The sequence below is a fragment of the Burkholderia sp. WP9 genome, assembly GCF_900104795.1.
Lineage (GTDB): Bacteria > Pseudomonadota > Gammaproteobacteria > Burkholderiales > Burkholderiaceae > Paraburkholderia.
This window is the reverse complement of record NZ_FNTG01000002.1, coordinates 911,959-1,027,301: the sequence shown is the minus strand read 5'-3', so window position 1 is coordinate 1,027,301 and position 115,343 is coordinate 911,959. Positions and strand designations below refer to the sequence as shown.

The following is a 115,343-nucleotide window of genomic DNA, read 5'->3' as shown; positions in this document are numbered from 1 at the left end:
GCGCAGCATACATCTACAACTTTACCCAGTTCACCACCTGGCCGGCAGGAGGGCTCTCCGATTCGAAGCTGGTCGTCTGCGCGAACGGTGAGAGCGCGCTGGGAATAGCGCTCGCGAACCTTAACGGAAAGATCGTGAGCGGACGCGCGTGGACTTTCGGCTCGCTGAGCCACGGTGATGGTCCGTCAGGATGCAACGTCGTTCTCGTCGAAGAAGGTAAGCCATTGTCGAAGCAAACGAGAGAAGTGCTCAACTCCGACAGGCCCGTACTCGTCATCACCAATTCCACGCTGGATACACAGGACACGGTGATTCGCCTGGTCACGGACGGAAACCATTTGCGTTTCGATATCAACAACCGCGAGGCGGCTCGGCGACATCTTTCGCTCAGCTCGAAGCTGCTTCAACTGGCAAGGACTGTCCTATGAGCTTGATCGAACGGAACAAGCCAAGTTTGTCGCGCGCGTTGGGACGGGTCAACATCATCGGAGTGGCGGTCGCTCTGGTGATTTCGAGCGTTGTCCTGCTCGTCTACGAGGCGGTTTCGCTTCGAGGCGCGCTTGCGGACAACGCCCGGCTTCAGGCCGCAATGGTCGCGGAAAATATGTCGGCGCCACTGATCTTCCGCGACAGCGAGGTGGCGAGCGAAGTGTTGGCGCACCTCGGCAAGCTCCCCTATATCGAAAGCGTTGCAGTCTTCGATGCGAAGGGCGGTCGCTTTGCCCGCTTCGTTCAGCGAGGGCTATCGGAATTTGAACAGAACGAAGGCACGGAGGCCGCGGCGCAGACACAAGTGCGCCTTTCTTTCAAGGACGTGATCGTCGCCGCACCCGTGGTTCAGGGTGGCGTGCGGGTCGGCACGGTGGTCCTCGTTGCGACGACCGACGGAATGAAGGCGGAATTCACGCGCTATGCCTGCTTCCTGTTTCTAGCGTCGGCGTGTGCGCTGTGGATAGCGTCGTTCGTCATGTCGCGTACCAGAGCGCGCGTCATCGAGGCGGAACGACAATTGGAATACTTCGCTCTGACCGACCCGCTGACTGATCTGCCCAACCGTCGCGCTTTCTATGACGAACTGGCTGGCTGTCTGCGTCCGGCTGCGGGTGTTTCCCCGCAGGTGACACTTGTCCTGATCGATCTCGACGATTTCAAAAAGATCAACGATACGCTCGGACACGGTGCCGGGGACGAACTACTGCGCGCGGTAGCGCACACCCTGCGGGGCACCGTTCAGCAACGAGATGTCGTGAGCCGTATCGGCGGCGACGAATTCGCGGTGTTGGCAACTTCGGATACCGACCGGATCCAAAGCCGAAGGACCGCGGAGAAGATCGTGCGCAGCCTTGGGCGGTCGTTCGAACTTGAAGGGACGATGGTGCCCGTCACCGTGAGCGTGGGCTTTTCGCGGTATCCGGATGACGCCGGCGATATTGCGTCCCTCGTGAGTAGCGCGGATATTGCGCTCTATGCGGCCAAAGGCGGTGGTAAAAATCTTGCGGTCGAGTTCCGGCCGAAAATGACGTCAGAGGCTCAGCGGCGTGCGTCGCTGGAGCGCGATCTGCGCGAAGCGGTCGAGCGCGATGGGCTGGACATTGCCTATCAGCCGCAATTCGATTGTCGCACCGGGCGGTTAGTCGGCGTGGAAGCGCTTGCTCGTTGGGATCACCCTTCACAAGGGGCTATTTCTCCCGCCGAATTCGTGCAGATTGCGGAGAGTAGCGACTTGATTCTGTCACTCGGCCGATGGATTCTGAACCGCGCCTGTCAGGATGCCGTGCGGTGGAATCACGATGCCGCGACTTCTGTTAGCGTCTCGGTGAATGTATCGGCGCGACAGCTCCGGCATCAAACTTTCGGTGCCGACGTGCTTGCAACACTGCAGGAGACCAGTTTGCGACCGGAGTTGCTTGAACTTGAGCTGACCGAGAGCCTGTTGATGGAGAACGTCACGGTGGCGGCGGAGGTGATGAGAACGCTGCGTGCGCGAGGTGTGCGCCTGTCGATCGACGACTTTGGCACGGGCTATTCGTCTCTATCGTACCTGCAGACGTTTCCGCTCAATCAACTGAAAATCGATCGCAGCTTTGTGAAGGCGTTACCGTATTCGGGGCAGCCAATTGTTACAGCCATCATTTCGATGGCGCACAGTTTTGGTCTCACTGTCGTCGCGGAAGGGGTTGAATATCCGGCGCAACTGGCGTGGCTATGCGATGGCGGGTGCGACTTCGTTCAGGGTTATCTGACGGGTCGGCCAATGACATTTACCGCATTGATAAAGGCATTGGAGGAAGAGCGCGAGCATTTCCTCGCCGCCGAGCGCACTGAGTCGGCTGGACCCGTCTCATAGAACCATGTAACTTCACGTTGCGACTCTCAGGCTTAGTCCTGACGCACCGTCAGTATCTTTGATGTACAGGAGAAGGAGTTAGGGCTTGCAAAACGATTCGATACGAATTGGCGTTAGTCGCGCCAAAGTACCGAATCGCGCTGCTTGCGATCTTGAACAGTGGCCGCGAGCGATGCGGCTGACACGCGGCGCGAGCGTCGCGGAATCGGGGGTGAGATGAAAAGTTTTTTCGTTGGCGCAGCGCTGGTGAGTATGGGCATCACCGCTTCGGGATTTGCGCATGCGACGGATATTGGCGTCGGCATTAACATCGGTACGCCACCTGTCGTGGTCGCGCCGGCCCCGGTCGTCGTCGTGTCGCCTGGATGGCACGGCGACCGCTATTGGGACGGCCACCGCTATTGGGATCGCGACGAATGGGAGGAACACCACCATCATCACGGACATAAGGACGGTCACTGCCCGCCCGGACACGCAAAGAAGGGCGAATGCTGAACCGCGCAACCATCCATGTCTCTGGAGTTCCGCCAGAGACATGGATGTGCATGAACAAAGTGTAGATTCGCTCGCGTCGCGTCTACCATTATCGGCGGCAGGCACGGTACGTTGGCGTACGGCCTGCCGTCGTGCTTTTTGGTTCGTCACGGGTTGCATGCACGCGCGCGCCTTCGAATGGCGCGTGAATGGATGAGCGGCTAGGGAGCAGGGCCCGAAAAGACCGGAATTCCCGGCTTTACCTTCCGTACTTGAAACGCAAGCGTACGGTTCGTTCTAGATACAGAGAAGACTTTCCCCGGTCGCCCGGAGAAGCACAGGGCGCGGCGGGACAATTGAGTGGAAGGCACCCGTCACGCCGAGCTGCTGACGTGTGATGGAAACGATACGCAATGGTCTCTTTGCTTCAGCCCCCTCGACTATTTCAGGAGAGTCGTGATGCCCTATCATGCGAACCGTCTGCGGCCGTTGACCCGTGCGGAACTGGAAGTCCTCAGCCCTCTCAAGGCAACCAGAGAAAACCTGCGTGTGACCGCGAAATCCATCTGGTCTACTACCTACGTAACTGTCCCCCCCGGCGTGGAGCTAGCGCCAAAAGTGAAAAGCGAGCGAGTTGATGTGCGCCCCGATGGTCAGAGCCTATGGAAAATCGGCATCGAGATGAGCGCCGGTTCGACGCCCGGACTGCCCATGGGCTGTACGGTCCAGAGGCACGAAAAGACCGATACGATGGGACAGATTTCCGGCCACCCGTCGTTCCGGCCGGAATGGATGGACGTTCGATTCATTCCCAAAACCGGCATTCGCCGTCCGCAGCCGCAGATGCGAGACGGAAAAGGGCGCAAGGTCAAACCGCTCACAGTCTTTCCCGGCGATGCACGCCAGGTTCTGTTCGATACAAGCTGGCCATGGCTACTGACGGGAAAGATCGTTACGAGCGACGGCACATCCGGTTCGGGCGTGCTGATCGGCGATCGCCTCGTTCTGACAGCACGCCACGTCATGCCTTGGAATAGCATCGGAACCGGCAACTGGTGGATGAAATTCACGCCGTACTATTTTGACGGTACGGAGCCATTCGGGTCGTCTTACGTCAGCGACGCCCGCCACTATGGGACCGACGACACGGACTTCAACCTGTCGCACGACTATGCGGTATTACGGCTATATGAGCCCTTGGGCAACCGGTTAGGCTATATCGGCACGACGAGTTTCGACGACGGCTGGAGAGGGCTGAACGTATGGGAGAACGTGGGTTACCCATTCGATGTCGCAGGCGGGGAGCGACCCGCGGTGCAAAGCTGGCAATCCTTCGAAGACGACTACGAAGACGACGACGGACAGACATTGGAAACGGAGGCGAGCCTGAACCACGGCAACTCCGGTGGCCCGTTCTTCGCATGGTTCGAAAACGGCAGTCAGGTTCGCGCGTGCGGCGTGGTATCGAGCGAAGTGAGTTTCGACGGCGACGCGGACAATTCGGTCAGCGGCGGAGACAATCTGGTCAACCTGGTCGACTGGGCGCGAGCGAATTGGCCGTTGTAGGGCGCTAATCGCGCGAGGCAATCCGGATCCGGGTGGCTCGGGGCAGTATGACGAGCGGCCACCCGTTTTCGATAGAACCGTATCAATTGCCTGGAAACACGGGAATGGTCTTTCAGCAGCAGTCCCAGCATCTGGCCATCGGCGTCGAATTGCCGGCCGCCCGAATCAAAATACCCTCGCTTGAAATCCCATCATACAAAGGTGTGACCCCCACCTCCCTTTCTCTGATCCGCCGATCCCAACGCATAACTATTCCGGCGATCCCATCCGGCCTATTCTGCTGAACACAACGAGCCGCAGCGAAGTCGTGGCCCGAAATGCTTCGAGTGGAGAGTATCCGACATGACCGTACCGCTTTCTCGCCCCGCCATTCCCGTTCTTGAAGCCGGCATGCCGGCGCCGGATTTCACGTTGCAAGCCACACCCGACCAGAAGATCACCCTGTCCGAGTTACGCGGCGCGCCGGTGGTGATCGCGTTCTACCCGGCCGACTGGAGCCCTGTGTGTGGCGACGAACTCGGTCTTTTCAACGCCGCGCTCGCTGAATTGCGCCGGTTGGGGGCGCAACTGATCGCCATTTCGGTGGATAGCGCGTGGTCGCACACGGCATATGCAACACAACGCAAGCTTCATTTTCCGCTGCTCTCGGACTTCGAGCCGAAGGGAGAAGTCGCACGAAGCTATGGTGTGTACCGCGCAAAGGAGGGTGTTTGCGAACGCGCGTTGTTCGTTCTCGATGGGAACGGCATTGTGCGGTGGGCCTATGTTTCTCCCATCACCGTGAACCCGGGCGTCGACGGAATACTCGGCGCACTCGAACAAATGAACAATTCCACGCAACAGGACACGCCATGAGCCATCTCTCCGCGCCGGTCGGATCTCTGGACCATATCGAGGGTGCGTTCGGCGCGCCCGTCACGTTAATCGAATACGGCGATTTCGAATGCCCCTATTGCGGGGCGATGTACGGTGTGATCAAAGCGGTGCAGCAAGCCATGGGACCACAACTGCGATTCGTTTTCCGGCACTTCCCGTTGACGGATATGCATGCCCACGCGCTGCACGCCGCGCAGTTTTCGGAAGCTGCGGCGACTCAAGGCAAATTCTGGGAAGCGCATGACATCCTGTATGAAAATCAGACGGCACTGAGCGATACGGATTTGGCGCGGTATGCGGCGCAACTCGGCCTGCACGCGCGCGATCTGGCCGCGGCGTTCGAAGGCACTTACGACGGGCGTATCCAGCATGACTTCGACAGTGGCTTGCGCAGCGGCGTGAACGGCACGCCTACTCTGTTCATCAACGGCCAGCGTTATGACGGCGAGCGAGACGCCGAAACTCTGCTCGAAGCGCTGCGCGCCGTTGCCCGTCACGCGTGAGTGTGCGGATAGAAGAAAAGGGCGGCAAGGTCAACCTTGCCGCCCTTTTTCACGAGCACGCGAAAGCGTCGAAAGCAGAAGTCATCCGCACGCTCGGCGCGATGCGGATGACGGATTCCCCAACCCGTTAAACGTCGATCAACCCTCGATCAAACGTCGATCAGTTTGCGCAGGCTTTCGCCGGCAAGCGGCATGTCGCGCAGGCGCTTGCCGGTGGCATCGAATAGCGCATTGCCGAGCGCGCCCGCGGTCGGTCCCATCGACGCTTCCGCCGCGCCGAGAAACGGTGCGCCCGGCCGGTCGATCAAATGCACATTGACGCTGCGCGGCACCGCGGAGAAGCGCAGGATCGGATAACTGCTCCAGTCGAAGCTGCGAATCCGCTTCGTATCGAACTGCAATTGTTCATACAGCGTCCAGCTTGCCGACTGAATCACGCCGCCCTCGATCTGATTGCGGATGCCGTCGGGATTGACGATCTGTCCGGAATCCACCGCGACTTCAGCGTGTTCGAGAATCACCTGACCGGTTTCGGGCACGACGGATACCTCGACGGCAATCGCGACATAGGCCATCAGGTTCTTATACTTCGCGAACGCAAAGCCGACGCCGTGATTGCGCTTGCGCGGCGCACGCGGCCAGCCGAATTTCGCGGCGGCGAGTTTGATCACGTCGCGGGCGCGTGGGTCCTGCATGTGCTTCAGCCGGAACGCCACGGGGTCGCTGCCGGCAGCGGCGGCCAGCTCGTCCATGAACGTCTCGATCGTGAAGATGTTCATGTGCGCGCCGAGCGAGCGCATGGCCGACGTATGCAGCGGCATGGTCGGCGAGAAGTTGTTTATCACGTGCATGTTCGGCAACGCGTACAGCGGGATCGCGTTGCGATCGCCGCCGCCTTCGGGCTGCACCATCGGCACCGAGGGCGCGGGCGCGAATGGCTGCTCCAGCAACTGCGCCGGAATGAGCCGGCCGGCGTTGACGATGCGCTCGTTGTGCGAACTGCTCCACAGCGCGTAGTTCCAGTCGACGATGCTGCCGCTCGCGTCGAGCGAGGCGCTGACTTCGGTCACCATCGCGGGCGTGTAGTGGTCCCACGTGTTCTCCTGTTCACGCATCCATTGCACGCGCACCGGCTGGCCGTCCATTTCGCGCGCGATCAACGCGGCGTGCGCGGCCACGTCGTCCGCGCCGTTGTGGCCGTAGCAACCCGATCCTTCCACATGAACGCAGCGGATCTTGTCTTTCGGCATGGCGAGCATTTCGGCAAGCCCGTCACGCAGCGGGTAGACCCCTTGCGAATGGGTCCAGACGGTCAGCGCACCGTCCTTGAAGAGCGCAACCGAGCAGGACGGCCCGATCGAGCCATGCATCATGTAACGCTTGGTGTATTTCGCGCCGAGCGTTTTCACGGCAGTGCCGGTGATGCTGTGCGTGTTGGCGATTTCGATGTGTTCGGTGGAGATCGTCTTCAGATCGCGATGTACGGTAGCGGGGTCGGGCAGTGCGCGCCCGGCCGTCCATTGGCTTCCCGCAGCAAGCGCGCGTTGCGCCTGCACGGCTTGCCACTCGCCTTTGGCGACCACGGCGAGCATGCTACCGTTTCTGATGACCTTGAGGACGCCCGGCATCTTCAGAATCGCAGGCGTGTTGGTTTGCACAAGCCGCGCCTCGTAGACGGGTGGCATCACCACACGGGCGTGCACCATGCCCGGCATCATCATGTCCTGCACATAACTCACGCCGCCCGTCACCTTGCGGGGAATGTCCACGCGCGGCAACGAGGTGCCGATCATGTCGAACGTCGCGGGGTTCTTCAACGGCGAGACGGGCGAGGCCATGCGATGCAGGTCGACGAGTCCCACCGCCTCGCCATAGGTCATGCTGCGGCCATCCGGCGCCTTGATCACCGCATTGCGCGCGCTCAGCACCGTGCTGGCGACGCCGAAGTGCTGGGCGGCTGCATCGACCAGCAGCCCGCGCACCTGAGCTGAAGCGTTCAGCAGCGCGCTGCCGCTGTCGGCGATCGTGTGACTGCCCGCGGTGAGACCTTCATCGGGCGACGCACCCGTGTCGGCGGTCAGAAACGTGATCAACGAGGGCGCCATGTCCAGCTCTTCCGCTGCGATCTGCAACAGCGCGGTGCGCACGCCCGTGCCCAGTTCCACCTTACCGGTGTAGACGGTCACGTTGCCCGCCCGATCGATTCTGATCCACGAATCGAGGTACGGGTTGGTCTTCAGGCTGCCGGCGAGCGTCTGGGTCGTCTTGCCGATATGCACGGCGGCGCCTTCGTCCGCGATCACTTCCTGCGCCATCGCGCTCACGCCCGGAACCATGCTGAAGCTCACGACGAGCGCGCCGGACAGCAGAAACCGGCGGCGTCCTTCGTTGATATCCTCTTCCTTGACGGTCATTGCGCGCCTCCGTGGCTTGCCGCGCCTTGGGGTTTCGCCGCCGTCGCGTCACTTGCCGGCAGATGCGCGACTTCGCGAATCGCCGCGAGAATGCGGGTGTGCGTACCGCAGCGGCACAGGTTCGGTTCCATATGATCGAGCAGCTCGCGCTCGGTAGGCCGCGGATTGCGATCGAGCAACGCCTGCGCGCGCATGATCATGCCGGCGATGCAATAACCGCACTGTGCCGCCTGGTGATCGATGAACGCCTTTTGCAGCGCACCGGGGTGTTCGATCGTGCCGAGACTTTCGATCGTGCGCACGGGCCGTTTGCCGATCGACGAGACCGGAACCAGGCACGAGAACACCGCTTCGCCATCCACGATCACGGTGCAGGCGCCGCATTGTCCGAGGCCGCAGCCGAACTTCGCGCCATGCAGTTGCAGGTCGTTGCGCAATGCGTAGAGCAGTGGCGTGGAAGGATCGATATCGAGCGCGTGCTGCACGCCATTCACGGTTAGATTGATCATCGCGCGTTGTTCTCCTTTCTGACCTTGGCCGCCATCGCCTCGACGTCCTGCCACGGGCCGCGCTGCGAATAGGTCGCGCGAACGTAGGCAGCGAGATCGGCGATCTGCTGGTCGTCGTAGATCTGGCTGAAGGCGGGCATGTAGTTCTCGCTGTCTTCGCCATGCCAGCCGTTGCCGCTCAATATCATCTGGACCGCGTTGCGCGGCGTCGCGGCATTGACGGCGGTGCTGAACGCAAGCGTGGGGCGCTCGCCGATCGACTGCATCGGCGCAGCGGGTCCGTGGCATTGGGCGCAGGAGGCGGCGAACAGGGTCGCGCCGCGTTGCGCCTCGGCGGACTGGACATCCTGGTTGGCAGCGGACACGCTCGCTGGGAGCGGCTGGGGTTTCTGGATCGACAGCAGATAGGTGGCAATCGCCTGCACGTCCTCCACGGGCACGGTGGCGAGATCGCGCGTGACGGGCAGCATCGGTCCGGCCGCCGCGCCGTGTTCGCTGGCCCGGCCCGAACGTAGGTACGTGACCAACTGGTCCTGGGTCCACGGCTTGGGCGCCGCGCCGAGCGCATTGAGCGCGGGCGCTTCCCAGCCGTCGACCACGCCGCCGTCGAATGCGTGTCCCGACTTCTCGCCGCCGATCGGATTGAGCGGCGAATGACACGACGCGCAGTGGCCGAGGCCATCCACCAGCAATTTGCCGCGGTTCCACTCGGCGTCCTTCGACGCCTCCGGCTGCTGCGCGCCGGGATGCAGAAACAGCACGTTCCAGAAGGCCAGCAGCGGCCGGAAGTTCAGCGGGAAAATCAGTTCGTTGGCGGGCGCGACCGCGTTGACCGGTTCACGTGTCATCAGATACGCGTAGGCGGCCGAGATGTCGGTATCGGACATGCGCGTGAAGTGAATGTACGGAAACGCCGGATACAGCAGATGCCCGTCGCGCGCGACGCCATGACGAAGCGCGCGCGTGAAGGCTTCGAGCGACCAGTTGCCGATGCCCGTTTCGGCGTCCGGCGTGATGTTGGTCGCGTAGATCGTGCCGAACGGCGTGGCGAGCGGCAGGCCGCCGGCGAATGGCTTGCCGCCCTTCGCGGTGTGGCACACGATGCAGTCGCCCAACGCGACGACACGCGCACCCGCGAGCCTCGTCTGCGCGTCGAACGAGGTCGGCGCGGGCGGGCTGACCGGCGCGATGGCGGGCTTCCACATCAGCAGGAAGGCGACGGCCAGCGCGGCCACGACAACCACGCCGCCTCCCGCCAGCAGTCTAGACTTGCGAGTCATTCACGCACCTCTCACCAAAGTCCTGGAACGAACCGGCCGCGTGGTTCGCGCCGGACGTTTGCCGCATCGATCGCGTCATGCTCGTGCCGCGCCTGGTTCTACGCCCTGGCCGGCGCTGCCGTGGAACGGATAGTCGATATAGCCGGCCGCGTCGCCTGCATACCAGCCAGTCGGCTTCGGGGCCGCGAGCGGCGCGTGGGCCGCAATGCGTTCGACCAGATCGGGATTCGCGATATACGCGCGAGCGAACGCCACAAGGTCGGCCTGGCCTTCGCGAATCAAGGTCTCGGCATGCTCGACGGAAATGCCGCCGTTGACCATCAACGTGCCCGAGAACGCGCGGCGCATGCGTTCGATAATGCGCGGCAAATCCGGCTGGCCGCTCCAGCCGTTCGTATCCGCCGCATGCACGTAGGCGACGCCGAACTCGTCGAGCATCTTGCCGACGTAGTCGTAGGTCGTGTCCGGGTCCGCGTCGCGCACGTTGTTGTAGTGCGCGTACGGCGAGATACGTACGCCGACCTGGTCGAGCGGGACCACCGAGCCGATCTCCGTGAGAATGTCGCGCAGGAAATTCGCGCGGTTCGCCACCGAGCCGCCGTAGCGGTCATCGCGCGTGTTGGTGGTCGACGAGAGGAACTGATGCGGCAGATAGCCGTTCGCCGCGTGCACTTCCACGCCGTCGAAACCGGCGGCGATCGCGTTGGCCGCGCCCTGGCGGAACGCGTCGACGGCGAGCTTCACTTCGTCGAGCGACATGGCGCGCGACGGCGTGGCGTGAATCTTGGTGTACTGGCCGTTGTGCAGTTGCGCCCACACCTGCAACTGTTCGAGGTCGTCGTTCACGCCCGAAGGGGAGAGCGGTGCTGCGCCGCCGAGCAGCGCGAACGAACTGACGCGCCCGCCATGCCACAACTGCATGAAGATGCGGCCGCCCGCGGCATGCACCTGGCTCGTGATATGACGCCAGCCGTCGATCTGCTCTGCCGTGATGATGCCGGGCGTCAGGTCGAACGCCGCCGAGGCCGGACTGACATTCGTGGCCTCCGTGATGATCAAGCCGGCCGACGCGCGCTGCACATAGTACTCGGCCATCATCTCGGTCGGCCGGCCGCGCAACGGCGCGCGCGAGCGGGTCATGGGCGCCATCGCGACGCGGTTCGGCAAGCTCAATCCCGACAGGTCGTAGCCGTCGAGCAGGGGCGAAATGGAGGACATGGTGATTCCTTGGTGAGCAATCGAGCGTCGTTCAGGTGAATGACTCTGCTGGTCAGCGTATCGCCGAGCCCGCGAAATTTCCTGAAGCCACGCTGAAATGTTGTTAATCCGGACAGCGAGCCGCCCGGTTGCGAAGCAATGCGTGTATCAGGCGTGGCGGGCGGCGTACGGACGGCCGATCACCAGGTAGTGCGCCAGCGCGACGATCGGGAAGGCCGTGGCGACCGCGGCGACGAGCGGCCAGCCGCCGTGTTCGTAAAGCGGGCTGGCGAGCGCCGAACCGAACGCGCCGCCCACGAAGATGCTCGTCATATACAGCGCGTTCAGGCGGTTGCGGCTCGCCGCGTGCAACGCATAGATCTCGCGTTGACCCAGCACCATGTTCATCTGCACGGCGAAGTCGAGCACGATGCCGGTCGCGACAAGCCCGAGCACGCCCCACGCGGGATGGATCAGCGTGGGCGCATAGGCGAACGCGCCCACCACCAGCGCGATCAGCGTCGCGCGCACCGTATGGCCCGCATCGGCGAGACGGCCCGCCACCGGCGCGGAGGTCGCGCCGATCGCGCCGACCAGCGCGAAGATGCCGATCTCGGTTTGCGAGAGCCCGAACTGGCGGGTCAGCTCGACGGGAATCGCGGTCCAGAACAGGCTGAACGAAGCGAACATCAGCGCCTGGTAAAACGAACGGTGACGCAGCACCGGCATCGTGCGAACCAGGTGGCCGAGCGAGCCGATCAGTTCGAAGTACGTGGCCTGGTGATCGGGCTGGCGGCGCGGAATGGTCAGCGCGAGCACGCTGGTGACGATCGCCATCAGCACGGCGGCGGAACCGAATACCGCGCGCCAGCCGAAGTGCCCGGCCACCACGCTGGAGATCGGCCGCGACAGCAGGATGCCGAGCAGCAGGCCGCTCATGATGGTGCCGACCACCTTGCCGCGCGATTCGTCCGGCGCGAGATGCGCGGCGAGCGGAATCAGGATCTGCACGGCAACCGAACTGAAGCCGACCAGCAGCGAGATGCCGAGGAACACGGCCGGTTGCTGCGCGAACGCCGCGGCGGCGAGGCTGGCGATCGACACCAGCGCGGTGGTGATCATCAGCTTGCGGTTTTCCAGCAGGTCGCCGAGCGGCACCAGAAAGAACAGGCCGAATGCATAGCCGATCTGCGTGAGCGAGACGATCAGGCTGGCGGTGCCGCCGGACATGTGGATGGCCGGTGCGATCAGTTCGGTGATCGGCTGCGCGTAGTACAGGTTCGCGACGATGGCGCCGCAGCAGAACGCGAACAACGCGATCAGTCCGCGTGTCAGCTTGACGGGGCTGTTGGCGGCCGCCGTGGTGGATGCCTGGGTTGACATGACAACTCCTTGAAGAAAAGAAACGGAATACGTGGACTCAGCGCGCGAGGTTCATCACGCGGTCGCCGAGTGAAATACCCAGATCGGTCATCAGCCTGCCGCGTTGCAACTGTTGGTTCTCCCAACGTTTCAGGGCTGAATCGATCGTCGCGCCGCTTTGCCAGGTCGAGGACAACGCGAGCGCCAGCGCATGGGCATTGGCGGCCGCTTTCGCCGTGCTGCCCGCCGTGTGAGGGCGCGGCACCGAAGCGGCGTCGCCGAGCAGCACCGCGCGGCCGAACACCATCTTCGGCGAGCGCAGATCGACGATCGGCTGCATGAAGGGCGCGTCGGTGGCATCGACCAGTGCGCGGAACGTCGGCCCTAACGACGCCTGCGCGTCTTCGCGGAGCTGTGCGATGTCGGCGCCCTTGGTCGAGCCGGGCGGCAGCGAGAACGCGCGCCGGATGCCGTGACGATCGACCAGCAACTCTTCGAGCCTTGCCGCGCTGTACTTGCGATACCACACCCAGTTGAAGCGCCGCTCGCCGGCCACGGTCGAATCGTTCTCGCCCGGAATCAGATAGGAGAGCCCCGAATGCCCGTCGCCTTGCTGAAACGCGAAGCGCCCGCGCAGCATGTCCGCTGCGTGCAACGGCAGATCGGCTTCCTCGACGAGGCCGCGCCATGCGACATAGCCCGCATACTGCGGCGCGACTTCGGGCAGCAGGCGCCGCCTGAGCGTCGAGCGGATACCGTCGGCGCCGATCAACAGATCGGCCTGTTCGCTGCGGCCGCTCTCGAACAGCGCGACGATCCGCTCGCCTTCCATGTGGAAGTCGGTAAAGGTCTCGCCCGCATGCAGGTAAGACGCGGGCAGCGCGTTCTTCATGGCGCGGTAGAGCAGGCTCCACGAGGTCTGCATCTGCGGCATGTGGAGTTGTTCGACCACCCGGTCCTCGCGGTCCAGGTAGATACGATCGCCCGAGGCCACACCAGGCGGGTCCGGCAGTTCGACGCCGGCGAAGGCGAGCGCGTCCAGCACGTCCGGCTGAAGCACCACGCCGCCGCCGCGGCTTTCGAGCTGGTTCGGCGAGGTCTCGAACACGTCGACGTCCCAGCCGGCCGAGCGCAACGTATTGGCCGTCAGCAAGCCGCCGAGCGATCCGCCAATCACGACGGCACGCGGTCTTTCGAGCGATCTCATGCTGCTTTCCTTTGCCCTGCCGAACGCAGCGCGTTGATGAAGACCACGGGCGGTTGCGCGCCGCTGATCACATCGCCGTCTATGCGGATGGTCGGCACGGCCTGAACGCCCAGACTGTCAGCCCGCGCGCGCGCCGCGTCGATGTCCTGATTGCCGGCGGCGCTCAGCAAATACGCGCGCACCTCGTCCGCGTCGAATGCATGTTCCGCGGCAAGCGCGACCAGCGTGTCGAGCGAGCCGATGTCGCGGCCTTCGGAGAAATAAGCGGCGTAGATCGCCTGATACAACGCGGCCGTCGCGCGCGGGTCATTGCGCTGCTGCGCGAACTGCATCAGACGATGCGCAAGACGCGTATTCGGCGTGCGCAGCACCTTGTCGTACTGGAAGCGCGCGCCGGCCGCCAGTCCGGCGGCGGTGACCTGCGCATCCATGATCTGCGAGCGCGCCCAACTGCCGAATTTCCCGCTGCGGTACGCGCGCCGGTCCATCCCTTCGGCCGGCATGGCCGGATTCAATTCGAACGGCACATAGCGGATCGAAACAACCGTGTCCGCGCCGGCCTCCGTCAGCGCCGACGCGAGGTTCCGTTGGCCGATCCAGCACCACGGACAAATGAAGTCGTAATTGACCTCGACCTGAATGGCTTGCATGTCGCTTCCCTCACTAGGTAACGCATGCAGCTTATCCGTTGCGTTATCGTTGTTGAATATGGATAAAATGCAAGCTGACGTTGCGTTTTTTGCAACCAAACCGTCAATCAGGCCGAACATGGACAAATTCCTCGCCGTCAAAACCTTGCTTGAAGTGGCGGACGCCGGTGGCTTTTCGAAGGCCGCGCAACGTCTCGGGGTGGCGACCTCGTCGGTCACGCGCCTGATGGACTCGCTGGAGGCCTCGCTCGGCACCGCGCTGCTGACCCGCACGCCGCGAAAGGTCAGTCTCACGGACGCCGGCATCGCTTACGTCGAACAGGTCGCCAAGGTGCTCGACGATCTGGCCGAGGCGGACGAGAGCGTGTTCGACAGCGGTGCGTCGCCGGTCGGCGCGCTGCGAATTTCGGTTCCGTCCACCTACAGCCGCCTGCGCCTTGCGCCGCACCTCGCCGCCTTTCTCTCCGACAATCCGCGGGTGTTCCTCGACGTCGTGGTCGCCGATCACTTCGCCGATCTCGCGCTCGACCGGATCGACGTCGCGATCCGGATCGGTCTCGCCGATCGCGACGCCAACCTGATCGTCAAAAAACTGGCGGACAATCCGCGCTACGTGGTGGCGAGCCACGACTACCTCGAACGCAGCGGCACGCCGCAAACACCCCAGGAGCTCACTGACCACGAGTGCCTGCGTTTCGCCTATGGCGGCGGCTACCGCACTCGCCAGGCCTGGACCTTCCAGCGCGAGGGCGTGGAGCAACGCGTCGACGTGCACGGCCATCTGCTGTCTAACAATCTCGACATCCTGCTCGAAGCGGTGATGGCCGGGCGCGGCATCGCATTGCTACCCGAATGGCAGGTGGCGGCCGAAATTCGCGCGGGCCGCCTGCTGCGCCTCTTCGAACACTTCGACGCGAGTCCTCATGCGGGCGACGCCGTCGTCTACGCCGCGTATCTACCCAACCGCCGCCAGTCCAGCAAAGTGCGCGCGCTGGTTCAGTTTCTCGAGACGCGGCTTCGCGTGTCGCTCGAAGGTTGAACGGTTGCGCGCGCCGCGCTCACTCGGTGCGTTTTTCAGCGCGCATTCCACCGGTCTGACTGATCGAAGTCGCGAAAGGGTGATTCAACGCTGACTGCAGTGTAGGAATGCCGCGCCCATAAAGTCCTGCAGAAAACATGAAATGTTCTGAGCGGGCGCCGGCGCTCGGCCGCGCCAGTGTGAACGCGCCGCAGGCGTGCGCGCCGGAACGCGCCTGGCCGACCATATTGTTTAAGAACTATTAAGGTCGTTCGCCAAGGACTCGGCAAAAACCCGTGGCTAGAATGGGCTCCAGCTTTTCTCGCACTTCAAGCGAGTGCGGCCTGTCCTCCCATGTTCACCAAACCTTTAGGAAGTACAACGCCATGGCAAATCCGAAACTGGAAGTCCTCACGCCTGCAAACTCGCAGATCATCTTTATCGACCAACAGCCGCAAATGGCTTTTGGCGTCCAGTCCATTGACCGTCAGGTACTCAAGAACAACGTAGTAGGACTCGCGAAGGCAGCGCGGGTGTTCAACATCCCTACCACTATCACGACCGTGGAATCAGAAAGTTTCTCCGGCTATACGTACCCGGAGTTGCTGGACGTATTTCCGGAGCACAAGGTGCTCGAACGCTCGTCCATGAACTCGTGGGACGACCAGAAGGTTCGTGACTCGCTTGCTGCGAATGGCCGAAAAAAGGTAGTGGTGGCAGGTCTGTGGACCGAGGTTTGCAACAACACGTTTGCGCTGTGCGCGATGGCCGAAGGTGACTACGAAATCTATATGGTCGCCGACGCGTCTGGCGGCACCTCGAAGGACGCGCATGACTACGCGATGCAGCGGATGATTCAGGCCGGCGTGGTTCCGATGACCTGGCAACAGGTGCTGCTCGAATGGCAACGCGATTGGGCACACAAGGAGACGTACAACGAAGTCATGGCGATTGCCAAAGAGCATTCGGGCGCGTACGGGATGGGCGTGGACTATGCCTACACCATGGTGCACAAGGCTGCCCAGCGCGCGGCGGGGACGCATGAGGTTCTGGCGCCGGTGCCTGCAAAGAAGTAAGCAGCGACGAGCGCCCGCTTCCGATGAATAGCTCCGCGCTTGAAAGCGGAGCGCTCCCTATGAGGATCGCCATGAATTCCAGTACTTCCGAATCGACGCCGGCCGAGGTCGTGTTCTTCAACGGCAAGATCGCCACGCAGGACGACAAGCGTTCATTCGCCGATTCGCTCGCCGTCGCGAACGGCCGTGTCCTCGCTGCGGGCTCGCGTGAGGCCGTGATGCGTCACGCGAACGACGCCACGCGCCATGTCGACCTCAAAGGGCGCACGGTCATTCCCGGACTCAACGACTCGCATCTGCACATCATTCGCGGGGGCCTGAACTTCAATATGGAGTTGCGTTGGGACGGCGTACCATCGCTTGCCGACGCGCTCGACATGCTGCGCAAACAGGTGGCCCGCACGCCGGCGCCGCAATGGGTGCGGGTGGTGGGCGGCTGGAACGAATTCCAGTTCGCCGAGCGGCGCGGCCCGACGCTCGAAGAAATCAATGCGATCGCGCCGGACACGCCGGTGTTCATCCTGCATTTGTACGACAGCGCGCTGCTCAATGCCGCGGCGCTGCGCGCGGTCGGCTACACCAAAGACACGCCGAACCCGCCGGGCGGCGAGATCCAGCGCGACAAGCGCGGCAACCCGACCGGCATGCTGATCGCCCGTCCCAACGCCGGCTTGTTGTACGCCACGCTCGCAAAGGGGCCGAAGCTCGGTCTGGAAGACCAGCGCAACTCCACACGCCATTTCATGCGTGAGCTGAACCGCCTCGGCGTGACGAGCGCAATCGACGCGGGCGGCGGCTATCAGGCCTATCCGGACGACTACGCGGTCATCATGGAAATGGCGAAGCACAGCGAACTGACCGTGCGCATTGCCTACAACCTGTTCACGCAGAACGCGAAGAAGGAAATCGAGGATTTCGCCAAATGGGTGAAGATGACCAAACCCGGCGAAGGCGACGATTTCCTGCGCGTGAACGGTGCTGGTGAGATGCTGGTGTTCTCCGCCGCGGACTTCGAAGACTTTCTCGAACCGCGCCCGGATTTGCCCGAGTCGCTGGAGACCGAACTGGAAGCGGTCGTCAGGCTGCTGGTGGCGAACCGCTGGCCGTTCCGTCTGCACGCCACTTACAACGAATCGATCGAGCGCTTCCTGAACGTGTTCGAACGCGTGAACGCCGACATTCCGTTTAACGGTCTGCGCTGGTTCTTCGACCACTGCGAGACCATCACGCAGAAGAACATCGATCGGGTAAAGGCGCTCGGCGGCGGCATTGCGATCCAGCACCGGATGGCGTATCAGGGCGAGTACTTCATTCATCAATACGGCGAAGAGGCGGTGAAGCGCACGCCGCCGATCCGACACATGCTCGACGCCGGCCTGCCGGTCGGCGCGGGCACGGACGCCACGCGCGTCGCGAGTTTCAACCCGTTCGTGTCGCTGTACTGGATGGTGTCGGGCAAAACGGTCGGCGGCACCGCGATGTATGGCAGCGAGAACAAACTCGATCGCATGGAGGCCTTGCGCCGCTATACGGTGGGCAGCGCGTGGTTCTCGAACGAAGAGGACAAGAAGGGCGCATTGGTGCCGGGCCAGTTCGCGGACTTCGCGGTGTTGAGCGAAGACTTTTTCACCGTCGACGAGAGCCGCATCAAATTCCTGACCTCGAACATGACGGTGGTGGGCGGCAAGGTCGTCTACGCGGACGACGAGTTCGCGCCGCTCGCGCCGCCGGATCTGCCGGTCAGCCCGTCATGGTCGCCGGTGGCGGAATTCGGCGGCTATAGCCGCTACAAGCCGACGGCGGTGGCGTGCGTGGACGGCTGCGTGAATCTGTGCGGCGTGCATGCGCATGCGCACGGTTGGGCGTGGCGCAAGAACGTGCCGGTCAGCGATTCGAACGGTTTCTGGGGCGCGTTGGGATGTAGCTGCTTCGCGTTCTGATCACGCCCGTTTCGTAGCACCACGCGAGCGAGGACCTTTATGCCGACCCTGACCGACGGCGTGCTGTTTGGACTGGTCATTCTGGTCCTCGATTTTCTCGCGTGGCGTTTCATGAGCCGCAAGAGCGACCAGACCCGGCTCGCGTTTCGCGCGCTGATGTTCGCTCTGTCGAGCTACGTGCTGTTCAGCTATGGCATGAATCCGCTGCGCGCGGCGCCGTGGCCGGACGAGCCGCTGCGTCATCTGCTCGCGCAGGTGCTGGAGATCGTGTGGTGGCTCCAAGGGGCGCGGCTTGTCACGATTCTCCTCGATCGCGTGGTGTTGCCTGAGGCATGGCACAAGGAGCGATTGTTTCAGGACGTGTTCGGCGCGCTGGTGTTTCTCGCCGCCGCGGTCGGCGCGATTGCCTTCGTGTTGCAGTTGCCGGTGCGCGGCCTGCTTGCCACTTCGGGCGCACTCGCGGTCGTGCTGGGCCTCGCGATCCAGAGCACGCTCAACGACGTGTTCTCCGGCGTCGTGCTGAATGCGACCGAGCCATTTCGCCTCGGCGACTGGGTGACGATCGGCGACGTGGAAGGCAAAGTGGTGGAAAGCAACTGGCGCGCAACGAGCCTGCTCAACGGGCAGGGCAACATCGTCGTGATTCCGAACAGCGTGGCGGCGCGCGCCCATATCGTCAACGCCAACGAACCGTCGCATACGCACGGCATTAGCGTGGTGCTGCCCATCAAGCCGTCGATCCGGCCGGCACTCGTGCTGGAGGCGCTTGCGAGCGCCGCCGAAAGTTCGCGCGATGTGCTGGACGATCCGAAGCCGGTGGTGAGCGTGCGGCGCGCCACCAACGACGCGATCGAGTACGAGATCGTCTGTTTCGTCAGCGAGCTGGCCAAGAAAATCACCGTGCGCAACGACCTGTTCGATCTTGCGCACCGCCATCTGCTTTCGCGCGGCGTGGTGTTGCGGCCGTTGTCGGTGCCCGAACCCGTGACGGGCGGCACCGCCGACGAGAAGCTACGGCTCTTGCGCAACGTGCTGATCTTCCAGACGCTGGCGCGCGACGAACTCGCCGAACTGGCCACGAAACTGACCCAGCACGAGTTCGACGCCGGCGACACGATCTACACCGCGGCGGATGAAAGCGGCCACGAGCTGCACATTCTGGCGCAGGGCGTGGCCAAAGTGGTCGTACAGAAAGACGGTGGCGAGATCGAACTGCGCAGGCTTGCGCCGGGCGACTCGATCGGTCAGTCGGGGATTCTTGCGGGTGTCAGGACTGCGGTGGTGGTGCGGGCGCTAACGCGCGCCACGGTCTTCCGGCTCGACAAGAGCGCGTTGACGCCCGTTCTCACACAGCGGCCGGAAGTGGTCAAGGAGATGTGCCGGCTGCTGTCGGAACACCATGCCACGGAGGAAATGCTGCTGGCCTCGCCGTCGAATCTGGATGAGAGCGGCGGCGGTCTGCTGAAATGGATTCGCGATGGCGTGCGGCGCTTCCACGAACTGACGTTGTGAGCAGATTCGCATAAGTAGCGTAGCGATTAAGGGTTTTTAAGAATCCCCCAAAGTCTTTATAGATTTATTTCGCTACGCTGCGGTGGATAGTCCCTGGACTCTCATCGATTCGCCACGCGGGCGGGTCGCGACGTCCGGTCGGCATGCGTGAAGACGCGTCGGGAAAGGGGCTGACACGGAGGAGTTGACATGAAGAAGCGCATTGCCGGTGTTGACATCCCAGACGGTGTCATGGCCCAGGCGGCAACTGACCTGATCCGCGGCACGGAGTCGGAACTGATGTTTCATCACGCGCTGCGGGCTTTCCTGTTCGCCGCGCTGATTGGACACCGCGAGAGCCTGACTTTCGACGCGGAACTGCTGTATGTCGGCGCGATGTTTCACAACGTGGGCCTGAATGCGAAGTACGAGCGCTCGCCATACCGCTTCGAGGTGGACGGCGCGAATGCCGCGCGCGATTTTCTGCGGCAGTACCGCGTGGCCGAGCGCGAGATCGAAGAAGTGTGGGTGGGGATCGCCTTGCACACCACGCCGGGCATTCCGGAGCATCTGTCGGCGCTGGTTGCGCTCATCAGCGCCGGCGTGCAGATGGACGTGCGGGGCGCGCGATACGACGAATTCACCGCGCATCAGCGCGACGAAATCGTCCAGGCGTATCCGCGCGAATCCGGCTTCAAGAAGAAGCTGATCGACGCATACGCGCACGGCATGGCGCATCGGCCCGAGACGACCTTCGGGACCGTGAATGCCGACGTGCTGGACCGGTGGGATCCGAACTATCGCCGCCTGAATTTCTGCGGACTGGTGCTGGGATCCGACTGGCCGAATTGATGGATGGTTGACAGAAAGGAAGACAGGCATGGGCTACATCATTTCACTCGGAGTCGGCTTCGGCATCGGGCTCCTCTACTGGCTGCTCAAGGTTCAGTCACCGGCGCCGCCGCTGATCGCGCTGGCGGGCCTGCTCGGCATGGTGCTGGGCGAGCATGCGATTCCGGTCGTCAAAGCGCAGCTCTTCACGCAGACGGCTACGGCGCAGGTCGCCGAACCGCTCAAGGGCGCCGCCGTGCAAAAGCCTGACGCGAGCAAGGAAGGCGGTTGATACGCAAGGCGCGCGCAGTTCGCCGGACGGAATGCCGTTCGCGGGCCGTCATTCAAATTTTGCCCACTCAAACGGATAGTCAAATGTTCAAGTCGCTTCATAGGTACCGCTCCATCGCGCTCGTGTGCGCCGCGCTGCTGGTCGGGTTCACGCCGGTTTCGTCAGCCCTCGCCGATGCGGGGCCGCCGGAAGTGCCGGGCAGCAAGGTCGCGCTGGTGAAACACCCGGACGTGTCAGTCGGTCCGCAGTACGACACCACGCATGTGTACGTCGCCTCGGCCGATCTCGACGCGTTCGTCAACAGCTTCCTCGCGACCTTCGGCGGCAAGGCCTCGCCGCGCGCGGTTTTCACCGTGACGCCGACGCCGAGCAAGACGGCCTCGCAATACGTGCAGACGCCGGTCGGCATGCTGTCGGTGTTCGGCTTCGAGACGCCGGTTCCCTATCCGTTCGGCAATGAGCGCACCGGCTACCTCGTCACGGATATCGACCAGGGCGTGAAAGCGGCGCGCGCGGCCGGAGCCGACGTGCTGGTCGAGCCGTTCGACGATCCGATCGGCAAGGACGCGATCATTCAATGGCCGGGCGGCCTGACGATGCAGCTCTACTGGCACACCAAGGCGCCGAATTACGCGCCGTTGCAGAGCGTGCCCGACAACCGCGTGTACGTGTCGCGTTATGAAGCGAACAACTTCGTGCGCCGCTGGCTGCACTTCTCGCACGGCAAGGTGGTGTCGGACAACCCGCGCGCGGATGCCGGCGTGATCGGCCGCCCGGGCGAGACGGTGCGCGAGATCCGTATCACGTCGGGCTTCGGCCGCATGATCGTGTTCGTGACGGACGGCAAGCTGCCGTTCCCGTTCGGACGTGAAACCACCGGCTACGGCGTCGACGACGTGGCGCAGACGCTGGAGCGCGCGCAAACGGCCGGCGCGAAGGTGGTGTACCCGGCGTATGCGAGCGGATCGGGCAAGACCGCGATGCTCGAATTCCCGGGTGGGTACATTGCCGAAGTGCACGATGGCAAGTGAGGCAAACGTCGTGGCGCCGTTCAGAGTGCGGCGCATGCGCCGCGCCATCCGCGCGTTGCTGATCAGCACGGGGCTGGCGGCGGCGCTGCCGGCTGTGGCCGCGGACACCGCGCTCGGCGGCGCGGACGATACGTCCACGACCGGCAGCACGGCGGCCGCGGCGGCGCCGTCGTGCGCGCGGCCCGCGATCATGTTCAATCGCTGGCAGGAAAACTGGTCGGCGCTGGCCAACCCCTGCGTGCCGAAAAAGCCCTTCGATTCGCTGAAGTACATTCCGCTGTTCGGCAATCCGGACGCGTATATTTCGCTCGGCATGGTGCTGCGCGAACGGCTCGAAATCAACGACGCACCGCTGTTCGGCCTCGGCGCGGCGCACGACGACACCTACCTGCTGCAGCGGCTCGAAGTTCACGCGGACGTGCGCCTCGGCCCTCATGTGCAGATCTTCACGCAATTCGAAGACGCGCGGCCTTACGGCAAGGATGTCGTTACGCCGGTCGACAAGAACCCGCTGGATCTGCGCCAGGCGTTCGTGGCGATTACCGAACCGCTCGGGCCCGGTACGGTGAAGTTTCGCGTCGGCCGCCAGGAAATGGCGTTCGACTTGCAGCGTTTCGTTTCCGTGCGCGACGGCCCGAACGTGCGCCAGGCGTTCGACGCGATCTGGGCCGACTATGAAACCGGCCCGTGGCGCTGGATCGCCTACGCAACGCAGCCGGTTCAATACCGCGACAACTCGGATTTCGACGACGTCTCCAATCGCGATCTGACTTTTAGCGGCGTGCGCGTGGAGCGCAAGAACGTCGGGCCGGGCGATCTGTCCGCGTATTACTCGCGCTACAACCGCAATAACGCGAAGTTCCTCGACGCGAGCGGCGACGAACACCGCGACGTGTTCGACGCGCGCTACGCCGGCAATGTCGCGCCGATCGACTGGGACGTCGAGGCGATGTATCAGTCCGGACATGTCGGCAGCAAGACCATCGGCGCGTGGGCGGTCGGCTCGCTGGCCGGCTATACGCTGACCTCGTTGCCGTGGACGCCGCGCCTCGGCATTCAGGTGGACGCCGCCTCGGGCGACAGTCATCCGAAAGACGGGCGCATCGGCACCTTCAATCCGCTCTTTCCGAACGGCTACTACTTCGCGCTGGCCGGCTACACCGGCTACACGAACCTGGTGCACGTCAAGCCGACGCTCATCCTCAAGCCGAGCAGCAAGCTCACGCTGCTGGCCGGCGTCGGCCTGCAATGGCGTCAGACCACCGCGGACGCCGTGTACGGCCAGGGGTCGTCGGTCGTGCCGGGGACGGCGGGACATGGCACCCCGTGGACCGGTTTCTATACGCAACTGCGCGCCGACTATGCGGTTGCCGCCAATCTCGCGGCGGCGCTGGAAGCCGTGCATTTTCAGGTCGGTCCGTCACTGCGCGATCTGGGCGCGCGCAATGCCGACTACGTGGGCGCCGAACTCAAGTTCGGCTGGTAGAGGTATAGAACAGCAGCAAGAGTGTATTGAACAGCAAGCGGTAGCGCACGCGCTACCGGCAAACCGTCGTTACGGCGACGGGCCAGATGAGGTCAAGCTATGAGCACTCCGGACATATCCGTCGACGCAACCACGCCCTCGGAACTCGAGTTTCCGTATTCCTCGCTGGAATATCGCAGGCATCAGATGTTCCCCCGTCTTTCCGCCGCCGAGATCGCGAGCCTGCGCCGCTTCGCGCGGCCGATGTCGTTCAAGGCCGGCGAACTGATCTTCGAAACCGGGCAGGTGGCGCTCGGCCTGTTCGTGCTGCTGCATGGCCGCGTGCGGATCGAGTCGCGCGACAGCTTCGGGCGCTCGACCGTCGTCACCGAACACGACGACGGCCACTTCATGGCGGAGATGGCGCAGCTCTCCGGCAAGCCGGCGTTGATCGACGGCATCGCGCTGACGGACGTCGAGACGCTCGTGATCGAGCCGGAGCGCTTGCGCGCGCTGATCGTCGCCGACGCGCAACTCGGCGAGCACATCATGCGCGCGCTGATTCTGCGGCGGCTCGGGTTGATCGAGCAGGGGCTCGGACCGGTGATCGTCGGCAATGGCGACGACGCGCGGCTGATCCGGCTGCAAGGTTTCCTGCGTCGCAATGCTTATCCGGCGATGGTGATCGACGCCCGCACCGATCCCGAAGCCATGAAGCTGCTGGGCGGCATGACGACCGGTCCGGGCGATTTCCCGCTGGTGTTCTGTCCGAACGGCTACGTGCTACGCGCGCCGGACGAGGCGCAGCTCGCGTCGTGCCTCGGCCTCGTGCCGACCTTCGAGCAATCGCGCGTGTATGACGTGGCGATCGTCGGCGCCGGACCGGCGGGACTGGCCGCCTCCGTGTATGCGGCCACCGAAGGTCTGTCGGTCGCCGTGTTCGACCAGCGCGCGCCGGGCGGCCAGGCCGGCGCGAGTTCCCGCATCGAGAACTATCTGGGCTTTCCCACCGGCATTTCGGGCCAGGCGCTCGCAGCCCGCGCGTTCCAGCAGGCCTTGAAGTTCGGTGCGCATCTGGCGATTCCCGGCAAGGTCATGGACGTGAGCCGTCATGACGGCATCTTCATGCTCACGCTGGAGGACGAGCAGCGCATCAGCGCGCGCACCGTCGTCGTGGCGAGCGGCGCGGCGTACCGCAAGCCGACGGTGCCCGGGTTCGACCGTTTCGAAGGGCGCGGCACGTTCTACTGGGCATCGACAATCGAGGCCAAGCTCGTGAAAGGGCAAGACATCGTGCTGATGGGCGGCGGCAATTCCGCGGGCCAGGCGGTCGTGTTTCTGGCGAACTTCGCGCGCAGCATTCGCGTGCTGATACGCGGCGCGGATCTCAACGCGAGCATGTCCAGATACCTGATCGACCGGATCGGGTCCTTGCCGAATGTGACGCTTTGCACGCGCTGCGTGCTACGCGAACTCGGCGGCGACGAAAGCGGACTGACCGAGGTGCATATCCGCCATGAGGATGAGGGCGCGGACGAAGTGATTTCCACGCGCCACCTGTTTCTTTTCATCGGCGCGGACCCGAAAACGGATTGGCTCGGTTCGAGCGGCGTGGAGCTCGACAACCGCGGCTTCGTCGTGACCGGCTTCGCGCGCAGCGAGCACGGCTTCTCCGAGTCGAGCGCGCGCTATCCGCTCGAAACCAGTGTGCCGGGCATGTTCGCTGTTGGCGACGTGCGCTCGGAGTCCGCGAAACGGGTCGCGGCGGCGGTGGGCGACGGGGCTGCCGTGGTGAGTCAGATTCACGCGTATCTGAGCCAGCTCACGAAGGCGGCGGCTTGAGGAAAACGGTTCAGGTCGAAGGGTTCGCGAGCGCGATGCCAGCCAGCATGCGGACGACGGAACAGCCGATGCAGGACCTGGCCGGGAGCGCCGGCGTGCATCACGGCGTCATACCTAAGTGTGATAGTGCGAAGCGCCGGCCGGCCCCTAACATGCAAAGGAATGGGATCGTGCCTCTGCTCGTGCGTCGCGCGCAAGCGCGGCGCAAGGTCAGCATGACGCCGGGCGGGGCGCGCCTGAAACATTGAAGGTCGCGCCAGAAATCGAGTGGCGGCATGACATTGGCGCAATGTGGGTATCCGCAGCTATGAGCTTTATTTGCATCGTCGACGACGACGCGTCGTTACGCAGCGCTCTCGGCAACCTTCTCAAGTCGGTGGGCTACACGACGATGACGTTTGCGTCGGGCGAGGCATTTCTCGCCTCGCCGGTCGTCGACGACGCGTTGTGCGTGTTGCTCGATCTTAGAATGCAGGGCATGCAGGGTCTCGACTTGCAACGTCGACTGCAAGAGGATCATAGGCAAATTCCCGTCGTGCTCATGTCGGCGCATGGCGACGACGAAACCGTTCGGCGTGCGATGCAACGCGGCGCCGTCGGGTTCGTGCGCAAACCTTTTGCGGATGACACGCTGCTAGAGCTGATCCAGCTGGCCATTAGAAGGAAGGGGAAATGAATTGAGCACCGAGGCGTTTGCCGACGGATTACGTGCAGTGTCGCCTGATGCCGGCGCGACGGCGCATTTCGATCAGGTCTGGTTCGATCAGCTCATGCTCGAGGCGCTGCTGGTCGACGGCAACATCGTGCGCTATCGCGCGAGGAAGCGCGACGGCGCGCAGTCGTGGCTGGTCGCGGTGCCGGCCGATGTGCCCTCCGAGGCCGTCTTCCGGCGTCTTGCGCAGGAGTTCGCGCCGGCCGACAAACTCGACTCGGCGTGGGGCGTTCGACCACTCGCGCTCGTCCAGCTCGCGCGCGGCCCGATACTCGTGTACGAAGACAATGGCGGCGCGCTGCTTCTGCCGCCTGCCGACGGCACGATCGCGCTCGGCCGTTTCCTGCGCATCGCGGTCGGCGCGGCGCGTGCTCTGCGGCTCGCGCATAGGCGCGGCGTTCTGCATCGCGACCTCAAGCCGTCCAATCTGCTGGAAGGCACTGACGGTACGGTTCGTTTGCTGGGATTTCGCGACGCCTTCCATCTCGCGGCGGATCCCTGCGCCGAGTCGCCGGATATCCTGTACGGCACGCTCGCCTATATGTCGCCGGAGCAGGCGAGGCGCGCCGAAGGCCAGGCCGACGAGCGAAGCGATCTCTATTCACTCGGCGTGACGTTGTACGAACTCTTGACGGGCCGTCTGCCTTTCGAAGCAGCGGACGCGCTCGAATGGGTCTACAACCACGTCGCCCGTCAGCCCGCCGATCCGCGGCAGTATCGTCCGTCGCTGCCCACGGTGCTCAGTTCGATCGTCCTCAAGCTGCTGGCGAAAAGCCCGGCGGATCGCTATCAAAGCGCGTCGGGTCTCGAAGCCGATTTGCGGCGTTGTCTTGCCGACTGGAACGAGATGCAGCACATCGCGCCGTTCGAGCCGGCCGCGGAAGACAACGTCAGGAACCTTGCTGTCACGCATCGCCTGTTCGGCCGTGCGCACGAATACAACGCGCTGCTCGAAGCCTTCGAGCGCAATGCGCAGCAGGGCGCGGCGCAGCTCATCTTCGTGTCCGGCTACTCGGGTGCGGGCAAGTCTGAACTCGTGCGCAGCGTGCACCGCGCGACCGCGCAAACGCCTACGCTGTTCGCCTCGGGCAAGCTCGAGCAGTACGGGCAGAACGCGCCCTACGCGCCCTTGATGCAGGCGATACGCTCGCTGTTCCAGCGCATTCTGGGCGAGAGCGACAGCGAGCTCGCGCGCTGGCGCGACGTGTTGCGCGAAGCGGTCGGCGCGCAGGGCAAACTGATCGCGAGCTTCATTCCGGAACTGGAACTGGTGATCGGCGAGCAGCCGGAGGTGCCGGATCTGCCGCCGGTCGAAGCGCAACTGCGTTTCCAGGCGCTGATCACGCGCCTGTTGTCCGTGTTCGCGACGCAGGCGCATCCGCTGGTCCTGTTCTTCGACGACGTGCACTGGTTCGACGACGCCACGTTGAAGTTCATTGCGCAATTCGTGGCGACCGTGGAGATCCGCCATGTGCTCCTGATTTGCGCCTATCGTGACAACGAGGTGGACCGGTCGCCGAAGTTCAAGGCATTTCTCAACTCGCTACCGAGCGCCGCTGCGCACGTCGCCACGCTTGCCGTCGGCCCGCTCGATATTGCGAATGTCATGGCGCTGCTCGCCGACGCGCTGCATTGCGACGCCGCGCAGGTTTATCCGTTGGCGGCGATCGTCCACGAGAAGACCGGGGGCAATCCGTTTTTTATCAAGCAACTGCTGCTTGCGCTGGCTGACCACCAACTGATCGCTTATGACGGCATGGCCGGGCGCTGGACCTACGATATCGACCGGATCAGCGAGTACGAATCGTCCGACAACGTGGTCGATCTGATGGTGGCACGGCTGTCGCGCTTGCCGCGCGAGGCCCAGGCCGTGCTCAAGCTGCTGGCGTTCATGGGCCGCCGGCTCGACCGCTCGACGCTGATGCGGATCGATCATGCCGGCGGAGCGGAACTGGAGCGGCGGCTGCAACCGGCCATCGAGGCCGGCCTGGTGGTATCCGACCGGACGGGTTTCGCTTTCGCCCACGACCGGGTTCAGGAAGCCGCATACGCGCTGACCCCCGCTAACGGGCGCGGTATCGAACATGCCCGCATCGCCGCCATTCTGACGGAAGATTTCGACGCGCGCGCGATGAGCCAGTCGGCCTTCGATATCGCGCATCATATCGAACGGGCTCAGGCGGCCGGCGCGCTGCGCGGTCTCAATCCGGACGAAACGGCTCTGTTCGCGAAGATCTGTCTGCAGGCGGCGCGCCACGCAAAAGAAGCGATCGCCATCCAGTCAGCACTGAGCTATCTCGACGTCGCGCAGACACTCCTCGACGCGAGCGTGGTGGACTACGCGCAGTCGTTCGGCTACGAGATCGGGGTGCTGCGGGTGCAGTGCCACATCCTGAATGCGAACTTCGATGCCGCCGGCGCGGAGATCGCGAGGCTGCTGCGGCAGGACCTGTCGGTTGTCGCTCGCGTGTCGGTCTACAAGCTGAAGGTCGACATGCAGCAGCATCTGTCGGACTATGAAGCCGCGGTCGACACCACGCTCGAAGGCGTCAAGCTCTTCGGCACGTATCTGCCGCGCTATCCGGAAGCCGCCGATGTCGAAGCCGCATACAGCCGGCTCAACGAATCGCTCAAGACGCGAAGCATCGCCTCGCTCGCGGATTTGCCGATGTTGCGCGACGAGAAAATCGAATCGGAAATGAATCTGCTGGCGAGCGTCTATGCGCCTGCATCGTTCGTGAACGAACGTCTGGGCTTCCTGCATCTGTGCCGGATGGTGCAGCTCACCGTCGATCACGGCATCACCGCGGCTTCGGCGCATTGTCTATCGTGGTTCGGTGTGTACGTGGCGGAATTTTTCGGCCGCTACGAGGAAGGCTTCGAGTTCTCGCGGCTCGCGCGCACGCTGGTGAAGGAGCGCGGTTTCAACACCGTCGCCACGAGCGTGCTGGTCGCGCTCGACACGGTCGCCGTCTGGACGCAGCCGCTGCCCTACGTGCTGGACTGCGCGCGCGATGCGTTCGAATCGGCGCGCCCGAGCGGCGATCTGACCATGAGCTGCTACTCGTGCAACCACATCGTGTCGGATCTGCTGACGATCGGCGCGCCGCTGGAACAGGTCGACAGGGAAATCGATCTCGGCCTGTCATTCGCGAGGCGCGTGCGTTTCAAGGACGTGGAAGACATTCTGGAACTGCAGAAGCGCTACGTTCACAGTTTGACGGGCGGCCCTGGACTGCCGGGCAACTTCGGCGTCGTGGTGGACGGCCGCATGACGTTCGACGCCGATCTGCTCGACACCCAGATGACGACGCTGCGTTTCTGGATCTGGCTGTTCAAGGGCATCTCCTGCTATTTCCACGGTGACTACGCGAACGCGCGTCATTGCCTTGCCGAAGCCGGCGAGCTGAAGTGGTCGACCCCCGCACATATCCATCTGCTGGACTATCACTTCTATACGGCGCTCAATCTCGCCAAGGTCTACTCGGGCGATGCCGATGCAGCCGGCGCCGTCGCACGCATCGAACCGCATCTCGCGAAACTGAAAACCTGGGCGCGACTCAATCCCGCGACCTTTCAGGACAAGCTGCTGCTGATCGAGGCCGAGGTGGCGCGTCTGAACGGCGCGCCGCTCGCGGCCATGGCGCTCTACGAACAGGCCGCCGCGGCGGCTTCGGAAAGCGGCTTCAATCACGGCAACGCGCTCGCCCACGAACTGGCATCCATATGCTGCGAGGCGAACGGTCTGTTCAGCGCGGCGCGTCACCACCGCCGGCGCGCGATCGAAAGCTACACGCGTTGGGGCGCGCTCGCCAAGGTCGAGCAACTCGAACGCGGCGACCGTCCGGGGCGCCTCCCGGTCGAACAGCCGGTGGCGTCGCGCCCCTCGATTGAAATCGCCGATGCCCAGCATCAGTTCGACCTCGTGGCTGTGTTGAAGTCGTCGCAGGCGTTGTCCGAGGAGATCGTGCTCGAGAAACTCATCCGCACGCTCGTGACACTGGCCATTGTTCACGCCGGCGCGCAGAACGGCATGCTGATCCTGTCGAAGGGCAACGTGCCGGTCATCGAGGCGAGCGGGCGGGATACGGCGGACGGCGTTCAGGTGACGTTGGGCGGCGACAGGCTCACGCGCGAGGATCTGCCGGCCTCGGTGTACTACACGGCGTTGCGCACGCGCAAGCCGGTCGTGGTGGAAGACGCGCAACGCGATGCGCGCTTTTCGTTCGACGTGGCCTTTTCGAAGCGGCTGGTTCGTTCCGTATGCTGTCTGCCGCTCGTCAAACAGGGCAAGGCCATTGGCGCGCTGTATCTGGAGAACAACCTGAGCGCGGGCGTGTTCACGGAGTCCCGCACGTCGGTGCTCGAAATGCTGGCTTCGCAAGCGGCCATTTCGCTCGAAACGGCGCGCCTCTATGCCGAGTTGGTGGAGGAAAACCGGCGCCGCCAGGAAACCGAAATGGCTCTGCGCATGAGCGAAGAGGCGCTCGCGCTCGGACAAAGGATCAGCCGCTCGGGCAGCTACATCTGGAACGGTCTGACGGGCGAACGGTACTGGTCCAAAGAGCTTTACAACGTGTTCGGCCTGCCGCAGGAAGACGTGGGGCCTGGCACCCAGGCGATCCTCGAGCGGATTCATCCGGAAGACGTCGCCTTCTATCAGCAGACCGTCGAGCAGGCCGCGCGCGATCGCACGCCGTTCCGGCAGAAGTTCCGCGTCGTCGTGCCGGACGGTACGGTCAAATATCTCGAAGTGCTCGGCGAGCCCTCGGGCGTGAGCAGCTTTGTCGGCGTGGTCACGGATTTCACCGACCGGCATACCACCGAACTGGCGTTGCAGAACGCCAAGCTCGAGTTGTCGAAAGCCTCGCGCGCCACCACGATGGGCGAACTCGCGGCCTCGATCGCCCACGAAATCAATCAGCCGCTTGCTTCGATCGTGTCGAATGCGAGCGCGGGTGTGCGCTGGCTCAACCGGCCGGTGCCGGACATTCCGGAAGCATTGGGCGGCTTGCGCGATATCGTGAAAGACGGCAAGCGCGCGGGTGAAATCATCCGCGCGTTGCAGTCGCTTGCAAAGGAGGCCAAGCCCAGCTTCGTGCCGACCTATGTCGACAATGTCGTGCGCGAAGTGGTCGAACTGGCGGCGGCTGAAATCGAACAGCGCAGCCTGGTGGTCAGGCTCGATCTGGCCGCCAACCGTTCGGTGCTGGCCGACCGGGTGCAATTGCAGCAGGTGCTGTTCAATCTCGTCATGAACGCCGCGGATGCGATGAGCCATCTCGACGCGCGCCAGCGCCTGCTTACCGTCACGTCTTCCGTCGACGATCGGGGCGCGGTGATCGTGTCCGTGCAGGATAACGGCAGCGGGATCAGCGAGGATATCGCACCGCGCATTTTCGATGCGTTCTTCACAACGAAGTCGACCGGGATGGGCATGGGGCTCGCCATCTGCCGATCGATTGTCGAAGCGCACGGCGGCACGTTGTCGGCCGCGCCGGGTGAGCCGCGCGGGACGGTGTTCGTTTTCAGTTTGCCGGTCGCCAGCTAGCATGGGCTCACGCTGCGCATCACCGAAAGGAGTGAGCGACAAGCCGCACGACCGGCCGTGCGAATCTGAAAAATGTGGGCAATCAGAAAGAGGCGAAAACTGAAGGTCAGCAATACTCAGTTGACGCATCGGAAGCCGGCACACGCCGGTCAATCACCTCGAATGGAGCAACAGCGATGGCTTATATCACCACCAAAGACGGCACGCAGATCTATTACAAGGACTGGGGTACGGGCCAGCCGATCACGTTCTCCCACGGCTGGCCGCTCGATGCGGACGCATGGGATGCGCAGATGCTGTTCCTCGCGGAACAGGGCTATCGCGTGATTGCGCATGACCGTCGCGGCCATGGCCGTTCGTCGCAGCCGTGGAACGGCAACGAAATGGACACCTATGCGGACGATCTCGCCGAACTGATCGAAGCACTCGATCTGACCAATATCGTGATGGTCGGCCATTCGACCGGCGGTGGCGAAGTGGTTCGCTATATCGGCCGTCATGGCACGAAGCGTGTGGCCAAAGCGGTGCTGATCGCAGCCGTGCCGCCGATCATGCTGAAGACAGAAGCGAATCCGGGCGGCCTGCCGATGTCGGTGTTCGACGGCATTCGCGAGGGTGTGCAGAATAACCGTTCGCAGTTCTTCAAGGATCTGGCCGTGCCGTTCTACGGTTTCAACCGCCCGGACGCGAAAGTCTCGCAAGGCACGATCGACTCGTTCTGGCAGATCGGCATGCTGGGTTCGATCAAAGGCCTGTACGACTGCGTGAAGGCGTTCTCGGAAACCGACTTCAATGAAGACCTGAAGAAGGTGACGGTGCCCGCGCTCGTGTTGCAAGGCGATGCCGATCAGATCGTGCCGCTCGACGATTCCGGCAAGCTGTCCGCGAAGATCATGCCGAACGCGAAGCTGAAGGTGTACGAAGGTGCGCCGCATGGTATGTGCACGACGCATGCGGACCGCGTGAATGCGGACCTGCTGGAGTTTATCAAGTCGTAATGGAGCAGGCCGGCGGCCCGTGCGGCACCGGCTTTTTCGCCGCCTGTGCCGCGCGCGCGGGTTTCGCGGGCACTGGCGGCGGCTCGCGAACAGCCCGCGAAGCCGAGGCCAGCGCGGCGCGCAGGCGTTTCTCGCTGGCGGCGCTCACCGTTCCCGATGGTAGCCTGGCCAATGCATCGACGGCTTGTGCGGCGCGTGCGCAGCACTCTTCGAACAGTCGGGCGTCAAGCAGTGCATCGACCAGATTCGACGCCAGCTCGATTCCGGTGCGCGGGTCGCCGTCGGCGGAAAACGCCCAGTCGAAAGCGACGCGCGCATCCTCGAACATTTGCTGACGATCCGGCGAAGTAGCGGACTCGTTTTCGATATTTCGCATCCCACCGGGCAACTTGGCCTGACAGCGGCGCGACACGTGGTACGCGTTGCGCGCAATGATCTCCCGCAGCTCGCCCTCGGCCTTGAGCTGCTCCAGCGCGTAGGCCCGGGTCGATTCCGAGAGCCGGTATTTCGCTGTGGCCCCGGCGAACTCGACGCTCACGAGCGACTTCGCCACCAGTTCGGTGATGCCGCCAATCGCATTCGCCGTTGTGTGTTCCTCGTCGCACACCACTGCGCACATCGATTCGAAAGAAAACGTGCCGCTAAATAGCGCGAGACGGCGGAACACGGCCCGCGTGACCGGGTCGAGCAGCGCGAAGCTCCAGTCGAACGTGGCGCGCAAGGTTTGATGGCGCGGCAGCGCGGTGCGATAACCGCCCGCCAGAATCGCCATGCGGTCGTCCAGCCGGCGGCACACGCCTTCCACGCCGAGCGCGACGACGCGTGCGGCGGCCAGTTCGATTGCGAGCGGAATGCCGTCCAGGCGGCGGCAGATTTCGCCGACGAGCCGTAGCTCCGCGCTATCTGTGGCCACGGTCTTCTGCAGGGAATTGGCGCGCAGAACGAACAGGTTGACCGCGGCGCATCGCAGGATGTCCGCGTCGCCGGCATGCGGCGGCGGCACATCGAGCGGCTCGACCCGGAATACCGTCTCGGCCATGATGCGCAGCGGCTCCCGGCTCGTGACGAGCACACGCAGGTCCGGGTTGCCGGCTACCAGCGCGTCGGCGATTTGCGCCACGGCGCCCACCACGTGTTCCGCGTTGTCGAGCAGAAGAAGCCTGGGCTTGCCGGCAAGTGCCGCGGCCACGCGCCTCACGTCGATCTGCGCACCGGGGAGAGCCAGCCCGCAGCTTTCGGCAACGGCGCAGAGCACGGCTTCCGGCGTGGTCAACGCAGCGAGTTCGACAAAGCAGACCGGGTCGGCAAACTCCGCCGCGCTATGGCGAGCCGCTTCGATCGCAAGCTGGGTCTTGCCGATGCCGCCCGCGCCGACCAGGGTCAATACATGCGCCCGGCGCAGCATCGAGCGGATCAGTTCGACCTCGGCGTCGCGCCCCAGCAAGCCGGACTTGGGCGGGGGAAGGCGGCGCCGACGGGCGGCCGGCGAACGGGCTTCATCGAGCAGCGCGTTTTTCTTGCGCGGCAACAACTGATAGCCGCGGCCGGGCACGGTGAGGATCAGGTCGCGCTCCGTCCCGAGCACCTTGCGCAGTGCCGATAGATGGACCTGAATGTTGTTTTCTTCGACGATGGTGTCGGGCCAGACAGCATTCATCAACTCGTCTTTCGTAACGAGACGGCCGCCCGCCGATGCGACCACGACAAGAATGTCGAACGCGCGCGATCCGAGACGCACGACTTCGCCGTTCCGCCGCAAAGTGCGCATTTCCAGATCGATCTGAAAGCTGCCTATTTCCATCATGGCGTTGACCGGTTGAGGATATCGAGCGAGGTACGGAGGCGACGTCGATGGGCCGGCGGAGATAGGGGGGAGGGGGTGCTTGCGCCGGGGCTGGTAGGAGGGAAGTTACCGCGCCCCTGGCCCGCGTGTCTTGCATGTTAGTGCGATGGTTTGTAGGAAAGTCTATTGGTGAGGCTGAGGCTGAGGCTGAGGGTGTGGGTGTGGTTGCGGCAGTGACTGAGGCTAAGGCCGTGCCCGGGGCCGCGGCTGTACCCCCGCCCGATGACCACCCGGCTCAGTCGTCCCTTGCGCGAGTCGGGCGCCCCGCGATCCACTCAGTTGCCGGCGCGTCGGCGCCAGCTTCCCGGCGGCGTGCCGACCAGTTGCGTGAAGGTGCGTGTGAAGTGGCTCTGATCGGCGAAGCCGCATGCGATGGCAATCTCCGACAGTGACGAATCGGAACCGCGAAGCAACTGGCGAGCGCGTTCGATACGCTGCTCCAGCAGCCACTGATGCGGCGTGCGATGCGTCGTCTCGCGAAACGCACGGATGAAATAGCTGCGCGACAGGTTGCAGGCGTTCGCGATCTCTTCGAGCGAAACACTGCCTTGGGTCTTCGCGAGCAACATGTCTTTGGCTCGCGCCTCGTGCAGGCTCGAGAGTCGCCGGCCCGACCTGACCGATTGCGCCGGCGCGCTGCCGTACCGATCGACCAGATGCGTTCCGATGGCGACGCCGAGTTGCTCGATGAACAACGGGCTTGCCTCGCTCGTACGATCCAGCGCGAGCGCGAGCACCTGCGCGAGGTGGCCGAAGATAGGGTCCTTGAGGCCCGGCCGTGCCGAGAAGCCGGTCATGTTCGTGCCGCTTCGTTCGTAGCCGGTGTTCGCGATGAACGCGCGCGAAAATTCCACCAGCACGAAATCGAAAGCGCCGTGCAGGTCGGCACGGTAGTCCTCTTCGAAATTGCGAATGTAGACCGAGTCGCGGTCGAACTCGTGCATGGCCGAGCGGCTGCCCGAGATAATGCGCCGGCGATGGCCGGTGCCGAGCGACACGCCAATCAGGACGCCGCGGTCGGATGCGGGCGTGACCACTTCGCTGGTCTTTTCCTGACGACGGCACTTGCGATAAAACGTGAAGTCGCCGGCTTCGAGTTCGAGGTCCTTGTGCAGTTGGTTCGAAAGACAGCCCAGCGAATCCTTCTTGCGAGCTGCCGTAGGGGAGGCAATTTCAGTCTGGTTCAACATGATCCGTCACCTCTGGTCGTCGCGGTCCATGCGCATGCCCGTTCGCGTTGCCAAAATCAAGAGATGTCAATAACCGGCGGAGTGGCGCGATTATCTCGGAAATTATTTTCGTTGAATATTAATTTTCGTTTAGGTTTGAGCGTTGCAAGCGAAAAATTAACCAGATGGCTGAATAAGGGTCGCGCTGCTCAAGCTCGATGCACCGCTTGAGGGCGTTCTGACGGGACCGCGGGTCGGTCGGTCAACGCCAGATTCGCAATACGCAAATCGAGTTTCTGTTTCAGTGCCACTATGAGGAATTCAACGAACGTTCTTATTTTTGCATCGACAAAGCGACGTGAGGGATAAACCACGAACACGTTGGTCGTTTGCAGGGGGTAGTCTGGAAACAGCGCAACGAGCTTGCCTTCCCGGAGTTCGTCGGCGACCGAATAGGTCGGCACGGCGCCCACGCCGGCACCCGCCAGCAATGCGACTCTGAGCGCCTGCATGGTGTTGACGACGAAATGGCCGGACTGCTCCGGATTGCCCGCGACCCGGCCCGCCAGTTCGGACGGCGGGTCGAACGACGAACTGGTCTGCATGAGCGTGTGGTTCGGCAGGTCTTCCACGCTGCGCACGGGATGCCGCGAGAGATAGTCCGGCGAGGCGACCAGAATGCGCTCGCAACGGCCGATGAGCCTGCTCACATTGCGGGAGTCCGGCAACGACGAGGCGGATACGATCGATACGTCGAACTCGTCTTCGATCAGATTCGCCATGTGCGGCAGCAGCTTCAGGTCGACGGAGACCGCGGGATACGCGTGCCGGTATTCGACAATGGTGGACGTCAGCTGTTTCAGTCCGATGTCGGGCACGGCGTGAACCCTCAACTTGCCGCGTGGCAGCGTGTGCGCGTCGCTGGCTTCAGCGTCGGCTTCGTCGATATCGGCGAGGATTTGCTTGCAGCGCCGGTAGTACCGCTCGCCGCACTCGGTGAGCGACACGCTGCGCGTGGTGCGCTGGAGCAACCGCGTGTGCAGATGTTCTTCGAGCGACACCACCGCTCGCGAGATATTGCCGGCGCTGCGTTCCATATGTTTGGCAACTTCACTGAAGTTGCCGGTTTCCGCCACTCGCGAAAACACGCGCATGCTGAAGATTCTGTCCATAGCCGCTGTGACCTCTTGATCCGGTTGAATCCGGCAAAACGGTTTGCCTGATGTGGAAACAATACGACCCGCGGCTGGCTCGCGCTATCCCTACATACGGGTGGCGCGTTCATCCATGCATTCACGCCTCTAATCCGCTCGTATGAGCGCATGCGATGCCTGTGGACATGTGGACATGCAGGGCGCGGCCCTGAGCACCGTCCACTCAGGACAATTAATAAAAATTAGCAACGGTTTCGAACGCGCCGTCGTATGCTTTTTTCATGATCGCAACTGGCACGGGAAACGGAATGTTGGCACTGATTCGGCGCATATCGCTCACGCACTTTGGCTGGTGGTGCGCACTCATCCTGAGCGTTTGCGCGGCGATAGGGCCGCACGCCGCGTTGGCCGCCGCGCCGCAGGTCAAGACGCAGGGGCCGGGCTTTTGCCGGATCATGGTCGGCGACTTCGAAGTGACCGCATTGCTCGACGGCACGCATCCCTTTCCGATCGATACCGTCGTTCAAGGCGTACCGAAGTCCGAAATCGCGCACGACCTGTCGCGCGACTTTCTACAGGCACCGGTGCAGGGATCGATCAATGCGTTCCTGATCAACACCGGTTCGAAGCTGATTCTGATCGACTCTGGCGCGGGCGTGCTCTATGGCGACTGTTGTGGCCGGCTGACCGGCAACTTGCGCGCCGCGGGCTACCAGCCCGAACAGGTCGACGAAATTCTGCTCACCCATTTGCATAAGGACCATGTCGGCGGTGTCATCGTGAACGGGGCGATGGCGTTCCCCAACGCGGTCGTGCGGGTGAGCCAGGCCGAAGCGGATTACTGGCTGAATCCGGCAAACAAATCCACGGCGCCCGCTTTCCTCAGTTCATTTTTCGACGCCGCGAACGCTAGCGTCGCGCCGTATGTCGCGGCCGGCCGCTTCAAGCCGTTCAGCGGCGACGTCGAACTCGATCCGGGCATTCGCGCCGTCGCGCTCCCCGGTCATACGCCGGGCCACACCGCGTATCTCGTGCAGAGCGATTCGAAGGATCTGCTGGTGTGGGGCGACGTCATCCATGTCGCGGCGATCCAGTTGCAAAACCCCACGGCATCCGTCGAATACGACACCGACGCCGCCGCGGCGCAACGCTCGCGGCGCTATGCACTCAAGCTCGCAGCGGACAAACGCTATCTCGTGGGCGCCGCGCATATTGCTTTTCCAGGCTTGGGGCATGTCAGGAAAAACGGTAACGCCTACGACTGGGTGCCGGTCAACTACGAAGCCGAGCCGGGGCATTGAAGCCGGCTCGCGGTGCCCACGGCCAGTTGATGGGAGCAAGCGATGGGAGCAAGCATGATGCATAGCGAAACCCACTTGAAGCGACGCGTCGAGGCGAGCCGCGAAGCATGTTGCGCACCGCCCGAGCAGACCTGCACGACTCAGGACGGGCCCGCCTCCGTGTGGGACCACGTGATCCACGGGCTGTTGCCGAGCTATCGCAGTGCGGGCGGCGACGCGTCGCGCGCGCGGCGGACGTCCCGCATGGCCGCTTGCGTGCCGTCGCCGCATGTGCAGGTGGAAGTCATCGAGCGTCTGTCCGATACGTCGGTCGCGGTGCTCTGGCAGGATGCAACCCGCTGCCGCTACGACGACCAGGTGTGGATCGTTTGCCGCGCCCGTCTGAAGGGTTACTGTGCGCTAAGCGGAACAGTGATCCGTCGCGACGATCTGATCTATAAGCCGAGAGTGCGGGCGAGCATACCGGCCAACGCCACCGCGATGATCCTCGCCTCGGTGGTCGAGCAAATGCCCGCTATGGTGACAGCGGGCGATTTGCTTTAGATCTTCAGCAACTGCGCGGCGTTGCCGCCGAGAATCAGATTTCTTTGCTCGGGCGGCAGCGTGAGGCGATCCAGGAACGTGACCGGCTGCTCGTAGCCCATGTCGAAGCAGTAGTCGCTGCCGAGCACCAGCCGGTCGATGCCGATGTTCTGGATCAGAAAGTCCAGCACCGGGCCGGAATGCGAGACCGTGTCGTAGTTGAAACGGCGCAGGTAGCTGCTCGGTTTCTGCGCCAGCCGCCGCGTTTCGGGGCGCACGGTCCAGCCTGCGTCGATACGGCCCATCAGGATCGGCAACGCGCCACCGGCGTGCGGCAGCGTGATGTTCAGTTTCGGATGCCGGTCCATCACGCCGCCGAGGATCAGATGCGACCCGGCAATCGCGGTGTCGAAGGGATTGCCGAGCAGATTGCTCAGATAGAAGTCGCCCAGCCGCGCACCGCCGACCGTCTGTTGCGGATGGAGAAACACCGGCAGATCCAGCTGTTCGATCCGCGCGAAGACCGGTTCGAACAGGGGATCGTCGAGGTCCCGGTTGTTGATGTTGGTCCCCATGTACACGCCGCGCACGCCGGGCATTTCGGAGGCGCGTTCGAGTTCGTCGATCGCGTCGTGCGGATTGAGCATCGGCAGTGTCGCGAGCACGACGAAGCGGTCCGGATGCTTGACATGGACAGCGGAGGCCGCCGTGTTCCACGTTTTCGCCAGCTTCGCGTTGAAGTCGCGGTCGGCCCAGTAGGCCATCGGCACGCTCAACGACAAGGCCTGCATGTCCACGCCGGACGCGTTCATGTCGGCGAGCCGTTCGTCGATGTTGATGAACTTGAGCGGCAGCGGTCCAAGGCCGCCCGCCGGCGTCTGGAAGCTGAAGCTGCTGGCGTCGCAGGTGAACTTCCCGCCGAACTTCTGGCCTTCGCTGCCCACCAGTTCGCAATAGCTCTCGGGGTAGTAGTGCGCGTGAATGTCGATCGAGCGGCCTTTGCGGGGCGCGCCGGCCGGGCCGGTCGTTCCCGCGGCCGGGTTGGCGGTGGCGGCCGTGGCCGGCACACCCGAGGCGAGGCCGCCGGCGAGTGCGGCCATCGTGCCAAGCAGGCGGCGGCGCTTCGGTGAAATGCAGCAGCTGCAGTCCATGTTTCAGTCTCCTTGTTTATGATTTGAGTGTTGGGTTTTATCCGGGCTTGACCATGCCGAGTTCGCAGTCGACGAGCTGGTTGCCGTACAGCGCGCGTTCGCGGGCGGCGCGCGCGGAGGTGTCGGTGATCGAGAAGAACACCACGCCGGCGAAGGCGACGATCATGGAGAACAGCGCGGGATATTCGTACGGATAGATCGCATGCGCATGGCCGAGTACCTGAACCCACACGGTCGGGCTGAGAATCGTCAGCGTCACTGCCGAGACCAGGCCGAGCGAGCCGCCGAGCACCGCGCCGCGCGTGGTCAGCCCGCGCCAGTAGATCGACAGCAGCAGCACCGGGAAATTCGAGCTGGCGGCGATCGAGAAAGTCAGGCTCACGATGAATGCGATGTTCTGTTTTTCGAAGGCGATGCCCAGCAGGATCGCGAGCACGCCGAGCACGAGCGTGGTGATCCGCGACACGTGCATTTCCTCGCGGTCCGTGGCCGCGCCGCGGCGAATCACGTTCGCGTACAGGTCGTGCGACACCGCGGAGGAACCGGCGAGCGTCAGGCCCGCGACCACCGCGAGAATGGTCGAGAACGCCACCGCGCAGATGAAGCCGAGAAACACGTTGCCGCCTACCGCGTGCGCCAGATGGATCGCCACCATGTTCACGCCGCCCGTCACCGCGCCCGAGGCCGTGTGATATTGCGGATCGGTCGCCACCAGCGCAATCGTGCCGAAGCCGATGATAATGATCAGCGCGTACCCAATGCCGACGATTCCCGTCGCGTACAGAATGCTCTTGCGTGCCGCTTTCGCGTCGCCCACGGTGAAGAAGCGCATCAGGATGTGCGGCAGTCCGGCCGTGCCGAAGATCAATGCGAGGCCCAGCGAAACGGCGGACACCGGATCCGATACGAGGCCGCCGGGGCTCATGATCGCGGCGTGTTTCGGATGCGCGAGAATCGCCTGCGCGAACAACGCATTCATGCTGAAGCCGAAGCGGCTGAGCACCATGAACGCCATGAAAGCCGCGCCTGCCAGCAGCAACGCCGCCTTGATGATCTGAATCCACGTGGTGGCGAGCATGCCGCCGAAGAACACGTACACCACCATCAGCACGCCGACCATTACGACCGCGACCGTGTAGTTGAAGCCGAACAGCAGCTCGACGAGCTTGCCGGCGCCGACCATCTGCGAGACGAGATAGAGCAGGACGATCACGATCGAACTCGACGCGGCGAAGGCGCGAATCGGCCGCTGCTTCAACCGGTACGACACCACGTCGGCGAGCGTATAGCGGCCGAGGTTGCGTAGCGGCTCGGCGATCAGAAAGAGAATGATCGGCCAGCTGGCGAGAAAGCCGATCGAATAGATCAGGCCGTCATAGCCGCTCGTGAAGACCAGCGCGGAAATGCCCAGCAGCGAAGCGGCGGACATATAGTCGCCGGCGATCGCCCAGCCGTTCTGGAAGGCGGTGATCTTGCCGCCCGCCGCGTAGTGGTCGGATACGCTGTTGTTCTTCCGCGCAGCCCAGCGCGTGATGAGCAGGGTCGACGCGACGAACAGCAGGAACATGCCGATCGCGATCGGGTTGTGCGAACGTGTCGGCGCCGCGGTTTCGGCGGCAGCGGCGGGCAGCGCGGTGAGCGCGCTCGTCAGCATGACGCCGATGAGCGAAGCATGCTGCAGAAAGATGCGTTTCATTGCCGTGCTCCTTGCCGGATTTCGTTCACGGCGCGGTCATGGAAGGTATTGGCGCGCGCCACATAGACCGCGACGAGAACGAACGTAAAGACGAACATGCCGAAGCCGACCGGAATTCCCCACGTTGCCGGAGAGCCTTCCACGATCGGCCGGCCGAGCAGCGCCGGGGCAAACGCGAGCGTGAGAATGAAGGCGAAGTACACCGCCAGCATCAGGATCGTGAGCAGCCACGAGAAAGCGCGCCGCTTGCGCACGAGCGCGCGAAAGCGCGGATCGTCGAGTAGCGGATTCGCCGCGGGCGGCGCTTCGGTGGCGGCGTATTGCGCGCTCAGCGAATAGGTTGGGGCGCTATGTTCCACTTTGTCTCCTTTCGAAACGACTTTTTGCTGTGCTTGCGCAGCGGTTCGGATTCGCCGCAACCGCCACGGATATCAGAAGCGTGCGGGCACCGCGGTCTCGCGCATCACGGCGTCAGGCGTGCGATAGCGCTCGGCCATTTCACGGTCCACGTCGTTCTTTAGTTGCGCCTGCATGTAGGCGCCGAGATGACGCGCGTGCTGCACGATCGCCGCACCCGCCTGGGTGCGCTCGAGGCTGTAGTCCGTGAGCGCGTCCTGCACGCTGCTGTGCTGGTTCAACGCTTTGACGAGCGCCATCGCGTCGCTGGCCGCCTTGGTCACGCCCATGCCGCAATGCGGACGCGCGACGAACGCCGCATCGCCGAGCAGGGCGATCCGGCCAAATGCCATCTGCGGCACTTCGAGGTCGAAGATCGGTTGGAACAGAGGCTGCGTCGCCTTGGTCACCACTTCGCCGAATTGCGGGGCGAGCAGCGTGAGCGCCGCGTCTTCCATATCGGCGAGCACGTCCTCGCGGATCAGCGTGGGCGGAATGCCGCCTTCCCAACGCTTGCCGGCCGCATCGGTCAGCAGGTTAGGCAGCTGCACGTCTTCACTCGTTGCGCGATACCAGACGAAGTTGTAGCGGCGTTCGCCCGGCGTCGTGCTGTTGCCGCGGCCGGCAACCGGGTAGCCGAGAATCTGCTCGCGCGGCGGCAGGCAGAAGGCGAACCTGTCGAACAGCGCCTCGCGGGTTTCGCGCGACAGCGCGGCTTCTTCGACGAGGCCGCGCCATGCGACATAGCCCGCGTATTGAAGCTTGACGTCAGGCAGCAAGCGCTCGCGAATCGGCGACTTGAAACCGTCCGCCGCGATCACGAGATCGGCGTGCAGCAGGGTGCCGTCGCCGAGCGTCACGACTGCCTGGTCGGGGCCGTCCTGCACGGATGCGACCGTGCGGCCGGCGTGGTAATGCACGTCGGGCAGGGCGGCGCGCAGGACGTGATACATCTTGCCCCACGCGGTCAGCGTTTGCGGCAGCTCGCGCGCCGACAACACCGCGCCGTTCTGCGCGAAGGTGACGCGCGATTGCACCTTGACGCCGATGGAATCGTCGTATTCGATACCGGCCGCCGCGAGTGCGTCGAACAATTCGGGGTGCGTGACAATGCCGGCGCCACGTCCGGCCAGTTCATCCGGGACGCGTTCGAACACGTCCACCTCCCAGCCGTTGCGGACCAGCAGATTGGCGGCGAACAGGCCGCCCAGCGAGCCGCCTACGATGATCGCCCGCGCGCGTGCGGAAGTTTGGGTCATGGTCATGCTCCTGCGGTATTGGAAGATTGCGCGTTGGCCGCCTTTGCTTCGTTGAGGCGGCTGATCTCTTCGGCGGGAAAGTTCAACTCGATGGTCACGCCGGACGGGTCTTCTATGAAGACCTGATGCAAGCCGAGGCTCGGCACCGTGCGATCGCGCCACGCAACGCCTTCGGCCTGGAGTGTCTGCCACATCGCTTCGACGCCCGTGGCGAGAAACGCGATGTGGTCGACCGTGCCGGTTCCGCTCGCGGGCAGCGCCTTGTCGCCGAGATACGCGGTGAGCCCGGCCGGGTTGTCTGGATCGACGCCGATGATGTGGACGGTGCCGAACTCGGCTTCATCGCCGCCTTTGTAAAGCCACGCGCCCGGAAAGTCGAAGGGCGGACGGTAGCCCTGCTTGAGACCGAGGATCCGCTCGTAGAAGCGGCAGGATTGTTCGAGATCCGAGGTGCGAATCGAGTAGTGGGCAAGCTTTGAAACGGGCATGGTCGACTCCTGCTGTGCTATTTATCGATCGATTAGTGATCGATGGATAAATTGTAGGTGAATGCGCAGCCAGGAGAAAGCGGCGTATTGCCGGTGTTTACCCTGGAAAATGTGAGGCGTGGGAGTGATGCGATGGGAGATGAAAAGCGCGGCCGGCTCGCTGGCCGGCCTTTTTGCAACGCTTATTGCAAGCCTTGCAGCGAAGCGGCGTCAGGCCTTGGCGCCGCTTTTCGCGCGAGTGGATTCTTTCGTCGCATGTTCGAGCGCGGCGGGTACGCCGTTGAGGAACGCGTCGACCTGGCGGGCTATGTGGTCTTCGATATCGTCCGTGACCGGCAGGCCGTAGATCCATTTGCGCACGCCGAGATAGAAGATGCTCGCGTGCAGACTCCAGATCAGTTCGAGATCGATCTCGCGTTGTTTCGCGCCGGTGGGCGCGGGCAGATCGTAGGCCGAGCGTATTTCCGCCATGACCGGCAGAAACACGCGTTCGCGCAGCCGCGCCAGATATTTGGAGTTGATGCCTTCACGCGTCAGACCGGCGAAGATGAAAATGCGGATCCACTCGCGCCGCAAGATCACCTCGGAATATGACGAGTAGAACCGGACCATGCGCTCCTGGATGGGAACGGAGCGGTCCTTGATCAGCTTCTCCCAGCTCGTGTCCCATTGATAGACCTCCTCGTACACGCGGTCGATCAATGCTTCCTTGCTGGGAAAGTAGCGGTACAGCAGCGGCTGGGTCACGCCCAGTTGACGCGCGAGTTCGCGGGTGCTGCCGGAGAAGCCATGCGTGGCGAAATGATCGACCGCTTTCAGCACGATCTGGCGCTCCCGCACTTCAGGAGCGAGCCGGCGCGTGACGGTCTTCTCACTGTCATGCACCTCGGGCTTCGACGCTGTATCGACCGACGGTACTTTTCTCGGCATGGCTAGTTCGGTACCCAGTATGTTGGGACGCATCATACAAAGATTAGCCTGGTCTGGCTAGGCGAGGGTGCGCAGCCGGACGGCGTGGCGCGATGCGCCGGCGAACGCTTGATGGCGTTCAGTCAGTGAGTGTTTAGTGCAAAAAATTCGAACAATAGGGTCAGTTTTTTTCGCGCACGCAGATGTCCTGTTGCTCTAGACTTCTGGGACGCGACGCCCGGCAGCGATTCCGCACTTCCTTTCTTCTCCTGTTCTCTCTCTAATCGTCGCGTCCTGGATACTCCGCATGATTTGCATTGGCCCGCTTCAGGTGGACATCGACCGTCGCGAAGTATTTCTTCACGGCACACCTGTGCGGATCGGCAGCCGTGCGTTCGACATGCTGGCTGTGCTGATCGCCGCGAACGGCGGGCTCGTGTCGAAGAACGAAATGCTCAAGCAGGTCTGGCCGAATGCGGTCGTCGAAGAGAACAATCTGCAAGTGCATATGTCCACGCTGCGCAAGCTGCTCGGCGACAGCCGCGGGCTGATACAGACCGTATCGGGGCGCGGCTACAGGCTGGTGCATAACGGATCGGCGGCGAGCGCGGCCGTCACGCCGGATGCCGGCGACCACGCCGAGGAGCGCGCTCAAGGCCGCAACGTCCAGCACAATCTGCCGGTTCATTTCTCCGCGCTGATCGGACGCGACAAGGCGCTGGACGACATCTCGCAGACGCTCGCCGCAGCCCGGCAAGTGACGCTAGTCGGTTCAGGCGGCATCGGCAAGACGCGCCTCGCGGTCGAAGTCGCGCGCGGCTTGCTGCCACGTTTTCCGGACGGTGTCTATCTGGTGCAACTCGCGTCCACTTCCGACGCAAACAGTGTCCTCGCGGCGTTCGCGGCCAGCGTCGGCGTGAATCCGGCCATCGGTCCGCTCACGCTCGCGCGCGTGGGCAAAGAACTCGGCGAGCGGCGCGTGCTGTTCGTGCTCGACAACTGCGAGCACGTGCTCGGCCCCGCCGCCGAACTCGCCGAGACGCTGCTCGGCGTGGGTCCGGCGATCTGCGTGCTGGCGACCAGCCGCGAGCCGCTGCGCATCGTGAACGAGCATCTGTATTGGGTCGCTTCGCTCCAGGTGCCCGCTCAGGACGATCAAAGCCAGGATGTCCTGCAATGCAGCGCCGTCGAGTTGTTCCTGTCGCGCGCTCGCGCGATCGACGCGCGTTTTTCCTCCGATGAAAAAAGCATTCACTTGACCGGCATGGTATGCCGCCGGCTCGACGGCATACCGCTTGCCATCGAACTGGCGGCGGCGCGCGCGGCGATCCTCGGCATTGAAACGCTTGCCGGCCATCTGGACGACCGCTTCAACATGCTGACGGGCGGCAACCGCACGGCGTTGCCGCGGCATCAGACCTTGAGGGCGACGCTCGACTGGAGCCATGCGCTGCTCGAGGACGCGGAGCGCACCACGCTGCGCAGGCTCGGCGTGTTCGCGGGCGGCTTCACGATGGAGGCGGCGATCGCCGTCGCCGGCGATGGCGCGTTGCATGAGATCGACGTGGTCACGGCGGTGTCGGGACTGGTCGAAAAATCGCTGGTGGTGACGCGCATGGAGCGTGACAGAGCGACGTATCGCCTGCTGGAGACCACGCGCGCCTACGCCACGCAGAAGCTCGAGGACAACGGCGAACTGAGCTACGTCACGCTGCAGCATGCGCGCTACTTTCTGAGCTTGCTGGAGCGCGAGGCGCCGCGTCGCGCCGACCCTGCGCTCACGCTCGGCGAGGGCTGGCACCAGCGCATGCGCGCATTGCTCGACGACCTGCGCGCGGCGCTGGCCTGGGCCCTATCGCCGAAGGGTGACGACGTGCTCGGCGAGACGCTGGCCGTGAAGTTCGTCTTTCTGCTCTACGAGCTGTCACTCGTCGACGAATGCCGCGTGTGGGCGAAACGGGCCCTCGACGCGGTGGACTCGGCGCATCAGGGTTCGGGTTCGACACGTCACCTGCGCGTGCGCATGCAGCTTCACGCGGGGCTTGCCGCGGCGCTCGTCTACCTCAACGGACCGAGCCGGGAAACCTTCGGCATCTGGTCGGAGATTCTGGCGTCGGCGATCGCGCTGGGCGACCCTGTGTTCGAGGCGCGTGCTTTGTGGGGCATGTGGAATGCGAACCAATCGTCCGGCGCGGCGCGCAATGCGCAAGCGTTCGCACGCCGCTTTGCCTTGCTCGCCGCCGAGGTGGGTGACACGAGCGGAACGATTCTGGGCTACCGGTTGCTCGGAATCGCGGCCCATTACTGCGGCGATCAACAGCAGGCGCGCGCATCGCTCGAACAACTGCTGGAACACAGCGAGAACCTGCAACATGGCCTGCCGCTCGGGCAGTCCGTGGATCAGCGCATCGTAGGCCGCGCGACCCTCGCGCGGGTGTTGTGGCTGCAGGGCTTGCGCGATCAGGCGCTAAAGCTCGCGGAAGACAGCGTCATCGCTGCATGCGATCAGCAACAGGCGATTGTCACCTGCTATGTGCTGGTGGAAGCGCTGGTGCCGCTGATGCTGCTGTCCGGCAAACGGGAACGCGCGGCGCAAGCGATCGCGTTGCTAAAGGAAGCGTCCGGGCGCGCGGGTCTGAGCGTCGCGCAGGCCTGCTGCCGCTGCTTCGACGAATATCTGCGGTCAATGCGCGACGATGGTGCGCACGACCTGCAAGCGTTTCGCGCGGCGCTGGACGATCTGGAGTCGCTCGACTTCGGCGCGCCTCGCGCGATGCTGATCGGGCAATACAGCCTCGCACTCGGACGCGCGGGGCGGCGGGAAGAGGGCATCGCCACCGTGGTCGACGCGCTGGCGCGCTGCGACGAAACCGGCGACCACTGGTATGCCGCGGAACTCCGGCGTATCCATGGCGAACTGCTGTTCATGGGGCAGGCCGACCTGCCGCAATCCGGCTCGGCGATACGGGATGCGGAGGCCTGTCTGCTGGCGGCGCTGGAACTCTCGCTGGTGCAAGGCTGCCGCTCGTTGCAGTTGCGCGCCGCGACCACGCTTGGCGGACTCTGGCACCTGCAAGGCCGAAGCGCGGACGCCGCGCACCTGTTGCAATCCGCCTGCGCGAGCGTTACCGAAGGCCTCGACTGGGACGATTACCAGGCCGCCGCGCATCTGCTGCGGATCACGGCATCGGACAGCGCGGCGGGCGCTGCCGCGTCGACGGTGTGCCCGCCGGCCTCCGATCGCACCGCGGACGCGCTCGACGTCGCGCCGCCACGCCGCATCAAGGCGCGCAACTGAACCGTCCTCAGCCGTGCAACATCCTCTGTTGCGCCACCTCGTCGATCAGATCCGGCTGGTCCAACTGGTCGACCCACCAACGCAGCGCCTTGCCGGCTTCGTCGCTGCGCCACGCGAGAAAGAAATGCGTGACATCGCGCATGCCCAGCACTTCCTTCTGCACCAGTTCGCCCCGGCTCAACGGCTCGGCGGCCAGACACTCCGGAATCGTGCCGACCGCGAGCCCTTTGATTTGCGCGGCGAGTTTGGCCTCGAGCGTCGGCACTGTCATGACTTCCTGATTCGCGGCGAGCGCGATGGTGCGCGGCGCGAGCTTGCGCGACGTATCGCCGATCGCCACGGCGCGATGCCGGGCGACCGTCGCCAGCGTCAGCGGCCCCGGCACCGCGGCGAGCGGATGCTGCGGCGCCACCACGAACAGATGACGCAGCGAGCCGATCGGTTTGGCGACCAGGTTGGGAATTTGCGGCGGCTCGCCGGCCGCGCCGACGACCAGGTCGGCGCGGCGCGTCAACAGCGCATCCCACGAGCCGCCCAGCACTTCTTTCGACAGATTCAGCCGCGTATCCATCTGCAGCTTGTAGAACGCGTCCACATGGTCCCATAGCAGGTCGAACGGAATGATCTCGTCGACGGCGATGCGCAGCTCCGACTCCCAGCCGTGCTGGATACGTTTTGCCTTGCATTCGAGATCTTCCGCCGCCTCCAGAAGACGCCGCCCTTCCTCCACGACCACCCGCCCCGCATGCGTGAGGATCGCGCGACGGCCGCTGCGGTCGAACAGTTTGACGCCGAGATCGAGCTCCAGCTTCTGGACCAGGTACGACAGCGAAGACGGCACCTTGTGAAGCTGTTCCGCCGCACTGGCGAAGGTGCCGGTCCGATCGATGGCGTCGAGCACCTGCAGAACTTCGAACGAGAGATTCATGTCGTACAGCCGGCAGTGAGGGGTACGTCAGCATACTGGAATCCCGGCTTCGCGAGCGCATTGCGCGACGGTCGGCGGCGCCGGTCTCCACCACCTTTTTCAGTCAGCTTCTGCGAGCGTGCGCCGGCTGCCTGGTATCCGCGTGATTCAGGTGTTTTCAGAGCTATTTCAGGACATTTTGCCGACACTCGCCTAGTTTAGGGGGATCGGCACAGCAGAGCCGCGCCGTCCTCCGGCGACGATTTTTTCGGCGCTTTCTTTTGATCTGCCGGCCGCGGTCGCGACGTTTTCAGCGCCCGGTCGATTTCCAATTACCGTGAAAAGGAGTCAAGCATGGCCAACAAAACCATTGCCGCCTATCTCGCCGGCACGCTCGCGGCAGCGGGCGTCGAACGGATCTGGGGCGTGACGGGCGACAGTCTGAACGGTCTCGCCTTCAGCCTCGACGAGGTCGGCTCGATCCGCTGGATGCATACCCGTCACGAAGAAGCGGCCGCCTTCGCGGCCGGCGCCGACGCGGCTTCGAGCGGGCGTCTCGCGGTGTGCGCCGGCAGTTGCGGCCCGGGCAACCTGCATCTGATCAACGGTCTGTTCGATTGCCATCGCAATCAACAGCCGGTGCTCGCGATCGCGGCGCATATCCCGTCGACGGAAATCGGCCTTGGGTACTTTCAGGAAACGCATCCGCAGGAGCTTTTCAAGGAGTGCAGCCACTACGTCGAACTGGTGTCCTCCGCAGCGCAGTTTCCGCGCGTGCTGGCGCGCGCGATGCGCACCGCGGTGGAACAGCGCGGCGTCGCCGTGATCGTGCTGCCGGGCGACGTGGCCTTGAGCGAGGGACCGGCTGAAGCGCCGTCGTGGACCGAAAGCGCGCCGCCGCGCATCATCCCCGCCGAGGCGGATCTCGATCGGCTCGCGGCGATGCTGAACGCGTCCGACGCGGTCACGATCATGTGCGGCAGCGGCACGCAAGGCGCGCACGACGAAGTGGTCGCGCTCGCCGACACGCTCGGCGCGCCGGTGGTGCATGCGTTGCGCGGCAAGCAGTACATCGAGTACGACAATCCGTACGACGTCGGCATGACCGGGCTGATCGGCTTCAGCTCGGGCTATCACGCCATGATGTCGTGCGACACGCTGCTCTTGCTAGGCTGCGATTTCCCCTATCGGCCGTTCTATCCGGCCGACGCGAAGATCATCCAGATCGACTGGAAAGGCTCCCAGCTCGGGCATCGCGCGCCGCTTGCGCTGGGCCTCGTCGGCACGGTCAAGGAAACTGTCGCCGCGACCTTGCCGAAGCTGCAGCGCAAGACGGACCGCGGGTTCATCGACAACGCCCGCAAGCACTACGTGTCCGCACGCAAGGGGCTGGACGATCTCGCGACGCCGGCCGGCCCGGGCCGCCCGATCCATCCGCAATATCTGGCGAAGATGATCGACGAGGCCGCAAGCGACGACGCGATCTTCACCGCCGATGTCGGCACGCCGACCGTCTGGGCCGCGCGCTATCTGACCATGAACGGCAAGCGCCAGCTGCACGGCTCGTTCAACCACGGCTCGATGGCCAATGCGATGCCCCAGGCGCTCGGCGCACAGGGCGCGCATCCGGGGCGCCAGGTCGTGTCGCTGTCGGGTGACGGCGGGCTGTCGATGCTGCTCGGCGATCTGCTCACCGCGCGGCAGCTCGACTTGCCGATCAAGGTGGTGGTGTTCAACAACAGCCTGCTTGGCTTCGTCTCGATGGAGTTGAAGGCGGGCGGCTATCTCGACACCAACGTCGATCTCGCCAAAACCGATTTCGCGGCGATCGCGAAAGGGGCGGGCATTTTCAGCATTCGCGTCGAAGAGTCGGAAGACGTGGCGGGCGCGCTGAAGCAGGCATTCGACCATCCCGGCCCGGCGCTGGTGGACGTGGTCACGTCGAAACATGAGCTGGCCATGCCGCCGACGATCGAGCTCGCACAGGCCAAGGGCTTCAGCCTCTACATGATGCGCGCGATCCTCAACGGTCGCGGCGACGAGATCGTCGAACTGGCGCGCACCAACTTGCGCTAGCCGCGCAAAGCAGGTCGCGGTGAGGCGAGGCGCCCGGGGTTCCGGGCGCCCGTTGGGCAACGTCCTTATGCGCCGAGGGGATTTCTGCCGCGCACGGATTAGCGCAACTCATGGGTCGAGACTGCATGCCCGCCGATGCATTCAACCCAAACGCATCAACCCAAACGCATGCCGCACAGCGCATGTGTAAAAAACGTGCGAATCCGCAAATGCGCCGCCCCCGCGCATCGCAAACTACGCAACGTAGACAGATAGCGGTATTCGCTTGGGCTTAACGGCCGGCGGACGAGAAAACAACGCGCTGGCAAAGGCACCAGCAAGCGCCCCAACAAGCGCGCGAACAACCCAAGTCGAGCGATTCACGAGAGCCCTATGACCCAGCAAGCGGATGCCACCAGCGCGGCCCTGCCTCGATGGCGCGACGAGCTGAACACATACTGGAAGGACGACGGCCCGCGCTTTCGCCATATCGCGAAGGTGGCCGTTGCGATGACGCTCGCGATGGGTCTGTGCATGCGCCTCGAACTGCGCACGCCGGCCACGGCGATGGTCTCGTGCGTGATCGTGATGATGCATCAGCAAAGCGGCATGGTGATCGCGCGAGGGTTCTATCGTGGGTTGGGCATGGTGGGCGGCAGCTTCGCGGGTCTGCTGCTGATCGCGTTGTTCCCGCAACAGCCGCTGCTGTTTCTGACCGCGCTGGCCGTGTGGATCGGTGTGTGCGTGTTCGGCGCCGCCTACTACCGCAATTTCCAGTCGTATGGGTTCGTGCTGACCGGCTACGGCACGGCCATCACGGCGATACCAGTGTGGTCGAATCCGTACGGCGTCTATGACAACGTCGTGTTCACCGTCAGCGAAGTCGCGATCGGCGTGGTGTGCGCGAGCGTGGTGAGCGCGGTGGTGTTCCCGCAGTCGGTCGCGCCGGCGCTCTACGCGGCGAGCCGCAAGAACTTCACGAACCTGCTCAACGCGATGCATACGGTACTCGACCGCGCGACGAGCGTTGCGGGCTTCGACACTTTTCTCGATCTGATCCGCGAGCGCGTCGGCGTGGAAAGTCTGCGCAGCGGCGCCGTGTTCGAGGACCCGTCCATTCGCCTGCGCAACCATGTCTATCTCGATCTCGACCGGAGTTTTCTCGACACCGTCACGTGGATTCATGCACTGCATCAGTTGAAGGCGCGGGTCGCCGCCGAGGCCGAGCCGCGCGCGCTCGCGGCAGTCGAGCAGCTGATCGGCGGCCTGCTCGCCATTGTGCCGAACGACGCACCGCCTCAGCTGGTCACGATGGAACAGGTCGAGGCCATGTCGAGCCGCCTCGACGCCTTCGAGCGTGACTTGCCGGCGTTTCTGGGCCGCTTGCTCGCCTCGCTCGCCGATCTCTCGCCGCATCAACGTCAGTTCGTGGCGACCACCGGCGCGGCGTTGTTCTTCTCGATCGCCGATTTGCGCCTGATGTGCCGAAGCTACGTCGACGCACGCACGATGGGCCGCCTGCCGTGGTCGCAATCGGTGCTGCAGGCCATTACCCGGATCGGCAGAACCCGCGCTACCGCCAACCGTGCAGCCGCGACGATCGCCGGCGCGCGCTCGGCCGTGGCGGTGCTGATAGTCGGCGCGGTATGGATCGGCTCCGGCTGGGTCGGCGGCGCGACCGCGATTGTCGCGGTGGCGATCACGAGTGCGCTGTTCGCGCTCGCGCCCAATCCTGCGGTGGCAAGCTGGCAGATCTTCGCCGGCTGCCTGGGCGGCTGGCTCACCGGCTTCGCGTTCAACTTTCTCGTGCTGCCGCATATCGATACGTTCGAGTTGCTCGCTGCTTCGATGGCGATCATCGTGATGGTGGGCAGCTATCTGAATACATTCATGAAGACGGCGATCCTCGGGCTCGGCTTCAGCCTGTACTTCTGTTTCATTGTCGGCATCACGAATCCCACCGTTTATAACCCGAGTGCCTATCTCGATACCGGCTTCGCGCTGCTGTGCGGTATCGCCGTCGCCGCCGTCGCGTTTTCGGTGCTCGCGCCACGCGCGGGCGACTGGATTTCCGCGCAATACAAGAAGCAGATTCGCGGGCTGATCTCGCATGACGCTCGCGACGGCGACCTCGACGATCTGCTGTACAGCTTCGAATTGAGCTTGCGGGACTTCATCCTGCAGATCGCGTCCGCGCCGGTCGACGCGCGCGTGGACCGCGATCATCTGATCGGCTGGGCGTTCGCCGCGCTGGAGATCGGCCGCTCGATGATCCAGGTGCGCCTCGATAGCGAACGGCTCGCCGCGATCCTGCCTGCGGGCTGGCCCGCGGAGCAGGACGCGTGGCTGGGCGCGCTTGCCGACGTGTTCGTGGACGCCACGCCGCGGGCGGCCGAACGCGCGTTGACAGCGACGCGCAGGGCGCTGGACCTGCTGCCGCTCGGGCCGAATATCGCAGTCGACGCGCAGACGCTCGCGCGCTACCGGATGCGGGCGCTGCTGCATTTCACCGAACTGACGCTGCGCGACGAGAGCCTTGCCCTATGGCAAACCAGCGGGGTGCGGACATGAAGCCCGCGCGCCCGTGCTGGTCCCTGCGCACGCTGTGCCGCCCGGTGGCGGCCGCGCTCGCGTGTGCCGTGCTGCTGTCGGCCTGCATCGACAGCGGCGGCATCCATACGCGCGAATCGATGCTCGATCCCGCGACACTCGACCCGGGCGCCGCGTTGCGCGCCACGCAAGCCGACGCGAAGTGGCCGGCGAGCGGGTGGTGGCGTCAATGGAACGATCCGCAGCTCGATACGCTGGTGCAGGACGCCACCCAGGGCAACCCCGGCTTACGCGCGGTCGAGCAGCGGATCGAGGCGGCGCGCTTCCAGGCGCAGATCGCCGGCGCCGCCGAGCTGCCGCAACTCGACGCGAGCGGCAGCTTCGAGCGCAGGCGCTACGCGCGCTATACGACCCCGGCGCCGCCGGGCGGCACGACGGTATGGAGCAACAATATCCAGGCGGACCTTTCCTATGACCTCGATCTGTGGGGTAAGTCGCGCGCGCTTCGCGAAGCCGCGCTGGACAACGTGCATGCGGCGGCCGCGGACGCGCGCTTCGCGGAGGTCGAACTGCAGACCGCCGTGGTGCGCAGCTACGTGCAACTGGCGCTCGAGTATGCGTTGCTCGACGTCTACGACGCCGTGCAAACCGAACAGCAACGCACCGTCGACATCGCGACGCGCCGCTGGCGCGCGGGCGTCGGCAGCGGGCTCGAGGTCAGCCAGGCGCAGACCCAGCTTGCGATGAGCACGACGCGGGTGCGCGAGGCGCAGCAGCAGCTTGCGCTCGCGCGCATCGGCATCGCCGCGCTCATCGGCAAGGGGCCGGGGTATGGCGATACGCTGCGCCGTCCGAGCCTCGCGCTGAGCGTGCCGGTGGTCTTGCCGGCCTCGCTGCCGGCCGAGCTGATCGGCCACCGCGCGGACGTGGTGGCGGGGCGCTGGCGCGTGCTCGAAGCGGACAAGGGCATCGACGCGGCGCACGCCGACTTCTATCCGGACATCAATCTGATCGCGACCGCGTCGCTCGGGTCGGCGGCGACCTTCGGCGGTTTCTTCAACTTCGTCAACAGCGACGGCTTGGGCCACGGCGTGGGCGCGGCGATCTCGCTGCCAATCTTCGACGGTGGCCGGCGGCGCGGCAATTACGGAGTGGCGGTGGCGTCGCGCGATGCCGCCGTGGATGCGTACAACCAGAGCGTGGTGAATGCGATGCAGGGCGTCGCGGCGCAGGTCGTCTCGCTGCGTTCGCTCGAAGAGCAGCAGGCGTCGATTGAAAACACGCTCGGTTCGGCGCGCAAATCGTTTCAGCTCGCCGACGCCGGCTATCGCAGCGGCATCACCGAGTTTCTCAATGTGTTGGCGGCGCAGGCCGCCCAGTTGCAGCAGGAGGAAAGCCTGGCGGCGGTGCAGGCCAGGCGGCTCGATGCATGGGCGCTGCTGATGAAGGAGCTGGGCGGCGGTTTCGCCTCCGCGCCGCCGGATCACGCGCCGCAAGGAGTGGCCGATGCCGGGCGAAATTGACCTGTTTTCACTGCTCGTGCCCGGCCTGTTGCCGATTCTCGCCGGTTGCGTGCTGCTGTTCGTCGTGCTCGACCTGGTGCTGGCGCGGCTTGGCTTCTATCGCTACACCTGGCATCCGAGCCTGTTCCGGGTGGCGCTCTTCGCTGCGCTCTTCAGCGGCGCTTCGCTGCTGCTGTGGCAATGAGCGCGGTCCTTCACTCATCCCCATGAACCCACTGACTGTTCACGCTCACGCCAGGTCACCAAGATGAAAATGCAATCCATCCTGCGCGCCATTTTTACGCTTACGCTTCTCGTGGTGGCGATCGCGCTGGTCCGCATGCTGTGGCTCGACTACATGTTCTCGCCGTGGACGCGCGACGGCCGGGTTCGCGCGCAGGTCGTGCAGGTCGCCACCGATGTGTCGGGGCTGGTGAGCGAAGTGCGCGTGAAGGACAACCAGCTGGTGCGCAAGGGCGACATTCTGTTCGTGCTCGACCCGGCGCGCTTCCATTACGCAGTCGCGCAGGCCGACGCCGACCTTCTGCGCGCCCAGGCGCAACTGGCGCAGGCCAAGGCGCGCATGGCCGCGAGCGAATCCGGCTTCGCGATGAAGCGCGCCCAGGCGGCGCGCCGCGCCAACCTGACCGGCGATGTGATCTCGGACGAAACGCGGCTGGATTCGGCCTCGCTCGCCAAACAGTCCGAAGCCGACTATTCCGCCGACGTCGCCGCCTACGCCGCGGCGCAAGCCGCGGTCAAGGCGGCCGTGGTGGCGCAGCAGACGGCCGTGCTGAACCTGACGCGCAGCGAAGTGCGCGCGCCCTCGGACGGTTTCATCACCAACCTGAACCTGTATCCGGGCGATTTCGCCACGGCCGGCACGGCGCGCATGGCGTTGATCGACTCGCACTCGTTCTGGGTCTACGGCTACTTCGAAGAAACGAAACTGCCGCGCGTGCATGTCGGGGATCAGGCGGTGGTGCGGCTGATGTCGGGCGGCAAGGATATCCAGGGGCACGTCGACAGCCTGGCGAGCGGGATTGCCGACCGCGACAACCCGACCAGCAACGGCGATCTGCTGGCGGACGTCAATCCGATCTTCACGTGGGTGCGGCTCGCCCAGCGGGTGCCGGTGCGGATCCACCTCGACCAGATTCCCGCCGGCGTCAAGCTCGCGATGGGCATGACCTGCACGGTCACGCTGCGGCCACAAAGCCATTGATCGCGACGCCGTGCCCGCCCCGGCGTGGGGCAGGCTCTGGCAAACCGCGGGTTGGGCGAGCGAGCCACGCCATCGTGCGAATTTGAAAAAGTCGCGGCTGCAACCGGTTCACAGTGTCGGTCAGCGCGACCCCGGCAGTCGGCACGTCAGATGCCGTCGCCGGGTTGCGATTCATTGTTTTCCAACAAACGCATCTTGCGGAGAAAATCATCATGAAGGCAAAGTGGACACTCGTGTTTCTGGCAGCGTCGGCGTTCGGCGCGATGTGCCAGCAGGCAAACGCGCAGGTGGCGGGCGCGCAGCCGATCGGCATCAGCGTGGAGCAGGCGGAACTCGTCGTCGAAGGCTGGAGCGTCAAGAAGAGCCTGCTCGGCAAGAGCATCTACAACGACAGCGGCGAGAAAGTCGGCGTGCTTCACGACATCATCATCGCGCCGGACAACGCCGTCTCCTTCGGGATCGTGGCGGCTCACCAGTTCCTCGGCGTGTCCCAGCACGACGTGGCGATTCCCATGTCGCAACTGGACTATGTGAACGGCAAGCTCGTCTGGGCCGGCGCCACGCGTCAGGTGGTCAAGGAACTCCCGACCTTCGTCTATGCGAAGGTTCGCGCGGTTCCTATCGCCCGTAAGGACTACGGCCACCATTAATCGATCAGCCTCGCGCGCGGCGGCCCGAAACGGCCGCCGCGCCGCCTCAACACCCGTGCGACGGGGCTTTCAGCCCGAACGCGCGGATCTGTCACGACCACGTTTTTGGAAGGTTTAAGGAAAAATAAGTACCGCCATTGACGCGGGCTCGCGCATGATCTATTTCAGATAGAAAGCTACCGCTCGCCGGTAGGTCTGACAGTCATGTGCGTTGACAGCCCAGCTGGCTGTCAAACTGACGGGCAGGCTGCCGGTATTCGTCCACGCATGCCCGTTTCGAACACCATGTACACGCCTACCTCTTCTGTTGCGCGCCGTTGCCGTGCGGCGGCCCGCTGACCCGGCCGTCATGAAGGCTTGCCGCCGCGCTCTCCCCACGGTGCCGCTCGACGCCCATGTCGCGACGATGCTGGCCGCCGCCATCGCGCTCGCCGTGTTCGTGATCGACGCGCTGACGCCGCTCGATATCGCAATCGCCGTCTTGTACGTCGTGGTCGTACTGCTGATCGCTTCGACCGGCAACCGCTCGTTCACGGTCACGACCGCCTGGGGTTGCGTCGTGCTGACGCTGCTGGGCTTCGTCATGTCGCACGACGAGGCCTACTCGAGCGGCGCGGTCGCGCGCTGCGCGGTAAGCCTGCTGGCGATCGCCACCACGTCGATGCTGGCGTTGAGGAACCAGGCCGCGACCACCACGTTGCGGGAGCAGGTGGAACTGCTCAACCTCGCGCACGACGCGATCGTCGTGCACGACATGAACGACCGCATCACCTTCTGGAATCACGGCGCCCAGGCGCTGTACGGCTGGACCGCGCAGCAGGCCATCGGGCAATCGCTGCAGGAAATGACGCAGACGGTCTTTCCCGTCCCCTATGACGAGATTCGCGCCGAGTTGCTGCGCTCGAACCGCTGGGTGGGCGAACTCACGCGCGTGCGGCACGACGGCAGTGTCGTCGTGATTTCGAGCCGCGCCGCGCTGTGGCGCGACGAGAAGGGCAACCCGCGCGCGGTGCTGGCGACCAACAACGACATTACCGGGCGCAAGCGGGCGGAGCAGGCGCTCGAGCGCAGCGAGGCCTTTTTGCGCGACGCGCAACGGCTGAGCAACACCGGCAGCATCGCCGTGCGCTTTCCGGACGGCGAGACCTGGTGGTCCGACGAGGCCTACCGCATCTTCGACTACCCGCGCGATACCGTGCCGTCGATCGACGCGATGCTCGCGCGCACGCATCCCGACGATCTCGCGCTGGTGCGTGGCGGATTCGAACAGGCCGCTGGCGGCGAAACGCGGGTCGATATCGAGCACCGGCTGGTCATGCCGGACGGCAGCGTCAAGTATGTCCACTACGTTGCTCGTCTCGCGACCCGGCAGCCGGGCTACAGCGAGTATGTCGGCGCGCTGATGGATATCACCGGGGCCCGGCGCGCCCAGGAAGCGCTCGCACGTTCCAACGACGAACTCGCTCACGCGACGCGGATCACCATGCTCGGCGAGCTGGCCGCTTCCATCGCGCACGAGGTCACTCAGCCCATCGCGGCGATCATGACATCCGGCGGCGCGGCGCTGCGCTGGCTGAACCGTCCGGCGCCGGAAATCAACGAAACGGCGCAGTCCATCGCGCAGATGATCCGCGACGCGAAACGCGCGGACGAGGTGATCCAGCGCATCCGCGCGATGGCGAGAAAGCGCGACCGTCTGCCGGCGACGGTGGATCTGGACGGGATCGTCGGCGAGTCGATCGAACTGGTGCGCCGCGAACTCGATCGTCATCGCATCGAGTTGCACGTCGACCTTGCGGTGCCGCCGCTGACCGCCTACTGCGATCGCGTGCAACTGCAGCAGATCCTCATCAATCTCATCATGAACGCCGTACAGGCCATGGCGGAGGTGGCCGGGCCGCGCAAGCTGCTGATCGCCACGCGCCGCTTCGACGACGAGCGGGCCGAGGTGATGGTGCAGGATTCGGGCACGGGCATCAGCGAAGAAAACGCCGGGCGTTTGTTCAATACGTTCTTTACGACCAAGGACGATGGCATGGGTATGGGACTGTCGATCTGCCGTTCGATCGTCGAGGCGCACGGCGGCCTCATCTGGGCCGAATCACCGCAAGCGGGCGGCGCGGTGCTGAAGTTCGTTCTGCCCGTCGATGAAGGGAGAAGTCATGAGCAGTGATCCGCACAGCGATGTGAGCGCCGATAGCGGCACTCACGCAATCAGCTCGATGGTGTACGTGGTCGACGATGACGAGTCGATGCGCGACGCCGTGAGGAATCTGTTGCGCTCGGTCGGTCTGAGTGTCGAAACCTTTGGCTCCGCGCAGGAGTTTCTCGCTTTCGACATGCCTGACGTGCCGAGCTGCCTGATCCTCGACGTGCGTCTGAAAGGACAAAGCGGACTCGCGGTGCAGGAGCAGATCGCAGCGAGCGAGCTGGGTCTGCCGATCGTCTTCATGACCGCGCACGGCGACATTGCCATGACGGTCAAGGCGATGAAGGCCGGCGCCAAGGATTTTCTGGCCAAACCGTTTCGCGATCAGGACATGCTGGACGCCGTCGCGCATGCATTGGCGAGCGACGAGGAACGCCGCGCGGCGAGGCGCTCCGTGGCGGACCTGCGCCGCTGCTACGAATCGTTGACGTCGCGCGAACGCGAAGTCATGGCATTCGTCGCCGCCGGTCTGATGAACAAGCAGATTGCGGGCGAGCTGAATCTGAGCGAGATCACCGTCAAGATTCATCGTGGTCAGGCCATGCGCAAGATGGGCGCACGCTCGCTCGCCGATTTCGTGCTGAAGGCGGAGGCGCTCGGCATCAAGCCGCCGCAAGGCATGGGCACGCCGGCGCGCAGTTCGCGCAGTTGAGCGCTGCCGCGCGCGGCGGCGCAGTTTGTGCGCAGGGTCCGCGACCCTCGGGCTAGCGGACTCATACGCAGGTATAGGTAGTTCACCGCTTCTGTTCAGGGAAGCACGGCCGTTCCAACCCATTCTCACACGCGCCCGGCGCTTGCGCCCGCGAGGCGCGGCGTAGCGCTGTCTGCGCGGTTCGCAGCGCGACTAAACCTGAATATGAAACGACCCAACCATTGGTCATTTCAGGCAACCGTATGTAGGGCTGGTTGGGCCCACCGCCGTGCGATACCTTGGAGTCCATGCAGCGCCGCTCTCACCGGGCACTGTCACATCACTTACTCGGATGACCCGATCATGATCAGTTCGTCGATGTCGTATCCCGAAACCGCAACGGATGTCGTGCGCAGGACGCTGGTGAGCCGGGTCGGCACGGAGCATCAATGGCGCTGTCCCACCGACGAGGATACCGGCGCGCGTCAGCGCGGCAACATCCTCGTGTCGCGTTGGACCCGTCACGACACGCAGCCGATCGCGGTCGTCAATCCTGGCAGCGTCGCGCACCATTGCGTGGCGATGAATCTCAAATGCACGTCGCTGACGTTCTCCCATGCCGAGCGTACGCTCGTGCGCGGCAGAGTGACCGCGGGCGCCGTGCAGATCACCGCACCGCAGGTGGCGTGCCGCGCCGTGTTCGAGTCGCCCGCCGATGTGCTGCATCTGTTCGTGTCGCAGCAGGTGCTGGGTGAATGTTTCGAAGACACGTTCGGCCGGCCGCACGCGGGCGACATCCGTATCGACGATCCCAGGCTCGTGCGCGATCCCGCGCTCGAACGTCTTGGACAGGCGCTCGCCGTTTCGCAATCCGAAGACGCCGCGCTCGGCAAGGTCTTCACCGACAGCGTGAGCCTCGCGATCGTGTCGCGCGTGATCGCACGGCACTTCACCGTGACCGGGCGGCAGACGCGCGAGGCAAGCGCCTTGCCGGCATGGCGGCTTAGCCGCGCGATCGAATTCGTCGAAGCGCATCTTGCCGAACCGATCGGTCTCGCCGATATCGCCAACAGCACGGGGCTCACGCGGATGCACTTCGCCTCGCAGTTTCGTCGCGCGACCGGCATGCGTCCGCACGACTACCTGTTGCGTCGCCGGATCGAACATGCACAGACGCTTTTGCGCGAGACGAAATACAACGTGCTCGACGTCGCATTGAGTTGCGGCTTCCGTTCGCAGGCTCACTTCACGACGGTGTTCAAACGCATTGTTGGAGAAACGCCTTACTGCTGGAGGATGAAAGCGAATGTCGATCGGTAAACAGATTCACGCGTTTCTGGAAGTGAGCGAGACATTCCTGCGGCAGCCCGCGGTCGCGATGATGAGCGACGCAGGGTCGCCGCCGAGCGGCGCGCGTGCCTCGCATGACGACAGCGTGTTGCGGGTTGGCGGATTGCTCGTTCAGCAGGAAACGGGCAACAGGCAACAAGGGTAATAGCGGAAATGGTGGTCGAGGCCGCGGCGTCATGCCCGCATATCGACCGGATGGTGCCCGAGCGCATGCAGATGCGTTGCTCGGCCCACAGCGCCGGCAATTCCGGCCGGGCCGTCTCGATGATCAATGGGTTTATCAGAAACAGGAGTGCAATCATGCTGATGAAAGCGAGTTTCACCGATCCGTGGCTGCAGACCATTGGGTTGTTGTCTGTCCTGTCCGGCAATACGGACGCTGCGGCCTTCGACGTAGCCACGGTGGCGGCTCACGATGGGCGCAAAGAGGCGCATTTGCCGGTGATGGGCGAGCGCTTCGAGGTTCAGGTGCAAGTGATCGACCGCCCGTCGCAATCCACCGCCACGGTGGTGTGGCGCGACCCGACGCATTGCTCGTATGGCGACCAGGTCTGGCACGCCAGCCGTGCACGGGTGGCCGGCATTTGTGCGGTGAGCGGGCGGGCGATTCGTCCGGGCGATGCGATCTATAAGCCCAGGCCTTGCAGGCCGGCACCGCTCAATGTCGGGGCGATGATTCTGGAGCGAGTGGTCAATGAGGCGGTTCTGGATTGATCGAGGAATGTATGCGGCAGGAAGGGAAAAAGGCGCGAATCGGATTCGCGCCTTTTTGTTGGCTCAGCAGCGCAGGAGAGTGTCCGGGAGATTTACAACAACCCGTTACGACAACCCGCTACAACAACCCGCTACGACAACCTCCGCCGCCCTCGCGGAGGCCCGCCCATTATTCGCCGGAATGTACCTCGCCAATCACCTTTCCGCGGAAGATGTAGTACTGGTACAGGTTATAGCCGATCATCACCGGAAAGATCAGGCCGATGCCGATCAGCATGAACACCAGCGTGGAGGTATCGGAGGCAGCCTCGACAATCCCCAGCTTGCCCGGAACGAAGTCCGGGAACAGGCTGACAGCCAGCCCGACGAACGACAACACGAACAACACAACCGAGGCGCGAAACGGCCCACGTGCACTGCCGAGATAGAGCGACCCCATGATGTAGGCGAAGGCAAGAGCCGAGGCGAGCCCCAGCGCAGCCAGCAGATGAAACACGCCGTGCTGCGTCCACCGATCCTGTCCGACCTCGCTGATGAACCACGTCGCCGCCGTGAGCACGACGGCCGCGGCCACCGTGACAAACGCGCTCAGCAAGGCGAGGCGGCGCGACCATTGCTCGATCGAACCTACGGTCTTCTTCACGAGGTAGGTGGACCCGAGCAGCGTGTAACCCGCCACCACGCCGATAGCGGTCACGGCGATGAACACGCCGCTCATGTCACCCGGAATCAGGCCGGTGATCACCTTGCCGAGTATCACGCCCTGGGCGATCGCGGCGACCAGGCTGCCGATGCCGAACACCTTGTCCCAGGCCGGACCGTGCGACACGCTGTGACGGAATTCGATCGCGGCGCCGCGCATGATCAAGCCGGCAATCAACAGCATTACCGGTAAATACAAGTCCTGCAGAAGCAGCGCATACGCGGCGGGGAAGGCGCCGAACAGGGCGCCGCCGAGCACGACGAGCCATGTTTCGTTGGCGTCCCAGACGTGGCCGATGCTCTGCACCATCACGTCGTGATCTTCGCGGCGCTTGCGCAGCAGGCTGAGTATGCCCACGCCGAGATCGAAGCCGTCGGTGACGACATAGAACACCAGCATCAGGCCGATCAGGCCGAACCAGGTGATGGCGAGCATCGTGTGAGTGGAGCTGTCCATGAGATGTCCTTGCAACGGGAATGGTTTAGTACTCGGTGACGGTCGCCGCCGCTTCGGCCTTGATGGCCGCAGGCGGGTTCAGCGTGAGGTCGGGGCCGGCGCGCAGCCAGTTGCGCGCGAGCACGAAGAAGGTGCCGAGCAACACGACGTAGAAGCAGAAGAACATCACCATGCTGAGCGTCACCGACGAGGCCGCCACGGTCGACACGGCATCTTTCGTGCGCAGCAAGCCGTACACGACCCACGGCTGCCGTCCCACTTCGCGCACGATCCAGCCGGCTTCGACCGCGACATAGGGCAGCGGAATGCACAGCACCCAGGCGAACAGCAGCTTGCGTTGTTCGAGCAGCCGTTCGAGATTGCCGCGTGTTTTGCGCAACACGTACGCGGTCCAGAAGGCCAGTACCATGAAAGCGAAACCGATACCCGCCATCACGCGGAACGCGTAATACAGCAGCGGCAGCATTGGCGGCTGGTCGGCCGGCGCGAAGTCGCTGAGGCCTTTGACCTCGCCGTGCAGCGTATGGGTGGCGAGAATGCTCAACATGCCGGGCACTTCGATCGACCAGTCATTGCGTTGCGCTTTCTGGTCCGGCCAGGCGAGCAGCGACCACGAGGCAGCGGTGCCGGGCTGGTTGGTGGTCCAGTGTCCTTCGATTGCGGCGCCTTTGGCCGGTTGCGTTTCGAACACGCTGCCGCCGCTCGAATCGCCGAGCCAGATCTGCAGCGGCGCGGCGACTACGAGCACGAGCAAAGCGATCCTGAACGAGCGCGCGAAGAACTCCGGATTGCGGCGCTTGAACAGGTTCCACGCGGAAATGCCGGCGATCACGAACATGCCCGTTTCGATCGCCGCGACCCACATGTGCGTGACGCCCCACACCATATCCGGATTGAAGATCGCCGCGGCATAGTCGGTGACGATGATCTTGCCGTTCTCCACCGTCACGCCCGCCGGCGTCTGCATCCACGAATTGGCGACCATGATCCAGAAGGCCGAGATGCTGGAGCCGAGCGCGACCATCGAGGTGGCGAACAGATGCACCGCGCGCGGCACGCGGCCCCAGCCGAGCAGCATCACGCCGATGAAACCGGCTTCGAGCATGAAGGCCATCGCGCCTTCAAAGCCGAGAATGTTGCCGAAGAACTGTCCGCTGTAACGCGAAAAGCCGGCCCAGTTGGTGCCGAACTGAAACTCCATCGGAATGCCGCTGACCACGCCCACCGCGAAATTCAGCACCAGCAGCTTGCTCCAGAAGCGCGCGTGCCGGTAATAGCCGACGTTGCCGGTGCGCAGCCACAGCACTTCGATCAGAACGAGGAAGGCCGACAGACTGATGGTCAGAATCGGCCACAGAATGTGAAAAATGGCTGTCATCGCGAACTGGGCGCGAGACAGATCGAGGACGTCACTAAGATGCATGATGGGCTCCCGCAGCGCCGATAATCGCCGCCTGATGAGTGGAGTCGGGACCGACCGCCGCGGCGCGCGCGATCTTCACCGGGACGGATTTGTACGACGGGGTGCGGCTTTTCGGATCGAACGCGTACAGCGGCACGAGCGGATTGGCCTCCGGGTAATACGCGCCGCAGCAGCCGTCGGGCAGCGAATAGTCGATCACCTTGAAGCTGCGGATCACGCGCTCGATTCCATCGGTGGACAGCGCGTACACATCCACCCGGTCACCCGGATGCAGGTTGCGTTTCTGCAATTCACGCGTGTTCATGAAAATCACGTCGCGTTGGCCGAACACGCCGCGGTAACGGTCCGAGTGCGAGTAGAGCGTGGTGTTGTACTGGTCGTGGCTGCGCATGGTGGTGAGCCACAGCGCGTCGGGATCGTTGTGAACCGGGTTTTCGTCGAGCCCCTTGAAGACGAGGAAATTCGCGCGGCCAGTCGGCGTGGCCCAGACGCGTTCGCGCGCGCTCGAAGCCAGATGGAAGCCACCCGGCACGCGAATCCGTTCGTTGTACGCCTGGAAGATCGGGTAGACGATTTCGATCTTGTCGCGAATGCGGTCGTAGCTCGCCACGAGGTGTTCCCAATCCACGTGGGAGTGTGCGCCGAGCGTGGCACGCGCAATGCCCGCGACGATCGCCGGCTCGCTCTTCAGATGCGGGGAGGCCGGCTCGTTGCGGCCACCGGAAGCATGCACCATCGACATCGAATCTTCGACGGTGATCGACTGCGGACCGTCCGCCTGGATGTCGATCTCGGTGCGGCCGAGGCACGGCAGAATCAACGCGTCCTTGCCGTGCACGAGGTGGCTGCGATTGAGTTTGGTGGCGATGTGCACCGTCAGGTCCAGCTTGCGCATCGCCGCCTGCACGCGGATCCAGTCGGGCACGGCGGCGGCGAAATTGCCGCCTAGCGCCATGAACACTTTGGCGTCGCCGCGCATCATCGACTCGATCGCGGCGATCACGTCATGGCCGTGCGCCGCGGGCGGCCGGAAGCCGAAGGCCCGTTCGATCCCGTCGATCAATGCCGGCGAAGGCTTCTCCGTGATGCCGACGGTGCGGTTGCCCTGCACGTTCGAGTGTCCGCGCACCGGGCACACGCCCGCGCCGGGCCGGCCCACATTGCCGCGCAGCAGCGCCAGGTTGGCGATCTGCTGGACATTTTCGGTGCCGCGGTGATGCTGCGTGAGCCCCATGCCGTACACGAGGATCACGTTTTTGGCCTTCATGTAAATGTCGGCGGCGTTCTGGATGTCGTCGCGCGACAACCCGCTTTGCTGCGTGATCGCCTCCCAGCGGGTGGCGCGCAGATCGGCGACCAGGTCCGCCAGACCGTGCGTATGTCCTTCGATGAACTCGATATCGAGCACACGCGGCGCATCAGCGGCGAGCGCCGCGTCGTCCGCCTCGATCACGGCTTTCATCATGCCTTTGAGCACGGCGACGTCGCCGCCCACGCGCACCTGATACAGAAACGAGCTGATCTGCGTGAAGCCCAGCGTGGCCATTTCCAGCGGATTCTGCGGCGACGCGAAGCGTTCCAGCGCGCGCTCGCGAAACGGATTGAACGAGACGATTTTCGCGCCGCGCCGCGAGGCGCTGTGCAGATCGCTCATCATGCGCGGGCTGTTGGTGCCGGGATTCTGACCGAAGATGAAAATCGCGTCGGCTTCCTCGAAATCCTCGAGCAGCACCGTGCCCTTGCCGACGCCGATCGACTCCGGAAGGCCGACACTGGTCGCCTCGTGGCACATGTTCGAGCAGTCGGGGAAGTTGTTCGTGCCGAACTCGCGCACGAAGATCTGGTACAGAAACGCGGCTTCGTTGGACGCTCGTCCCGACGTGTAGAAGTCGGCCTGATCGGGGCTATCGAGGCCGTTCAGATGCCGCGCGATCAGAGCGAAGGCATCGTCCCATTCGATCGGCAGATAACGATCAGAGGCTGCGTCGTAGGCCATGGGGTGGGTCAGGCGGCCGGCCATTTCGAGGTCGTAGTCGTCCCACGCGGCCAGCTCCGAGACGCTGTGCGCGGCAAAAAAGCCGGGTGTGCAGCGATTCGCGGTGGCTTCCCACGCCACCGCCTTGGCGCCGTTTTCGCAGAACTCGAACGACGACGTGTGCTTCGGATCCGGCCACGCGCAGCCCGGGCAGTCGAAGCCTTCCGGCTGGTTCATCCGCAACAGCGTCTTCGCGCCGGACACCGCTACGCCTTGCAGCGCGAGCGCTTCGCCGGTTGCCTTCAGCGCACCCCAGCCGCCCGCAGGCTCGCTGTAGATGCGGATTGTCTTTCGTTTGGACATGGCCGTTTCCAGGTGTTTCGTTGAGGGACATGAAGTGGAAGGATGGGCCGCGCCCGCACTGGGATCTTGTTTAAATGCCCGTCTGTTTCGGATTCGCACGCCGGATACGGTGTGGGCCGGCGGCGCCAGGGCGGCATGGCGGCACGCGCCGTGCATTTTCGAAAGCTCGCAGGCGTTCTGAAAAGATCGGCGCAGTGGCGCGGCGAATAATGGTTTCCACCCGGCGAGGCCACGCGAAGTCTGCGCAGCGGCGCCGCATTCCTTGCGACTCATTCGCTGCGACTCATTCCACGCCGATACCTGGGCACCACCGGAGCATCGAGATGCGCTATCTGGACGAATCACACCGCGACACGAGCGGCACCGATCTGATGTTTGTGCCGGCCGCCGAGCGCGCCGACGCGATGGACTGGCGCGCTCAGGTTTTGGCGCCGGTCGAACCCGCCGCGCTCGGGCGCTGGACGCGCCGGGTCGTTGTCGCGACCGCGGTCTGGTCGGTTTTCGAATTGCCGTTCGAGATCTGGGTCAGCCTGTCCACGCGCGATGCGGCTGCGTGCGTCATCGCCAAATTGCTGTGGGTCGCGCTGGTGGGCTGTGTTCTGTCCGGCAGCCGGATGGCGCGGATCGTCTACGCGTTCCTTTGCACGATCGGCCTGATGGCGGTGGCCTTCGGGCTGCCGGTCGAATATCGCGTGTTTCCGCTGGGATTCGTGCTGTCTTCGGTGGAGTGCCTGCTGAAAGCGACCGCCTTTGTATGCATCGTGTCGGCCGGGGTGTATCCCGACGAGGAATGATCGGGCAGGCGCCGCTTGCGGCGCTTGCTTGCGTTTCCTTCGCTTCTTTCTTTCGTTTTTTTTCGTGCTTCCCGCGTAGCGCGTGTTGCGGCGGCTCAGGCCACGCGCGCGCTATTCAATGCCGAGAGCGCGCGCGTCATCGCATAGGCGCTGTGCACCGCGGTTTCGAATGCGCGCTCGTCGGCGAGGCGCCTTCCGTCGACCGCGACGACCCACCGTGCGCCGTCGTGCTCGCACACCAGGCGCCGATCGGCCATCAGATCCGCGTACCAGCGCCAGATTTTCGGGTCCGCGATGGCGGCCGCCGGTTCGACACTGGAGGGCACGGCGGGTCGCTGCGATGGGTTGATCATGGAGTACCTCCGATGATTGGCGAGTGGTCGGACGAGCGGGAACGTTTCGGTCACGTCCAGTTCTTCCAGTTTTCGATCGTCCGGTAGTCATCGTGCGCGTTGCTCTTCCGGCGTGGTGTGCTCAGCCTCGCAAAGCCGTTGCCTGCCTCAGCCTTCCCATTGCGCGTATCGCCACTGATGCGTCGGTCTTGCGGCACGGTCCGCTCGGCATGCCGCGGCAATGCAAGCGGTAAAGACTGCTCGGTCTGCCGCAGCGCTCGCGATGACGAGGCGGCCGCGTTGCCCGCCGCGACGGCAAACCGTTCGAGCGGCAACTGGGTGTCGAGGTCGGTCTGGTCCAGCGTCTGCACGATGCCGAGCGTGGGCGGCGGATTCACCGCGCCCCAGGCCGCGAGCGCAACACACACGACGGCGGCTGCATAGCCGTAAGCGGGGCGAAACCGGAAGGCTTTCTCGGTGCGCATGACGTGTTCTCCGGGCGCCGGCCGCGAAGGGCTGCGCAACTGAATCGGGTGAGGGAAGACTGACGGGGCCCAGTATCGTGGTCCGGGCGGCCTCGATCTTTCGCCGCAGCACGGTTGCTTGCCGATTCGCACGCAGGAGGCGGCGTAGGCGCGTCATGCCTTGCCTGGCGGGCAAAGCCGGCCGGATAGGCCGGCCCGGCCCGGCGCATGACGCAGTCATACGTTGGTGTGATACGGGACGCGCTCCGCGGACCCGGCAATTGCGCCGCAGGCCGCCACCAGCCGGGACTGGGCCCGCTGGTGGCAGGCACTGGCGGCCCGCCTCATATCCCTATGGATAATAGTTTCAGATGACTTTCCCATTTAGTATGGGTTCGACGACGCAAGCTTTGCACTGAGTGCGTTGGTGCAACAGGCGAAATCGCCATAGCGTGCCTGTCCCGCTAATCAACCAGGCGTGAGTGCAGCATGATCAAGATCGGTCGAGTCATAGTGTCGCTGGAAATGCGTGAGGTGTACCTGGAGAATCGATTGCTTCAGGTCGGCTCGCGCGCATTCGATATTCTCGAATTGCTGATCCGCGCGGCAGGCAAAACGGTGACGAAAGACGAAATTCTTCGGCATGTCTGGCCGGACTCGGTGGTGGAGGAAAACAATATCCACGTGCAGTTGTCGTCGCTCAGGAAGATTTTCGGCGCCGATAGCCAGGTGATTCGCACGATCTCCGGCCGCGGCTACCGCCTGACCATTCCGGCCGAACCGTCCGGGCCGGCCGACGTGCACGGCGCCGTTGCGGCGAGGCACGCAGAAGCGGCTCGCTGGAGCAGCTTGCCGGTCTGCCACACGCCCCTGATCGGCCGTGACGCGGCCATTGTCGACATCGCCCGCGCGCTGAAGGGAACGCCGATCGTCACGTTGCTCGGCTCGGGCGGCATCGGCAAAACGCAGCTCGGCATTGCGGTGGCGAAGTCGATTGCGGATATCTCGGACATGGACGTGTGTTTCATCACGCTCGCCTCGGTGCAGAACGCCCAGGCCGCGATCAACACCGTCGCCGACGCGCTCGGTGTGGTGCGCGCGGACGCCGACTTGCCGCTTCAGTCGCTGGTCGCCGCGATTCGCGGCCGCAAGCTGCTGGTGCTGCTGGATAACTGCGAACATGTGATCGAGTCGGCGGCCACCATTTGCGAACTGCTGGTGCAGGCCAGCGCGGATCTGCGCATTCTGGCCACGAGCCGTGAGCCGCTGCGCACGCGCGACGAGAAGTTCTACTGGGTCGCGCCGCTCGACACGCCCGAAGCGGGCGCAAGTTCCCAGGCGATTCTCTGCTGCGCGTCGGTGCGCATGTTCCTCACGCAGATGAACGCGCTCAACGCGGCGGTCGATAGCGACCGCAGCAGCCTCGAGATGGTCGCGACGATCTGCCGCCGGCTCGACGGCGTGCCGCTCGCGCTCGAACTGGCGGCGGCCCGCGCAGCGGTGTTCGGCATCCGCAAGCTGGTTGCCGAACTCGACGACCGTTTCCAGTCGCTCACGGGTGGCCGCCGAACCGCGCCGCCGCGCCAGCAGACGCTGGAGGCCGCGCTCGACTGGAGCTATCAGCTGCTCAGCACGACGGAGCGCCTGGTGCTGCACCGGCTAGGCGTGTTCCCGGCCCGCTTTTCGCTCGAAGCCGCGTGTGCCGTCGCCGCCTGCGCACGACTGCCGTGCAACGAAGTGACGGAGGCGATTGTCGGCCTTGCTTCGAAGTGCTTTCTCATGACGACTTTCGACAGCAAGACCAAAGAGTATTTCCTGCTGGAGACGACCCGTGAATATGCGTTGCGCAAGCTGCACGAATCGGACGAGGCGGACGCAGTGTTAAGCAGACGGGCGGCCTACCTCGCGCCCGCTTACGAGCAGCCATATGGTCGCGTGTTCGGCGCGGCGGCGCTCGGCGGCAAGCTGGCGATGGAAGCCGTTGCCTCGCGATGAGATCGGTATTGACCGCGTTTCGCAGAGCCGTTGGTCGCGTCGGGCCTCATGTACGATGACGGCGCTCGAATTTTTTGTGGACTCTGCAATGCCTGTTCCTTCGGAACTCGAACCGATGGTGTATGTGATTGACGATGAGGAAACGGTGCGTGACGCGCTAGTGCGCCTGTTGCGTTCGGCAGGCTTCAATGCGCAAGGTTTTGCGTCGCCCGCCGAGGTGTTGTCGCAAGCATTTCCGCGCGTGCCGATGTGCATTCTGCTGGACATGAACCTGAAAAGCACGAATGGCTTCGACGTGCAAAGCCAACTCGCGCAACAGGGCGTACAGGTGCCCGTTATTTTCCTGACCGGCTACGGATCGATTCCAATGTCGGTGCGCGCGATCAAGGCGGGTGCGCATGAATTCTTCACCAAGCCGATCGACGACGAGGAGCTGCTCGAAGCAGTGCGGCGAGCGTTGGCGGAAGACGAGGCCAACCTCGCGGAGCGCGCGTTCCATGCGGATGTGCTGCAACGTGCCGCCGCGTTGACGCCGCGCGAAATGGACGTATTCGAACTGGCGGTGGAAGGCAGGATGATCAAGCAGATGGCACATGAACTCGGCACGCAGGAAGTGACGGTGAAAGTGCACAAACGGCGAGTGATGAGCAAGATGCAGGCAAAGACGCTCATCGAACTCGCCAGAATGTGGGAAGTGATACGCCGCACGCGCTGAGCCTCCTGAAGCAGTGAATATCGCGCCGGATATTTTTTTCTGTGATTACGTCGGCGCAATTGGAGTATTGGCAGCTATGAGCTTTGTTTGCATCGTCGACGATGACGCATCGGTACGAAGTGGTGTCGGAAACCTGCTGAAAGCGGTGGGTTATACGGCTGTGACGTTTTCGTCGGGAGAGGAATTCCTTGCTTCTCCGGAGGTTGACGATGCGCTGTGTGTCCTGCTCGATGTCAGGATGCAGGGCATGCCAGGCCTCGAAGTGCAACGCCAACTGAACGCGGAGGGCAGAAATATCCCGGTGGTATTCATGTCCGCGCATGGCGACGACGTGACCGTGGCGCGCGCGCTGCGGCACGGCGCCATCAGCTTCCTGCGCAAACCGTTCGCGGAAGAAGTGCTGCTCGATTCGATCGAGCTGGCCATTGGACGCAGGAACGGCGCGGCCTGAGCGCAAGCGTGCGCATCGCGTTCGTTCAACGGTCCGGGATCGCGAGACGCGATCAGCCGTAGCGCGCGGCGGGTGCATCCATCGCGTCCCCCGCGGCGCCGCGCGTGCGGGCATAGTGTTCGTGCCAGCGCTCGACGGTTTCGCTCTCGCCGGCCTCGGCCAGCATCTGCAGCGCGTAGGCCCGGGTCGTTTCGAGCAGGTGATAGCTCATGGCCGAACCGCGCGGCCCAAACATGAGCAGCGACTTCGAGACGAGACCGGCGATCGCTTCGGTCACGTCGTCGACGGAGAGGTCTTCGCATGCGGCAATCGCACACGCCTCACCGAGATGGAAGCTGCCGCGAAACACGCCGAGTCGGCGCAACACGGTGCGCTCGCGCTTGCACAGAAACTGACTGCTCCAGTCGAGCGCCGCCTTCAAGGTTTGCTGGCGTGCCGGCGCGGTGCGCAGTCCGCCGGTGAGCACGCGAAAGCGATTGTCGAGTTGCGCGACCAGTTCGCCGATACCCAGCGCGGTGACTCGGGCCGCGGCCAGTTCCAGCGCGAGCGGCACGCCGTCCAGCCGCCGGCAGATCGTGCCGATCAGGTTGAGGCTTTCGCTGTCGGGGCGAAAGTGCGGATCACGCGCGCGGGTTCGCGCAATGAACATGTGGACCGCGCTGTAGTTGAGAATGTCTTCAGGCGCGACGTCTTCGCGGGGCACCTCGAGCGGCGCCACCCAGTAAATCTGTTCGATGCGGGTTCGCAAGGGCTCGCGGCTCGTTGCGAGGATCCTGAGATTGGGATTGACCTCGATGAGTTGCTCGCAGATGGTCGCCGCCTCCTGAATCACATGCTCGCAATTGTCCAGTACGAGCAGCAGCTCGCGTGCGCCGATGGCTTGAATCAGGTGCTCAGGCGTGGTCTCGGCCTGTGTGGCATGCAATCCCAGTGCCTCGGCGATTGCGCTCAAGGTCGCCTCCGGGTGTTCGACGACCGAAAGATTGACGAAGCGGACCGCCTCGAACGACGCTATCTGGCAGCGCGCCACTTCCAGACCCAACTGTGTTTTACCGATGCCGCCGGTGCCGACCAGCGTCACGAGCGGCGCGGAATCGAGCGCGGCGATCACGTCCGCGAGTGCCTGCTCGCGCCCGATCAGCGGGGTGCAGCAGTGCGGCACGTTGTGCGCGGCGGAGCGCTCGTCGAGGCGCGGCGGGTCGGCAGGCGCTGCGTCCGTCGAGGTGCCTGCGTCGTGTGTACGGATCAGGCGATAGCCGCGGCCCGGTATGGTCTTGATGAGGTCCTTGTCTTCGCCGAGCAACTTCCGCAGCGCGGAAATATGCACCTGCAGATTGCTTTCCTCCACCACCGTTTCCGGCCACACCTGCTGGAACAGCGCCTCTTTGCTGACCAGCCGCCCGCTCGCGTTGATCAGCACTTCGAGAATATCGAACGCGCGCGCGCCGACGCGCAATGGCCGGCCTTCCAGATAAAGCTGCCGAAGCTCTGGCGAAACGTCGACTCGTCCGATCTTTATCATGACCATTCCGCTTGGGGTTTCGTGATGGCACATCCAGGCAATGGAGACGATCTTATGAGCAGCGCGATCTCCTCAGGATGGGGAAATCATTAACGATAGTTAACGCGGCAGTTCGGAAAGCCTGAAGGCGCGAAATACGCGGGTGATGCGCCGGTGATTCGCAGGTGATTCGCAGTTGATTTTTTACAACCGTGACTTTACCGGCGCCAGTTTGCGGAAAGATTAAAAAAATTTAATGGCATCTGTAAATCGGATGTCGTGCTTTTCGCGGATAATCGGCCGATTGGCGGGTAATTCGCCCGAGGGCATGCTGTTGCCCCCGGCGGCGCATCAAATGACGATGGGAAGGCGCGAGCGTTAAATGAAAATCTTGCTCGTCGAAGACAACGAACAGGTTGCGGGATTTCTGAAAAAAGGCCTCGTCGAGGAAGGCCACGTGATCGATTCGGCCGACAACGGCCGGGACGGCATGTTCCTCGCCGCCAGCGAAACCTATGACGCCATCATCATGGATCGCATGTTGCCAGGCGGGATCGACGGCCTGGGGATCATCACGGCCTTGCGCGCGACCGGCAACCGGGTGCCTATCCTGATCGTGAGCGCGCTGGACGACGTCGACGAAAGGATTCGCGGCCTGAAGGCGGGCGGTGACGATTATGTGGTCAAGCCGTTTGCATTCGGCGAAGTGCTGGCGCGGCTCGATGCGCTGACCCGTCGCGCGCATGAAAGCTACGCGGAGACGACCCTGAAGGTCGGCGATCTCTCGATCGATCTGCTCTCGCGCAAGGTGGCGCGCGCCGGCAAGCCGATCTTGCTGAAGCCGCGCGAGTTCAAGCTGCTGGAGTACCTGATGCGCCACGCCGACCAGGTCGTCACGCGCACCATGCTGCTCGAAAATATCTGGGATTATCACTTCGATCCGCAAACGAACGTCATCGACGTTCACGTAAGCAAATTACGCCACAAGATCGACGCGGGCTTCGAGCGGTCCTTGCTGAGGACGGTTCGCAGCGCCGGCTACATGCTGACGGCGAACGAATAGCGCGACAGGGGCAGGCGGGGGCAGCATGATCGAGTTGGCAGGCTTCGGGTTTGAAACACTCTGTGATGACGGTGAGTTCCTGCTGTCCCGTATCGACCGGCGCGACGGCACGCCAACGTGGCTCACCGTCACCTTGCCGGCGCAGCAACCCAGCGCCACGAGTCAGGCGCGTCTCGAGCATGCGTATGAGTTGCGCGGCCTGCTCGACGGCCGGTTCGCCACCCGGCCGCACGCGCTGATCGAACACCGCGGCAGTACGGCGCTGGTGCTCGAAGACCCGGGCGGCGTGTCGCTGGCCGCGCTGCCGAAAGAGTCTTGGCCGCTTGGCCGCTTTCTGCTGGTTGCCGCCAACCTGGCGGCGGCGCTCGGCGCGCTGCATGGGCGCGGTCTGATCCACAAGGACATCCGGCCAGCCAATATTCTGGTGAATCCGGAAACGGGCGACGCGGCGTTGACTGGTTTCGGCATTGCCTCGCACGCGAGCGGCGAGGCGCTGGCCGGCGCGCTGCCTGACTTCACGGCGAGCGCGCTCGCCTATCTCGCACCGGAACAGACCGGCCGCATGAATCGCGCGATCGACTCGCGCGCCGACCTCTATTCGCTCGGCATCACGTTGTATGAGATGTTGAGCGGCGAGTCGCCGTATCGCGCGAACTCGCCGATCGAGTGGATCCACTGCCATATCGCCAGAACCCCCATTCCGTTGAACGAACTGGCCGGCAACGTGCCGCAACAGGTCGCCGCGATCGTCATGCGGCTGCTTGCGAAAACCGCCGAGGATCGCTATCAGACCGCGCAGGGTCTTGAAGACGATCTGCGCCGCTGCCTGAATGCCTGGGAACAAAACGGGCGCATCGAACCGTTCGCACTCGGCGCTCACGACTTGCCCGAGCGCCTTGTTATTGCCGAGCGCCTGTATGGCCGCGAAACGGAAACGCAGGCACTGAGCGCCGCGTTCGATCGCGTGGTGCGGCAAGGGGCGGCGGAACTCGTGCTCGTGTCGGGCTATTCCGGGATCGGCAAATCGTCGCTCGTGCATGAACTGCGGGCCAGCCTCGGGCCGTCCGGCGGGCACTTCGCCGCGGGCAAATTCGAACAGTACAAGCGCGATATCCCTTATGCGACGCTCGGGCAGGCGTTTCAGAGCCTGACGCAGCATGTCCTCGCCCAGGACGCGGAGCACCTGGCGCGTTGGCGCGGGCGGCTCGCCGAGGCAGTCGGTGCGAACGGTCAACTGATCGTCAACCTGATTCCGGAAGTCGAACAGATTCTCGGCCCGCAGCCGCCGGTGCCCGAGCTTTCGGCGCAGGAAGCGCAGGTTCGCTTCCAAGGCGTGTTCGGGCGCTTCATCGGCGCATTTGCGGACCCGGAACATCCGCTCGTGCTCTTTCTCGACGATTTGCAATGGCTCGACGCCGGCACGCTCAGTCTGCTCGAAAGCCTGCTTGCCGCGCCGAACCTGCGTAATCTGCTGCTCGTCGGCGCCTATCGCGACAACGAGGTGGGGCCCGCCCATCCGCTCGCGCGCGCGCTCGTGGCGATCCGCGAGTTGGGTGTGCCCGTCCACGATATCGTGCTCGCGCCACTGCAGCTCGGCGACGTGGCGCGTCTGATCGGCGAAGCGCTGCATGCCGCGCCGGCCGAGGTCGCGCCGCTCGCGCAATTCATTGTCGAGAAAACCGGCGGCAACCCTTTCTTCACGGTGCAATTTCTCAAGATGCTCGCCGAGCACCGGCACCTCGCGTTCGATCCGGTGAGCCGCGTGTGGGTATGGGACATGGCGGCGCTGCGCGAGGCGCGATTTTCCGACAGCGTCGTCGACCTGATGGTCGGCAAGATCGAACGTGTGGCGGATGCCGCGCAGGCCGCGCTCAAACAGTTTGCGTGCTTCGGCAACAGCGCGGCGACCGCGATGCTCGCGCGAGTCAGTGGCAATTCGGACGCGGGCGTACACCGTGCGCTGGCCGATGCGGTGGAAGCGGGCCTCGTGTTCCGGCGCGAGCAGGGCTATGCGTTTTTGCACGACCGGGTCCAGGAAGCGGCCTACGCGCTGATTCCCGAAAACGAGCGCGCGGCCGCTCATCTGGGGATCGGCCGGATGTTCGCGACCAACGCGAGCGCCGCGGACATCGAGCAGAACATCTTCGAGATCGTCAACCAGTACAACCGCGCGATCGAAATTGTCGACAACCCCGCCGAGCGCCTACAGGTGGTGGAATTCAATCTGATTGCCGGGCGGCGCGCCAAGACGTCGTCCGCCTATGCGTCGGCGGCGACGTACCTGTCGATCGGCAGCGCCATGCTCGGCGACGCGGGATGGGAGACCTGCTACGCGCTCAAGTTCGCGCTTGAGAGCGGCCTCGCGGAGTGCGAGTTCCTTACCGGCGACACCGGCTTGGCCAAGGAGCGGCTCGCGGACCTCGCGCGGCGAGCGGTCGATCTGCCGGATCGGGCAACGGTGGCGTGGTTGCGTGTCACGCTGTTCACCGCGCTCGATCAGAGCGATCTGGCGGTGCAGATCTGCCTCGATTATCTGCGCGAGGTCGGCATCGACTGGCAGCCTCATCCCAGCCGCGAGGAGGCGCGCGGCGAATACGACCGGCTTCTCGCGCAGATCGGCGATTCTCCGATCGAGTCGTTGATCGATCTGCCGCTTCTCACTCATCGCGACCGGCGTGCCACGCTCGATGTGCTGACCGCGGTGCTGCCGCCGGCCTTTTTCAGCGACGAGAATCTCGTCTGCCTCGTACTGTGCCGCATGGCGAACCTGAGCCTCGAACACGGCAATAGCGACGCGTCGTCGATCGGTTATGCCTACCTCGGCATGGTGGCCGGCCCGGTGTTCGGCGATTACGAGGCGGCGTTCCAGTTCGGCCGGCTCGGCCTCGCGCTCGTCGACGAACGCGGGCTGCAACGTTTCAGGCCGCGCGTCTACATGTGCTTCGCGTATCACGTGATGCCGTGGACGAAACACATTCGCACCGCTTTGCCGTTGTTGCGGCGCGCGTTCGACGTCGCCAGCGAGAGCGGCGACCTCACTTACACCGGCTTCAGCAGTTGCTGCCTCGTCACGAGCCTGCTGGCTGCGGGCGATCCGCTCGCCGATGTCGAGCGCGTGGCGCAGCAGCGTTTGGGCGTGGTGCAGGCCGCGAAATTCGGGCTGATCGTCGACATTATCGGGTCGCAGTTGCAACTGATTCGAACCCTGCGCGGGCTGACACCCTCATTCGGCTCCTTCAACGATGAGGCATTCGACGAAACTACCTTCGAGGCGCATCTCGAAGCCGATCCCTGTCTCTCGATCGCGACGTGCTGGTACTGGATCCGCAAGCTGCAAGGGCGCTATTTCGCGGGAGATATAACGGCGGCGACGGCGGCCGCCGCGAAAGCGGCGCCGCTCTTGTGGACCTCGTCCGGTCACTTCGAAATCGCCGAATATCATTTCTACGCTGCCTTGGCATGCGCGCGCCAGTACGACGAGGCGCCGTCTTATCAGCATGAGGCGCAATACCGGGCGCTGGTCGAGCATCAAGCCAGACTCGTCACCTGGGCCGAACATTGTCCGGGCAATTTCGCCTGCCGTTCGGCGCTCGTGGCCGGCGAGATCGCGCGTATCAACGGCAACGAATTCGAGGCGATGCGCGAATACGAAAATGCAATCCGTCTCGCCCACGAGCACGAGTTTCCGTTGATCGAAGGGCTGGCGCATGAAGTGGCCGGCACGTTCTATCTGGCGCGTGGCTTCACGACCATCGCATTCGTCTATCTGGGCAACGCGCGGCTCGCTTACCTCCGGTGGGGCGCGTTAGGAAAGGTCGAGGCGCTCGACCGGCGCTATCCGAACCTGGTCCACGAACCCGCCGCCATTGCGCCGACGCGCAGCATCGTGGCGGAGCAACTCGATGTCGAAACGGTCGTCAAGGCATCGCAAGCCATTTCGGGCGAAATCGCCTTCGACAAACTGATCCGCACGTTGATGACCATCGTGCTCGAACATGCCGGCGCCGGACGTGCGCTGCTCGTTCTGCCGCGTGACGAGAAATTGTGGGTCGAGGCGCAGGCACTCGCGAATCGCGAGGGTATCGAGGTCCAGCTTCACAGCGCCGTTGTAACGCCGCGCGATGTGCCGGCCTCGATTCTGCATGCCAGCATTCGCACGCAGGAGCGCGTTCTGCTCGACGACGCGTCGCTGCCCAATCCGTTCTCGACGGACGAATACTTCCGCACGACGCGTGCTCGCGCGGTGCTCTGTTTGCCGCTCGTGAAGCAGGCGAAACTGATCGGCGTGCTGTACCTCGAAAACGATCTCGCGCCGGGCGTGTTCACGCCGGCGCGCCTCGCAGTGCTGGAGCTTCTCGCGTCGCAGGCCGCCATTTCGCTGGAAAACGCTTCGCTGGAAGAGAAAGAGGCGCTGCTCGAAGAGAAGGAAGCCTTGCTTCACGAAGTGCATCACCGGGTGAAAAACAATCTGCAACTGATCAGCAGCCTGCTCAACTTGCAGGCGGCGCGTGTGACCGACAAGGCCGTGGCTGAACTCTTCGCCGACAGCCGCAACCGGGTGCGTTCGATGGCGCTGGTGCACGAGAACCTGTATCGCGCCGGCAATTTTGCGCGGATCGAGATGGCGACCCATGTGAAGAATTTGTGCGGCCATCTGGCGCGCGCCTACGACATGCGCCAGATGGAAGTGGAGTTGTCGGTCGAGGTCGACGATGTGCAGCTCGATATGAACCGCGCCGTATCGTGCGGGCTGATTATCAACGAGCTGGTGTCCAACGCCTTGAAGCACGCGTTTCCGCACGGGCGCGGCGGTTGCGTGCGCGTCGAACTCGGCGCGCTCGACAACGAGCGGTGCAGGTTGACTGTCGCGGACGACGGCGTCGGCATCGCGCCGGAATTCTCACTGGAAGAGGCGGACTCGCTGGGCCTGCAACTGGTTCACGACCTGACCCACCAGTTGCACGGCACCGTGGAGCTGAGCCGCGGCGGCGGCACGACCTGCAGCATTCTTTTCAACGCAACCGGACGTGGATAAGCACACTATGGCGCCCGCCCGCATTCTTATAGTTGAGGACGATCGCGTTGTCGCCCGAGACATTGCGCAGCAGATGAGCCGCGCGGGCCACACCGTGGTCGGCATCACGGCGCGTGGCGAAGACGCATTGCCTCTTGCCGCCGAGACCGAGCCTGATCTGATCCTGATGGACGTGCGGCTGGAAGGCAAGCTCGACGGCATCGACACCGCGCGGCTGCTTCGCGAAAATATGAATCTGCCCGTGGTTTTCCTGACCGCATATGCCGACGAGGACACTGTCCGGCGCGCCACGGTCACCGAACCGTTCGGCTACGTTCTGAAGCCGTTCGACGACACGCAATTGAAGACCGTCGTCGAAATGGCGCTCTACAAGCACGGCGCGGAACGGCGGCTGCGCGAAAGCGAACAACGCTATGCCGTCACGCTCTCCAGTATCGGCGACGCGGTGATCGCGACCGATCGCGAGTCGCGCATCAACTTCATCAACCCGGTCGCCGAAGCGCTGACCGGCTGGCCGCGCGAGGCGGCAATGGGGCGGCCGCTCGCGGAAGTATTCCGCGTGATCAACGAGACCACCCGCGCGCCGGCCGAAGACCCGGTGGCAGCCGTGCTGGCGGCCGGGACGATCGTCGGGCTCGCGAATCACACGGTCCTGCTGGCGCGCGACGGGCGCGAGATCGCGATCGACGACAGCGGTTCGCCAATCGTCGACGAGCGCGGCGACATCCTCGGCGTGGTGCTGGTGTTTCGCGACGTGACACAGCGGCGTCGCGCCGAAGAAGCCGAAATACTCCGCGAGACTAATGCACGCCTCGAATCGGCGATGTACGGGTCCAACGTCGGCGTGTGGGAAATCGACATGCCCGAGGGCGATCATCGCCGGGGCTTCGCGCGCTTCTCGAACATCTGGGAGTGGCTTGGCTATACGCGTCCGCAGACCTTGCTGGACTACGACGCGTATATGAGCATCCTGCTTCCGGAGGACCGCGCCGGCACCGAAGCCGCGATGCTCCGCTACCTGGGCAAAGAGGTCGATGTGTTCGAGGTGGAGAACCGCCTGTGCCATAGCGACGGAACCGTGCGGTGGGTGCTCGTGCGCGGCATGGCAACGTGGGACGCCGACGGCAAACCGATTCGCTTCGTCGGCAGTCTGGTAGATATTACCCAGCTGAAATTCACGGAACAGGCACTGCGTTCGAGCGAGGCGCGCTTTCGCGGCACCTTCGAAAATGCCGCGGTCGGGATCGTGCACTGCGATCTCGACGGGCGGTTCCTGCGCGTGAATCAGCGCTCGTGCGATATCGTCGGCTATGAGCGCGAGAGTTTGCTGGAAAGGCGTTTCCAGGACATCGCCGATCAGGAATTCCTTGCTGCGAGCGCGGAGAAATTGCGCCAGTTGAGCGAAGGCCGGCTCTCGCACTATTCGGAGGAAATGCCGCTCTTCAGGCGCGACGGCTCGCGGGTTTGGGTGAGCGTGTCGGTCGCGCTTCAGCGTGATTCGAGCGGACGGGCGATCCACACCATTGCGATTCTCCAGGATATCTCGGCGCGAAAGGCGCTCGAAGATACGGTGCGGGTTGCGAAAGACGCGGCGGAATCGGCGAACCGCGCGAAAGATCAGTTCCTCGCCAACATCAGCCACGAATTGCGCACGCCGTTGAACGGCATTCTCGGTTACGCGCAGATCTTGCGGCGCGATGCGGCGATGACCGAACGGCAATTGGCGAGCCTGAGTGTCATCGAACAGAGCGGCGAGCATCTGCTCATGCTCATCAACGACCTGCTCGACTTCGCGCGTATCGAGGCGGGCAAGCTCGAACTGAATGTGACGGATGTGCCGCTCGGGCCGTTCTTGCGCGTGATCGCCGAGATAGTGAGCGTTCGCGCCGACCAGAAGCAGCTCATCCTCAACTATGAGGTGCCGCCGAATCTGTCGAAGGTGATTCGCGTCGACGAGAAGCGCCTTCGTCAAGTGTTGTTGAATCTGCTTGCCAATGCGGTCAAATTCACGGACCGCGGTGAAGTCACGCTGGCAGTACGCATGATTAGCGACGCACGGCTGCGGTTCGAGGTGCGCGATACCGGCGTCGGCGTGAGTCCGGACAGGCTCGAGACGATCTTTCAGCCGTTCGAACAGGCCGGCGATTTCACCCGGCGCACCGGCGGCGTGGGTCTCGGGCTCGCGATCAGCCGTCAGTTGGTGCGCATGATGGGCGGTGAAATCAAGGTGGTGAGCGTCGTCGGTCAGGGCAGCATGTTCTGGTTCCAGCTCGATGCGCCGGTTTCGTATGCGCAGGCCTCGGATTGCGCTCCGGCGCTGGAGATCCTGGGCTGTGACGGCAATGAGCGCCATGTGCTGGTGATCGACGACGTTGCCGGGAATCGTGCGCTGATCGTCGACGCGCTGCAACGCTGCGGCTTTCGCGTTTCGGAGAGTGCCGATGGCCGCGATGCGTTGGCCAAAGCAATGGTATCGCCGCCCGACCTGATCCTGCTCGACACCGTCATGCCGGTGATGGGCGGCATCGAAATGCTCGGGCATATTCGCGCCTCGGACGAGTTGCGTCATGTGCCGGTGATCGCCGTGTCCGCAGACGCATCGCAACGCAATGCGCAGGCGAACCTCGGTGCGGGGGCGGATGTTTTTCTCGAGAAGCCACTCGATCTCGACCGGCTGTTGAAGGAGATCGCCGCGCTACTCTGCTTGAAATGTTCGATTCGTCCAACGCCGGTCGGAGCAGACGCCGCGCTGATCGCTCCGCCGCGCGATGAACTGGCCGTGCTGCATCGCTTTGCGTTGCTGGGGTCGATGCGCGACATCGTCCGTCATGCGGATCGTCTCGTCAGCCTCGACAGCCGTTACGAACCCTTTTCGGCGCAGTTGCGCCGTCTGGCAGCAGGCTACGAGTCGCAAGCCTTGCTATCGCTGATAGAACAACATCTGGATCTCAACTCGTGAGCTTAGCCGAACCATTCGATACCGATACGCCCGTTGTGCTCGTGGTTGACGACACGCCCGCCAATCTCGGGCTGGTGGTCGAATGTCTGGAGAGCAATAACCTGAGGGTGGCGATCGCCCGCGATGGCATGGAGGCATTGCGGCGTGCGGAACTGGCGCAACCCGATTTGATCCTGCTCGACGTGATGATGCCGGGACTCGACGGTTTCGAAACTTGCCGGCAACTCAAGGCGATGGAGAAAACCCGCGACATTCCGGTGATCTTCATGACTTCCCTGACGCGTACCGAGGATAAGATCACGGGCTTTCGTGCAGGCGCGGTGGACTACATTACCAAGCCGTTGCAGATGGAAGAATTGGCCGCGCGAGTGGATACGCACCTGAAACTGCGGGCATTGCAGCAATTGCAGGAAAAGCACAATGTCCAGTTGCAACAGGAAGTGAAGACCCGCAAGCAGGCCGAAGAGGCGCTGATCGAAGTGATTCATGGTGTGCGCAACGTGTCGAACGCCATTGCTCATGATTTGCGCACGCCGTTGACCGAATTGCGTGCGCGGCTCGAAGTGCTGACTCGCACGTCGAAACGGCTGGGCAATGAGGAGATACTGCCGGAGTTGGAGGTGGCGCTGTCGGATGTCGACCGGGTGATCAGTATCTTCAACGCGCTATTGCGTCTTGCCGAAATCGACGCGGGCGTCAGGCGCTCGGGTTTTACGCCTTGCGATCTGAAGACGATTGTTTCGGATGCCGTTGAATTTTATCAACCTGTGGCCGAGTTGCGCGGGGTGGCGTTGTCGCTGGAATGCGGGGACGATCTCACGGCCGTGGCCGATCAGCTTTTGCTGGCGCAAGCGATCGGCAATCTGATTGACAACGCGCTGAAGTTTGCGCCGGACTGTGGTGAAACCAAAGTGGTTGCGATTCGCCACGACGACATGATCTCGATCTCGGTGGCGGACAATGGTCCCGGCATTCCGGACGCGCAAAAGCCCAAGGTGACCGAGCGTTTTTATCGCGGCGACGCAAGTCGCGGAACCCCCGGCGTGGGGCTTGGCCTGGCGCTTGTGAAGGCGGTGGCGACGCTGCACCGGGGATCGCTGGAGTTTGCTGACAATAACCCTGGCCTGATTGCGACGCTAAGGGTCAGTTGTCGTCTTTGAGGTTTGAAGCGCCTCGATTCATCGAGCGGGATTTTGCGGGCTTGAATGTTTTCCTGACCCGTCGAGCGTTTGTCGGCTATTGTGCATCCAGACACGACGCGATTCGTTGCGTCAAACGTAGCCAGGCGCGGCAGATTGCGACCGCCCGCCATCACTCTGGACAAATGCCACGCATGACAGTCCGCCAATCCCGAGCCCCGCCGCCAGATCCCCATCGCATACTTTGCGCCGGCATTTTCGATGTCGACGGCGTGCTGCTCGCGTCGCCCCATGAACGAGCCTGGCGCGAAGCGCTCACAGGCTTCGCCGACCCAGCACGCTTCACCACGGCGATCTATCAATCCCAGGTGGCCGGCAAGCCACGGTTCAGCGGCGCGCTTGCCGCGCTGCAAGCGCTGGGGGTCCCGAATGCCGCACAACGTGCCGAAGCCTACGCAGAGAGCAAGCAGAGGCGGGTGGAGGCGCTGATCGGCGCGGGAGCCGTGTCCGCCTTCGCGGACGCGCTTCGCTTCGTCAATGCGGTGAGGAAGTTGGGTTTTCCGATTGCCGTTGCGTCGTCCTCGAAAAACGCGAACGACATGATGCGGCGCATCCCGCTCGACGATCACCACAGCCTGTTCGATGTATTCGGCGCCAATGTGTGCGGCCGCGATTTGCCTGCCGGCAAGCCGGATCCGGCGATATTCCTGCTCGCTGCCGCGGAGCTGCCCGCCGTGCCTGAGCACTGCTTCGTGGTCGAAGACGCGCCGGCTGGTATCGAGGCCGCCCGCGCCGCTGGCATGGCGGCACTTGGCGTCGCGCGCCTGCACGACGCGACCTCGCTGCAAGCGGCAGGCGCCGATCTCGTCGTGACCAGTCTGGACGAAGTTGATCTCGATCAACTGTCTCGTGGAAGGCTTTGCCGGCGGATTCATGAAAAGTCCTGAACAGTTGGATGAAGTGATGCGCCCAACCGCCGATTCGAGCTGGATCGTGGCCGAAGGTGGCTACGACTCGTTGCTTGAGCGCAGCCGCGCCGCGCGCTTCGCGATCAGTAACGGCTTTTTCGGTGTGCGCGGCGCGCGCGCGATACACCGTGGCGGCCGCTGGGTGGCCACCTCGCGGACACTCGTCGCGGGACTCTTCGATACGGCCAGTGAAGAACCTGGCATTCCCAAGCTCGCCGTCGCGCCCGATTGGCTGAAAGTCCGGCTTCTGCTGCAAGGGCAGCCTCTGATTCATCACGATCATGACGAAGCGCGGCAGGAGAGGATTCTCGACATGCGCCGCGGTGCGTTGATCAGCAAGGCGTGCCTGTCGAACGCGTCCGCTTTTGGCGTCAAGTTGCGCAGTTTCCATATGACGTCTCTCAGCCAGCGCGCGATTGGAATGCAGATCATCCTGCTGGAAATGGAGCAGGGCGGGATCGAGGTGACGCTGGAAGCGTCGATCGATGCAGTGGATATCGGTCTCGTGTCCGAACGCGCGGAGCAGGGCCTTAGCGTGTGGCGCGCGGCATCCTCCGGCACACGCCTCGCAATGGCCACCGCGGTATCGCTGCAGATCGACCACCAGCTCGTTTCTCCTACCGTATGCGGCCCGTCGCAATGGTCGTGGAAGTGGACCTCGACCCCGGGGCAGGTCGTCTGTCTCGCGCGGATGGTCGCCATGGCACGCGCAGGCAAAGAAGCTATCGATCCCGCTCGCAGCGCGCAGGCCGCTTTGAACTCCGCGCAGACCCTCGGCTGGCCGGCCGTGATAGCGGCGCACGAGACGGCCTGGGAAGAGCGCTGGGCATGCAGCGACGTCGAGATCGACGGCGATTCGCGCGCGCAACGCGCTCTTAGATTCGCGCTCTACCATCTGAACGGCGCGGCCAATCCAGCCGACGACTACGTTTCGATCGCCGCGCGGGCGCTGACGGGCGACGACTATCACGGACATGTCTTCTGGGACACGGAAATCCATCTGTTGCCGTTTTACACGCTGACGTGGCCCGAGGCAGCAAGGGCGCTGTTGATGTATCGCTTTCACACACTCGCCGGGGCGCGGGGGAAAGCCGCGGCAATGGGCTGGCAGGGTGCGTTGTATGCGTGGGAGTCCGCCGATACCGGCGCGGAGGCGTGCCCCGCTCAAGTTGTCGGCCCTGATCGGAAGCTGGTGGATGTCAAATGCGGCAAGCAGGAACAGCACATCAGCGCGGACGTTGCGTACGCCGTCTGGCAATATTGGCGGGCCACCGGAGATGACGCGTTCCTCCGAGAGGCCGGTGCCGAGATTCTTCTGGAGACCGCACGCTTCTGGGCGAGCCGCGCGAAGAGGGAAGCGGACGGCCATTGTCATATTCGCGGCGTGATCGGTCCGGATGAATATCACGAATCGATTGACGACAATGCCTTTACGAACGTGATGGCGCGCTGGAATATCCGGCGTGCCGTCGAGACTGCGGCATTACTGCGTGCACGCTGGCCGGAGAGTTGGCAACGTCTGTCGGAGCAACTCAATCTCGACGAAGCCGAACTGCAACGTTGGAGCACGGTTGCCGAGGCGATAGTCACGGGCTTTGATTCGAGCACCGGTTTGTTCGAGCAGTTCGCGGGATTCTTCGCGCTCGAAGACATCGACATCGCCGCCTATGCGGCCCGTTCAGTGCCGATCGACGTCGTGCTGGGCCGCGAGCGCATCCAGCGATCCCAGCTTGCCAAACAGGCCGATGTCGTCGCCCTGCTGGCGCTGCTGCCTGAAGAGTTTCCTGGCGACGCCGCTGTGGCGAACTTCAACTACTATGCGCCGCGCTGCGGTCATGGCAGTTCGTTGAGTCGCGCCATGCATGGCTTGGTCGCTGCCAGACTGGGTCAGTGCGAAGCGGCGCTCGACTGTTTTCGCAGAACCTCAGCCATCGATCTCGACGACACGCATGCCGCCATGGAGGGGGGCGTGCATATTGCCAGCCTCGGTGGCATGTGGATGATGGCGATACTGGGTTTCGCGGGCGTTTCGCTTGCCGATGACCATCTATGTCTGGCCCCGGCATTGCCCGCGTCGTGGAAGAACGTTGCCTTCGCGATGCAATGGCGAGGTCGTCATCTGCGGATCAGCATGGGTGAGGCGAGTGACGGCATTCGTGTAACGCTGGAAATGGGCGAAGCGATGAAGCTTGCAATCGGTGGTGAGATGTTCATGCTGAGCCGCGCGGCGCCGCTGCTCGTGAATCGCAAAACGCACATTGTGCCGGCCGCATAACAGGCGATGCCTCGGGATCGACCCGTTCGATACCTTCGGAGGTTGATCTACACCACGTCCCGGGCAACGTCCCGGTACGGCACCGTACCGATTTTCCTCGCCATTGCGTGCACCGTCATCTTCACTCTCGCGAAACTCGCGCTGGATGAGTCCCTGTTCTAAGCGAATCACCATTGGCTAGCGTGAGGCCGTCGACCAACTGACGGCGATCGTGGCCTGAAGCATGACCCACGGGATAACGATCGACGCTCACGCGTCGATCCCCCCATTTCACTGGAGACAAGCATGGCAACTGAAACCAACCCCATCGCCGACATGACGAGAATGATGCAGGAATTCAAGATCCCAGGGTTCGATATGGCGCCGATCATCGAGTCGCGGCGCAAGGACATGGCGGCTCTCGTCGAGGCGAGCGAAGCGGCGCAATTGGCGATGCAGGCGCTCGTGCGCAGGCAGACCGAGATCGTGACCGAGGCAATGGCGGGCATCCAGGAATCGGCCAAAGCCTTGGGGGCCGGCGGCGCTCACGCGTCGGATCCTGGCCGGCAGGCAGCATTGTTGAACGACGCTTATCAAAAGTCGCTTGCCGATATGAAGGAGCTTGCCGAGATGGCGCGCAAGTCGCAGGTGGACGCAATGGCCATCATCACGAAGCGGGGCACCGAAAGTCTCGCGGAAACGAGAAAGCTGATGCAGGCCGGATAACGGCACGGGTAGGGGGTACGCTTCGGGTGCGCAGGCCGCTGCGTATCCGGGCCGAATCGCTGATACGTCGCTAACTCGGAATGCACGGACGCGTGCTTGAGCGTGTGCGAAACGTCGCTACGGCGGTTCACGAACAGATGTTTTTCTTCGCCTTTAAAACGCTCGCCGGCGGATAGCGGCGACGACTTCTTGCAGACCGCCTTTCCCGCTTTGACCCGACGCGGTGTAGCGAACGCGCAATTTTGCTGGCCCGGCCGGATTGGTATAAAGTCAGTCCGTAATCGTCACGCGATGGATACCCATTGCCGCTCCCATCCCTCATGGGTCTGCCGCCAGTATGAAATACAAAGACTATTACGAAGTCCTGGGTCTCGAGCGAAGCGCGTCTCAGGATGACGTTAAACGTTCGTATCGGAAGCTCGCGCGCAAGTATCACCCGGACGTCAGCAAGCATGCCGACGCCGAAGACCGTTTCAAGGAGCTGGGCGAAGCCTACGAGGTGCTCAAGGACCCCGAGAAGCGCGCGGCCTATGACCGCATGGGCAGCGAATGGCGCAACGGCCAGGAATTCCAGCCGCCGCCGAACTGGGACGAGGGTTTCGAATTCAGCGGCGCGGGCAACGAGGCCGGCGAGCACGCCGATTTCCACGAAATCTTCGAGAAGATGTTCGGCGGCGCGCGCGGTGCGCGTGGCGCGCATCCTCGGCAGCGGCCTTTCGATGCGCGCGGCGAAGACCATCACGCCAAGGTGTTGATCGATCTCGAAGACGCGTATCGCGGCGCGCAGCGCGCGATTTCTTTGCAAATGCCCGTAGTCGATCCGCAAGGGCATGTTTCGCTGGAAACGCGAACGCTCAATGTCACCATTCCAAAGGGGATTCGCGCGGGCCAGCATCTGCGGCTGAGCGGCCAGGGCGCCGCGGGCGCCACGCCCGAAACGGCCGGCGACCTCTACCTCGAAATCGCCTTTCGGGAACACCCGCGCTTTCACGTGGACGGCCGCGACGTCTCGCTCGACTTGCCGGTGGCTCCGTGGGAGGCCGCGCTCGGCGCGCAGGTTACCGTGCCCACACCCGACGGTTCCGTCGAGATGACGGTGCCGGCGGGTTCTGCCGGCGGCAGGCGCTTGCGGCTCAAAGGCAAGGGCATTCCGGCCAACCCGCCTGGCGATCTGTATGTGATTCTGAACATCGTCCTGCCGCCGGCGGATAGCGACGCAGCGAAGGCCGCTTACGATGCGATGCGGCAGGCGTTCAATTTCGATCCGCGCGCACACTTCTATCGGTGATCATCGTGAAAGAGACGACTACGACGACCTATTTGCAAGGCCAGATTGTCGATGAGAACGTGGAGTTCACGCTGGTCGAATTGAGCCGGGTGAGCGGGGCATCGGAGGAGGAGTTGACGCTCTGGGTGGCTGAAGGCGTGTTCGAGCCCACGGGCGAGCGGCCGCAGGAATGGCGCTTCAGCGGCGCCGCGCTGCGGCGCGTGCAGACTGCGCAGCGGCTGGCGCACGACTTCCAGATCAATCCTCCGGGTGTCGCGCTGGCGCTCGATCTGCTCGACGAGATCGACTTGTTGCGCTCGCATGTAAAACGCGCTCGCGGGAGTTAGGCGAGCCTGCGCGTCATTCAGCGTTAGACACGCGAGCCCCTGCCTGATATCGCCGCGACACGGCGCTTCGAGGGCGACGCAGTATTGCGTCGGTTGAACCCATCTCAGGCGCCATGTTCGAAGGGCGATTGATGCAAATCAACCCATTCGTAGTTGCAGTTGTCGAGCGGCGTGCCGCGTGGTGCAACGCGGTATCGCGCGTGCGTTCGCGTATCGGCCATTGGGACACTCTCTCAGTTGACTGTAGTCAATGGTTGGTTCGTTCATCCGGATAATCTGAATTGGATTGAGTCCCGGCGAGTCATGGACTCTCTTCTCGGGAGGATACGGAAAATGAATGCGGGCGATATCTGTACAAGAGACGTTGTGACGTGCGGACTGAACACGACCGTGCTGGAAGCATGCCGGATCATGCGCGATCGTCACGTGGGCGATGTCGTGGCCGTGGAGAAGAGCGCGGACGGAAAGCTCCATGCTCGCGGCATGCTGACCGACCGCGATATCGTGCTGGCGGTTGTAGCACGAGAAGTCGATGCGTTCGGGCTTTTCGTCGGCGATGTCATGTCCTCGCCGCTCATCGTCGCGTACGAGGGGGAAGACGTCTGGCAACTCGTCAAGCGGATGCGATTGCATGCCATACGGCGCATGCCGGTGGTCAGCGAGTCCGGTGAACTGGTCGGGCTGCTTTCGTTCGACGATCTCCTCGACGCGGCATGCGCATTCCTCGCCGAACTATCCCTTGTGACAGCGCGGCAGCCGCATTTCGAGGAGAAAAATCGCGCCTGAGCTTTTCTGCCGCATCAGGCATGTGTGCGGGGCAAGAGGGGCGTCTGGCGCGCGTCGGCCCAAGCATGCAAGTCAGGCCATCTGACCGATGGTTCTGCGAAAACGCTGCAATGCCATTGCAAACAGAACCGACCCGATCGCGATCAGAATCAGGAACGGCCGCCACGCGACATCGAGGCCGGCGCCGCGATACAGGATGGCCTGCCCAAGCTCGACGAAGTGAGTCGTGGGTGCGAAAAGCATGACGTCCTGCACGATCTTCGGCATGCTTTCCCGCGGGGTGATGCTTCCGGACAGCATCTGCAAAGGCAGCAGCACGAGGACCACCAGCATGCCGAACTGCGGCATGCTGCGCGCGAGCGTCGCCATGTAAATGCCCATCGAGGTGGTGGCGAACAGATGCAGCGCGGTGCCGACCATGAACAGGGCCACCGAGCCTTCAATCGGCACATGCAGCGCGCCGCGCACCACGAACGTCAACGAAGCCGTGGCCACCACCATGACCACGAGCCCCATCGACCAGATTTTCGCCAGCATGATCTCTGCCGGCGTGACCGGCATGACGAGCAGATGTTCGATCGTGCCGTGTTCGCGCTCGCGGATCAGCGCGGCGCCGGTGAGGATGATCGACAGCATCGTGACATTGTTGATGATTTCCATCAGCGCGCCGAACCAGGTCTGATCGAGGTTCGGATTGAAGCGCATATGCACGGCGAGATCGACGGGCGGCGCGGCGGTGTCGCGGTAGCGCGCCGCAAATCCGGCAATCTCGTCGGTCACGATCTGCTGCACGTAGCTGCTGCCCGTGAACGCCTGACTCATGCGGGTCGCGTCGACATTCAACTGGATCGATGCGGATCTTCCGGCCAGCACGTCGCGCTGGAAGTTCGGCGGAATGTCGAGCGCGAACGTGTATTCGCCCGTATCGAGCCCGCGGTCGACCTGCGCGGGGGTGATCAGGCGCGCAATGCCGAACTGCGGAGGGAAAAACGCCGAGGCGATGCGGGCGGACAACGGCGAGGCGTCTTCGTCGACGATCGCGATCGGCGCCATATGCAGCGTGTCGGGTTGTGCGGTAGCGGCGGAATAGATCGCCACCGTGAAGGTGTAGGCGATCAGCACGAGCATGGTCGGGTCGCGCCACAGGCTCCACAGTTCCTTGACGCCGAGGCGGTAGATGTTCGAGAGGCGGCGCACAGTCAGGTCTCCTGCTTCTTGAGCAACGCCGTGGTCAAGCCGAGAACCACCGGTATGGCGGCAAGGAGCGGCCAGAATTGCGCCTGAAGATCGGCGAATCCCAGCGCCTTGTTGATGACACCGCGGCTGATCGTGAACATGTAGGTCGCCGGATAGATGGAGCCGATCACGCGCCCGCTGCCTTCCATCGACGACAGCGGATTGATCAGGCCGGAGAACTGGATCGCGGGAATGAGCGTGCCGATCATCGTCAGGAAGATGGCGGCGATCTGGCTGCGGGTGAACGTGGATGCCAGCATGCCGATGCCGGTCGCGACGATGCTGTACACCAGCACGGCGGCAAGCAGCGTCAGGAAGTTGCCTTTGACCGGCACGCCGAAAGCGATCCGCGCCAGCAGCGTCATCAGCAGGAAATTGAGCACGGCTAGTAACACGTAGGGCACCTGCTTGCCCATCAGGAACTCGCTGCGCGTGACCGGTGTGACATACAGATTGATGATCGAGCCGAGCTCACGCTCCCGCACGACCGCCAGCGCGGTCAGCATGGCCGGCAGCATGAGGAGCAGCAGCGGGATGATCGCGGGCACCATCGCGGGCGCGCTCCTCACGTCGGGGTTATAGCGAAAGCGCGTCTCGATGTTGACCTGCGGCGCGGGTGTCATGCCGAGCCGGTGAATGCTCTGCTCCATCAGCCAGGCTTGATGGAGCCCGAGCACATAGCCACGGATGGTTTCCGCGCGCTGCGGCATGGCGCCGTCGATCCACACGCCGAGTTGCACGGGCGTGCCGCGCTCCAGGTCACGTGCGAAGTGCGGCGGAATTTCGATCGCGAGCGACAGCTTGCCGCCGCGCATGCGCTTGTCCAACTCGTCGTAGTCGCTGAGCGGGGCCTGTTCCACGAAGTAGCGCGAGCCCGACATGTTCAGCGCATAGTCGTGACTCAGTTCAGTCTGGTCGCGGTCGAGGACGGCGTAGGTGAGACTTTCGACATCGAGACTCACGCCATAGCCCATCACGAGCATCAACACCAGCGAACCGAGCAGGGCGAGCGTGGCGCGCACAGGGTCGCGGCGCAGTTCGAGCACCTCTCGCCACATATAGGTGAGCGCGCGGCTCAGGCTGAAGGCGCGCGGGCGTGAGCGGTTAGGCGAGTCGGGCAGCGCGCCCGTGCCGGATTCGCTCGCGCTTGCCGGCGCTTCGATCGTGGTTTCGACGCTGCCGCCTTCTTCCGCCTTGTCGGCACCCGCTTCGACCAGGTAGCCGATGAAGGCCTCTTCGAGCGTCGCCGCGCCGCGCAAGCGTACGAGTTCGGCCGGCGACCCGGTCGCGAGCACGCGGCCGGCATGCATCAGCGAGATGCGGTCGCAGCGCTCTGCCTCGTTCATGAAATGCGTCGAGATGAAGATCGTGACCTTGTCGCGGCGGGCGAGCTGGATCATCAGCTGCCAGAAATTGTCGCGAGCGACGGGGTCGACGCCTGAAGTCGGTTCGTCGAGTATCAGCAGCTCGGGCTTGTGCACCATGGCGACGGCCAGCGAGAGGCGTTGCCGCATGCCGAGCGGCAGGCTGTCGGGCAACGCGTCGCGTACTTCGTCGAGGCCGAAGCGGCTCACCATCTCGTCGACTCTGGCGGCGATCGCCTCTGGCGGCACATGAAAGAGCTGTGCATGCAATATCAGGTTCTGCTGAACCGTCAGTTCGCCATACAGCGAGAATGCCTGGGACATGTAGCCGACGCGAGCGCGCGTGTCGATGTCGTTGGGATCGACTTCGCGTCCGAACAGCCTGGCCGTGCCTTCGCTCGCGGGCAGCAGGCCGGTGAGCATTTTCATCGTGGTCGACTTGCCGCAACCGTTGGAGCCGAGAAAGCCGAAGATCTCGCCGCTGCGAATGCGAAAGCTGACGTGGTCGACCGCGACGAAATCGCCGAAGCGCATGGTCAGATCGCGGGCTTCGATGGCGAGCTCGCCCGCGGCATCGGCGGGCAGTGGTTCGACGACGACCGGCTGGTGACCGCGGCGCCGTTCCTCGGGCAACAACGCGATGAACGCCGCTTCCAGCGTGTCGCTGTTCGTGCGCGTGAGCAGGGCGCGCGGCTCGCCGGTTGCGAGGATCCGGCCCGCGTCCATCGCGACGAGCGAATCGAAGCGTTGAGCTTCGTCCATGTAAGCCGTCGCGACGATCACGCTCATGCTGGGGCGGCCCGCGCGAATACGCGCGATCAGATTCCAGAATTGCGCGCGAGCGAGCGGATCGACGCCGGTGGTCGGCTCGTCGAGAATCAGCAGATCGGGGTCGTGGATCAGCGCGCAACAGAGCGCCAGCTTCTGTTTCATGCCGCCGGACAGTTTGCCCGCCGGCCGCGCGAGAAACGCCTGAAGGCCGGTGCTGCGAGTCAGCGAGTCGATGCGCTGGCGGCGCTCGGCGGCATCGTGGCCGAAGAGCCGCGCGAAGAATTGCAGGTTCTCCTCGACCGTCAGCGTCGGGTACAGATTCTTGCCCAAACCCTGCGGCATGTAGGCGATACGAGGGCAGACGAGCGCGCGGTGCCGGCGCGAGCGCATGTCGCCGCCCAGCACTTCGACGGCGCCTTGCTGAATGGCGCGGGCGCCCGCGGCAAGCGCCAGCAGGCTGGACTTGCCGACACCGTCCGGGCCGATCAGCCCAGTCATGCGGCCTGCCGGAAAATCCAGCGTGAGGTTGTCGAGCGCAACGGTCTTCGCGTAACGCAGCGCGACGTCGCGCAGCCGGACGACCGGCGGGGCGTTTGCCGTCATCGCGCCGCTCACTGCGCCTTTCACTGCGGCACCTTGATCGCGAGCGAAGCAGGCCACGCGGCATGCTGATCGATCCTGATCCACGCGACACCCGGCAGGCCTGTCTTGACGAGTTTCAGATGCTGGAGCAGCAGTTCGCGGTTGATCCTCGCCTTGACGCGGAACATCAGTTTTTGGCGCTCACTGGTGGTTTCCACGGTCTTCGGCGTGAACTGCGCGGTGCTGGCCACGAACGAAACGGTCGCGGGAATCACATAGTTGGGCGCCGCATCGAGTATCACGCGCACTTCGGCGCCGAGTGCGACCTTGCCGACTACCGTCTCCGGCAGGAAGAACGTCATGTAGACATCGGAAAGATCGGCGATATTCAGGACCTTGCCACCCGCTGGGAGCACTTCGCCGGCCTCGGCGATCCGATATTGCACGCGGCCGTCACGTGGCGCCGTCAACTGGCTGTCGCTGATGTCGGCTTCCACACGCGCCACGGTCGCGAGCGCCGCATGCTCCGCGGAATGCGCGGCGACGAGTTGCGCGCGCGTTGCATCGACGGCGGCCTGGGCTGCGGTGACCTGAGCGCTCGCGGCGCGCACCGTGGCTTGCGCGCCGCGCTCGCGGGCGCGATCGTCGTCGAGTTCCTGCATGGAGGACGCGCCGTCGCGCGACAGGGTTTCCGAGCGCGCCAGTTTGCGGCGCGCGGCGTCGAGTTCGCTTTCGCGCTGGGAGACCACGGCTTCGGCTGCCACCTTGTCGCTCTGCCGCTGCACGACCTGCGCTTCGATGCTGAGCGCGGTGTTGATCGCCTGCTGATGCTGCGCGCGGGCTTCGGCGAGTTGCGCGTCGAGCACGGTGACCTGCATCGTCGCAAGCGGCTGTCCCGCCTTGACGAAGTCGCCTTCGTCGACGGTAATGGTTTCGACACGGCCAGGCAGTTTGGTCGCCACGTCGATTTCGGTCGCCTCGATGCGGCCATTGCCGCTCACGAAACCTGCCGCGGGACCCGAGTCGTGCACCATCGTCCACGCGTAGTAGGAGGCCGCAACGATCACGGCCAGTAGGGCAACGGCGGCTATCTGTTTCTTTCTGCTGGGGCTCATGGCAATGGGCCTTGTTTGAGTGTGATGTCAGCGGCTGAAGGCGAGGGCGTCGTTTCCGCGTCCTGCACGCCTCCACCGAGCGCGGCATACAGCGCGACGCGGCTCGCGAGCAAGGCGCGGCGCGTCTGGATCAGCTGCTGTCGTGCGTTGAGCAGGTCGCGCTGTGCGTCGAGCACTTCAAGAAAGGGCGTCGCGCCGTTGTCGTACCGGAGCCTGGCAAGGCGCGCGCGCTCGGACTGCGCGACGAGCGTGTCGGTTTCCGCCTGAACCTGCGCGGCAAGCCACTCTCTCGCCGAGAGCGCGTCGGCTACGTCGCGAAACGCTTCCTGAATGGTCTTTTCGTATTGCGCCACCGCTTCGCCTTCGCGGGCCTTGGCGAGTTCCAGATTGTTGCGATTGCGCCCGGCGTCGAAGATGGGCAGCGAGATGTTGGGCATGAAGATCCACGCGCCGCTACCCGACGCGAACAGGCTATGCAGATCGGTGCTCGTCGAGCCGACGGCACCGGTGAGCGTGACGCGTGGAAAGAACGCCGCGCGCGCTGCGCCGATATTCGCATTGGCGGCGCGCAGCCGGTGTTCCGCCGCGACGATGTCAGGACGCCTTTCCAGCAACGATGACGGCAGTCCTGCCTGCAGGTCCGCGTACACGCTCGCGTCGTCCAGCGGGGCAGGCTGCAGCGGGGCGGGTGCGCCGACCAGTACGGCGAGCGCGTGGGCCTGAGTGGCGCGCGACTGTTCGAGCTGCGCAACCAGCGTCTGCGCCTGCTGCAACAGAATTTCCGACTGCCTGAGATCCAGCTTCGAGATCGCGCCGACTTCGAAGCGTCGGCGGAAGATGCGCAGCGATTCGGAACGGCTCGCGATCGTCTCCCGGGCCACGGCAATGCGCTCATCGAGTTCGCGCAGCAGCAGGTAATTGTCCGCGACGTTCGCGATCACGCTGAGGGTGGCCGCACGGCGCGCGGCGTCGCTCGCCAGGAATTCTTCGAGGGCTGCGTCTTTCAGGCTGCGTACGCGGCCCCAGAAGTCGAGTTCCCAATTGCTTTCGGTTAGTCCGACCTGATACGCCTCGGCGTCGATACTTCCGCCTGGCAGCAACACGCCGGGCGCGCGGAAACGGACATAGGAGCCGCCGGCGGCGATCGTCGGAAAAGTATCGGCGCGGCGAATGCCGTAGGTTGCACGCGCTTCTTCGACACGCCTCACGGCAATGCGCAGATCGCGGTTTCCACTGAGCGCCTGCTCGATCAAGGCCTGCAGTTGGGCGTCGGGAAAGTAGCTGCGCCAGTCGATCTGAACCGTTGGCGATGTGCCGTCGGCGGGTGCTGGAGCGTCGGCGGACGGAGCGGCGGCCCACGTATCCGGAACCGGCAGCGCGGGACGCACATAGGACGGCGCGAGCGACATGCATCCGCCCAGGTTGAGCGCCGCGGCCAGTGCGAGCGCCGATGCGAACCCTGTGCCGCTGGGAGGCGAGCGGCGTGTTGCTGGCGGCGGTCGTGAGTGCGACGATGAGAACATGAGAGCGTCTGAGTCTGGTGAATTCGGTGGGATGCTTCGATCGAGGCAATGGCCTGTGCCGGCGTCGACTACGCAATGCGCATCGCGCTCGCCGGGCAGGCGAGCGATGACGTTCGAGTCGACGCGTTGCATGCGTCAAGACCGGACCCGCGACCGGATCCTGAAGCGCTTATCCTGCAAATACTTATAACCGACGCTACCGATGGGACAACTTGATCTGGATCATCCCGTTACGGACTGGTCGGGCCCGTTTTCTGTGTATCGCAATGTATCCACTCCGCGGCCCGATACATGACGTTTCATTCGCGGACATTGGCGACACAAGCCAGATACGTACGGAAGGTTTAATGCTTCCAGGCCGGTTCATCTGGCTCAACGCACTCGCACATAAGGGGAATAGCCATGTCTGAACAGATCAATGATCGGCGTCGTCGTTTGCTGGGGACGGCCGTTGCGGGCCTCAGCCTGATGGAACTCGGGCTGAGCGGACTCGCCCACGCGCAGTCCAGCGGCACGAAGGCGGGATCGCGCGTCACGTCCTTCGATAACCTGAAGCAGATCAACGCCGGGACGCTCAGCATGGGATATGCGGAAGCGGGCCCGCAGAATGGACCCGTGGTGATCTTGCTGCACGGTTGGCCCTACGACATCTACAGTTTCGTCGAAGTCGCACCGTTGCTCGCCGCCGCCGGCTACCGGGTCATCGTGCCGTATCTGCGCGGCTACGGCTCTACGCGGTTCCTGTCGGCTGACACGCCCCGCAATGGCCAGCAGGCGGTCGTCGCCGTGGACATCATCGCGTTGATGGATGCGCTGAAGATCGACAAGGCGATTCTCGGCGGCTTCGACTGGGGCGCGCGCACGGTGAACATTATCGCGGCGCTGTGGCCGGAGCGATGCAAGGCGATGGTGTCGGTGAGCGGCTATCTGATCGGCAGTCAGGAAGCCAACCGGACGCCGTTGCCGCCGAAGGCGGAACTGGCATGGTGGTATCAGTTCTACTTCGCCACGGAGCGCGGCTATGCGGGCTACGAAGCGAACCGCCACGACTTCAACAAGCTGATCTGGCATACGGCATCGCCGAAATGGGATTTCGACGATGCGACCTTCGAGCGTTCGGCGGAATCGTTCAATAATCCGGACCACGTCGCGGTGGTGATCCACAACTATCGCTGGCGTCTGGGGCTGGTCAAGGGCGAAGCGCAATACGACGCGCTGGAGAAACGCCTCGCCCAGGCACCGGTCATTACGGTGCCGACCATCACGATGGAGGGCGACGCGAACGGCGCGCCGCATCCCGAACCGGCCGCGTACGCGAAGAAGTTCACCGGCAAGTATGCGCATCGGAATATCGGCGGCGGTATCGGGCACAACCTGCCGCAAGAGGCGCCCAAAGCATTCGCCGATGCGATCATCGACGTCGCCCGGTTCTGAGGGCGATTGACCGTCCCACACCGGCCGCGTCGATCTATTCGACGCGGCCGCGCTGCATGACGCGCCCGTGGGCATCGCGCCCACCCGTGTGATTCACCCATTGACCGACCTGCCGCCGCTGCCAGAAAGCCGCACTCGCCACCGTCCCAAACCGCTCGATTCTTCAGTCAAATCACCCTGATTGACCAGGGGTATTTACCTACAAAACAGTACGCCAGACGCCGGTTTAACAAAGTTAGAATGTTTCATCTAATTCTGCGCGGCAGAAGCGATTCGAGGGGGCCGGGGCTGTTGGGTCAGCATCTGCATGCTTGCGAGCTGTTTTCGCCCAACTCGTATCGAGCGATTTGTGGGCTTAACGAAGGAGTGCAGAGTGGTTTTTTCGACGCCAGATCAATTTATCTCGATGCAAAGTGCCAATGTTGCTGTTGCGTTTTCGTTGGTACAGCAAACATTCCAGTATGTTGAAGACCTGACCAGATTGAACCTGCAGGCCGCCAAGGCCACGCTCGCCGAGAGCGAACAGGCCTGGCAACTGGCATTCTCCGGTAAGACACCCGTCGAATTATTCGTTCAGCAAGCCGGTAACGCGAGACCGGCAGCGGAGAAAGTGCTGTCTTATAACAGTCACGTACTTGGCATTGCGAATCACGCGCAGGCCGAGTTTCTGAAGGTATTCGAAGATCGCTGCGCCCAGTCCAACGCAAGAATGCAGACGGTCGTAGACGACTTTGCGCGCAATGCCCCGGCCGGTTCCGAGGTCGCGGTCACCGTCTTCAAGTCGGCGGTTTCCAGCGCGGGCGCCGCCTACGACGCAATGCGCAAAGCCACCGCGCAAGCCATTGCCATGGCGCAGGCAGGTCAGCCGACAAGCCCTGTGCCGACGCGCGCCAAATAAAGACAATCAGCCAACAGCAATGCTCATGCAGCCTGGCGGGAACGTTTCAGGCCTGTTGTTTCGCTTTCCTGCAAGCAGGACGGATCAGCCGATTCGGAGACGAAATGGGTATCGCATTGCTTGCCAACTCGTTCGAAGGTCGATCCGAAGGCGCTTTTAAGTTAGCCGGGAATGTAATGGGAAGTCACGCGTCTTTTAAGAACGATCTTTTGCATATCGAAACGATAGTCACAACGCTTGAGAGATTGACTTCAAAAGGTGATTCGGTGGCTTGCACGTCGTTAGTGAACGAGCCGGGTTATTGGCGTCGGCGCATCGAGGCGATACTGAATCAGCGCGAAATATCCAAAGTCGATCGCGAGCATGCGGACGCTTTGCTCAGGCGGCTGCGCGGCATCGTCAAAACGTCATCGTAAAGCGTAAGAATCGAGCGGACATCCGAATACCGCGGCAAACGCGGAAATAGCCAAGTCCACAGCAGGGGCAAGACATGACCCAAGAAGGTTCTGAGAGCGGTTTGAAAGTGCTGACGGCCCACGCTTCAGGCCGTTATCGACTTGTGGTGCGCGCGGCACTTCACGGTACGCGCATTGCCGCCATCTGGCAGGTGCTACTGCCATTTTCCCGCAACGTCGAAAAGGTCGACGTGACGACGCTGCCCGCCAGCGGTTTCGAGGAGGTCACGATTGCACTCGCGCAAGCGCAATGCGAATGGGTGGATGCCATGATCGCGCGCTTCAGGAGCATGCCGTGGGTGACAAGCGCGACGCTTTGCTGAGCGGCATGTCCGGCACAACCGTGACCCATTCACTAGCGGTTATTCCAGCGCCGCGGCCGGGCCGAAGAATTCATATCGGCTTTGCGACTCCGGCACGCCGATCGCTTTCAGGTGCTTCTTGACGGCCTTCATGAACGCGATCGGTCCGAGAAAATAGACGTCGACGTCGCGCGTTTCCGGCAGCCACGCATCGAGACGCGTTTCGTCGAGATAGCCGATGCCGTGCGCGTCGGCATCATTCGCGCGGCGTTGTTCGTAGCAATAGAAACGCTTCAATTTCGGATGACGCGCGGCCAGTTGCTCGATCGCGTCGCGGAACGCATGCACGCCGCCATGACGCGCGGAGTGAATGAAGTGGACGGTGCGATCGGTATTCAGCGCGGCTTGCAGCATGGCCAGCGTCGGTGTAATGCCCACGCCGCCGCTGATCAGGACCAGCGGCTTGTCGCTGTGTTCGAGCTTGAAGTCGCCGGCCGGCGCAAACAGTTCCACCGTGTCGTTCTCGTTGACGCGCGTGTGCAGATGGTTCGATACCTTTCCGTTCGGTTCGCGCTTCACGCTGATACGGTATTCGCGGCCATTCGACATGGCCGAGAGCGAGTAATTGCGGCGCACTTCTTCGCCGTCGACCGTGAGCCGCACGCCGATATATTGTCCCGGATGAAACGCGAGTAACTCGCCGTTATCGTCGGGGCGCAGATAGAACGACGTGATCTCGTCGCTCTCCCGCACTTTACGGGCGACGCGAAAGAGCCGCGTGCCGCGCCAGCCGCCCGGCGCCGCTTCCCGCTCGGCGTAGATTTTTTCTTCGAGCCCGATCAGCAGATCGGCGAGTTGCTGATAGGCGGCGGCCCACGCTTCGATGACCGCATCCGTTGCGATTTCTGCGCCGAGCACTTCGCGGATGGATCTGAGCAGGCACTGTCCGACAATCGGATAGTGCTCCGGCAGGATATTCAACGCGACGTGCTTGTTGATGATCTGCGAGACCAGTCCGCCGAGTTGTTCGAGTTGATCGATGTGGCGCGCGTACATCAGCACGCCGTTGGCCAGCGCGCGTTGCTGCGCGCCGCTTGCCTGGTTCGCGAGGTTGAACATGGGACGCACTTCCGGATGCTCGCTGATGAGCATGTTGTAGAAGTGCGTGGTCAACGCTTCGCCGCCGCTTTCCAAAAGAGGGACGGTGGCTTTGACGATGGCGCGGTGTTCGGCGGAAAGCATAGGAAGTCCTGGTTGGTGGTGGATAGTCAGTCAGCTTCGACTGTCGTGCTTTTCTATCCATGTTTCGTGCCAGGTATAAAATGCAAATAAATCAATGATGTGAATTTCACGATGGTCAATTCGACCTTGGTCGGAAAGACTCCTGCGCGAGTCAATCTGACTGCACAAGACTTACTCGACGTCCTGACGCCCCTGATCCTCGATCTTTCGCGCGACCTGACCGACCGCGAGCGCTACCGGCGCCTGCTCAGCAGCTTGCGGGCGCTGTTTCCCGGCGATGCCGCCGCTTTGTTGCGTCTGGAGGGCGACACGCTCGTGCCGCTCGCGATCGACGGATTGAGCAGCGACACGCTTGGGCGGCGTTTTCGTGTCAGTGACCACCCGCGCTTCGAGCAACTTCTATCGCGGCCCGAGCCGACGCGTTTCGCCGCCGATTCCGATTTGCCGGATCCGTATGACGGCCTCGTGCAAGGCACGTCCGGGCATCTGGAAGTTCACGATTGCCTTGGATGTCCGCTGTTCGTTCGTGGCCGGCCATGGGGTCTACTCACGCTCGATGCGCTGGATCCTGCGCGCTTCGACAGCATCGACATGGCTTCGTTGCAGGCGTTTCTGAGCCTGGCTGCCGCCACGGTGAGTGTCGTCGAGCGAATCGATACGCTGGCGCGCAGCAGCGAGGAAGAGCGGCGCCGCGCCGAAGCCTACCGGCAGGCGAGCAGCCAGAGCCGGCGCGAGATGATCGGCAGCAGTGACGCTCACACGCAACTGGTGCGGGAAATCGAAGTCGTGGCGGGCAGTGATCTGACCGTGCTGATCACCGGTGAGACCGGCGTCGGCAAGGAACTCGTGGCCAACGCGATCCATGCGCTTTCGTCGCGGGCGAACAAGCCGCTCATCAGTCTGAACTGTGCTGCGCTACCCGATACGCTGGTCGAGAGTGAACTGTTCGGGCATGTGCGCGGAGCGTTCTCCGGCGCGTCGTCGGACCGGCGTGGCAAGTTCGAGCTGGCGGACGGCGGAACGATTTTTCTCGACGAGGTGGGAGAGTTGCCGCTTATGGTGCAGGCCAAGCTTTTGCGGGTCCTGCAAAACGGCCAGCTGCAACGAATCGGCTCGGACCACGAACACAAGGTCGACGTGCGGCTCATCGCGGCCACCAATCGCGATCTCGCCGAAGAGGTGCGCACGGGGCGGTTCCGCGCCGATCTCTACCATCGTTTGAGCGTCTATCCGTTACGCGTGCCGCCGTTGCGCGAGCGCGGCCGCGATGTGCTGCTCCTTGCCGGTTTTTTTCTTGAGGAGAATCGCTCGCGGCTCGGCCTGCTGAGCCTGCGTCTCGCGGCGGATGCGCAAGCCATGCTGTTGCGCTATCCGTGGCCTGGCAACGTGCGTGAACTCGAGCATCTGATCGGGCGAAGCGCGCTCAAGGCACTGGCCGCGAATCGGGAGCGCCGTCGGATACTGACGTTGACCGCCGCCGACCTGGCGCTGTCGTCCACGCCAGACGAAGCCAGAAGTGAGACACCCGCCGATACAGCAGGCAGCGAAACCAGGGACTTCCGCAGCGCGGTGACCGAGTTCGAGCGAGCCACCGTGCTCGACGCGTTGGCGCGTCACAACCAGAATTGGGCGGCCGTCGCGCGTGAACTCGCCCTTGATCGGGCGAATCTGAACCGCTTAGCCAAACGGCTTGGACTCAAATGAGCCGGCGTCGAGAACGGATCCACGCCGCCGGCCGGCTGTTACTCCGCGATTGAAAAACGCGCCGGCCGCTTTTGCGGTGCTTTGCGGGGCCGCTCAATGCGCCGGTTGGCGCCGCGAATGAAGAGAATGGCGCAAATGGCCACCATGGACCAGATGCAGAGAATTACCGTTAGAGCGCTCATTTCAGTTATCAGAAGTTGAGACTGCGATTGGTGCTGCCCGGCCTGCCGGCCGGTCAATGTGTCGTATGCGGACCGGCGCCGTCGAACAGGAGTTCGTCGATCAGACGCGTGGCGACCGCCAGTTGCTGTTCGAGCGATGCGCGCGCTGATTCCGCGCCCGCCGCGTCGCCGCGTGCCACCGCTTCGTAGGTCTGCGTCGCGAGGCACAACACGCTTTCCGACGCGAGGTGCAACCCGCGCATCGTTCCCGCGTCGGCGCCCGGCACCGGGCTGGTCCATTCAGTGCTAGAAACAGCCGGCAAGCCGATTTCGAATTCGTTATCTTTGTCGTGGCGGGAAGACATCGCAGGCTCCTGGCGCGATTGGCATGATGACAGTGTGCTCCGGCAGGGCGGGTTTCAATCCGTCGAACAGAAGCCTGTTCTTTGGTCAATCTGCGGTAGTTGGGTGGGCGAAGTATTCCGCTGAAGAATAGACGCTCTGCGGGCTGTAGTAAACCCTAAGAAACCCCCAGCGGCGCCGCATCTTTTCACTCGGGCTTCTTCCCCTCTGGCTCGTCCTGCGACTCCAGTTCCGCAACCATTTCGCTCACTGCGATCTGAAGTTCCGGCACGTAGCGCCGTTTTGCCTCCGCGAGCGTCACTGCTCGCGAGAGAAACACCACATTCAGACTCCCCAGCACACGTTCGCGCGAGACGATCGCAACCGCGACCGCCCCGATCTTGCTTTGTGCGGACCAGTCTCCGTGATTGGAGCCGAAGCCGTCCGCGCGCACCCGCTTGACCAGGCTTCTTATCAATTTGTCGTTCGAGGCGAGGGCTTTCTGTTCTTCACCGCCCGCGCCTGAGCGCAGCAAGTCGAGAATGTCCTCGCGCTCGCCGTCGGGACACATCGCAAAGTAGGCGCGCCCAGCTGCGGTCAGCAGAATCGGCAAACGGCGCCCGACCATAGAACGGTGAAACGAGAGCGGACTGAAACGGTGCGTCGTCTCGCGGATGATCATCGCGTCGCCGTCCGGCGTGGTCAGATCCGAAGGCCACGCAACGCGCTGCAATAGCTGCCCCATGATCGGCGGCGCAATCGTCGCAATCCGTTCGTTGTCCGTAAAACCTTCGCTTAACGAACGTACCTGAAGCGTCAAGCGAAAACTGTCGTCCGACGCGCTGCGACGCACGAATCCTTCCTCCATCAACGTTTCCAGCAGCCGCCGCGCCGTGGTGCGATGCAGGCCGGTGAGGTCGCTGATCTGCTGGCTGGTGGCGCGGCCGCTGTCCATGGAATTGAGCGCCTGCAACACTTGCAGGCCGCGCGCGAGACCTCGCACACTCGTATATTTCGTCACCGAAAAACCTCAATAAATCAACAATGTGCATTGTATGCACATTTTTCACAAATTGTTGAGGCGATCCGGTGCGAGTCCTAGACTGCGATCAAATCAACGATTCAAGGAGACGCGAGATGCCGCATCCCATGCGCGACTTTTCGCCATGGCGATACGCGATCGTCACGCCGTGCCCTCCCTGAATATTCCAAACAAGTCCGCTATCTGAAGCGACGGCGCCGTGTGCCGTTCGTGAGAAAGGAGACAGAATGTTCCCACCCACCGATCTGGCGGCCGCGAGCGGCCGCAGCGAAACCGTGTCCGCCGATGTGGCGATTATCGGCGCCGGCCCTGTCGGCTTGATGATTGCCAATTATCTGGGCTTGCAGGGCGTGCGCGTGGTGCTGCTGGAAAAACTCGACCAGATCATCGACTACCCGCGGGCCATCGGCCTCGACGATGAAGCGCTGCGGGTGTTCCAGTCAGTCGGCCTCGCCGACGTGCTGTTGCCGCACACCACGCCTGATCACTGGATGCGCTTCGTCACGCACACCGGTCACTGCTTTGCGTCGATCGAACCGCGCACCGACGAGTTCGGCTGGTCACGCCGCAATGCATTCATTCAGCCGCTCGCGGATCGTGTGTTGTACGAAGGACTGCGCCGCTTCCCACACGTTCAGGTGCTATTCGGCACTAGCGTGAGCGGTTTCACGCAGGATCAGACCGGCGTGACGATCGAAGCGGAGGACGAGAAAGGCGGCCGCCGCACAGTACGCGCGTCGTACATGGTCGGCGCGGACGGCGGCAATAGCTTCGTGCGCCGCATGCTCGACGTGCCGTTCGAAGGACGCACCAAGCCGAATCAATGGATCGTGGTGGATGTGCGCAACGATCCGATCGGCTCGCCGCATGTCTACATGCATTGCGATCCGAAACGGCCGTACGTGTCGGCCGCACTGCCACATGGCATTCGCCGCTTCGAATTCATGGTCATGCCCGGCGAAACCGAAGAGGAATTGTCGAAGCCGGAGAACATGGCCGCGCTGATCCGCAAGGTAGTCGCCGATCCGCAAAAGGTGGACTACATCCGCAAGCGCGTCTATACGCACAATGCGCGCCTCGCGAGCCGCTTTCGTGTGGATCGCGTGCTGCTGGCCGGCGACGCCGCGCACATCATGCCGGTCTGGCAGGGGCAGGGTTATAACAGCGGGATCCGCGACGCGAGCAATCTCGGCTGGAAGCTGGCGATGGTGGTCAGACAGCTAGCCGGCGACGCGTTGCTGGACACCTATACGGCGGAGCGGCGCGCGCACGCCCGCTCCATGATCCATCTGTCCGAAGTGGCAGGCGACATTTTCGCGCCGACGAGCCGCTTCGGCATCAAGTTTCGCGACGCCTTCGTGCGGACCTTCAACGTGGTCCCCGCCATGAAGCGCTATTTCGTGGAGATGCGTTTCAAGCCGATGCCGCGCTATGAAACGGGCGTCGTCCTGCTGGCGGAGCACAAACGCAAGCATGGCGTTCTGGCTCGCATGCTGGAGCGTTCCGGTCATTCCGCGCCCGGCCGGCTGCTCGGGCTGATGAGCGAGAAGCGCGAGTCGCTGCTCGGCCGCCTCGTGTATGGCCGTGATCCGTCGTGTCATTCGCCGGTCGGGCGCATGTTCATTCAGCCGCGCGTGCGCACGCTGGACGGCAGCGTCGCGCGTCTCGACGACGTGCTCGGCAATCGCTTCGCGATTATCGGCTGGGGTTCGGATCCCACGTTCGGCTTGTCGCCGCTTGCGCGTGAAACCTGGCAGCGCCTTGGCGGCTGCTTTGTGCTCGCGAAACCCGACACCCAGCTCGCTTTTCATGACGACGTGTCTGACGGCGTGATCGCCGTCGGCGATGTGCAGGGCCGTCTGAAGGAATGGTTCTCGCGCGTGCCTGAGTCCGTGGTGTTGCTGCGGCCCGATCGTTTTGTCGCGGGCATGTGCACGCCGCAACAGGTGTCGGCGTGCATCGGCGAGCTTGCCGTCAAGCTGACATTGAAGACCGGCGAGCGGGCCGTCGCCACGCCGGCGAAGGCGTCCGAAAGCGATGTCGCCATCGCGGCGGGAGCCTGATATGCCGATGTTGCTCGAATGTCTTTCGCACACGCCGCTCCGCGGCTATTGCGACCCGGCGCCGGACATTGTCGCGGAAGTCGCGCGGATTCACGCGGCGGCGCGCGCACGTGTGGCCGCTTTCGATCCGCAACTGGTCGTCGTGTTCGCACCGGACCACTACAACGGCTTCTTCTACGACGTGATGCCGCCGTTCTGCATCGGCGCGTCGGCGAGCGCGATCGGTGACTTCGGCAGTCTGGCGGGGCAGCTTGCCGTACCCGCCGCCACCGCGCTCGATCTCGCGGAAGCCACGCTCGCCGCGGATGTCGACGTCGCCGTGTCGTACCGGATGCAGGTCGACCACGGTTGCGCGCAGGCGCTGGAGATTCTCACGGGCGCACTGGACCGTTATCCGGTTGTGCCGGTGTTCATCAATTCGGTCGCGCCGCCCATGGCGTCGTGCCGCCGGGCGCGACTGCTCGGCGACGCGCTGGGCCGCCGCCTCGCGCGTTCGGACCAACGTGTGCTGGTGATCGGCTCCGGCGGCATTTCGCACGAGCCGCCGGTGCCGGAACTCGCGGGCGCGACGGATGAAGTCGCCGAGCGGCTGATCGCCGGCCGCAATCCGTCGCCCGAAGCGCGCGCGGCGCGTCAGGCTCGCACCGTCGCGGCGGCCCGTGCATTCGCCTCGGGAGATAGCCGGCTGCATCCGCTCAATCCCGAATGGGACCGTGCGTTTCTGAAAACGCTCGAAGAAGGGGAGCTGTGCGCGCTCGACGGCTTGACCGACACCGCGATCACGCGCGACGCGGGCAAATCCGCGCATGAGGTTCGCACGTGGATCGCCGCATTCGGCGCGCTGCAGGCGTACGGACCTTATCGCGCGACGCTCGATTACTACCGGCCGATCCCCGAATGGATCGCGGGCTTTGGCGCGATGCACGCGCAGCCCACTGCCGAAACCGCATGACGAATCACGGAACCCGCCATGACCCTGACCCAACGAAGCAATGCTGAAGCGCTGGCCCTGCGGCTGCGCGAATCCGAACGCACGCGTCAGACCATCGCGCCGTTGCGCGACGACGAGCGCTTCACCCATTTGAATCCGGCCACCGCCGCCGGATTCGCCTACATGGTGCAACAGATCAACGTCGAGGCGCGAGTGGCGGCGGGCGAGCGCATCGTTGGCCGCAAGATCGGTCTGACCTCGCCCGCGGTGCAGCGCCAACTCGGCGTCGACCAACCGGACTTCGGCGCGCTGTTTGCGTCGATGGCCTACGGCGACAACCAGCCGATCGCGCTCGGCGAACTGATCCAGCCGAAGGTCGAAGCGGAAATCGCACTCGTACTCGAACACGACCTCACGCATGAAAAACACACCTACGCCGACCTGATTCGCGCGACGGCCTACGCGGTCGCCGCCATTGAAGTCGTGGACAGCCGCATCGAAGGATGGAATATCCGCTTCGTCGATACCGTCGCAGACAACGCATCGAGCGCGCGTTTCGTGCTCGGCAGCCGGCCGGTATTGCTGCGCGACGTCGATCTGGCGGCCTGCGCGATGACCCTCTCGAACGACGCCGAAACGCTCTCGCGCGGCAACGGCGCGGCGTGTCTGGGCAATCCGCTGAACGCCGCCGTGTGGCTCGCGGACCGCATGCAGCAGCTCGGCACGCCGCTGCGAGCCGGCGACGTTCTGATGACCGGCGCGCTCGGTCCGATGGTCGCGGTGACGCGGTCCGGCACTTTCAGTGCGCAGATCGAAGGCCTCGGCAGCGTTCGCGCGATTTTCTCCGCATAAGCAATCACCCGATTGAGGACTGACATGGCAAGCGAAAAACTCAAGGCCGCGATCATCGGCTCTGGCAACATCGGCACCGATCTGATGATCAAGATCATGCGGCACAGCGAGCATCTGGAAATGGCGGCGATGGTCGGCATCGACGCGGCATCCGACGGTCTCGCGCGCGCAGCGCGGCTGGGCGTCGCGACCACGCATGAAGGCGTGGAAGGACTGACGCGCCTTCCTGTGTTCAACGACATCGACTTCGTGTTCGACGCCACCTCGGCTGGCGCGCATGTGAAGAACGACGCGTACCTGCGCGCGCTGAAACCGGGCATCCGCCTGATCGACCTGACGCCGGCCGCGATCGGTCCGTACTGCGTGCCGGTGGTGAATCTCGACGCGCATCTCGACAGCCGCAACGTCAACATGGTGACGTGCGGCGGTCAGGCCACGATTCCGATGGTGGCCGCGGTTTCGCGCGTGGCGAAGGTGCACTACGCGGAAATCGTCGCGTCGATCAGCAGCAAGTCGGCCGGCCCAGGCACGCGCGCGAATATCGACGAGTTCACCGAAACCACCGCGAAGGCGATCGAAGCGGTGGGCGGCGCCGCCAAAGGCAAAGCGATCATCGTGCTCAATCCGGCCGAGCCGCCTGTGATGATGCGCGATACGGTCTATGTGCTGTCCGATCTCGCCGACCGCGCACAAGTGGAAGCCTCGATCGAAGCCATGGCCGCTGCCGTGAATGCCTATGTGCCGGGCTACCGCCTGAAGCAGAAGGTGCAGTTCGACGAGATCGCCGTGGACGCGCCGTTGAACATTCCGGGCCTCGGCCGTTTCAGCGGATTGAAGACTTCGGTGTTCATCGAGGTGGAAGGCGCCGCACATTATCTGCCGGCGTATGCGGGCAATCTCGACATCATGACCTCGGCTGCGCTCGCGACCGCTGAGCGCATGGCGCAATCCCTGGTTCAGGCATAAGGAGACGCATCTCATGGACAGAAAACTCTATATCTCCGACGTGACGCTGCGCGACGGCAGCCACGCGATCCGTCATCAGTATTCGATCGACAACGTGCAGCAGATTGCCCGCGCGCTCGACAAGGCGAAAGTGGACAGCATCGAGGTCGCGCATGGCGACGGCTTGCAAGGATCGAGTTTCAACTACGGCTTCGGCGCGCATAGCGATCTCGAATGGATCGAAGCGGTGGCGGACGTGGTCGGACACGCGCAGATCGCGACGCTGCTGTTGCCCGGCATCGGCACGATTCACGATCTGAAGGCGGCGTACCAGGCCGGCGCGCGCATCGTGCGGGTCGCCACGCACTGCACCGAGGCGGACATCTCGAAGCAGCACATCGAATACGCGCGCGAACTCGGCATGGACACGGTTGGCTTCCTGATGATGAGCCACATGACCACGCCGGAAAACCTCGCCGTCGAAGCGAAGAAGATGGAGCAGTACGGTGCGACATGCATCTACGTTGTCGACTCCGGCGGCGCGATGAACATGAACGACGTGCGCGCGCGCTTTCGCGCATTGAAGGCCGTGCTCAAGCCGGAGACGAAGACCGGCATGCACGCGCACCACAACCTGAGCCTCGGCGTCGCGAACTCGCTGGTCGCAGTGGAAGAAGGTTGCGACCGCATCGATGCGAGTCTGGCGGGCATGGGGGCGGGAGCGGGCAACGCGCCGCTGGAGGTGTTCATTGCCGCGGCCGAACGCGCCGGCTGGCACCACGGCACCGATCTCTACACGTTGATGGATGCCGCCGACGATATCGTGCGGCCGTTGCAGGACCGTCCGGTGCGCGTGGACCGGGAAACCCTGGCGCTCGGTTACGCGGGCGTGTATTCGAGCTTTCTGCGGCACTCCGAAGTGGCCGCGAAGAAGTACGGCCTGAAAGCCGTCGACATTCTGGTCGAACTGGGCAAGCGGCGCATGGTCGGCGGCCAGGAAGACATGATCGTCGACGTGGCGCTGGACCTGAAGCGCGCGGCCGGCGTCTAGCGCATTTGTCTGGAAGCATGGCGGCCGCCTGCGCCGCCGACCTCAACCCAGCGTTATCGCCGCCAAGAGCGATGCTGAAAACACATTGGAGACTTTTCATGCAGCGATCAAACAACCCTCGCGCCACCGGCGCCGTCACGATCGGCTTATGCCTGATCGTCGCATTGCTGGAAGGGCTGGATCTGCAATCGACCGGCGTCGCGGCGCCACGCATGGCTCGCGAGTTTCATCTCGCGGTCGCGCAGATGGGCTGGGCATTCAGCATCGGCGCGCTCGGCCTGCTGCCCGGCACGGCGATCGGCGGAAGGCTCGCCGACAAGCTCGGCCGCAAGCGCGTGCTGATGCTGTCGGTCGCGCTGTTCGGCCTGTTTTCGATTGCCACTACGCAGGTGTGGGACTTGAACAGCCTGTTGGCCGCGCGCTTTCTCACCGGGCTCGGGCTTGGCGCCGCGATGCCAAACCTGATCGCGTTGTGCGCCGAAGCGGCGTCGCCGGATCAACGCAACACCGCAGTCGGCGCGATGTATTGCGGCATGCCGTTCGGTGCGGCGCTCGCGGCGGTGATCGGCATCGTGAGTCCGGGCGATGAGAGCTGGCGGCATATCTTCTATGTCGGCGGGGTTGGGCCGCTGCTCGTGTTGCCGTTGCTGGCGATCTTCATGCGCGAGTCGGCGCATTTCGTCGCCGCGCGCTCGGGCGTGGCCGGCGCGCGTGGAGTGGGCGAGGCACCGTCCGGCATCGCGCAGGCATTGTGGAAGGAAGGGCGGGCCGGCACGACAGTCGCATTGTGGATCAGCTACCTGGGCACGTTGATCGTGCTGTACTTCCTGATCAACTGGCTGCCGTCGCTCGTGCTGAGCCGCGGACTCTCGCGCGTGCAATCGAGCGTCGTGCAGATGATGTTCAACATCGGCGGCGGCATTGGGGCCATCGTGATCGCAAGCCTGATGGATCGCATCGGCAAGCGCCGCACCGTGACCGGCATGTATCTCGGCATCGCCGCGGCGCTGGCCGCGCTCGTGGCGGCAAGCGGCAGCGTATCGATGGCGTGCGGCGGCCTGCTCGCCGGCCTGTTTCTGGTCGGAGGACAGTCGGTGTTGTATGCGCTCGCGAGCAGCATCTATCCGACACAAGTGCGCGGCACCGGCGTGGGCGCCGCGGTCGCGGTGGGGCGCATGGGCTCGATTCTCGGGCCTTTGATCGCCGGGCAACTGCTCGCGATCGGACAGAGCGCCTCCGTGTTGCTCAGCGCGAGCATTCCGCTGATCGCCGTTGCGGCGGTCGCGGCTTGGCTCGTCGTCGGCAAGTCCGCGCCGGTTTATGCGCCGGCTACCGCGCAATAACGTTCATCGCTTCAATAGCGCCGCCAATGCTATCCGCGCACGACTGTGCGACGTGCGCGGTCAATCAACTCTCATCAGATCAAGGAAAGCAACATGACCTCGAATGTATCGGCAATCACCGAAGCATCGACCAGCCAATTCGTGCGTATCAAGGAAGGCGAGCGGGAAGTGCAGTTGCACTACAACGACGTCGGGCAGGGCGCCGAAACGGTGGTGATGCTGCATGGCTCGGGCCCGGGTGCGAGCGGCTGGGCGAACTTCAACCGGAATGTCGAACCGCTCGTCGCCGCGGGTTATCGGGTCATCCTGATGGACTGCCTGGGCTGGAGCAAAAGCGACCCGGTTGTGTGCGACGGCTCGCGCTCCGAACTCAACGCGTGTTCGCTGAAGGGTTTGCTCGATTCGCTCGACATTGAACGCGCGCACATCATTGGTAATTCGATGGGCGGCCATAGCGCCGTCGCGTTCGCGCTCGCCAATCCACAGCGTGTCGGCAAACTGGTGTTGATGGGTGGCGGAACCGGTGGCCCCAGTCAGTTCGTGCCGATGCCGACGGAAGGCATCAAGCTGCTGCAAGGCCTCTATCGCGAACCGACGATCGAAAACCTGAAACGGATGATGAACGTCTTCGTGTTCGACACCAAAGCGTTGACCGACGATCTCATGCAGGCGCGGCTCGACAATATGCTGGCGCGCCGCGATCATCTGGAAAACTTTGTGAAGAGTCTCGCGGCCAATCCGAAGCAGTTCAACGACTTCGGACCGCGTCTTGGCGAGATTGCGGCGCCGACGCTCGTGATCTGGGGGCGCGACGATCGTTTCGTGCCGATGGATGTGGGTTTGCGTCTGGTTGCCGGCATGCAGAACGCCGAAATGCATATTTTCAGCCGCTGCGGCCACTGGGCGCAGTGGGAGCATGCGGAAAAATTCAACCGCATGGTGGTGGACTTTCTGGCGCATTGAGCCGTGGCAGCCGGGGACGCCGCGTGGAGGCACGCGAGCGTCAAAAGTGTTTCGGACTGCAGTCTTACTGCGTACCACTCGGTGTTGTCGACGGCGTTTGCGAAGAAGCTGGATTGACCCGGGCGGATTCCCGCACCAGTGCCTGCGTCATCGCGGCGCCGACGGGGTTCGAGCCGTGGTGATCCTGGCCGACCGGCGCGGATTGAGTCTGCGTTTGCGTCTGCGTCTGCGTTTGCGGCGGCATCGGCAACGACGGGTCGGGTTTGGACGATTCCTTGACAAGCTGCTCCGTCATGGCCGCCGCGACGGCATTCGAGCCGTGCCGGGTCAGATCGGCGCGCGCATGGGCAACCGGCTGCGCGGTATCTGCTTTCGCGGCGACGGACTCGCGCGCATCCGCCGGTGCCAACGCGCGGCCTGGCTGTTTATGCCGCGATGTTTGCGGCCGCGCTTGCGCGTCATTGGCGATGGGAGCCGGTTTGATTGGCTGCGGCGCGGCCGTGATCTCGCCCGTGCTATTCGCAGATGGCGAAGTGGACACCACATTGCCCGCGCTCACGTGCGTGCCGTCCACTCGCGAACCGGCTGCCGACGCCGTGACCGAATTGGCCGTCACCGTGTCTGGCGCGGCTTCGGAGTGATTGCCTTTAGGGAGAAGCTGGTAAGAGATGAATCCCACGTCCACCAGAACCAGCGCGATTATCAACGCCTTGCCTGTATTCGTCATATCCAACACCGAGTCGTTCGAGTGAGATGATCGAACCATGATAATCGACCGCCAAAAAACATTCTGCGCGGGCGTTTTGCAATGCGATTTATTCGGTTTTCTCCACACGTATTGACACTGTTTTGACACCCCCCGTCAGTTGGGCCATCAACTGGTTCATCAACTGCCCGCCGGCTCTCCGCGTTTCGCGCCGAAGTCCCAACGTTGCGCCTGTGCGGTCTCGACTTTGGCGGGCAACAAGCCGGCCTGGAAGAACGTATCCGCGATCTTTTGCTGCTCACCGAAATTCTGTGCAAGAACGGGGCGCACCAGATAACTGCGGCGGCCATTCGCGCGTTCGATCGTGGCGGCGTCGAGCCCCCAGATCGGCGCGAGTGTTTGCGCTGCTTCCTGAGGATGTGCGCGCAGCCAATCGCCTGCCTGGGTCAACTGATCGAATACGATCTGGATGACTTCGGGATGGGCCGCCGCGAACCGGTTCGACGCGAGGTAGTAGCGCTGGTACGACGCGAGTCCCTTGCCGTCCGCGAGAATGCGTACGCCGGCGTCGCGGTCGACGGATGCCACGTACGGATCCCACGTGACCCACGCATCGACGCTGCCGCGCTCGAAGGCCGCGCGGCCGTCGGCCGGCGTGAGGTAGCTGATTCGAACATCGGCGGGCGCGAGGCCCGCCTTGATAAGCGCCGCAAGCAACAGGTAGTGGCTGCCGGCGGCTTTGGTCACGGCAATGCGCTTGCCCTTGAGATCGGCGAGCGTGCGCAGCGCGCTGTCCTGTTTGACGATGATCGCCTGGGCCGCCGGTGAAGGCGCTTCCTGCGCTACATAGACGAAGCGCGCATGCGCGGCTTGAGCGAAGATCGGGACCGTGTCGGCAACGTCCGCGCTGAAATCGACGGCCTCGACATTGAGTGCTTCGGTCAAGGGCAGGCCGCTCGAAAACTCATTCCAGGAAACGCGCACCCCCAACGGCGCAAGCGCTTTGTCGAGCGACCCACGCGCCTTGAGCAGCGTGATCAACGTCGACGACTTCTGATAGCCGATCCGCAGCGCGACCGGCTCGCCATTCGTGGCCGATGTTTGCGCGTAGCCGCGCGCCGCGAGCGTGGTAAGCGAGGAAGCCAGCGCGACGCGAATGAAAGCCCGTCTGTTGAGCAGCGCCATGATTCATAGTCCTTGAGTCGAGTCTGAAGGGAAGGCCAATCGACCATCCTAGCAACGACCCCGCGCTGTGCGAACTGACTGTTTCAGCTAAACATCGAACGCCAGCGCATAAGCACGCCCATGCGTTGAGAAAGCGGCTTCGGCGTGGCGCGTGCTGGCCGGAGCCGCCAAGGTGCTCGACTAAGCCTCCCCGCCTTGCGCGACGATCAGATCGAGCGAGCCGGCGAGAATCGATCTCGCGAGTTCGGGGTCGTCGACGGCACGCGCGAGCGTCACCGCGCCGACGATGGTCGCGACAATGCCGAGCGCGAGGCTCTCGCTATGGCCCGCCAACGTCTGCGCGATGCGTGCTGCCAGCTTGTGCACGTATTGCGTAAGACTCTCGCGAACTTCCGGTGCCGCATGCCGTGCTTCGCCGGCAAGCGCGCACAGCGCGCAGCCGTTACCCGGATTCCTGATGTGCTTCTCACTGAGGAACATCTCGGCGATCGTCTGCAGCGGTTCTTTCTTTGCGGACCCGTTGCCGTTCGCCGCCGCGAGTGTAGCGGCGATCCGTTTCTCGCTCTGTGCGACCGCATATTCCAGCGCCTCGACGATCAGCGCGTCACGCGACTCGAAGTGGCCGTAGAACGCGCCATGGGTGAGCCCCGCGCGCCGCATGCAGTCCGCCACCCCGAGCGCCTCGATCCCGTCTTCCCGGATCTGCCGTGCGGCTGTTTCCAGCACACGCTGCCGGCTTTCTGCTTTTTGCGCCTGCGAGTAGCCCATCTCCGTCACCCCTCTTGACAATCTGCATGACGAGCATAATACTGAAAATGTGCATGATGATCAACATGCAGATTGTTGGGCGAGGGCGTCTTTCGCGGATGTCCGTATGCGGCGGCTTTTTGGCCGCTCGACTGTTACAGGCGTCGCGCGACCGGGCTTTCCGGCGCTCCGGCGGCGCAATCAAGGAGAGAGATGATGCGATTCAACGGAAAAACAGCGTTGGTGACCGGCGGCAATAGCGGCATTGGTTTCGTCACGGCGAAGCGGCTGATTGCCGAAGGCGCCCGCGTGGTGATCACCGGCCGCGATAGCGCGAAGCTGGATCAGGCCGTGTCCGAACTCGGCGAAAACGCGCTGGGCGTAAAGGCCAACCTGGACGACGAAGCGGAAATCGGCGCGTTGTTCGAACAGATCAAGAGCAAATTCGGGTCGCTGGATATCGTGTTCGCGAATGCCGGCATCTCCGGGCCCACGCCGCTCGGCGGCACCACGGGCGCGGCGTTCGAGGCCATTCTTCGCACCAATCTGACGGCGGTCTTCCTGACGGTGCAAGCCGCACTGCCGTTGATGAGCGAGGGGGGCGCGGTCGTGTTGAACGGCTCGGTGATGCGCGAACTCGGCTCACCGGGCTCGGCGGCGTATTCGGCCACCAAGGCCGGCATCACGGGGATGGCGAAGGTGTTCGCGTCGGAGTTGGTGCAGCGCGGTATTCGCGTGAATACCGTGATCCCGGGCGGCACGCGCACGCCGATCTGGACGCGTGGCGCACGCGCGGGCGCCACGCTCGACGGAACCGAACAGGCCCTTGCGCCGCGCGTGCCGATGGCGCGCCTCGCCGCGCCGGAAGAAGTCGCGGCGGCCGTGCTGTTCCTCGCTTCCGACGATGCGTCGGGAATGACGGGTGCGGAGATCGTCGTGGATGGCGGCACGACCGGCGCACCGTGGGGTGCGCCGATTTTCCGCCAGGGTTGAGGCGGCGTCTGATGTCATTAGCCGCGCCGCGCGATGAGTCGGCGGCGCGGCTGTGGCGTGGCAGTG

92 protein-coding genes (1 of these 92 running past the window's edge) are annotated in these 115,343 nt (G+C 63.7%); 59 read left to right on the top strand and 33 right to left on the bottom strand.

The annotated features are described in order from the left end of the window. From BLW71_RS25850 to BLW71_RS25825, 6 genes are all read left to right on the top strand, one after another. A protein-coding gene (locus BLW71_RS25850) for a YfiR family protein (RefSeq protein ID WP_177205119.1) crosses the window boundary here: on the top strand, positions 1-428 show its 3' portion. Its footprint begins 103 nt before the window's first position; only the last 428 of its 531 coding nucleotides appear in the window; its start codon lies beyond the left edge, outside the window; its stop codon occupies positions 426-428. Then, positions 425-2,347 (top strand): putative bifunctional diguanylate cyclase/phosphodiesterase, encoded by a 1,923-nt coding sequence (locus BLW71_RS25845; protein ID WP_091803462.1) that lies wholly within the window; start codon positions 425-427, stop codon positions 2,345-2,347. The genes BLW71_RS25850 and BLW71_RS25845 overlap by 4 nt, the downstream gene beginning before the upstream one ends. A 216-nt stretch (positions 2,348-2,563) precedes the next feature. Further along, positions 2,564-2,842, top strand: a complete 279-nt coding sequence (locus BLW71_RS25840; protein ID WP_091808875.1) for a hypothetical protein — start codon at positions 2,564-2,566, stop codon at positions 2,840-2,842. A 339-nt stretch (positions 2,843-3,181) separates the two neighbouring features. Then, complete coding sequence (locus tag BLW71_RS25835) at positions 3,182-4,387, top strand: trypsin-like serine peptidase (RefSeq protein WP_143048398.1); 1,206 nt, start codon at positions 3,182-3,184, stop codon at positions 4,385-4,387. Positions 4,388-4,729: 342 nt separating this feature from the next. Continuing rightward, positions 4,730-5,242: a redoxin domain-containing protein gene (locus tag BLW71_RS25830; protein WP_091803456.1), complete on the top strand. Its 513-nt coding sequence runs from the start codon at positions 4,730-4,732 to the stop codon at positions 5,240-5,242. Beyond that, on the top strand, positions 5,239-5,766 hold the full coding sequence (locus BLW71_RS25825; protein ID WP_091803453.1) for a DsbA family protein: 528 nt from the start codon (positions 5,239-5,241) through the stop codon (positions 5,764-5,766). Before BLW71_RS25830 ends, BLW71_RS25825 begins: the two co-directional genes overlap by 4 nt. Before the next feature lie 149 nt (positions 5,767-5,915). On the opposite strand, the gene BLW71_RS25820 is transcribed toward BLW71_RS25825, so the two are convergent. The 7 genes from BLW71_RS25820 to BLW71_RS25790 form a co-directional block, all read right to left on the bottom strand. After that, positions 5,916-8,180, bottom strand: a complete 2,265-nt coding sequence (locus tag BLW71_RS25820; protein WP_091803450.1) for a xanthine dehydrogenase family protein molybdopterin-binding subunit — start codon at positions 8,178-8,180, stop codon at positions 5,916-5,918. Further along, entirely contained in the window at positions 8,177-8,689 is a 513-nt protein-coding gene (locus BLW71_RS25815; RefSeq protein WP_091803447.1) for a (2Fe-2S)-binding protein, read from the bottom strand. Before BLW71_RS25815 ends, BLW71_RS25820 begins: the two co-directional genes overlap by 4 nt. Next, positions 8,686-9,969, bottom strand: a complete 1,284-nt coding sequence (locus BLW71_RS25810) for a c-type cytochrome (protein WP_091803444.1) — start codon at positions 9,967-9,969, stop codon at positions 8,686-8,688. Before BLW71_RS25810 ends, BLW71_RS25815 begins: the two co-directional genes overlap by 4 nt. A gap of 75 nt (positions 9,970-10,044) precedes the next feature. Continuing rightward, positions 10,045-11,178: an alkene reductase gene (locus BLW71_RS25805; RefSeq protein WP_091808873.1), complete on the bottom strand. Its 1,134-nt coding sequence runs from the start codon at positions 11,176-11,178 to the stop codon at positions 10,045-10,047. 156 nt (positions 11,179-11,334) lie between these two features. After that, positions 11,335-12,549 carry an MFS transporter gene (locus BLW71_RS25800; RefSeq protein WP_091803441.1) on the bottom strand — a complete coding sequence of 405 codons (1,215 nt, stop codon included), beginning with the start codon at positions 12,547-12,549 and terminating at the stop codon, positions 11,335-11,337. 37 nt (positions 12,550-12,586) lie between these two features. Then, positions 12,587-13,735, bottom strand: a complete 1,149-nt coding sequence (locus BLW71_RS25795) for an FAD binding domain-containing protein (protein WP_091803438.1) — start codon at positions 13,733-13,735, stop codon at positions 12,587-12,589. After that, the gene (locus BLW71_RS25790; RefSeq protein ID WP_091803436.1) at positions 13,732-14,385 is read right to left on the bottom strand and encodes a DsbA family oxidoreductase; all 654 of its coding nucleotides are present in this window, start codon (positions 14,383-14,385) and stop codon (positions 13,732-13,734) included. The genes BLW71_RS25795 and BLW71_RS25790 overlap by 4 nt, the downstream gene beginning before the upstream one ends. A gap of 118 nt (positions 14,386-14,503) precedes the next feature. On the opposite strand from BLW71_RS25790, the gene BLW71_RS25785 reads away from it, so the two are divergent. The 12 genes from BLW71_RS25785 (at position 14,504) to BLW71_RS25720 (ending at position 32,632) form a co-directional block, all read left to right on the top strand. Beyond that, entirely contained in the window at positions 14,504-15,424 is a 921-nt protein-coding gene (locus tag BLW71_RS25785; protein WP_091808871.1) for a LysR family transcriptional regulator, read from the top strand. A gap of 365 nt (positions 15,425-15,789) precedes the next feature. Then, a complete protein-coding gene (locus BLW71_RS25775; RefSeq protein ID WP_091803430.1) occupies positions 15,790-16,479 on the top strand; it encodes a hydrolase in 690 nt (229 codons plus the stop codon). Positions 16,480-16,550: 71 nt separating this feature from the next. Further along, the gene (locus tag BLW71_RS25770; RefSeq protein WP_091803427.1) at positions 16,551-18,419 is read left to right on the top strand and encodes an amidohydrolase; all 1,869 of its coding nucleotides are present in this window, start codon (positions 16,551-16,553) and stop codon (positions 18,417-18,419) included. A gap of 39 nt (positions 18,420-18,458) precedes the next feature. Next, positions 18,459-19,931: a mechanosensitive ion channel family protein gene (locus BLW71_RS25765; RefSeq protein ID WP_091803424.1), complete on the top strand. Its 1,473-nt coding sequence runs from the start codon at positions 18,459-18,461 to the stop codon at positions 19,929-19,931. A gap of 189 nt (positions 19,932-20,120) precedes the next feature. Then, entirely contained in the window at positions 20,121-20,762 is a 642-nt protein-coding gene (locus tag BLW71_RS25760; protein WP_091803421.1) for an HD domain-containing protein, read from the top strand. 28 nt (positions 20,763-20,790) lie between these two features. Continuing rightward, complete coding sequence (locus BLW71_RS25755; protein WP_091803418.1) at positions 20,791-21,033, top strand: DUF1427 family protein; 243 nt, start codon at positions 20,791-20,793, stop codon at positions 21,031-21,033. An 83-nt stretch (positions 21,034-21,116) separates the two neighbouring features. Further along, positions 21,117-22,064 (top strand): VOC family protein, encoded by a 948-nt coding sequence (locus BLW71_RS25750; RefSeq protein ID WP_091803415.1) that lies wholly within the window; start codon positions 21,117-21,119, stop codon positions 22,062-22,064. Continuing rightward, on the top strand, positions 22,054-23,550 hold the full coding sequence (locus BLW71_RS25745) for an alginate export family protein (RefSeq protein ID WP_286162102.1): 1,497 nt from the start codon (positions 22,054-22,056) through the stop codon (positions 23,548-23,550). The genes BLW71_RS25750 and BLW71_RS25745 overlap by 11 nt, the downstream gene beginning before the upstream one ends. A gap of 99 nt (positions 23,551-23,649) precedes the next feature. Continuing rightward, the gene (locus BLW71_RS25740; protein WP_091803412.1) at positions 23,650-25,371 is read left to right on the top strand and encodes an FAD-dependent oxidoreductase; all 1,722 of its coding nucleotides are present in this window, start codon (positions 23,650-23,652) and stop codon (positions 25,369-25,371) included. 289 nt (positions 25,372-25,660) lie between these two features. Next, positions 25,661-26,047 carry a response regulator transcription factor gene (locus tag BLW71_RS25730; RefSeq protein ID WP_286162101.1) on the top strand — a complete coding sequence of 129 codons (387 nt, stop codon included), beginning with the start codon at positions 25,661-25,663 and terminating at the stop codon, positions 26,045-26,047. 37 nt (positions 26,048-26,084) lie between these two features. Further along, positions 26,085-31,634, top strand: a complete 5,550-nt coding sequence (locus BLW71_RS25725; protein ID WP_143048397.1) for an ATP-binding sensor histidine kinase — start codon at positions 26,085-26,087, stop codon at positions 31,632-31,634. Positions 31,635-31,810: 176 nt separating this feature from the next. Beyond that, on the top strand, positions 31,811-32,632 hold the full coding sequence (locus BLW71_RS25720) for an alpha/beta fold hydrolase (RefSeq protein ID WP_091803400.1): 822 nt from the start codon (positions 31,811-31,813) through the stop codon (positions 32,630-32,632). On the opposite strand, the gene BLW71_RS25715 is transcribed toward BLW71_RS25720, so the two are convergent. The 3 genes from BLW71_RS25715 to BLW71_RS25705 form a co-directional block, all read right to left on the bottom strand. Further along, a complete protein-coding gene (locus BLW71_RS25715; protein ID WP_091803397.1) occupies positions 32,622-34,436 on the bottom strand; it encodes an ATP-binding protein in 1,815 nt (604 codons plus the stop codon). The genes BLW71_RS25720 and BLW71_RS25715 overlap by 11 nt on opposite strands. Positions 34,437-34,750: 314 nt before the next feature. Next, positions 34,751-35,665: a helix-turn-helix domain-containing protein gene (locus BLW71_RS25710; protein WP_091803393.1), complete on the bottom strand. Its 915-nt coding sequence runs from the start codon at positions 35,663-35,665 to the stop codon at positions 34,751-34,753. Between the two features lie 188 nt (positions 35,666-35,853). Next, positions 35,854-36,816 (bottom strand): LysR family transcriptional regulator, encoded by a 963-nt coding sequence (locus tag BLW71_RS25705; protein ID WP_091803390.1) that lies wholly within the window; start codon positions 36,814-36,816, stop codon positions 35,854-35,856. Between the two features lie 290 nt (positions 36,817-37,106). On the opposite strand from BLW71_RS25705, the gene BLW71_RS25700 reads away from it, so the two are divergent. Beyond that, positions 37,107-38,099, top strand: a complete 993-nt coding sequence (locus tag BLW71_RS25700) for an MBL fold metallo-hydrolase (RefSeq protein ID WP_091803387.1) — start codon at positions 37,107-37,109, stop codon at positions 38,097-38,099. 57 nt (positions 38,100-38,156) lie between these two features. After that, positions 38,157-38,642, top strand: a complete 486-nt coding sequence (locus BLW71_RS25695; RefSeq protein ID WP_177205187.1) for a DUF3331 domain-containing protein — start codon at positions 38,157-38,159, stop codon at positions 38,640-38,642. On the opposite strand, the gene BLW71_RS25690 is transcribed toward BLW71_RS25695, so the two are convergent. From BLW71_RS25690 to BLW71_RS25665, 6 genes are all read right to left on the bottom strand, one after another. Continuing rightward, positions 38,639-39,772 (bottom strand): amidohydrolase family protein, encoded by a 1,134-nt coding sequence (locus tag BLW71_RS25690; RefSeq protein WP_091803381.1) that lies wholly within the window; start codon positions 39,770-39,772, stop codon positions 38,639-38,641. The two genes, BLW71_RS25695 and BLW71_RS25690, sit on opposite strands and share 4 nt — an antisense overlap. Positions 39,773-39,809: 37 nt before the next feature. Beyond that, positions 39,810-41,468: a cation/acetate symporter ActP gene (gene actP / locus BLW71_RS25685; RefSeq protein WP_091803378.1), complete on the bottom strand. Its 1,659-nt coding sequence runs from the start codon at positions 41,466-41,468 to the stop codon at positions 39,810-39,812. Continuing rightward, positions 41,465-41,827 carry a DUF485 domain-containing protein gene (locus BLW71_RS25680; protein ID WP_091803374.1) on the bottom strand — a complete coding sequence of 121 codons (363 nt, stop codon included), beginning with the start codon at positions 41,825-41,827 and terminating at the stop codon, positions 41,465-41,467. Before BLW71_RS25680 ends, actP begins: the two co-directional genes overlap by 4 nt. A 72-nt stretch (positions 41,828-41,899) precedes the next feature. Next, positions 41,900-43,129: an FAD binding domain-containing protein gene (locus BLW71_RS25675; RefSeq protein WP_408184252.1), complete on the bottom strand. Its 1,230-nt coding sequence runs from the start codon at positions 43,127-43,129 to the stop codon at positions 41,900-41,902. Beyond that, on the bottom strand, positions 43,126-43,611 hold the full coding sequence (locus BLW71_RS25670) for a VOC family protein (protein ID WP_091803368.1): 486 nt from the start codon (positions 43,609-43,611) through the stop codon (positions 43,126-43,128). The genes BLW71_RS25675 and BLW71_RS25670 overlap by 4 nt, the downstream gene beginning before the upstream one ends. Before the next feature lie 210 nt (positions 43,612-43,821). Further along, the gene (locus tag BLW71_RS25665) at positions 43,822-44,541 is read right to left on the bottom strand and encodes a TetR/AcrR family transcriptional regulator (RefSeq protein ID WP_091803364.1); all 720 of its coding nucleotides are present in this window, start codon (positions 44,539-44,541) and stop codon (positions 43,822-43,824) included. 286 nt (positions 44,542-44,827) lie between these two features. Between BLW71_RS25665 and BLW71_RS25660 the strand changes: the two genes are divergently transcribed. Continuing rightward, a complete protein-coding gene (locus BLW71_RS25660; RefSeq protein WP_091803361.1) occupies positions 44,828-47,818 on the top strand; it encodes an ATP-binding protein in 2,991 nt (996 codons plus the stop codon). A gap of 7 nt (positions 47,819-47,825) precedes the next feature. Here BLW71_RS25660 and BLW71_RS25655 read toward each other — a convergent pair whose 3' ends face one another. Further along, a complete protein-coding gene (locus BLW71_RS25655; RefSeq protein WP_091803358.1) occupies positions 47,826-48,746 on the bottom strand; it encodes a LysR family transcriptional regulator in 921 nt (306 codons plus the stop codon). A gap of 333 nt (positions 48,747-49,079) precedes the next feature. Here BLW71_RS25655 and poxB point away from each other — a divergent pair, with 333 nt between their 5' ends. From poxB to BLW71_RS25600, 11 genes are all read left to right on the top strand, one after another. Further along, positions 49,080-50,801, top strand: coding sequence for a ubiquinone-dependent pyruvate dehydrogenase (poxB, locus tag BLW71_RS25650; RefSeq protein WP_091803355.1), 1,722 nt, complete (start codon positions 49,080-49,082; stop codon positions 50,799-50,801). A 372-nt stretch (positions 50,802-51,173) separates the two neighbouring features. Then, complete coding sequence (locus BLW71_RS25645; RefSeq protein WP_091803352.1) at positions 51,174-53,351, top strand: FUSC family protein; 2,178 nt, start codon at positions 51,174-51,176, stop codon at positions 53,349-53,351. After that, positions 53,324-54,853, top strand: a complete 1,530-nt coding sequence (locus tag BLW71_RS25640) for an efflux transporter outer membrane subunit (RefSeq protein WP_502686834.1) — start codon at positions 53,324-53,326, stop codon at positions 54,851-54,853. Before BLW71_RS25645 ends, BLW71_RS25640 begins: the two co-directional genes overlap by 28 nt. Then, positions 54,837-55,037 carry a DUF1656 domain-containing protein gene (locus BLW71_RS25635; protein WP_091803346.1) on the top strand — a complete coding sequence of 67 codons (201 nt, stop codon included), beginning with the start codon at positions 54,837-54,839 and terminating at the stop codon, positions 55,035-55,037. Before BLW71_RS25640 ends, BLW71_RS25635 begins: the two co-directional genes overlap by 17 nt. Positions 55,038-55,100: 63 nt before the next feature. Further along, positions 55,101-56,057, top strand: a complete 957-nt coding sequence (locus BLW71_RS25630) for an HlyD family secretion protein (protein WP_091803343.1) — start codon at positions 55,101-55,103, stop codon at positions 56,055-56,057. A gap of 212 nt (positions 56,058-56,269) precedes the next feature. After that, complete coding sequence (locus BLW71_RS25625) at positions 56,270-56,707, top strand: PRC-barrel domain-containing protein (protein WP_091808867.1); 438 nt, start codon at positions 56,270-56,272, stop codon at positions 56,705-56,707. A 349-nt stretch (positions 56,708-57,056) separates the two neighbouring features. Beyond that, positions 57,057-58,880: a PAS domain-containing sensor histidine kinase gene (locus tag BLW71_RS25620; RefSeq protein WP_091808864.1), complete on the top strand. Its 1,824-nt coding sequence runs from the start codon at positions 57,057-57,059 to the stop codon at positions 58,878-58,880. Further along, positions 58,870-59,568 (top strand): response regulator transcription factor, encoded by a 699-nt coding sequence (locus BLW71_RS25615; protein ID WP_218157132.1) that lies wholly within the window; start codon positions 58,870-58,872, stop codon positions 59,566-59,568. The genes BLW71_RS25620 and BLW71_RS25615 overlap by 11 nt, the downstream gene beginning before the upstream one ends. Positions 59,569-59,910: 342 nt before the next feature. Continuing rightward, the gene (locus BLW71_RS25610; RefSeq protein WP_091803336.1) at positions 59,911-60,867 is read left to right on the top strand and encodes a helix-turn-helix domain-containing protein; all 957 of its coding nucleotides are present in this window, start codon (positions 59,911-59,913) and stop codon (positions 60,865-60,867) included. Continuing rightward, complete coding sequence (locus BLW71_RS25605; RefSeq protein ID WP_091803333.1) at positions 60,854-61,042, top strand: hypothetical protein; 189 nt, start codon at positions 60,854-60,856, stop codon at positions 61,040-61,042. Before BLW71_RS25610 ends, BLW71_RS25605 begins: the two co-directional genes overlap by 14 nt. A gap of 8 nt (positions 61,043-61,050) precedes the next feature. Further along, positions 61,051-61,611 carry a DUF3331 domain-containing protein gene (locus BLW71_RS25600; protein WP_353615896.1) on the top strand — a complete coding sequence of 187 codons (561 nt, stop codon included), beginning with the start codon at positions 61,051-61,053 and terminating at the stop codon, positions 61,609-61,611. Between the two features lie 169 nt (positions 61,612-61,780). On the opposite strand, the gene BLW71_RS25595 is transcribed toward BLW71_RS25600, so the two are convergent. Genes BLW71_RS25595 through BLW71_RS25585 form a run of 3 tightly spaced genes read right to left on the bottom strand, consistent with a single transcriptional unit; the run spans position 61,781 to position 66,531 of the window. After that, a complete protein-coding gene (locus tag BLW71_RS25595) occupies positions 61,781-62,770 on the bottom strand; it encodes a cytochrome d ubiquinol oxidase subunit II (RefSeq protein WP_091803330.1) in 990 nt (329 codons plus the stop codon). A 25-nt stretch (positions 62,771-62,795) separates the two neighbouring features. Beyond that, positions 62,796-64,193, bottom strand: coding sequence for a cytochrome ubiquinol oxidase subunit I (locus tag BLW71_RS25590; RefSeq protein WP_091803327.1), 1,398 nt, complete (start codon positions 64,191-64,193; stop codon positions 62,796-62,798). Further along, the gene (locus BLW71_RS25585; protein WP_091803324.1) at positions 64,183-66,531 is read right to left on the bottom strand and encodes an FdhF/YdeP family oxidoreductase; all 2,349 of its coding nucleotides are present in this window, start codon (positions 66,529-66,531) and stop codon (positions 64,183-64,185) included. The genes BLW71_RS25590 and BLW71_RS25585 overlap by 11 nt, the downstream gene beginning before the upstream one ends. A 323-nt stretch (positions 66,532-66,854) precedes the next feature. On the opposite strand from BLW71_RS25585, the gene BLW71_RS25580 reads away from it, so the two are divergent. Further along, positions 66,855-67,325, top strand: a complete 471-nt coding sequence (locus BLW71_RS25580) for a hypothetical protein (RefSeq protein ID WP_091803320.1) — start codon at positions 66,855-66,857, stop codon at positions 67,323-67,325. 95 nt (positions 67,326-67,420) lie between these two features. Here BLW71_RS25580 and BLW71_RS25575 read toward each other — a convergent pair whose 3' ends face one another. Both BLW71_RS25575 and BLW71_RS25570 read right to left on the bottom strand, forming a co-directional pair. Next, positions 67,421-67,678, bottom strand: coding sequence for a hypothetical protein (locus BLW71_RS25575; RefSeq protein WP_091803317.1), 258 nt, complete (start codon positions 67,676-67,678; stop codon positions 67,421-67,423). Between the two features lie 50 nt (positions 67,679-67,728). Beyond that, on the bottom strand, positions 67,729-68,142 hold the full coding sequence (locus BLW71_RS25570; protein WP_091803314.1) for a hypothetical protein: 414 nt from the start codon (positions 68,140-68,142) through the stop codon (positions 67,729-67,731). Positions 68,143-68,610: 468 nt separating this feature from the next. On the opposite strand from BLW71_RS25570, the gene BLW71_RS25565 reads away from it, so the two are divergent. The 3 genes from BLW71_RS25565 to BLW71_RS25555 all read left to right on the top strand — a co-directional run bounded on the left by BLW71_RS25565 (position 68,611) and on the right by BLW71_RS25555 (position 71,282). Further along, the gene (locus BLW71_RS25565; RefSeq protein ID WP_091803311.1) at positions 68,611-70,116 is read left to right on the top strand and encodes an ATP-binding protein; all 1,506 of its coding nucleotides are present in this window, start codon (positions 68,611-68,613) and stop codon (positions 70,114-70,116) included. 88 nt (positions 70,117-70,204) lie between these two features. After that, positions 70,205-70,831, top strand: coding sequence for a response regulator transcription factor (locus BLW71_RS25560; RefSeq protein ID WP_091808860.1), 627 nt, complete (start codon positions 70,205-70,207; stop codon positions 70,829-70,831). A 13-nt stretch (positions 70,832-70,844) separates the two neighbouring features. Continuing rightward, positions 70,845-71,282 (top strand): response regulator transcription factor, encoded by a 438-nt coding sequence (locus tag BLW71_RS25555; RefSeq protein WP_286162100.1) that lies wholly within the window; start codon positions 70,845-70,847, stop codon positions 71,280-71,282. A 52-nt stretch (positions 71,283-71,334) separates the two neighbouring features. On the opposite strand, the gene BLW71_RS25550 is transcribed toward BLW71_RS25555, so the two are convergent. Then, positions 71,335-72,804, bottom strand: coding sequence for an ATP-binding protein (locus tag BLW71_RS25550; protein ID WP_177205118.1), 1,470 nt, complete (start codon positions 72,802-72,804; stop codon positions 71,335-71,337). Positions 72,805-73,165: 361 nt separating this feature from the next. Here BLW71_RS25550 and BLW71_RS25545 point away from each other — a divergent pair, with 361 nt between their 5' ends. From BLW71_RS25545 to BLW71_RS25500, 10 genes are all read left to right on the top strand, one after another. Then, positions 73,166-73,846: a response regulator transcription factor gene (locus tag BLW71_RS25545; protein WP_091803302.1), complete on the top strand. Its 681-nt coding sequence runs from the start codon at positions 73,166-73,168 to the stop codon at positions 73,844-73,846. Between the two features lie 25 nt (positions 73,847-73,871). After that, complete coding sequence (locus BLW71_RS25540; protein WP_091803298.1) at positions 73,872-78,881, top strand: AAA family ATPase; 5,010 nt, start codon at positions 73,872-73,874, stop codon at positions 78,879-78,881. Continuing rightward, the gene (locus BLW71_RS25535) at positions 78,874-81,840 is read left to right on the top strand and encodes a PAS domain S-box protein (protein WP_286162099.1); all 2,967 of its coding nucleotides are present in this window, start codon (positions 78,874-78,876) and stop codon (positions 81,838-81,840) included. Before BLW71_RS25540 ends, BLW71_RS25535 begins: the two co-directional genes overlap by 8 nt. Next, positions 81,837-83,000 (top strand): ATP-binding response regulator, encoded by a 1,164-nt coding sequence (locus tag BLW71_RS25530; protein ID WP_091803292.1) that lies wholly within the window; start codon positions 81,837-81,839, stop codon positions 82,998-83,000. Before BLW71_RS25535 ends, BLW71_RS25530 begins: the two co-directional genes overlap by 4 nt. Before the next feature lie 173 nt (positions 83,001-83,173). Next, positions 83,174-83,926, top strand: coding sequence for an HAD family hydrolase (locus tag BLW71_RS25525; protein ID WP_091803290.1), 753 nt, complete (start codon positions 83,174-83,176; stop codon positions 83,924-83,926). Beyond that, the gene (locus BLW71_RS25520; RefSeq protein WP_286162098.1) at positions 83,913-86,222 is read left to right on the top strand and encodes a glycoside hydrolase family 65 protein; all 2,310 of its coding nucleotides are present in this window, start codon (positions 83,913-83,915) and stop codon (positions 86,220-86,222) included. The genes BLW71_RS25525 and BLW71_RS25520 overlap by 14 nt, the downstream gene beginning before the upstream one ends. 285 nt (positions 86,223-86,507) lie before the next feature. Then, on the top strand, positions 86,508-86,927 hold the full coding sequence (phaP, locus tag BLW71_RS25515; RefSeq protein ID WP_091803283.1) for a TIGR01841 family phasin: 420 nt from the start codon (positions 86,508-86,510) through the stop codon (positions 86,925-86,927). A 337-nt stretch (positions 86,928-87,264) separates the two neighbouring features. Further along, positions 87,265-88,215 carry a DnaJ C-terminal domain-containing protein gene (locus BLW71_RS25510; RefSeq protein ID WP_091803280.1) on the top strand — a complete coding sequence of 317 codons (951 nt, stop codon included), beginning with the start codon at positions 87,265-87,267 and terminating at the stop codon, positions 88,213-88,215. Then, positions 88,212-88,541: a chaperone modulator CbpM gene (locus BLW71_RS25505; RefSeq protein ID WP_091803277.1), complete on the top strand. Its 330-nt coding sequence runs from the start codon at positions 88,212-88,214 to the stop codon at positions 88,539-88,541. Before BLW71_RS25510 ends, BLW71_RS25505 begins: the two co-directional genes overlap by 4 nt. 333 nt (positions 88,542-88,874) lie before the next feature. Further along, on the top strand, positions 88,875-89,327 hold the full coding sequence (locus BLW71_RS25500; protein WP_091803274.1) for a CBS domain-containing protein: 453 nt from the start codon (positions 88,875-88,877) through the stop codon (positions 89,325-89,327). A gap of 72 nt (positions 89,328-89,399) precedes the next feature. Here BLW71_RS25500 and BLW71_RS25495 read toward each other — a convergent pair whose 3' ends face one another. Genes BLW71_RS25495 through BLW71_RS25480 form a run of 4 tightly spaced genes read right to left on the bottom strand, consistent with a single transcriptional unit; the run spans position 89,400 to position 95,918 of the window. After that, positions 89,400-90,524 (bottom strand): ABC transporter permease, encoded by a 1,125-nt coding sequence (locus tag BLW71_RS25495; RefSeq protein WP_091803269.1) that lies wholly within the window; start codon positions 90,522-90,524, stop codon positions 89,400-89,402. A 2-nt stretch (positions 90,525-90,526) separates the two neighbouring features. After that, positions 90,527-93,301, bottom strand: a complete 2,775-nt coding sequence (gene rbbA / locus BLW71_RS25490) for a ribosome-associated ATPase/putative transporter RbbA (RefSeq protein WP_091808856.1) — start codon at positions 93,299-93,301, stop codon at positions 90,527-90,529. Positions 93,302-93,321: 20 nt separating this feature from the next. Then, positions 93,322-94,395 carry an HlyD family secretion protein gene (locus BLW71_RS25485; protein WP_091803266.1) on the bottom strand — a complete coding sequence of 358 codons (1,074 nt, stop codon included), beginning with the start codon at positions 94,393-94,395 and terminating at the stop codon, positions 93,322-93,324. Beyond that, complete coding sequence (locus tag BLW71_RS25480; RefSeq protein ID WP_091803263.1) at positions 94,392-95,918, bottom strand: efflux transporter outer membrane subunit; 1,527 nt, start codon at positions 95,916-95,918, stop codon at positions 94,392-94,394. The genes BLW71_RS25485 and BLW71_RS25480 overlap by 4 nt, the downstream gene beginning before the upstream one ends. 402 nt (positions 95,919-96,320) lie before the next feature. On the opposite strand from BLW71_RS25480, the gene BLW71_RS25475 reads away from it, so the two are divergent. The 4 genes from BLW71_RS25475 (at position 96,321) to BLW71_RS25465 (ending at position 99,028) form a co-directional block, all read left to right on the top strand. Continuing rightward, positions 96,321-97,352, top strand: a complete 1,032-nt coding sequence (locus BLW71_RS25475; RefSeq protein WP_091803260.1) for an alpha/beta fold hydrolase — start codon at positions 96,321-96,323, stop codon at positions 97,350-97,352. A 373-nt stretch (positions 97,353-97,725) separates the two neighbouring features. Continuing rightward, complete coding sequence (locus BLW71_RS25470; protein WP_091803257.1) at positions 97,726-98,250, top strand: phasin family protein; 525 nt, start codon at positions 97,726-97,728, stop codon at positions 98,248-98,250. Positions 98,251-98,354: 104 nt separating this feature from the next. Next, entirely contained in the window at positions 98,355-98,666 is a 312-nt protein-coding gene (locus BLW71_RS41135; RefSeq protein ID WP_143048396.1) for a hypothetical protein, read from the top strand. 74 nt (positions 98,667-98,740) lie between these two features. Continuing rightward, on the top strand, positions 98,741-99,028 hold the full coding sequence (locus BLW71_RS25465) for a hypothetical protein (RefSeq protein WP_091803254.1): 288 nt from the start codon (positions 98,741-98,743) through the stop codon (positions 99,026-99,028). Between the two features lie 39 nt (positions 99,029-99,067). Here BLW71_RS25465 and hmpA read toward each other — a convergent pair whose 3' ends face one another. Further along, positions 99,068-100,249 carry an NO-inducible flavohemoprotein gene (gene hmpA / locus BLW71_RS25460; protein ID WP_091803250.1) on the bottom strand — a complete coding sequence of 394 codons (1,182 nt, stop codon included), beginning with the start codon at positions 100,247-100,249 and terminating at the stop codon, positions 99,068-99,070. A 111-nt stretch (positions 100,250-100,360) separates the two neighbouring features. On the opposite strand from hmpA, the gene norR reads away from it, so the two are divergent. Next, a complete protein-coding gene (gene norR / locus BLW71_RS25455) occupies positions 100,361-101,953 on the top strand; it encodes a nitric oxide reductase transcriptional regulator NorR (RefSeq protein ID WP_091803247.1) in 1,593 nt (530 codons plus the stop codon). A gap of 235 nt (positions 101,954-102,188) precedes the next feature. On the opposite strand, the gene BLW71_RS25445 is transcribed toward norR, so the two are convergent. Continuing rightward, a complete protein-coding gene (locus BLW71_RS25445) occupies positions 102,189-102,479 on the bottom strand; it encodes a hypothetical protein (RefSeq protein WP_091803241.1) in 291 nt (96 codons plus the stop codon). A gap of 185 nt (positions 102,480-102,664) precedes the next feature. Continuing rightward, a complete protein-coding gene (locus BLW71_RS25440) occupies positions 102,665-103,477 on the bottom strand; it encodes a DNA-binding transcriptional regulator (protein WP_091803238.1) in 813 nt (270 codons plus the stop codon). 248 nt (positions 103,478-103,725) lie between these two features. Here BLW71_RS25440 and BLW71_RS25435 point away from each other — a divergent pair, with 248 nt between their 5' ends. The 7 genes from BLW71_RS25435 (at position 103,726) to BLW71_RS25405 (ending at position 111,646) form a co-directional block, all read left to right on the top strand. Next, entirely contained in the window at positions 103,726-105,561 is a 1,836-nt protein-coding gene (locus BLW71_RS25435; RefSeq protein WP_091803235.1) for a bifunctional 3-(3-hydroxy-phenyl)propionate/3-hydroxycinnamic acid hydroxylase, read from the top strand. Position 105,562: 1 nt separating this feature from the next. Beyond that, entirely contained in the window at positions 105,563-106,513 is a 951-nt protein-coding gene (locus BLW71_RS25430; RefSeq protein WP_091803232.1) for a 3-carboxyethylcatechol 2,3-dioxygenase, read from the top strand. Between the two features lie 18 nt (positions 106,514-106,531). Further along, complete coding sequence (locus tag BLW71_RS25425; protein ID WP_218157131.1) at positions 106,532-107,344, top strand: 2-keto-4-pentenoate hydratase; 813 nt, start codon at positions 106,532-106,534, stop codon at positions 107,342-107,344. A 24-nt stretch (positions 107,345-107,368) separates the two neighbouring features. Further along, the gene (locus BLW71_RS25420) at positions 107,369-108,310 is read left to right on the top strand and encodes an acetaldehyde dehydrogenase (acetylating) (protein ID WP_091803230.1); all 942 of its coding nucleotides are present in this window, start codon (positions 107,369-107,371) and stop codon (positions 108,308-108,310) included. Between the two features lie 13 nt (positions 108,311-108,323). Beyond that, complete coding sequence (gene dmpG, locus BLW71_RS25415; protein ID WP_091803227.1) at positions 108,324-109,340, top strand: 4-hydroxy-2-oxovalerate aldolase; 1,017 nt, start codon at positions 108,324-108,326, stop codon at positions 109,338-109,340. A 98-nt stretch (positions 109,341-109,438) separates the two neighbouring features. Beyond that, on the top strand, positions 109,439-110,683 hold the full coding sequence (gene mhpT / locus BLW71_RS25410; RefSeq protein WP_091803223.1) for a 3-(3-hydroxy-phenyl)propionate transporter MhpT: 1,245 nt from the start codon (positions 109,439-109,441) through the stop codon (positions 110,681-110,683). Positions 110,684-110,776: 93 nt separating this feature from the next. Beyond that, positions 110,777-111,646 carry an alpha/beta fold hydrolase gene (locus BLW71_RS25405; protein WP_091803220.1) on the top strand — a complete coding sequence of 290 codons (870 nt, stop codon included), beginning with the start codon at positions 110,777-110,779 and terminating at the stop codon, positions 111,644-111,646. Between the two features lie 64 nt (positions 111,647-111,710). Here the strand turns inward: BLW71_RS25405 and BLW71_RS25400 are convergent, their stop codons facing one another. The 3 genes from BLW71_RS25400 to BLW71_RS25390 all read right to left on the bottom strand — a co-directional run bounded on the left by BLW71_RS25400 (position 111,711) and on the right by BLW71_RS25390 (position 114,305). Continuing rightward, a complete protein-coding gene (locus tag BLW71_RS25400) occupies positions 111,711-112,373 on the bottom strand; it encodes a hypothetical protein (RefSeq protein ID WP_286162097.1) in 663 nt (220 codons plus the stop codon). A 159-nt stretch (positions 112,374-112,532) separates the two neighbouring features. Then, positions 112,533-113,537, bottom strand: coding sequence for an aliphatic sulfonate ABC transporter substrate-binding protein (locus tag BLW71_RS25395; RefSeq protein WP_091803214.1), 1,005 nt, complete (start codon positions 113,535-113,537; stop codon positions 112,533-112,535). 180 nt (positions 113,538-113,717) lie between these two features. Then, entirely contained in the window at positions 113,718-114,305 is a 588-nt protein-coding gene (locus tag BLW71_RS25390; protein WP_091803212.1) for a TetR/AcrR family transcriptional regulator, read from the bottom strand. A gap of 195 nt (positions 114,306-114,500) precedes the next feature. Here BLW71_RS25390 and BLW71_RS25385 point away from each other — a divergent pair, with 195 nt between their 5' ends. Next, a complete protein-coding gene (locus BLW71_RS25385; protein WP_091803209.1) occupies positions 114,501-115,277 on the top strand; it encodes an SDR family NAD(P)-dependent oxidoreductase in 777 nt (258 codons plus the stop codon). Positions 115,278-115,343 lie beyond the last annotated feature (66 nt).

Bases quoted from the DNA above. Each gene is read 5' to 3' on its own strand.
- BLW71_RS25395 (WP_091803214.1), bottom strand. From the start codon at position 113,537: ATGGCGCTGCTCAACAGACGGGCTTTCATTCGCGTCGCGCTGGCTTCC.
- BLW71_RS25795 (WP_091803438.1), bottom strand. From the start codon at position 13,735: ATGAGATCGCTCGAAAGACCGCGTGCCGTCGTGATTGGCGGATCGCTC.
- BLW71_RS25575 (WP_091803317.1), bottom strand. From the start codon at position 67,678: ATGATCAACCCATCGCAGCGACCCGCCGTGCCCTCCAGTGTCGAACCG.
- BLW71_RS25740 (WP_091803412.1), top strand. From the start codon at position 23,650: ATGAGCACTCCGGACATATCCGTCGACGCAACCACGCCCTCGGAACTC.
- norR (WP_091803247.1), top strand. From the start codon at position 100,361: ATGGTCAATTCGACCTTGGTCGGAAAGACTCCTGCGCGAGTCAATCTG.
- phaP (WP_091803283.1), top strand. From the start codon at position 86,508: ATGGCAACTGAAACCAACCCCATCGCCGACATGACGAGAATGATGCAG.
- BLW71_RS25775 (WP_091803430.1), top strand. From the start codon at position 15,790: ATGGCAAATCCGAAACTGGAAGTCCTCACGCCTGCAAACTCGCAGATC.
- BLW71_RS25655 (WP_091803358.1), bottom strand. From the start codon at position 48,746: ATGAATCTCTCGTTCGAAGTTCTGCAGGTGCTCGACGCCATCGATCGG.
- BLW71_RS25610 (WP_091803336.1), top strand. From the start codon at position 59,911: ATGATCAGTTCGTCGATGTCGTATCCCGAAACCGCAACGGATGTCGTG.
- BLW71_RS25390 (WP_091803212.1), bottom strand. From the start codon at position 114,305: ATGGGCTACTCGCAGGCGCAAAAAGCAGAAAGCCGGCAGCGTGTGCTG.
- BLW71_RS25840 (WP_091808875.1), top strand. From the start codon at position 2,564: ATGAAAAGTTTTTTCGTTGGCGCAGCGCTGGTGAGTATGGGCATCACC.
- BLW71_RS25585 (WP_091803324.1), bottom strand. From the start codon at position 66,531: ATGTCCAAACGAAAGACAATCCGCATCTACAGCGAGCCTGCGGGCGGC.
- BLW71_RS25420 (WP_091803230.1), top strand. From the start codon at position 107,369: ATGGCAAGCGAAAAACTCAAGGCCGCGATCATCGGCTCTGGCAACATC.
- BLW71_RS25730 (WP_286162101.1), top strand. From the start codon at position 25,661: ATGTGGGTATCCGCAGCTATGAGCTTTATTTGCATCGTCGACGACGAC.
- BLW71_RS25550 (WP_177205118.1), bottom strand. From the start codon at position 72,804: ATGATAAAGATCGGACGAGTCGACGTTTCGCCAGAGCTTCGGCAGCTT.
- BLW71_RS25385 (WP_091803209.1), top strand. From the start codon at position 114,501: ATGCGATTCAACGGAAAAACAGCGTTGGTGACCGGCGGCAATAGCGGC.
- BLW71_RS25565 (WP_091803311.1), top strand. From the start codon at position 68,611: ATGATCAAGATCGGTCGAGTCATAGTGTCGCTGGAAATGCGTGAGGTG.
- BLW71_RS25675 (WP_408184252.1), bottom strand. From the start codon at position 43,129: ATGACCATGACCCAAACTTCCGCACGCGCGCGGGCGATCATCGTAGGC.
- BLW71_RS25645 (WP_091803352.1), top strand. From the start codon at position 51,174: ATGACCCAGCAAGCGGATGCCACCAGCGCGGCCCTGCCTCGATGGCGC.
- BLW71_RS25485 (WP_091803266.1), bottom strand. From the start codon at position 94,395: ATGAGCCCCAGCAGAAAGAAACAGATAGCCGCCGTTGCCCTACTGGCC.
- BLW71_RS25595 (WP_091803330.1), bottom strand. From the start codon at position 62,770: ATGGACAGCTCCACTCACACGATGCTCGCCATCACCTGGTTCGGCCTG.
- BLW71_RS25590 (WP_091803327.1), bottom strand. From the start codon at position 64,193: ATGCATCTTAGTGACGTCCTCGATCTGTCTCGCGCCCAGTTCGCGATG.
- BLW71_RS25695 (WP_177205187.1), top strand. From the start codon at position 38,157: ATGCATAGCGAAACCCACTTGAAGCGACGCGTCGAGGCGAGCCGCGAA.
- hmpA (WP_091803250.1), bottom strand. From the start codon at position 100,249: ATGCTTTCCGCCGAACACCGCGCCATCGTCAAAGCCACCGTCCCTCTT.
- BLW71_RS25465 (WP_091803254.1), top strand. From the start codon at position 98,741: ATGACCCAAGAAGGTTCTGAGAGCGGTTTGAAAGTGCTGACGGCCCAC.
- BLW71_RS25660 (WP_091803361.1), top strand. From the start codon at position 44,828: ATGATTTGCATTGGCCCGCTTCAGGTGGACATCGACCGTCGCGAAGTA.
- BLW71_RS25715 (WP_091803397.1), bottom strand. From the start codon at position 34,436: ATGATGGAAATAGGCAGCTTTCAGATCGATCTGGAAATGCGCACTTTG.
- BLW71_RS25845 (WP_091803462.1), top strand. From the start codon at position 425: ATGAGCTTGATCGAACGGAACAAGCCAAGTTTGTCGCGCGCGTTGGGA.
- BLW71_RS25830 (WP_091803456.1), top strand. From the start codon at position 4,730: ATGACCGTACCGCTTTCTCGCCCCGCCATTCCCGTTCTTGAAGCCGGC.
- BLW71_RS25510 (WP_091803280.1), top strand. From the start codon at position 87,265: ATGAAATACAAAGACTATTACGAAGTCCTGGGTCTCGAGCGAAGCGCG.
- BLW71_RS25540 (WP_091803298.1), top strand. From the start codon at position 73,872: ATGATCGAGTTGGCAGGCTTCGGGTTTGAAACACTCTGTGATGACGGT.
- BLW71_RS25810 (WP_091803444.1), bottom strand. From the start codon at position 9,969: ATGACTCGCAAGTCTAGACTGCTGGCGGGAGGCGGCGTGGTTGTCGTG.
- mhpT (WP_091803223.1), top strand. From the start codon at position 109,439: ATGCAGCGATCAAACAACCCTCGCGCCACCGGCGCCGTCACGATCGGC.
- BLW71_RS25670 (WP_091803368.1), bottom strand. From the start codon at position 43,611: ATGCCCGTTTCAAAGCTTGCCCACTACTCGATTCGCACCTCGGATCTC.
- BLW71_RS25705 (WP_091803390.1), bottom strand. From the start codon at position 36,816: ATGGACAGAATCTTCAGCATGCGCGTGTTTTCGCGAGTGGCGGAAACC.
- actP (WP_091803378.1), bottom strand. From the start codon at position 41,468: ATGAAACGCATCTTTCTGCAGCATGCTTCGCTCATCGGCGTCATGCTG.
- BLW71_RS25500 (WP_091803274.1), top strand. From the start codon at position 88,875: ATGAATGCGGGCGATATCTGTACAAGAGACGTTGTGACGTGCGGACTG.
- BLW71_RS25570 (WP_091803314.1), bottom strand. From the start codon at position 68,142: ATGCGCACCGAGAAAGCCTTCCGGTTTCGCCCCGCTTACGGCTATGCA.
- dmpG (WP_091803227.1), top strand. From the start codon at position 108,324: ATGGACAGAAAACTCTATATCTCCGACGTGACGCTGCGCGACGGCAGC.
- BLW71_RS25785 (WP_091808871.1), top strand. From the start codon at position 14,504: ATGGACAAATTCCTCGCCGTCAAAACCTTGCTTGAAGTGGCGGACGCC.
- BLW71_RS25635 (WP_091803346.1), top strand. From the start codon at position 54,837: ATGCCGGGCGAAATTGACCTGTTTTCACTGCTCGTGCCCGGCCTGTTG.
- BLW71_RS25690 (WP_091803381.1), bottom strand. From the start codon at position 39,772: ATGGACTGCAGCTGCTGCATTTCACCGAAGCGCCGCCGCCTGCTTGGC.
- BLW71_RS25625 (WP_091808867.1), top strand. From the start codon at position 56,270: ATGAAGGCAAAGTGGACACTCGTGTTTCTGGCAGCGTCGGCGTTCGGC.
- BLW71_RS25765 (WP_091803424.1), top strand. From the start codon at position 18,459: ATGCCGACCCTGACCGACGGCGTGCTGTTTGGACTGGTCATTCTGGTC.
- BLW71_RS25790 (WP_091803436.1), bottom strand. From the start codon at position 14,385: ATGCAAGCCATTCAGGTCGAGGTCAATTACGACTTCATTTGTCCGTGG.
- BLW71_RS25605 (WP_091803333.1), top strand. From the start codon at position 60,854: ATGTCGATCGGTAAACAGATTCACGCGTTTCTGGAAGTGAGCGAGACA.
- BLW71_RS25620 (WP_091808864.1), top strand. From the start codon at position 57,057: ATGAAGGCTTGCCGCCGCGCTCTCCCCACGGTGCCGCTCGACGCCCAT.
- BLW71_RS25825 (WP_091803453.1), top strand. From the start codon at position 5,239: ATGAGCCATCTCTCCGCGCCGGTCGGATCTCTGGACCATATCGAGGGT.
- BLW71_RS25520 (WP_286162098.1), top strand. From the start codon at position 83,913: ATGAAAAGTCCTGAACAGTTGGATGAAGTGATGCGCCCAACCGCCGAT.
- BLW71_RS25435 (WP_091803235.1), top strand. From the start codon at position 103,726: ATGTTCCCACCCACCGATCTGGCGGCCGCGAGCGGCCGCAGCGAAACC.
- BLW71_RS25700 (WP_091803387.1), top strand. From the start codon at position 37,107: ATGTTGGCACTGATTCGGCGCATATCGCTCACGCACTTTGGCTGGTGG.
- BLW71_RS25480 (WP_091803263.1), bottom strand. From the start codon at position 95,918: ATGTTCTCATCGTCGCACTCACGACCGCCGCCAGCAACACGCCGCTCG.
- BLW71_RS25710 (WP_091803393.1), bottom strand. From the start codon at position 35,665: ATGTTGAACCAGACTGAAATTGCCTCCCCTACGGCAGCTCGCAAGAAG.
- BLW71_RS25720 (WP_091803400.1), top strand. From the start codon at position 31,811: ATGGCTTATATCACCACCAAAGACGGCACGCAGATCTATTACAAGGAC.
- BLW71_RS25430 (WP_091803232.1), top strand. From the start codon at position 105,563: ATGCCGATGTTGCTCGAATGTCTTTCGCACACGCCGCTCCGCGGCTAT.
- BLW71_RS25815 (WP_091803447.1), bottom strand. From the start codon at position 8,689: ATGATCAATCTAACCGTGAATGGCGTGCAGCACGCGCTCGATATCGAT.
- BLW71_RS25580 (WP_091803320.1), top strand. From the start codon at position 66,855: ATGCGCTATCTGGACGAATCACACCGCGACACGAGCGGCACCGATCTG.
- BLW71_RS41135 (WP_143048396.1), top strand. From the start codon at position 98,355: ATGGGTATCGCATTGCTTGCCAACTCGTTCGAAGGTCGATCCGAAGGC.
- BLW71_RS25745 (WP_286162102.1), top strand. From the start codon at position 22,054: ATGGCAAGTGAGGCAAACGTCGTGGCGCCGTTCAGAGTGCGGCGCATG.
- BLW71_RS25640 (WP_502686834.1), top strand. From the start codon at position 53,324: ATGGCAAACCAGCGGGGTGCGGACATGAAGCCCGCGCGCCCGTGCTGG.
- BLW71_RS25560 (WP_091808860.1), top strand. From the start codon at position 70,205: ATGCCTGTTCCTTCGGAACTCGAACCGATGGTGTATGTGATTGACGAT.
- BLW71_RS25600 (WP_353615896.1), top strand. From the start codon at position 61,051: ATGGTGGTCGAGGCCGCGGCGTCATGCCCGCATATCGACCGGATGGTG.
- BLW71_RS25755 (WP_091803418.1), top strand. From the start codon at position 20,791: ATGGGCTACATCATTTCACTCGGAGTCGGCTTCGGCATCGGGCTCCTC.
- BLW71_RS25820 (WP_091803450.1), bottom strand. From the start codon at position 8,180: ATGACCGTCAAGGAAGAGGATATCAACGAAGGACGCCGCCGGTTTCTG.
- BLW71_RS25800 (WP_091803441.1), bottom strand. From the start codon at position 12,549: ATGTCAACCCAGGCATCCACCACGGCGGCCGCCAACAGCCCCGTCAAG.
- BLW71_RS25445 (WP_091803241.1), bottom strand. From the start codon at position 102,479: ATGTCTTCCCGCCACGACAAAGATAACGAATTCGAAATCGGCTTGCCG.
- BLW71_RS25525 (WP_091803290.1), top strand. From the start codon at position 83,174: ATGACAGTCCGCCAATCCCGAGCCCCGCCGCCAGATCCCCATCGCATA.
- BLW71_RS25405 (WP_091803220.1), top strand. From the start codon at position 110,777: ATGACCTCGAATGTATCGGCAATCACCGAAGCATCGACCAGCCAATTC.
- BLW71_RS25665 (WP_091803364.1), bottom strand. From the start codon at position 44,541: ATGCCGAGAAAAGTACCGTCGGTCGATACAGCGTCGAAGCCCGAGGTG.
- BLW71_RS25545 (WP_091803302.1), top strand. From the start codon at position 73,166: ATGAAAATCTTGCTCGTCGAAGACAACGAACAGGTTGCGGGATTTCTG.
- rbbA (WP_091808856.1), bottom strand. From the start codon at position 93,301: ATGACGGCAAACGCCCCGCCGGTCGTCCGGCTGCGCGACGTCGCGCTG.
- BLW71_RS25760 (WP_091803421.1), top strand. From the start codon at position 20,121: ATGAAGAAGCGCATTGCCGGTGTTGACATCCCAGACGGTGTCATGGCC.
- BLW71_RS25770 (WP_091803427.1), top strand. From the start codon at position 16,551: ATGAATTCCAGTACTTCCGAATCGACGCCGGCCGAGGTCGTGTTCTTC.
- BLW71_RS25475 (WP_091803260.1), top strand. From the start codon at position 96,321: ATGTCTGAACAGATCAATGATCGGCGTCGTCGTTTGCTGGGGACGGCC.
- BLW71_RS25425 (WP_218157131.1), top strand. From the start codon at position 106,532: ATGACCCTGACCCAACGAAGCAATGCTGAAGCGCTGGCCCTGCGGCTG.
- BLW71_RS25615 (WP_218157132.1), top strand. From the start codon at position 58,870: ATGAGCAGTGATCCGCACAGCGATGTGAGCGCCGATAGCGGCACTCAC.
- poxB (WP_091803355.1), top strand. From the start codon at position 49,080: ATGGCCAACAAAACCATTGCCGCCTATCTCGCCGGCACGCTCGCGGCA.
- BLW71_RS25400 (WP_286162097.1), bottom strand. From the start codon at position 112,373: ATGACGAATACAGGCAAGGCGTTGATAATCGCGCTGGTTCTGGTGGAC.
- BLW71_RS25630 (WP_091803343.1), top strand. From the start codon at position 55,101: ATGAAAATGCAATCCATCCTGCGCGCCATTTTTACGCTTACGCTTCTC.
- BLW71_RS25750 (WP_091803415.1), top strand. From the start codon at position 21,117: ATGTTCAAGTCGCTTCATAGGTACCGCTCCATCGCGCTCGTGTGCGCC.